General features: G+C 70.4%; 82 protein-coding genes, 1 tRNA gene and 4 pseudogenes. 38 read left to right on the top strand and 49 right to left on the bottom strand.

Translation table 11 applies throughout. The annotated features are described in order from the left end of the window. Positions 1-91 precede the first annotated feature (91 nt). The 3 genes from ABZ826_RS20570 to nth form a co-directional block, all read right to left on the bottom strand. Positions 92-1,297, bottom strand: a complete 1,206-nt coding sequence (locus ABZ826_RS20570; protein WP_361449907.1) for a MarP family serine protease — start codon at positions 1,295-1,297, stop codon at positions 92-94. Positions 1,298-1,385: 88 nt separating this feature from the next. Continuing rightward, entirely contained in the window at positions 1,386-2,075 is a 690-nt protein-coding gene (locus tag ABZ826_RS20565; RefSeq protein WP_361449937.1) for a CoA pyrophosphatase, read from the bottom strand. 221 nt (positions 2,076-2,296) lie between these two features. Continuing rightward, a complete protein-coding gene (gene nth / locus ABZ826_RS20560) occupies positions 2,297-3,145 on the bottom strand; it encodes an endonuclease III (protein WP_361449934.1) in 849 nt (282 codons plus the stop codon). A gap of 544 nt (positions 3,146-3,689) precedes the next feature. On the opposite strand from nth, the gene ABZ826_RS20555 reads away from it, so the two are divergent. Then, a complete protein-coding gene (locus ABZ826_RS20555; protein WP_014046869.1) occupies positions 3,690-4,364 on the top strand; it encodes a Crp/Fnr family transcriptional regulator in 675 nt (224 codons plus the stop codon). Positions 4,365-4,674: 310 nt separating this feature from the next. Here the strand turns inward: ABZ826_RS20555 and ABZ826_RS20550 are convergent, their stop codons facing one another. The 4 genes from ABZ826_RS20550 to ABZ826_RS20535 all read right to left on the bottom strand — a co-directional run bounded on the left by ABZ826_RS20550 (position 4,675) and on the right by ABZ826_RS20535 (position 7,268). Next, a complete protein-coding gene (locus tag ABZ826_RS20550; protein WP_361449905.1) occupies positions 4,675-5,505 on the bottom strand; it encodes an MBL fold metallo-hydrolase in 831 nt (276 codons plus the stop codon). Then, a complete protein-coding gene (locus ABZ826_RS20545; protein WP_361449903.1) occupies positions 5,502-6,428 on the bottom strand; it encodes an NUDIX hydrolase in 927 nt (308 codons plus the stop codon). Before ABZ826_RS20545 ends, ABZ826_RS20550 begins: the two co-directional genes overlap by 4 nt. 211 nt (positions 6,429-6,639) lie before the next feature. Beyond that, positions 6,640-7,110 carry a RidA family protein gene (locus tag ABZ826_RS20540; protein WP_361449900.1) on the bottom strand — a complete coding sequence of 157 codons (471 nt, stop codon included), beginning with the start codon at positions 7,108-7,110 and terminating at the stop codon, positions 6,640-6,642. Beyond that, positions 7,110-7,268, bottom strand: a complete 159-nt coding sequence (locus ABZ826_RS20535; protein ID WP_003967454.1) for a DUF4177 domain-containing protein — start codon at positions 7,266-7,268, stop codon at positions 7,110-7,112. The genes ABZ826_RS20540 and ABZ826_RS20535 overlap by 1 nt, the downstream gene beginning before the upstream one ends. A gap of 71 nt (positions 7,269-7,339) precedes the next feature. On the opposite strand from ABZ826_RS20535, the gene ABZ826_RS20530 reads away from it, so the two are divergent. Together ABZ826_RS20530 and ABZ826_RS20525 are read left to right on the top strand one after the other, a co-directional pair. Then, positions 7,340-8,326: an ArsA-related P-loop ATPase gene (locus ABZ826_RS20530; RefSeq protein ID WP_361449897.1), complete on the top strand. Its 987-nt coding sequence runs from the start codon at positions 7,340-7,342 to the stop codon at positions 8,324-8,326. Between the two features lie 248 nt (positions 8,327-8,574). Then, a complete protein-coding gene (locus ABZ826_RS20525; protein WP_361449931.1) occupies positions 8,575-10,071 on the top strand; it encodes an ArsA family ATPase in 1,497 nt (498 codons plus the stop codon). A gap of 13 nt (positions 10,072-10,084) precedes the next feature. Here the strand turns inward: ABZ826_RS20525 and ABZ826_RS20520 are convergent, their stop codons facing one another. Beyond that, positions 10,085-10,435 (bottom strand): WhiB family transcriptional regulator, encoded by a 351-nt coding sequence (locus ABZ826_RS20520; RefSeq protein WP_361449928.1) that lies wholly within the window; start codon positions 10,433-10,435, stop codon positions 10,085-10,087. 386 nt (positions 10,436-10,821) lie between these two features. Here ABZ826_RS20520 and ABZ826_RS20515 point away from each other — a divergent pair, with 386 nt between their 5' ends. Then, positions 10,822-13,062 (top strand): transglycosylase domain-containing protein, encoded by a 2,241-nt coding sequence (locus ABZ826_RS20515; protein WP_361449894.1) that lies wholly within the window; start codon positions 10,822-10,824, stop codon positions 13,060-13,062. A 127-nt stretch (positions 13,063-13,189) separates the two neighbouring features. Here the strand turns inward: ABZ826_RS20515 and ABZ826_RS20510 are convergent, their stop codons facing one another. Further along, positions 13,190-13,654 carry a GatB/YqeY domain-containing protein gene (locus ABZ826_RS20510; protein WP_361449891.1) on the bottom strand — a complete coding sequence of 155 codons (465 nt, stop codon included), beginning with the start codon at positions 13,652-13,654 and terminating at the stop codon, positions 13,190-13,192. 79 nt (positions 13,655-13,733) lie between these two features. Between ABZ826_RS20510 and ABZ826_RS20505 the strand changes: the two genes are divergently transcribed. From ABZ826_RS20505 to ABZ826_RS20495, 3 genes are all read left to right on the top strand, one after another. Then, positions 13,734-14,672 carry a metallophosphoesterase gene (locus tag ABZ826_RS20505; RefSeq protein ID WP_361449888.1) on the top strand — a complete coding sequence of 313 codons (939 nt, stop codon included), beginning with the start codon at positions 13,734-13,736 and terminating at the stop codon, positions 14,670-14,672. Between the two features lie 112 nt (positions 14,673-14,784). Then, positions 14,785-14,858: transfer RNA gene (locus tag ABZ826_RS20500), tRNA-Pro, on the top strand. 182 nt (positions 14,859-15,040) lie between these two features. Further along, on the top strand, positions 15,041-15,469 hold the full coding sequence (locus ABZ826_RS20495) for a carboxylesterase family protein (RefSeq protein ID WP_361449926.1): 429 nt from the start codon (positions 15,041-15,043) through the stop codon (positions 15,467-15,469). A gap of 181 nt (positions 15,470-15,650) precedes the next feature. Here the strand turns inward: ABZ826_RS20495 and ABZ826_RS20490 are convergent, their stop codons facing one another. Continuing rightward, positions 15,651-16,154 carry an FBP domain-containing protein gene (locus ABZ826_RS20490; RefSeq protein ID WP_361449886.1) on the bottom strand — a complete coding sequence of 168 codons (504 nt, stop codon included), beginning with the start codon at positions 16,152-16,154 and terminating at the stop codon, positions 15,651-15,653. A 357-nt stretch (positions 16,155-16,511) separates the two neighbouring features. On the opposite strand from ABZ826_RS20490, the gene ABZ826_RS20485 reads away from it, so the two are divergent. Then, positions 16,512-16,682 carry a hypothetical protein gene (locus tag ABZ826_RS20485; protein WP_361449883.1) on the top strand — a complete coding sequence of 57 codons (171 nt, stop codon included), beginning with the start codon at positions 16,512-16,514 and terminating at the stop codon, positions 16,680-16,682. 628 nt (positions 16,683-17,310) lie between these two features. Next, on the top strand, positions 17,311-18,117 hold the full coding sequence (locus ABZ826_RS20480; protein ID WP_361449880.1) for an SGNH/GDSL hydrolase family protein: 807 nt from the start codon (positions 17,311-17,313) through the stop codon (positions 18,115-18,117). 288 nt (positions 18,118-18,405) lie between these two features. On the opposite strand, the gene ABZ826_RS20475 is transcribed toward ABZ826_RS20480, so the two are convergent. Together ABZ826_RS20475 and ABZ826_RS20470 are read right to left on the bottom strand one after the other, a co-directional pair. Beyond that, positions 18,406-18,795: a nuclear transport factor 2 family protein gene (locus ABZ826_RS20475; protein ID WP_361449877.1), complete on the bottom strand. Its 390-nt coding sequence runs from the start codon at positions 18,793-18,795 to the stop codon at positions 18,406-18,408. A 77-nt stretch (positions 18,796-18,872) separates the two neighbouring features. Then, the gene (locus ABZ826_RS20470) at positions 18,873-19,709 is read right to left on the bottom strand and encodes a methyltransferase domain-containing protein (RefSeq protein ID WP_361449923.1); all 837 of its coding nucleotides are present in this window, start codon (positions 19,707-19,709) and stop codon (positions 18,873-18,875) included. 62 nt (positions 19,710-19,771) lie between these two features. Here ABZ826_RS20470 and ABZ826_RS20465 point away from each other — a divergent pair, with 62 nt between their 5' ends. Beyond that, on the top strand, positions 19,772-21,721 hold the full coding sequence (locus ABZ826_RS20465; RefSeq protein WP_361449874.1) for a prolyl oligopeptidase family serine peptidase: 1,950 nt from the start codon (positions 19,772-19,774) through the stop codon (positions 21,719-21,721). 471 nt (positions 21,722-22,192) lie between these two features. Then, positions 22,193-23,113, top strand: a complete 921-nt coding sequence (locus ABZ826_RS20460) for an SURF1 family protein (RefSeq protein WP_361449871.1) — start codon at positions 22,193-22,195, stop codon at positions 23,111-23,113. Between the two features lie 80 nt (positions 23,114-23,193). Here ABZ826_RS20460 and ABZ826_RS20455 read toward each other — a convergent pair whose 3' ends face one another. From ABZ826_RS20455 to ABZ826_RS20425, 7 genes are all read right to left on the bottom strand, one after another. Next, complete coding sequence (locus tag ABZ826_RS20455) at positions 23,194-24,537, bottom strand: hypothetical protein (RefSeq protein WP_361449868.1); 1,344 nt, start codon at positions 24,535-24,537, stop codon at positions 23,194-23,196. A 131-nt stretch (positions 24,538-24,668) separates the two neighbouring features. After that, positions 24,669-25,241 carry a SigE family RNA polymerase sigma factor gene (locus tag ABZ826_RS20450; RefSeq protein WP_351086048.1) on the bottom strand — a complete coding sequence of 191 codons (573 nt, stop codon included), beginning with the start codon at positions 25,239-25,241 and terminating at the stop codon, positions 24,669-24,671. 359 nt (positions 25,242-25,600) lie between these two features. After that, a complete protein-coding gene (locus tag ABZ826_RS20445) occupies positions 25,601-26,665 on the bottom strand; it encodes an aspartate-semialdehyde dehydrogenase (RefSeq protein ID WP_361449864.1) in 1,065 nt (354 codons plus the stop codon). Continuing rightward, a complete protein-coding gene (locus tag ABZ826_RS20440) occupies positions 26,662-27,933 on the bottom strand; it encodes an aspartate kinase (RefSeq protein ID WP_361449861.1) in 1,272 nt (423 codons plus the stop codon). The genes ABZ826_RS20445 and ABZ826_RS20440 overlap by 4 nt, the downstream gene beginning before the upstream one ends. A 405-nt stretch (positions 27,934-28,338) precedes the next feature. Then, on the bottom strand, positions 28,339-28,998 hold the full coding sequence (locus ABZ826_RS20435) for a DUF5063 domain-containing protein (RefSeq protein ID WP_351086041.1): 660 nt from the start codon (positions 28,996-28,998) through the stop codon (positions 28,339-28,341). Positions 28,999-29,111: 113 nt separating this feature from the next. Continuing rightward, a complete protein-coding gene (gene recR, locus ABZ826_RS20430; protein ID WP_361449857.1) occupies positions 29,112-29,711 on the bottom strand; it encodes a recombination mediator RecR in 600 nt (199 codons plus the stop codon). Positions 29,712-29,772: 61 nt separating this feature from the next. Continuing rightward, positions 29,773-30,108: a YbaB/EbfC family nucleoid-associated protein gene (locus ABZ826_RS20425; RefSeq protein ID WP_351086067.1), complete on the bottom strand. Its 336-nt coding sequence runs from the start codon at positions 30,106-30,108 to the stop codon at positions 29,773-29,775. 359 nt (positions 30,109-30,467) lie between these two features. On the opposite strand from ABZ826_RS20425, the gene ABZ826_RS20420 reads away from it, so the two are divergent. Further along, the gene (locus ABZ826_RS20420) at positions 30,468-31,262 is read left to right on the top strand and encodes an SLATT domain-containing protein (RefSeq protein WP_361449854.1); all 795 of its coding nucleotides are present in this window, start codon (positions 30,468-30,470) and stop codon (positions 31,260-31,262) included. A gap of 234 nt (positions 31,263-31,496) precedes the next feature. Here the strand turns inward: ABZ826_RS20420 and ABZ826_RS20415 are convergent, their stop codons facing one another. The 3 genes from ABZ826_RS20415 to ABZ826_RS20405 form a co-directional block, all read right to left on the bottom strand. Further along, positions 31,497-32,144 (bottom strand): hypothetical protein, encoded by a 648-nt coding sequence (locus ABZ826_RS20415; protein ID WP_361449920.1) that lies wholly within the window; start codon positions 32,142-32,144, stop codon positions 31,497-31,499. A 259-nt stretch (positions 32,145-32,403) separates the two neighbouring features. Continuing rightward, entirely contained in the window at positions 32,404-33,225 is an 822-nt protein-coding gene (locus ABZ826_RS20410; RefSeq protein WP_361449851.1) for a GntR family transcriptional regulator, read from the bottom strand. A gap of 105 nt (positions 33,226-33,330) precedes the next feature. Next, the gene (locus tag ABZ826_RS20405; RefSeq protein ID WP_361449848.1) at positions 33,331-34,695 is read right to left on the bottom strand and encodes an aspartate aminotransferase family protein; all 1,365 of its coding nucleotides are present in this window, start codon (positions 34,693-34,695) and stop codon (positions 33,331-33,333) included. 465 nt (positions 34,696-35,160) lie between these two features. On the opposite strand from ABZ826_RS20405, the gene ABZ826_RS20400 reads away from it, so the two are divergent. Further along, complete coding sequence (locus ABZ826_RS20400) at positions 35,161-37,005, top strand: serine/threonine-protein kinase (RefSeq protein ID WP_361449845.1); 1,845 nt, start codon at positions 35,161-35,163, stop codon at positions 37,003-37,005. On the opposite strand, the gene ABZ826_RS20395 is transcribed toward ABZ826_RS20400, so the two are convergent. Further along, the gene (locus ABZ826_RS20395; RefSeq protein WP_361449843.1) at positions 37,006-37,413 is read right to left on the bottom strand and encodes a hypothetical protein; all 408 of its coding nucleotides are present in this window, start codon (positions 37,411-37,413) and stop codon (positions 37,006-37,008) included. 154 nt (positions 37,414-37,567) lie between these two features. On the opposite strand from ABZ826_RS20395, the gene ABZ826_RS20390 reads away from it, so the two are divergent. The 3 genes from ABZ826_RS20390 (at position 37,568) to ABZ826_RS20380 (ending at position 40,768) form a co-directional block, all read left to right on the top strand. Next, the gene (locus ABZ826_RS20390) at positions 37,568-38,404 is read left to right on the top strand and encodes a helix-turn-helix transcriptional regulator (RefSeq protein WP_361449840.1); all 837 of its coding nucleotides are present in this window, start codon (positions 37,568-37,570) and stop codon (positions 38,402-38,404) included. Next, complete coding sequence (locus tag ABZ826_RS20385) at positions 38,401-38,637, top strand: DUF397 domain-containing protein (RefSeq protein WP_361449837.1); 237 nt, start codon at positions 38,401-38,403, stop codon at positions 38,635-38,637. The genes ABZ826_RS20390 and ABZ826_RS20385 overlap by 4 nt, the downstream gene beginning before the upstream one ends. 142 nt (positions 38,638-38,779) lie before the next feature. Continuing rightward, complete coding sequence (locus ABZ826_RS20380) at positions 38,780-40,768, top strand: Ig-like domain repeat protein (protein ID WP_361449834.1); 1,989 nt, start codon at positions 38,780-38,782, stop codon at positions 40,766-40,768. A 135-nt stretch (positions 40,769-40,903) separates the two neighbouring features. Here ABZ826_RS20380 and ABZ826_RS20375 read toward each other — a convergent pair whose 3' ends face one another. Next, positions 40,904-41,650: a helix-turn-helix transcriptional regulator gene (locus tag ABZ826_RS20375; RefSeq protein WP_361449831.1), complete on the bottom strand. Its 747-nt coding sequence runs from the start codon at positions 41,648-41,650 to the stop codon at positions 40,904-40,906. 123 nt (positions 41,651-41,773) lie between these two features. Between ABZ826_RS20375 and ABZ826_RS20370 the strand changes: the two genes are divergently transcribed. Beyond that, positions 41,774-43,015 (top strand): MFS transporter, encoded by a 1,242-nt coding sequence (locus ABZ826_RS20370; protein WP_361449917.1) that lies wholly within the window; start codon positions 41,774-41,776, stop codon positions 43,013-43,015. Here the strand turns inward: ABZ826_RS20370 and dnaN are convergent. Further along, the gene (gene dnaN / locus ABZ826_RS20365) at positions 42,924-44,051 is read right to left on the bottom strand and encodes a DNA polymerase III subunit beta (protein ID WP_361449828.1); all 1,128 of its coding nucleotides are present in this window, start codon (positions 44,049-44,051) and stop codon (positions 42,924-42,926) included. The genes ABZ826_RS20370 and dnaN overlap by 92 nt on opposite strands. 126 nt (positions 44,052-44,177) lie before the next feature. Here dnaN and ABZ826_RS20360 point away from each other — a divergent pair. After that, positions 44,178-44,857, top strand: a pseudogene (locus tag ABZ826_RS20360) (helix-turn-helix domain-containing protein); the annotation flags it as partial. 66 nt (positions 44,858-44,923) lie between these two features. On the opposite strand, the gene ABZ826_RS20355 reads toward ABZ826_RS20360, so the two are convergent. Then, entirely contained in the window at positions 44,924-45,808 is an 885-nt protein-coding gene (locus ABZ826_RS20355; RefSeq protein WP_361449825.1) for a glycoside hydrolase family 19 protein, read from the bottom strand. Between the two features lie 290 nt (positions 45,809-46,098). Beyond that, a complete protein-coding gene (locus tag ABZ826_RS20350) occupies positions 46,099-46,704 on the bottom strand; it encodes a TetR/AcrR family transcriptional regulator (protein ID WP_361449915.1) in 606 nt (201 codons plus the stop codon). Between the two features lie 138 nt (positions 46,705-46,842). Here ABZ826_RS20350 and ABZ826_RS20345 point away from each other — a divergent pair, with 138 nt between their 5' ends. Continuing rightward, the gene (locus ABZ826_RS20345) at positions 46,843-47,664 is read left to right on the top strand and encodes an NAD(P)H-binding protein (RefSeq protein ID WP_361449822.1); all 822 of its coding nucleotides are present in this window, start codon (positions 46,843-46,845) and stop codon (positions 47,662-47,664) included. Between the two features lie 83 nt (positions 47,665-47,747). On the opposite strand, the gene ABZ826_RS20340 is transcribed toward ABZ826_RS20345, so the two are convergent. The 3 genes from ABZ826_RS20340 to ABZ826_RS20330 form a co-directional block, all read right to left on the bottom strand. After that, on the bottom strand, positions 47,748-47,987 hold the full coding sequence (locus tag ABZ826_RS20340) for a hypothetical protein (RefSeq protein ID WP_361449819.1): 240 nt from the start codon (positions 47,985-47,987) through the stop codon (positions 47,748-47,750). Then, positions 47,987-49,255 (bottom strand): ATP-binding protein, encoded by a 1,269-nt coding sequence (locus tag ABZ826_RS20335; protein WP_361449816.1) that lies wholly within the window; start codon positions 49,253-49,255, stop codon positions 47,987-47,989. Before ABZ826_RS20335 ends, ABZ826_RS20340 begins: the two co-directional genes overlap by 1 nt. Before the next feature lie 107 nt (positions 49,256-49,362). Beyond that, the gene (locus tag ABZ826_RS20330; RefSeq protein WP_361449813.1) at positions 49,363-50,646 is read right to left on the bottom strand and encodes an adenylosuccinate synthase; all 1,284 of its coding nucleotides are present in this window, start codon (positions 50,644-50,646) and stop codon (positions 49,363-49,365) included. A gap of 186 nt (positions 50,647-50,832) precedes the next feature. Between ABZ826_RS20330 and ABZ826_RS20325 the strand changes: the two genes are divergently transcribed. Together ABZ826_RS20325 and ABZ826_RS20320 are read left to right on the top strand one after the other, a co-directional pair. Next, the gene (locus ABZ826_RS20325; RefSeq protein WP_361449810.1) at positions 50,833-51,690 is read left to right on the top strand and encodes a diacylglycerol kinase; all 858 of its coding nucleotides are present in this window, start codon (positions 50,833-50,835) and stop codon (positions 51,688-51,690) included. A gap of 36 nt (positions 51,691-51,726) precedes the next feature. Beyond that, on the top strand, positions 51,727-53,658 hold the full coding sequence (locus tag ABZ826_RS20320) for a hypothetical protein (protein WP_361449807.1): 1,932 nt from the start codon (positions 51,727-51,729) through the stop codon (positions 53,656-53,658). A 21-nt stretch (positions 53,659-53,679) separates the two neighbouring features. Here ABZ826_RS20320 and ABZ826_RS20315 read toward each other — a convergent pair whose 3' ends face one another. Continuing rightward, on the bottom strand, positions 53,680-54,222 hold the full coding sequence (locus ABZ826_RS20315) for a MarR family transcriptional regulator (RefSeq protein WP_361449804.1): 543 nt from the start codon (positions 54,220-54,222) through the stop codon (positions 53,680-53,682). 101 nt (positions 54,223-54,323) lie between these two features. On the opposite strand from ABZ826_RS20315, the gene ABZ826_RS20310 reads away from it, so the two are divergent. The 3 genes from ABZ826_RS20310 to ABZ826_RS20300 all read left to right on the top strand — a co-directional run bounded on the left by ABZ826_RS20310 (position 54,324) and on the right by ABZ826_RS20300 (position 57,585). Continuing rightward, positions 54,324-55,265, top strand: coding sequence for an ABC transporter ATP-binding protein (locus ABZ826_RS20310; protein WP_361449801.1), 942 nt, complete (start codon positions 54,324-54,326; stop codon positions 55,263-55,265). Further along, positions 55,262-56,908: an ABC transporter permease gene (locus ABZ826_RS20305; RefSeq protein ID WP_361449798.1), complete on the top strand. Its 1,647-nt coding sequence runs from the start codon at positions 55,262-55,264 to the stop codon at positions 56,906-56,908. The genes ABZ826_RS20310 and ABZ826_RS20305 overlap by 4 nt, the downstream gene beginning before the upstream one ends. A gap of 347 nt (positions 56,909-57,255) precedes the next feature. Further along, the gene (locus ABZ826_RS20300) at positions 57,256-57,585 is read left to right on the top strand and encodes a hypothetical protein (protein ID WP_361449795.1); all 330 of its coding nucleotides are present in this window, start codon (positions 57,256-57,258) and stop codon (positions 57,583-57,585) included. Between the two features lie 40 nt (positions 57,586-57,625). Here the strand turns inward: ABZ826_RS20300 and ABZ826_RS20295 are convergent, their stop codons facing one another. The 11 genes from ABZ826_RS20295 to pyrE form a co-directional block, all read right to left on the bottom strand. Then, complete coding sequence (locus ABZ826_RS20295; RefSeq protein ID WP_361449792.1) at positions 57,626-58,864, bottom strand: cytochrome P450; 1,239 nt, start codon at positions 58,862-58,864, stop codon at positions 57,626-57,628. A 156-nt stretch (positions 58,865-59,020) separates the two neighbouring features. Continuing rightward, a complete protein-coding gene (locus ABZ826_RS20290) occupies positions 59,021-59,716 on the bottom strand; it encodes a response regulator transcription factor (protein WP_361449789.1) in 696 nt (231 codons plus the stop codon). 5 nt (positions 59,717-59,721) lie between these two features. After that, positions 59,722-61,170 carry a histidine kinase gene (locus ABZ826_RS20285; RefSeq protein ID WP_361449786.1) on the bottom strand — a complete coding sequence of 483 codons (1,449 nt, stop codon included), beginning with the start codon at positions 61,168-61,170 and terminating at the stop codon, positions 59,722-59,724. Positions 61,171-61,275: 105 nt separating this feature from the next. Next, positions 61,276-62,151, bottom strand: a complete 876-nt coding sequence (locus ABZ826_RS20280) for an alpha/beta fold hydrolase (protein ID WP_361449783.1) — start codon at positions 62,149-62,151, stop codon at positions 61,276-61,278. Positions 62,152-62,373: 222 nt separating this feature from the next. Continuing rightward, positions 62,374-63,570, bottom strand: coding sequence for a kynureninase (gene kynU, locus ABZ826_RS20275; RefSeq protein ID WP_361449780.1), 1,197 nt, complete (start codon positions 63,568-63,570; stop codon positions 62,374-62,376). Next, complete coding sequence (locus ABZ826_RS20270) at positions 63,563-64,411, bottom strand: tryptophan 2,3-dioxygenase family protein (protein WP_361449777.1); 849 nt, start codon at positions 64,409-64,411, stop codon at positions 63,563-63,565. Before ABZ826_RS20270 ends, kynU begins: the two co-directional genes overlap by 8 nt. Positions 64,412-64,678: 267 nt before the next feature. Next, complete coding sequence (locus ABZ826_RS20265; RefSeq protein WP_361449774.1) at positions 64,679-65,092, bottom strand: DUF3151 domain-containing protein; 414 nt, start codon at positions 65,090-65,092, stop codon at positions 64,679-64,681. A gap of 95 nt (positions 65,093-65,187) precedes the next feature. Continuing rightward, positions 65,188-66,750 (bottom strand): MFS transporter, encoded by a 1,563-nt coding sequence (locus ABZ826_RS20260; protein ID WP_361449771.1) that lies wholly within the window; start codon positions 66,748-66,750, stop codon positions 65,188-65,190. A 205-nt stretch (positions 66,751-66,955) separates the two neighbouring features. Beyond that, entirely contained in the window at positions 66,956-68,131 is a 1,176-nt protein-coding gene (locus ABZ826_RS20255; RefSeq protein WP_361449768.1) for a MalY/PatB family protein, read from the bottom strand. An 87-nt stretch (positions 68,132-68,218) separates the two neighbouring features. Further along, positions 68,219-69,250 (bottom strand): class II fructose-bisphosphate aldolase, encoded by a 1,032-nt coding sequence (gene fbaA, locus ABZ826_RS20250; protein WP_361449765.1) that lies wholly within the window; start codon positions 69,248-69,250, stop codon positions 68,219-68,221. A 213-nt stretch (positions 69,251-69,463) separates the two neighbouring features. Continuing rightward, a complete protein-coding gene (pyrE, locus tag ABZ826_RS20245; protein ID WP_361449763.1) occupies positions 69,464-70,003 on the bottom strand; it encodes an orotate phosphoribosyltransferase in 540 nt (179 codons plus the stop codon). A 744-nt stretch (positions 70,004-70,747) separates the two neighbouring features. On the opposite strand from pyrE, the gene ABZ826_RS20240 reads away from it, so the two are divergent. The 5 genes and pseudogenes from ABZ826_RS20240 to ABZ826_RS20220 all read left to right on the top strand — a co-directional run bounded on the left by ABZ826_RS20240 (position 70,748) and on the right by ABZ826_RS20220 (position 74,827). Further along, on the top strand, positions 70,748-71,506 hold the full coding sequence (locus ABZ826_RS20240; protein ID WP_361449760.1) for a hypothetical protein: 759 nt from the start codon (positions 70,748-70,750) through the stop codon (positions 71,504-71,506). Positions 71,507-71,552: 46 nt separating this feature from the next. Then, positions 71,553-72,317 (top strand): peptidoglycan-binding domain-containing protein, encoded by a 765-nt coding sequence (locus tag ABZ826_RS20235; protein WP_361449757.1) that lies wholly within the window; start codon positions 71,553-71,555, stop codon positions 72,315-72,317. A gap of 84 nt (positions 72,318-72,401) precedes the next feature. Next, positions 72,402-72,842 carry a hypothetical protein gene (locus tag ABZ826_RS20230; RefSeq protein WP_361449754.1) on the top strand — a complete coding sequence of 147 codons (441 nt, stop codon included), beginning with the start codon at positions 72,402-72,404 and terminating at the stop codon, positions 72,840-72,842. Between the two features lie 5 nt (positions 72,843-72,847). Further along, positions 72,848-73,583, top strand: a pseudogene (locus ABZ826_RS20225) (ABC transporter ATP-binding protein). Next, the gene (locus tag ABZ826_RS20220) at positions 73,580-74,827 is read left to right on the top strand and encodes an ABC transporter permease (protein ID WP_361449751.1); all 1,248 of its coding nucleotides are present in this window, start codon (positions 73,580-73,582) and stop codon (positions 74,825-74,827) included. Before ABZ826_RS20225 ends, ABZ826_RS20220 begins: the two are co-directional and overlap by 4 nt. Positions 74,828-74,878: 51 nt before the next feature. On the opposite strand, the gene ABZ826_RS20215 is transcribed toward ABZ826_RS20220, so the two are convergent. The 5 genes from ABZ826_RS20215 to ABZ826_RS20195 all read right to left on the bottom strand — a co-directional run bounded on the left by ABZ826_RS20215 (position 74,879) and on the right by ABZ826_RS20195 (position 79,697). Beyond that, complete coding sequence (locus ABZ826_RS20215) at positions 74,879-75,676, bottom strand: aldose 1-epimerase (protein ID WP_361449748.1); 798 nt, start codon at positions 75,674-75,676, stop codon at positions 74,879-74,881. 22 nt (positions 75,677-75,698) lie between these two features. Next, a complete protein-coding gene (locus ABZ826_RS20210) occupies positions 75,699-76,670 on the bottom strand; it encodes an SRPBCC domain-containing protein (RefSeq protein ID WP_361449745.1) in 972 nt (323 codons plus the stop codon). A gap of 164 nt (positions 76,671-76,834) precedes the next feature. Beyond that, positions 76,835-78,433: a polyamine aminopropyltransferase gene (locus ABZ826_RS20205; RefSeq protein WP_361449742.1), complete on the bottom strand. Its 1,599-nt coding sequence runs from the start codon at positions 78,431-78,433 to the stop codon at positions 76,835-76,837. Between the two features lie 85 nt (positions 78,434-78,518). Continuing rightward, the gene (locus tag ABZ826_RS20200) at positions 78,519-79,040 is read right to left on the bottom strand and encodes a DUF2617 family protein (RefSeq protein WP_361449739.1); all 522 of its coding nucleotides are present in this window, start codon (positions 79,038-79,040) and stop codon (positions 78,519-78,521) included. 351 nt (positions 79,041-79,391) lie between these two features. After that, positions 79,392-79,697, bottom strand: a complete 306-nt coding sequence (locus tag ABZ826_RS20195) for a hypothetical protein (protein WP_361449736.1) — start codon at positions 79,695-79,697, stop codon at positions 79,392-79,394. A 138-nt stretch (positions 79,698-79,835) separates the two neighbouring features. Here ABZ826_RS20195 and ABZ826_RS20190 point away from each other — a divergent pair, with 138 nt between their 5' ends. The 3 genes from ABZ826_RS20190 (at position 79,836) to ABZ826_RS20180 (ending at position 81,699) form a co-directional block, all read left to right on the top strand. After that, positions 79,836-81,008: a pyridoxal phosphate-dependent aminotransferase gene (locus ABZ826_RS20190; protein WP_361449733.1), complete on the top strand. Its 1,173-nt coding sequence runs from the start codon at positions 79,836-79,838 to the stop codon at positions 81,006-81,008. Between the two features lie 163 nt (positions 81,009-81,171). Next, complete coding sequence (locus ABZ826_RS20185; RefSeq protein ID WP_361449730.1) at positions 81,172-81,429, top strand: type II toxin-antitoxin system prevent-host-death family antitoxin; 258 nt, start codon at positions 81,172-81,174, stop codon at positions 81,427-81,429. A 9-nt stretch (positions 81,430-81,438) separates the two neighbouring features. Continuing rightward, complete coding sequence (locus ABZ826_RS20180) at positions 81,439-81,699, top strand: Txe/YoeB family addiction module toxin (RefSeq protein WP_361449727.1); 261 nt, start codon at positions 81,439-81,441, stop codon at positions 81,697-81,699. A gap of 147 nt (positions 81,700-81,846) precedes the next feature. Here the strand turns inward: ABZ826_RS20180 and ABZ826_RS20175 are convergent, their stop codons facing one another. Continuing rightward, entirely contained in the window at positions 81,847-83,997 is a 2,151-nt protein-coding gene (locus tag ABZ826_RS20175; RefSeq protein WP_361449724.1) for a plasmid pRiA4b ORF-3 family protein, read from the bottom strand. 379 nt (positions 83,998-84,376) lie between these two features. Between ABZ826_RS20175 and ABZ826_RS20170 the strand changes: the two are divergent. The 6 genes and pseudogenes from ABZ826_RS20170 to ABZ826_RS20145 all read left to right on the top strand — a co-directional run bounded on the left by ABZ826_RS20170 (position 84,377) and on the right by ABZ826_RS20145 (position 91,958). Further along, positions 84,377-87,192, top strand: a pseudogene (locus ABZ826_RS20170) (SNF2-related protein). After that, a complete protein-coding gene (locus ABZ826_RS20165; protein WP_361449721.1) occupies positions 87,189-88,502 on the top strand; it encodes an SWIM zinc finger family protein in 1,314 nt (437 codons plus the stop codon). Before ABZ826_RS20170 ends, ABZ826_RS20165 begins: the two are co-directional and overlap by 4 nt. A gap of 185 nt (positions 88,503-88,687) precedes the next feature. Further along, positions 88,688-89,116 (top strand): annotated as a pseudogene (locus ABZ826_RS20160) (aminotransferase class I/II-fold pyridoxal phosphate-dependent enzyme); the annotation flags it as partial. Between the two features lie 247 nt (positions 89,117-89,363). After that, the gene (locus ABZ826_RS20155; protein WP_361449718.1) at positions 89,364-89,897 is read left to right on the top strand and encodes a hypothetical protein; all 534 of its coding nucleotides are present in this window, start codon (positions 89,364-89,366) and stop codon (positions 89,895-89,897) included. Between the two features lie 429 nt (positions 89,898-90,326). Next, positions 90,327-91,229, top strand: a complete 903-nt coding sequence (locus ABZ826_RS20150) for a LamG domain-containing protein (RefSeq protein ID WP_361449715.1) — start codon at positions 90,327-90,329, stop codon at positions 91,227-91,229. Positions 91,230-91,373: 144 nt separating this feature from the next. Further along, a complete protein-coding gene (locus tag ABZ826_RS20145) occupies positions 91,374-91,958 on the top strand; it encodes a sigma-70 family RNA polymerase sigma factor (protein WP_361449712.1) in 585 nt (194 codons plus the stop codon). A gap of 3 nt (positions 91,959-91,961) precedes the next feature. On the opposite strand, the gene ABZ826_RS20140 is transcribed toward ABZ826_RS20145, so the two are convergent. Continuing rightward, the gene (locus ABZ826_RS20140; protein WP_361449709.1) at positions 91,962-92,912 is read right to left on the bottom strand and encodes a hypothetical protein; all 951 of its coding nucleotides are present in this window, start codon (positions 92,910-92,912) and stop codon (positions 91,962-91,964) included. Positions 92,913-93,122 lie beyond the last annotated feature (210 nt).

The following is a 93,122-nucleotide window of genomic DNA, read 5'->3' as shown; positions in this document are numbered from 1 at the left end:
ACTTCGTCACACCCGGTCAACACGACCACCCCCGGACCGGACACGGCCAGGCAACAAATCCACCCGACTCAGCCACCCGCGAAGTACGGAACTAGAGCGCGCACGACTGGCTGTCGACCTGCTGGTTGGCGGCGTGCCCGTGCGCGATGTCCTCGCGGATCTCGTCGGCCGTCAGGGCGTAGCCGGTGTCGGGGTCGTCGAGCGATTTCGCGAAGACGACCCCGTACACCTTTCCGTCGGGGGTCAGCAGCGGTCCGCCGGAATTGCCCTGACGGACCGTCGCGTAGAGCGAGTACACGTCGCGGCGAACGGTGCCCCGGTGATAGATGTCCGGGCCATCGGCGTCTATGCGGCCCCGGACACGCGCGGCACGTACGTCGTACGAGCCGTTCTCCGGGAAGCCCGCGACGATGGCGCTGTTCCCGGTCTGGGCATCGTGGTCGGTGTCGGTGAACTTCAGCGGCTTCGCGCGGAGATCCGGTACGTCGAGTACGGCGATGTCCCGCCGCCAGTCGTAGAGGACGACCTTCGCGTCGTACAGCCGCCCCTGGCCGCCGATCTGGACGGTCGGCTCGTCGACGCCGCCGACGACGTGGGCGTTGGTCATCACCCTGCGGTCGGAGAAGACGAAACCGGTGCCTTCGAGGACCTTGCCGCAGCTCGGCGCCGTACCGACGACCTTGACGATGGACTCCTTGGCGCGGGCTGCCACGGGGCTGCCGACCAGCGCCGGGTCCGGGGCGCGGACTTCGGTGATCGGCTCGTTGACGAAGGGGCTGAAGACCTGCGGGAAGCCGTTCTGCGCGAGGACGGAGGAGAAGTCCGTGAACCAGGTGGAGGCCTGGTTGGGCATCACGCGGGAGATGCCCAGCAGAACCGAGGAACTGCGGACCTCCTTGCCCAGCGTCGGCAGTGACGTGCCGGCCAGCGCCGAACCGATGAGCCAGGCGACCAGCAGCATCGCGACCACGTTGACCAGGGCGCCGCCGGTGGCATCGAGGGCGCGCGCGGGTGACCACGTGATGTACCGGCGGAGCTTGTTCCCGAGGTGGGTGGTGAATGCCTGCCCCACCGAGGCGCAGACGATCACGACGACGACGGCCACGACGGCTGCGGTCGATGAGACCTCGGATCCGTTCGTCAGTTGGTCCCACAGGACCGGCAGCAGATAGACGGCGACGAGACCGCCGCCCAGGAACCCGATCACCGACAGGATGCCGACCACGAACCCCTGGCGATAGCCGATGACCGCGAACCACACGGCGGCGGCCAGCAGCAGGATGTCCAGCACGTTCACCGTCTATAGCCTCGCAGATTCGTCACCGGGCCCGTTCCTTCGGCTGGTTCCGGGCGGGGCCGGACAGCACAGCACGGGGTTCAGCCTGTCATGCGCGCCAGTCGAGCGGCACCTGCTTGGCGGTGTCCCACGGGCGCTCCCAGCCTGCGAAGTGGAGAATGCGGTCGATCACTCCGGCCGTGAAACCCCAGACCAGGGCGGATTCGACCAGAAATGCCGGGCCTCGGTGACCGCTCGGATGGACCGCGGTCGCGCGATTGGCCGGATCCGTGAGATCCGCCACGGGGACGGTGAAGACCCTGGCGGTCTCACCCGGATCGACCACACCGACCGGGCTCGGCGACCGCCACCAGCCGAGGACCGGCGTCACGACGAAGCCGCTCACGGGGATGTAGAGCCGGGGCAGCACGCCGAAGAGCTGGACCCCGCGCGGATCGAGGCCGGTCTCCTCCCGGGCCTCCCGCAGCGCGGCCCTGAGCGGCCCTGTCGTCGCCTGGTCGCCGTCCTCCGGGTCCAGGGCGCCACCGGGGAAGGAAGGCTGCCCAGCATGGGAACGCAGGCTTCCGGCTCGCTCCATGAGAAGCAGCTCGGGGCCGCACTCACCCTCTCCGAACAGTACGAGTACGGCGGACTGCCGCCCGGCGCCGCTCTCGGGCGGCAGAAAGCGGCTGAGCTGGTCCGGCTCGATGGTTCGCGAGGCACGGGCCACGGGGTCGAGCCAGTCGGGCAGGCCCTCGGCCGTGACGGTGATGGCGGAGTCGTGTGCCGCGCCCGCCATTGCGGCGGCCGCCACCGCAACGGCCGCCGCCGGACTGACCGCCGCAGGCGCGGTCGGCGCCTCCGCGATGCGATCACGCCGCGTCTGCTCGTGCGCGGCCCGTTCGCGCGTGTTCTGTTCGTGCGTGGGTTGTTCGTGCGTGGGTTGTTCGTGCGTGGCTTGTTCTTGCTTGCTCTGTTCGTGCGTCTTCATAGGCACCCCTCGTCTCACAACGCCTGTCGTCACGCATTTCGTTCCGGAGCGAGCGCCGTAGGTCGGTCGGCTCCCAGGGCCGGCGCGGGCTTGCCCGGGTAGTCCGGCGGCGGGCTCAGCCGCTGGCCGGGCTGACCGCCCATCTCGTACTTCAGCAGTTTCCTGGCCTTCTCCGGGTCCGTCTCACCCTCCCCGTACGCGGGGCAGAGCGGGGCGATCGGACAGGCTCCGCAGGCGGGCTTGCGGGCGTGACAGACGCGGCGGCCGTGGAAGACGACGCGGTGGGAAAGCATCGTCCACTCACTCTTGGGAAAGATCGCGCCGACCTCGGCCTCGACCTTCTCCGGGTCCTCCTGCTCCGTCCACTTCCAGCGGCGGACCAGGCGCCCGAAGTGGGTGTCGACCGTGATGCCCGGAACACCGAAGGCATTCCCGAGGACGACATTGGCCGTCTTGCGGCCGACCCCGGGAAGTGTGACGAGATCAGTGAGGCGACCCGGCACCTCGCCGCCGAAATTGTCCCTGATGGCCATGGAGAGGCCTATCAGCGACTTGGTCTTGGCCCGGAAGAAGCCGGTCGGCCGAATGAGCTCTTCCATTTCCTCCGGGACGGCCGCGGCCATGTCCTCGGGGGTGGGGTAGGCGGCGAAGAGCGCGGGGGTGGTCTGGTTGACCCTCAGATCGGTGGTCTGGGCGGAGAGCACCGTGGCGACGAGAAGCTCGAAGGGGTTCCTGAAGTCCAGCTCGGGGTGGGCGTACGGGTAGAGCTCGGCGAGCTCACGGTTGATCCTGCGGGCCCGGCGGACCATCGCCAGATGCGATTCCGGTTTCGCTCCGGTTCTGGTTCCTGCCTTCGTTCCTGCCTGCGAGGCTTTCACGGTGGTCTTCGTGACGGACTTCGTGGCGGCTTTCACGGTGGTCTTCGTGGTGGATTCCGACGCGTCCTTCGCGGCGGCTTTCCCGACGGCTTTCCCGGCGACATTCCCAGCGGACTTCGGTGCGGGTTTCACTGCGGGCTGCGCGGCCCTCCCCGCCGCAGGCTTCGCCGTCCGCTTGGTCACAGGCTTGGTCACGGGCTTCTCTGCTGCCTGGGCTCCGGCCCTCGGGGCACGCCCGACCGCAGCGCGTTTTGTCGCCTTTTCCAGGCTGCCCCCAGCCTGTTCGCCCACAGCGGAATCACGGCCTTCCGACACCCCACCAGCCCCCTTGGCCTGCGCTCTCACCGGCGATCTAGACACCCGGCCAGCCTAGAGCCACGCACCGACATCCGCCGCGGTCGCGATGCATCCACCCCCAATCGGCCCCCTGCCGCACAGTTCGGCACGTCCGTGCGTCAAACTGGTTTGTGATTGATCGCACTGTTTTACCGTCCGGCATGATGGGGACCACGGTTCCCTGAACAGGCCGACAAGGAGAGAACTCGTGGACGACGTTCTGCGGCGCGCCCCGCTTTTCGCGGCGCTCGATGATGAGCAGGCCGCGGAGCTCCGCGCCTCGATGAGTGAGGTGACCCTCGCACGCGGCGACGCGCTCTTCCACGAGGGCGACCCGGGCGACCGCCTCTATGTGGTCACCGAGGGCAAGGTGAAGCTCCACCGCACCTCCCCCGATGGGCGCGAGAACATGCTGGCGGTCCTCGGCCCCGGCGAGCTGATCGGTGAGCTGTCGCTCTTCGACCCGGGCCCGCGCACGGCCACCGCGACCGCACTGACCGAGGTCAAGCTCCTCGGCCTCGGCCACGGTGACCTCCAGCCCTGGCTGAACGCCCGCCCCGAGGTGGCCACCGCCCTGCTGCGCGCCGTCGCCCGCCGACTGCGCAAGACCAACGACCAGATGTCCGACCTGGTCTTCTCGGACGTCCCGGGTCGCGTCGCCCGCGCCCTCCTCGACCTGTCACGCCGCTTCGGTGTCCAGTCGGAGGAAGGCATCCACGTCGTCCACGATCTGACCCAGGAAGAGCTGGCCCAGCTGGTCGGCGCCTCCCGCGAGACGGTCAACAAGGCACTCGCCGACTTCGCCGGACGCGGCTGGCTGCGCCTGGAGGCGCGCGCCGTGATCCTGCTGGACGTGGAGCGCCTGGCGAAGCGGTCCCGCTAGGCGCTGCCCGACGCCGGACCCGGGACACGCCCCCCCGCCCGGTCGGACGGACGGGCGGGCGGGCGGGCGGGTGAAGTGTCGACTGCCTCTGCAAGGCCCTGCCTCCCGGCGGGGCCTTGCGCATGTCCGTCCCAGAGCCTCTCGTATGGATCCAAGGGCTGTCGCGCCCCGGTGCCGCGCCTGCTGTCCGGCCTGGTCCACGCGCCTGCTGATCCGGCCTGGTCCACGCCCGCTGATCCGGCCTGATCCATTGCCTGCCGATCCGGTCTGATCCACGCCCGCTGATCCGGCCTGACCGAAACGAGGAACCCTAGATCAGCCCGTGCTCGCCCAGGTACTCCAGCTGCGCCAGCACTGAGAGCTCCGCCGCGGGCCACAAGGACCGGTCCACGTCCGCGTACACCTGCGCCACCACCTCCGACGCCGTCCGGTGTCCGGCCTCGACCGCCGTCTCCACCTGGGCCAGCCGGTGCGCGCGGTGCGCGAGGTAGAACTCGACCGCTCCCTGCGCGTCTTCCAGGACCGGGCCGTGGCCCGGCAGCACCGTGTGCACGCCGTCGTCGATGGTCAGCGACCGCAGCCTCCGCAACGAGTCGAGGTAGTCGCCGAGCCGCCCGTCCGGATGCGCGACGACCGTGGTGCCGCGTCCGAGGATCGTGTCGCCTGTCAGCACCGCCCTGTCCGCGGGCAGATGGAAGGAGAGCGAGTCCGCGGTGTGCCCGGGGGTCGGCACGACATGCATCTCCAGTCCCCCGGTGGTGATCACATCCCCCGCCGTCAGGCCCTCGTCGCCGAGGCGCAGCGCCGGATCCAGGGCGCGCACCTTCGTACGGGTCAGCTCGGCGAAGCGTGCCGCGCCCTCCGCGTGATCGAGATGTCCGTGGGTGAGCAGAGTGAGCGCGATCCGGCGGCCCGCCCGCTCGGCGGTGTCCATGACGGCCCGCAGATGTATGTCGTCCAGCGGCCCCGGGTCGATGACGACCGCGAGCTCGGAATCCGGCTCGGCGACGATCCAGGTGTTGGTGCCGTCCAGCGTCATCGCCGAGGCGTTGGGCGCCAGGACATTGACGGTACGAGTGGTGGCCGGGCCGGACGGGACCCCACCGCGTGGCTGTCCGGGCAGCGCGGCCGCGTCGCTCATACGGCTTCACCTCCCCCGCCACCGTCACCGCCGAGGCCACCGGCCGGCCCGCGCGGGATGTGCTTGGTGAACTCGTCGTGCCCCGGCCAGCTCAGCACCAGCCCGTCGCCCTCCAGCCGCGCCTGTGCCAGCACGGGGGTGAGGTCCTGGGATTCCGCCGCCTTCAGGGCCTCGGCAGCCGTCCCGTACGGCCTGAGCGCCCGCAGGGTCGAAACGGTCGGCGGCATCATCAGCAATTCGCCCCTGTCGTACCCGTCGGCCGCCTCGCCTGGCCGGATCCACACGGTGCGGTCGGCTTCCGTGGAGGCGTTGCGGGTGCGCTGGCCTTCGGGGAGCGCGGCGACGAAGAACCAGGTGTCGTAGCGGCGCGGCTCGAACTCGGGGGTGATCCAGCGCGCCCAGGCGCCCAGCAGATCCGAGCGCAGCACCAGACCGCGCCGGTCCAGGAACTCCGCGAAGGACAGCTCCCGGGCGACCAGCGCCTCTCGGTCGGCCTCCCAGTCGGCGCCGGTGGCGTCACTGACGACCGTGTCGGCGGCCGGGCCTGCGAGGAGGACGCCTGCCTCCTCGTACGTCTCGCGGACCGCCGCGCAGACGATGGCCTGCGCCTCGGTCCCCGTATCGACACCGAGCCGCTCGGCCCAGCTCTCCAGTCCGGGTCCGGCCCAGTCGACGAGCCGGTCGTCGTCGCGCGGATCGACTCCGCCACCCGGATAGGCGTACGCCCCGCCGGCAAAGGCCATGGAGGAGCGGCGGCGCAACATGTGGACGGCGGGGCCGCCCTCGGTGCCGGCGGCCGGATCCCGGAGCAGCATCACGGTCGCGGCACGCCTCGGGCTCGCGGCCGTCAGCTCACCGGCGGCGAGTGCCCGGATCCGGTCGGGCCATTCCGATGGGTACCACTGACCATTGGACTTGGACATGGCCGGAGGCTATCCGGAACCGCGACGATGTTCGAGAGGCACGTTGACCCGTACATGCCTTGTACACACATGATCCCGCCCGGTCGTGACGACCGGACGGGATCAAAGAGCCTGCAGCGGACGCTCAGCAGGCGTACGACTCATACGCCCGGCGACACAGCCGGCGTACGGCTCACAGGCCAACGACCGCGGCAGGCGCAGAGCTCAGACCTCAGTCCCCGACCAGCTCGACCTGGACCTCGACCTCCACCGGTGCGTCCAGCGGCAACACCGCGACGCCCACCGCGCTGCGCGCGTGCACGCCCTTGTCGCCGAGGACCGCGCCCAGCAACTCGCTGGCACCGTTGATCACGGCGGGCTGGCCGGTGAAGTCGGCGGCCGAGGCGACGAAGCCCACGACCTTCACCACACGCGCGATCCGGTCCAGGTCGCCCGCGACGGACTTCACGGCGGCCAGCGCGTTGAGCGCGCAGGTCTTCGCCAGTTCCTTGGCCTCGTCGGGTGTGACCTCCGCACCGACCTTGCCGGTGACCGCGAGCTTGCCGTCCACCATCGGCAGCTGGCCGGAGGTGTACACGTACACCCCGGACTGCACGGCCGGCTGGTACGAGGCCAGCGGCGGTACGACGTCCGGCAGCGTCAGCCCGAGCTCGGCGAGCTTCGCCTCGACGGAGCCCGCCACTACGCCTTCTCCCGCTTCAGGTAGGCCACGAGTTGCTCGGGGTTGTTCGGGCCGGGAACGACCTGGACCAGCTCCCAGCCGTCCTCGCCCCAGGTGTCCAGAATCTGCTTCGTCGCGTGCACGAGAAGGGGCACGGTCGCGTATTCCCACTTGGTCATGGCCCGACTGTAATGCCTGGCACGCACAGCCTCGTGCGTAGCCCGTGGCCCGACTGGTTAGGCTCGAATACGTGAGCAGGTTCCAGGTCGTCAGCGGCAAGGGTGGTACCGGTAAGACCACGGTCGCCGCCGCCCTCGCGCTCGCCCTCGCGGCTGAGGGAAGACGCACCCTCCTTGTGGAGGTCGAGGGCAGGCAGGGCATCGCCCAGCTCTTCGAGACGGAGTCCCTTCCGTACGAGGAGCGCAAGATCGCCGTCGCGCCGGGAGGAGGCGAGGTGTACGCCCTCGCGATCGACGCGGAGCGCGCCCTTCTCGACTACCTCCAGATGTTCTACAAGCTCGGCAGCGCGGGCCGGGCGCTCAAGAAGCTCGGTGCGATCGACTTCGCCACGACCATCGCGCCCGGCGTACGGGATGTACTGCTGACCGGCAAGGCCTGCGAGGCCGTACGCCGCAAGGACAAGCAGAACCGGTACATCTACGACTACGTGATCATGGACGCCCCGCCCACCGGACGCATCACGCGCTTCCTCAATGTCAATGACGAGGTGGCGGGGCTGGCCCGGATCGGCCCGATACACAATCAGGCACAGGCCGTGATGCGGGTGCTGAAGTCCCCCGAGACCGCGGTCCATCTGGTGACGCTGCTTGAGGAGATGCCCGTCCAGGAGACCGCGGACGGCATCGCGGAGCTCCGGGCCGCCGAACTGCCGGTCGGCCGGGTCATCGTGAACATGGTGCGACCGCATCTGCTGGACGGGGACACGCTGCGCACCGCGGCCGGGGGCCGCCGCAAGGAGATCGCCAAGGCGCTGACGCGAGCGGGCGTGACCGGCTCCGCGGGGCTCGTGCGCCCTCTGGTCGAGCAGGCCGCCGAGCATGCCCAGCGGGTCGAGCTGGAGCGTGAGCAGCGTGCGGTGCTCGCGGGTCTGGAGCTGCCGGGGTACGAACTCCCCCTGATCGGCGAGGGGATGGATCCCGCCGGGCTCTACGACCTGGCGACCGAACTGCGCAAGCAGGGTGTGGGTGACGGGGCGGGACAAGGGGTGGGTACGTGACACAGGGCACGAGTACGGGTGCCGGCACCGGCACAACCACGGGCACGGGAGCGGGCACCGGCACCGGCACCGGCACCGAATCGGCCGCAGCCACTGCCACCGGCATAGACACAGCCCCGGACTCGGCCGCTACCGAGGTCACTACCACGGGCACGGGCACGTCTGTGTTCGCGGACAGGGTCACGGACACGGACACGGACGGGGTCAAGAACGCGGTCCCGTCCACGTCCATGCCCACGTCCACACCCATGCCCACATCTACGGACAAAGCCACCGGAACGGACACCGGCGCCACCACCACCGCCACCACGAACAAGGCCAGGGCCGCCACCACGCCCGCCACCCAGGACCCCGCACCCGCGCTCACCCCCGTGCTGGACACCGACGCACTGCTCGACGACCCCGAGATCCGGATCGTCGTGTGCTGCGGTTCCGGCGGGGTGGGCAAGACCACGACCGCCGCGGCGCTGGGCGTACGGGCGGCCGAGCGAGGCCGTAAGGTCGTCGTCCTCACCATCGACCCGGCCCGCAGGCTCGCCCAGTCCATGGGCATCGACTCGCTGGACAACATCCCGCGCCGGGTGCCGGGCATCACGGGCGAGGGCGCCGGGGAACTGCACGCCATGATGCTCGACATGAAGCGGACCTTCGACGAGATCGTCGAGGCGCACGCGGACGGCGAGCGGGCCCGCGCGATCCTGGAGAACCCCTTCTACCAGTCCCTGTCAGCCGGTTTCGCGGGCACGCAGGAGTACATGGCAATGGAGAAGCTCGGCCAGTTGCGCGCGCGCAACGAGTGGGACCTGATCATCGTCGACACCCCGCCGTCGCGCTCCGCACTGGACTTCCTGGACGCGCCCAAACGGCTCGGTTCGTTCCTGGACGGAAAGTTCATCAAGCTGCTGATGGCCCCGGCGAAGATGGGCGGCCGGGCCGGGATGAAGTTCCTCAACGTGGGCATGTCGATGATGACCGGCACCCTCGGCAAGCTGCTCGGCGGTCAGTTTCTGCGCGACGTGCAGACCTTCGTGGCGGCGATGGACACCATGTTCGGCGGCTTCCGCACCCGGGCCGACGCCACGTACAAACTGCTGCAGGCGCCCGGCACGGCGTTCCTGGTCGTCGCAACACCGGAGCAGGACGCGCTGCGCGAGGCGGCGTACTTCGTGGAACGGCTGGCCGCAGAGGAGATGCCGCTGGCCGGTCTGGTGCTCAACCGCGTCCACGGCAGCGACGCCGCCCGGCTCTCCGCCCAGCGCGCCCTGGCGGCCGCAGAAAATCTTGACGGGGTCGGCATTGTGGATCAGGCGGCCGGGAAGGCTGGACTTCGTGACCCGGACGACCGGTCGGTAGCCTCCCCCGAAGCCGTCGCCGCCTCCGTTGCCGCCCACAAGGACATCGAAGACCACGAGTTGGACCCCGAAACGACCCGAGACTCCGAGCCGGATCCGGAAACGGAATCGGTCCCGGAAACTGGTTCGGAAACAGATCCTGAACCGGCTTCCGGAGCTTCTCCCGAGGCCGCTTCCGTCGAGCAGTTGACCGCAGGCCTGTTGCGGCTGCACGCGGAACGCATGCAGGTAGTCGCACGCGAACGACGTACGCGCGACCGCTTCACCGCGCTGCATCCCGAGGTCGCCGTGACCCAAGTGGCCGCGCTGCCCGGTGATGTACATGACCTCGCAGGTCTCCGAGCCATCGGGAACCGGCTCGCGACCGGCTCCACCCCGGCCGGAGCTGCGTAGCTGGCCGTTCGCCCTATCCCACCGCGGCGTACCTCTCGTGGAGTTCATCGCCGTCCAGTCCGATCGCCACGGGCAGGATGCCCGCGGACTGCTCGTACTCGCTGCGCGCGGTCTCCAGCAGCCGGCGCCAGGACGTGACGGTGGGCCGCCTGCGCAGCAGCGCGCGGCGCTCCCGCTCCGTCATTCCGCCCCACACGCCGAACTCGACGCGATTGTCCAGCGCGTCGGCCAGGCACTCGGTCCGCACCGGGCATCCGGTGCACACCGCCTTGGCCCTGTTCTGCGCTGCCCCTTGTACGAACAGTTCATCCGGATCAGTAGTGCGGCAGGCTGCCTGCGCACTCCAGTCGGTTACCCAGCCCATCACGGCGCCGTCCTCTCCCGAATCGAGGCTCCCCCACGGCGGCAGCGGCATATTCACCGCTGCCAGTTGAGGACGTTACGGAAGGCGGCGACAGCACAACACCCCCTTCGGGCCCAATCTTGGATGGCCCGAACGGACTATGCGTATGCGGCAGATCACCCAGGGGAGTGAGGTGAGGACATACGTGACTATCCCCTCAGATTTGGGACAGTTCTCCTGGATCACAACGGACGTTCGATGACATAGGAGGCGATTTCGGGAGCGCCTGAACGTGTGGCCGGATCGTGCACGGGGGTTGATGCGCAACGGGACTGCTGTGACAGTTGAGAGCAGCTTAGGCCAAGGCATATACGTGTGTCCGGCGAATGAGAACGTAGGCTGCCCCCATGCCAAAGAAGCGCTCAGGCGGGGGTCTCACGACGACCCAGCAGGCCGCCAAGTTCCTCGGTGTCGCCGCACTTTCCGGAGTTGTGCTCGCAGGCATCGCGCTGCCGGCCGCCGGAGCCCTGGGGCTCGCCACCAAGGGAACGGTCCAGGGATTCGACGAGATCCCGGCCAATCTCCAGACTCCGCCGCTGAGCCAGCGCACCACGATCCTGGACAGCAAGGGCGGAATGATCGCCACGGTGTACTCGCGCGACCGCACGGTGGTCAAGCTGAAGGACATCTCGCCGTACATGCAGAAGGCGATCGTGGCGATCGAGGACGCCCGCTTCTACGAGCACGGGGCGATCGACCTCAAGGGCATCCTGCGCGCACTGAACCGCAATGTGCAGACGGGCGGGGCCGCGGAGGGCGCATCGACCCTCACGCAGCAGTACGTGAAGAACGTCTTCATCGAGGAGGCCGGCGACGACCCGGACAAGGTCGCGCAGGCCACTCAGCAGACCATGGGCCGCAAGATCCAGGAGCTGAAGTACGCGATCCAGGTCGAGGAGAAGCTCGGCAAGAAGCGGATCCTGGCGAACTACCTGAACATCACCTTTTTCGGGCAGCAGGCGTACGGCGTCGAAGCCGCCTCCCAGCGCTACTTCTCCAAGTCGGCGAAGGACCTGACGCTGGAGGAGGCCGCGCTGCTGGCCGGCATCGTGCAGTCGCCGAGCCGCTACGACCCGGTCAATGACACGGCGGAGGCGACCAAGCGGCGCAACACCGTGCTCCAGCGCATGGCCGACGTCGGTGACATCACACAGGCCGAGGCCGACAAGGCGAAGGCCAACCCGATCAAGCTGAAGGTCAAGAAGCCGAAGAACGGCTGCATCACGGCCGTCAGCGGCGCGGGCTTCTTCTGCGACTACGTACGCAACGTCTTCCTCACCGACCAGGCCTTCGGCAAGACCAAGGAGGACCGGGCCAAGATCTGGAACCGGGGCGGTCTGACGGTCCGGACGACGCTCGACCCGCAGTCCCAGCAGTCGGTGCAGAACTCGATCAAGAGCCACGTCTACAAGTCGGACAAGGTCGCGACGGCCGTGACGCTGGTCCAGCCGGGCACCGGCAAGATCATGGGAATGGGCCAGTCCAAGCCGTACGGCTTCGGACCCAACGAGACCCAGTACAACTACTCGGTCAACAAGAGCATGGGCGGCTCGAACTACGGCTTCCCGACCGGTTCGACGTTCAAGCCCTTCCTCGCCGCGGCGGCCATAGAGGGCGGCAAGCCGGCCACCCAGGTCTACCCGTCCCCGTACGAGATGGACTACCCGGACACCGTGCAGTCCTGCGAGAAGCCATGGGTCAATGACGGCGTGCCGAAGTATCACCTGGAGAACGAGAGCGAGTCCGAGAAGGGGCCGTACGCGCTGAAGGAGGCGATGGAGAAGTCCGTCAACACCTACTTCGTGCAGATGCTCCAGGACATCGGCATGTGCCCGGTCTCGCAGATGACCGACAAGCTGGGTGTGGTGCAGGGCGACGGCACCAAGCTGCCGCAGAACCCGTCCACGCTGACCCTCGGGTCCAACGGCCTGTCGCCGCTGACGATGGCCGGCGCGTACGCCACCTTCGCCAACCGCGGCACGTACTGCACACCGATCGCCATCGAATCGGTCAAGAAGGCGGACGGCACCTCGCTGCCCGTGCCGAAGACCACCTGCTCACAGGCGATGTCGCAGACGACGGCGGACACGATCAACACCCTGCTGCGCGGCGTGGTCGACTCCGGTACGGGCCAGGAAGCCGGCCTTCAGAACCGCGACAACGCGGGCAAGACCGGTACGACCGACGCCCGTAAGAACGCCTGGTTCGTCGGCTACACGCCGAACATGTCCGGCGCGGTCTGGGTCGGCAGCCCGTCCCAGAGCGTCGAGATGGAGCACATCACCATCGGTGGCGTGTACCAGGACAAGGTGTACGGCGGACAGGTCCCCGGACCCATCTGGCGAGACGCGATGACGGGCGCCCTCGATGGAGTGCCCGCACCCGCGTTCAACACCGTCAACATCCCGGATCCGCCCAGGGGCCACGACGACAGAGACAGGGAGAGGGGCAGGGACAGGCGGGGCGCCGGGGGCAGCAAGCCCGGCAACAAAACCCCGTTCCCCGGCATCAGCATCCCGCCGGACCTGATCGGCGGGAACAACGGCGGCCACCGCGGACAGGCCAACGGCGGCACGCAGGGCCCCTGACCCATACGGCACACGCACATGAAGGCGGGGCGCCCCGGATCGATCCCGATCCGGGGCGCCCCGCCTTTTCGCGTACAGCCCTGCTTTTCGCGTACAGCCCTGTCCGTAGTCCGTACGGCGCGCTGCCTCAGCCCGCCAGGAGCTTCTTCACCGCGGCCGCCACCCGGCCACCGTCCGCGAGCCCCGCGACCTTCGGGTTCACGATCTTCATGACGGCGCCCATGGCCCGCGGGCCCTCGGCCCCGGCGGCCCTGGCCTCTTCGACGGCGGACGCCACGATCGCGCCCAGTTCGTCGTCACTCAGCTGCTTCGGCAGGTACGCGTCGAGCAGCTCGCCCTCGGCCCTCTCGCGCTCGGCCTGCTCGGCCCGGCCGCCCTGGGCGAAGGCCTCGGCCGCCTCACGGCGCTTCTTGGCCTCCTTGGCGATCACCTTCCGCACCTCGTCGTCGGAGAGCTCACGCGCCGTCTTGCCGCTGACCTCCTCCTTCGCGATCGCGGTGAGGGTCAGCCGGAGCGTGGACGAGGTCAGCTCGTCACGCGCCTTCATGGCCGTGGTGAGGTCTTCCTTGAGCTTGGACTTGAGCGTGGTCATGTGCTGATTGTGGCAGGTACGGGGCAGCAGGCGCCCGCCGGTTTTCTTACCGCCGCACGGCGTCTGCGACGATGGGCGCATGCGCGCACGCTACGGAGTACCCCTGAAAGTCACGGCAGTCGGCGCAGCGGTCGGCGTGGCCGGCCTCGCCTACGCCGCCGGATTCGAGGCCCGCTCGTTCCGCCTGCGGCGGGTCACCATCCCCGTACTCCCCGACGGGGCACGCCCGTTGCGCGTGCTCCAGGTCTCCGACATCCATATGGTGAGCGGCCAGCGCAAGAAGCGCGCCTGGCTGCAGTCGCTGGCCGGACTGCGCCCGGACTTCGTCGTGAACACCGGCGACAACCTCTCGGACCCCGGGGCCGTGCCCGAGCTGCTCGACGCGCTCGGTCCGCTGATGGAGTTCCCGGGCGTGTACGTCTTCGGCTCCAACGACTACTACGGCCCCAAGCTCCGCAACCCGGCGCGCTACCTCTTCGAGAAGGCCCAGGGCCGGCACGGCCTCAACGGCAACACCCCGGCGGTCGGCGTCGTCCACAACCCCTGGGGACCGATGCGCGACGCCTTCGACGAGGCGGGCTGGCTGGGGCTGTCCAACACCCGAGGCCGCCTCAAGATCGACGGCCTGGAGATCGCCTTCACCGGCCTGGACGACCCGCACATCAAGCGCGACCGCTACGCGGAGGTGTCCGGCGGCCCCGAGACGGGTGCCGACCTCTCCGTCGGCGTCGTCCACGCCCCCTATCTGCGCTCCCTCGACGCCTTCACCAGGGACGGTTACCCTCTGATCCTGGCCGGTCACACCCACGGCGGCCAGCTCTGCATCCCCTTCTACGGGGCCCTGGTCACCAACTGCGACCTGGACACGGACCGGGTCAAGGGCCTGTCCACCCACTCCGTCGAGGACAACCGCGCCTACCTCCACGTCTCCGCAGGCTGCGGCACCAACCGCTACACCCCGGTCCGCTTCGCCTGCCCCCCGGAGGCGACCCTGCTGACCCTGACCCCCCGTGGCTGATCAGCCACGGCCCCCTTGCCCCTCCCCCGCCCTCAGCGGCACATAAACCGGATTTCGTCTGCGGGCGCGGGTGGGCTAAAGTAATCGATGTCGCCAGAACACCGGCGGCGATCGGGGTGTAGCGCAGCTTGGCAGCGCGCTTCGTTCGGGACGAAGAGGTCGTGGGTTCAAATCCCGCCACCCCGACAGCTGAAGTACCAGGTCAGGGGCTTGATCCACTCAGTGGATCAAGCCCCTGAGTGGTTTCCGGGGCTCTTTTGGGAGCCGTTTGGGACACGACTTCGGGATCGGCTCCCCGCAGGGAGTCGATCAGGAAGTGGCGGCCCTACGCCTGCTCCGGTCGTCGAGGACGATGACGGCGCTATCCGCTGAGCAGGTTCGCCTCGGCGGGCGAAGCCCTGGCCGCGGTCCGCACCGACGCGACGTGGTCGGTGCCGACGCTCGACACCGCGCGCCTGCTGTCGAAGTGGACCCCGACACGGATGTACGAGTTCAGCGAACGCAACACCCCCTGGTTCAAGGGGTTCCCGGCCCCCAGCTTCGACCCGCGCGCCCAGCACATGGCCGAACTGCCCTACCTGTTCGACCTGGCCCTCTTCGAGAACATCAAGGATGAGCAGATGGGATTCCGCGATCGGATGCTCCACACATGGGTGGGCTTCGCCGCTTCGGGCAGGACGAGCCGGCCGGCCTTCCTCGGTGAGCGTGGATACGTGCAGACGCTGTCCTCTGAAGCCTGGAGGCGCGCGGACTTCACGGCTGACCACGACCACGCCTTCTGGAAGAGCCTCCAGTGATCCGGTCCCGGTAGCGACGACGGCGGCCGCGCCCCGAGCAGACTCGCCTCCTTCTTCGGAACCTCCGATCCGGCACGTGTCCTGCCGACGGACCCGTTGTGGCCGATCGCTGTCACAACTCTGGTGATTCCGTCGGTCACGCGGGCTTCCCCGCGAGGTGACGGGACACGCCCATCAGCACTCAAGCCACGGCGACCTTGGCCACGAAGGCATTCAGGTTGCCCCACATGCGCGCGCGCCGCTCGTCCAGGGTCAGGGACTCCTCGTACCGCCCGGAACGCAGCTTCGGCTGCCGCTTGCCCCGTAGGTACAGGGGGCAGGCGAGGTCCGCGCACATATAGATACCGACCGTGTTGCCCTCGCGCCCCCGGACGCCCGCCAACGGGGCGGCGAGCAGCGCGACCCCGGAGGCGGCGTGGCCTGTCAGGCAGACCTGGCACAGGCTGGACTTCACCGCACTGGTGCGACCCACGGAGGGCACACGCAGCGAGATCCCCAACGGACCCTGCTCCCGGGGCAGCACGAGATGCGCCCGCAGCGGCGCTCCTGGGTCCACCCAGCCCAGGAAGTCCAGCTCCCCCCATGGCAGTTCGCCGAAGTCGAGCGGCAGCCGCAGCCGTGCCGCGTCGCCCTTGGTGCAGTTCACGAAGGACGAACGGATCTGTTTCTCACTGAGCGGTTCCACGGGCATCGACCCTAAGTCCGGCCCGATCCGGCCGCACCCCAATATCTGCCTGATTCACATCCACCCGATCCGACCCATACACCTGATCCACCCGATCCGGCCTATCTGTTCGATCCACCCGAGTCGGCCGATCCGGCCGATCCGCTGGAGAGGGCTTGCCCGCAGAGGTCCGTTCCCATGGAGGCCGGTTTGGCCCGGCCCGCCGCGGCACCACGTCGTACACACGGTTGCCCCCTTCTTCCACGCCCGCATCGATACGAGCACACCCGGCAGCAGTTACCCGATATGCAGCTTTCGCACTCATATGCGAATCTAGTAATGGCCCATCGTCCGAGATCCGCTACAGGAGGCACGATCGTGGGCAAGAAGCAGAGTCGGCAGAACCGGGGTGCCCGCACCGGCGGCCACGAACGCAGCGTTGTTCCTGAGACCAAGGAGCAGACGCAGCGGACGCCTGTCCAGGACACGGTGCACTCGATCTCAGAACAGGTCTCCCACCGGAAGCAGCGGAGGTTCGGCCACAACTGACCCCCGCAGATTCACGAGAACGCCCTCTGTGGCGGCAACCCCGTAACCTCGGGGCCGGCCGCTTCACAGGGGGCGGTTTCGTGGGGCCTACGGTTCGGTCGCGGCGCGCGACGTCCGGATCCGCGAGGACATGGAGACGAGGGGCTCCCTGACGATCCCCGCGCTCCGGCCCGCCCCACCACCCCCGTCACCGGCCCCGTCGGCCCCGCTGCCCGACACACCGGGCGGCGGGGCCGATGCCACCCTCCTCCGTACGGAGAACCCATCACCGCTGTCGGCCACTCCGGTTCGAGGCGAGAGGGCCCACCGCGCCCCGCCCCGTGAACACGTCGAGCACGCGCCGGGCGGCTCGGGGGAACGTGAACGACCGAGGCATCGCCGACCTGCCCGGCCCTGAGGTCCCCGCTCCCGCAGGCCCGACTCCGTAGCCCGGATGTGCGCTCGTCACGCGGAGATCCAGGCGCGTCGAGAGGTTTATCTACGCGCGGAGCTACCGCCACCGAACGATCATTCGGGCAAATCAGACCAGTTCTTGCGCAGCCATTACCGGCGAGTACCAAGAGCTGCTAGAAACGTGGCGCTCAATCAACCCCCCACCCACCCCCCACACTTCGGAGGGCTGACAGCCATGTCAGTACGGAGATTCTGGGCGTCCGCATCCACTCTGCTCCTCGCCGCCGTGGCCGCCCTGGGCATCGCCCAGCCGGCCTCGGCATCCTCCTCGGCCGCCGCCGGTGGGTACGTCGCTCTCGGCGACTCGTACTCCTCCGGTGTCGGCGCCGGGAGCTACCTCTCCGACAGCGGTGACTGCCGCCGCAGCACCAATGCCTACCCCTACCTCTGGGCAGCGGCGAACTCACCTTCCTCTTTCGCCTTCGTCGCCTGTTCGGGCGCCACGACGAGTTCCGTGGTCAGCAGCCAGCTGGGCGCGCTGAACTCGTCCACCGGCCTGGTCAGCGTCACTGCGGGCGGCAATGACGTCGGCTTCGCCGATGTCATGCAGGCCTGCGTGCTGTCCAGCGAGGCCACCTGCCTGAGCAGCGTGAGCTCGGCCGTGTCGCAGATCCAGAACTCCCTTCCTTCCGGCTTGAGTTCGCTCTACGGCTCCATCCGCTCGCGGGCCCCGCAGGCACATGTCGTGGTGTTGGGTTACCCGCGCTTCTACGAACTGAGCGGCAGTTGCATCGCCGGGCTCTCGGAGAAGGAACGGTCGGCCATCAACAACGCGTCCGATGTCCTGAACGGCGTCATCGCCAAGCAGGCGGCCAATGCCGGATTCACGTTCTCCAGCGTGGTGGACGAATTCACCGGACATGAGCTGTGCTCCGGCGACGCCTGGCTCCACAGTGTGTCGATCCCGGTCTACAACTCGTACCACCCCAAGGCCGCCGGGCAGTCGGGCGGCTATCTTCCGGCCTTCCGCTCGGCCGCGTAGGACGCGGACGAGGGAGGTACAGGAATGCGGCGGGTTGCCGGGGTACTTCCGGCGGCCCGCCGCGCTCCTGTTGCGTTCGGGCGCGGGCACGTTGTTCCGGGCTCGGGCGCGTTGCCACGCTCCACGGCGGATTGCTTCGGATCCGGGCGGCTCTCCCCGGTCGACGCACGGCAAGGCGACAGCGGTGGCGAGCACGGCGGTGGCCGAGGCCGACTCCGACGCGGCGGACGACCGGGGCCGGATGCCGGGCGGAGCACAGCCGGCTTCTCCTGCATCCCGTCGGACGGTTCAGTACCGTTCGACAAGGTGCTCCCGGCCCGCCGGGGGCTCGTACGGTTCGGGCCAGAAGTCGGTGATCCCGCTTATCCGGCCCTCCTCGTCGAACGTGAAGAAGTGGATGGCGTGCAGCTCCTGCCGGCCGACTGTGAAGAGCGTCCGGGCAGCGGCCTGCTGCCCTTCCCGGTCGGCCACGACCCGTTCGACACGGACGCGCCAGTCCCCCGGATACTCCCGGTTGAACCGCACGTACCGCTCCTTCCCGCGAATGCGTTCGCGGGTCTGCGGCAGGTCGTACAGCACCTCGTCGGTGAGCGTCGTGGCGAAGGTGTCCCAGTCGCGGGCGTCGGCCGCGGTCCAGTACGTCTCCACCGCGGTGCGCAGATCAGCAGTCGTGGTCATGGTTCGAGTCTGAACCTCACCACTGACAATCGGCCTTGAGCCCGGAATCGGCCTTGGGCCCTGGTGTCGGCCCTCGATCAGGACTCGGCCGGCCGTGACGCCTTGATCGAGTACATCAGCGGGATGCGCGGACGGTCGGCCGGGAATCGGTAGGAGCCGTCGCCCTGCCGCTCCAGCGACGGGGAGCGCGCGAACAACGAGATGTCGTGCTCGTGCAGGAACTCGATCCGCAGCCCGGCCGCCGCCAGTGCCGACACCACGTCACCGATCGGGTGCTGCCATTCGACACTGCGGTTGTGGACGGTCGGTGCGTCGAAGTCCGCGTACGTGCCCGGCGACTCGTCCACCCACGCGTCACGGCTGAAGTAGTCGTGCACGACCTTCGTGCCGGTCGAGTCGTCGAGGCAGTCCGTGATCGGATGGAATTCCGCGAGGTGGAGGAAGCCGCCGGGCGCGACGAGCGATGCGGCGGTCTCGGCCCAGCGCCGGGTGTCGGGAAGCCAGTTCAGCGCGCCGACACCGGTGTAGACGATGTCGTACGACGAGTCCGGCACGGCCTCCGCGGCGTCATGGACGTCGGCGGCGACGAAGGCCGCCCGGTCCTGGGTGAACCCGAGCTCGCGGGCCAGGCCGCGCGCGGTCTCGACGGCCGGTTCGGAGAAGTCCAGACCGACGACGTGCGCGGCACCGTGCCGGGCCCAGGAGAGGGTGTCGACCCCGATGTGGCACTGCAGGTGCAGCAGCGACTTGCCGGTGACATCCCCGACCTCGGCGAGTTCGAAGTCGCGCAGGGCGTCCTTGCCTTCGCGGAAGGATTCGAGGTCGTAGAAGTCGCTCACGGCATGGATGGGGACCCGCTCGTCCCAGTGCGCGCGGTTGGCCTCGTGCCAGTCGGCGGGAGTCGGTGCATGTATGTCCGGGAGGTTATCCACAGGCTGAGGACGATGCGAACGGATTGTCGGCGTTCCGGCGCAGAATGGGGGACATGACTGAGATCACTGGTTCGACGGCCTCTTCCGCCCCGGCGACCGCTTCCGCTCCGGCTCCGGCTCCGGCTCCGGCTCCGGCAACATCCGCGTCCGCGTCAGCATCGGCTTCTGTGCCGGAATGGGAACAGCGTTTCCGCGCGCCGCGGGTGTCGCTGCCCGACTGGGCGGAGGACGCACCGGACCGCGCGCTGTTCGTCTCCAATGCCACGGGCACGTACGAGCTGTACGCGTGGGACCGCGCCACCGGTGAGCAGCGGCAGGTGACCAAGCGGCCCAACGGGACGACGGACGGCGTGCTGACACCGGACGGCGAGTCGATCTGGTGGTTCAACGACACCGACGGGGACGAGTTCGGGGTGTGGATGCGTCAGCCGTTCCGCGGCGGCGAGGGTGAGGAAGCGGTGGACGAGCCGGCGGCGCCCGGTCTCGGCGCCTCGTACCCGGCCGGGCTCGCGATCGGGCGGGACGGTACGGCGGTGGTCGGCCGTTCGACCGACGAGGACGGGACGACGATCCATGTCGTACGGCCCGGGGCCGCGCCCGTCGAGATCTACCGGCACCGCGAGTCGGCAGGCGTCGGCGACCTCAGTCATGACGGCACGCTGATCGCCCTGGAGCACACCGAGCACGGCGACGCGATGCACTCCGCGCTGCGTGTCGTGCGGCCGGACGGGTCGACGGTCGCCGAGTTGGACGACACCGAGGGCGGCACGAAGGAACTGGGCCTGTCCGTGCTGGGCTTCGCCCCCGGCGCCGGGGACACGAGGCTGCTGGTCGGGCATCAGCGCCGGGGCCGCTGGGAGCCGATGATCTGGGACCCGATGACGGGGACGGAGACGGAGCTCGCCCTCGACCTGCCCGGTGACGTGGGCGCCGAGTGGTATCCGGACGCCTCCGCACTGCTGATCGTGCACGGCTTCGAGGCCCGCAGCGACCTGTGGCGGTACGAGCCGGGGGCGGGCAGCGCTCCCGTCCGGGTGGAGACCCCCGCGGGTTCGGTGTCGGGTGCCACGGCCCGGCCGGACGGCACGGTGGAGTACGTGTGGTCGTCGGCCGCGCAGCCGCCCGTCATCCGGTCGACCTCGGGTGCGGTGGTGCTCGATCCGCCCGGCCCGAAGGCGCCTGCATCCGTGGCGGTGGAGGACGTGTGGGTGGACGGCCCCGGAGGCCGCGTCCACGCGCTCGTCCAGCGGCCGGCCGCCCCGGCCGAGGGGCCGTTCCCCACGGTCTTCGAGATCCACGGCGGCCCGACCTGGCACGACAGCGACGCCTTCGCCTCCGGCCCCGCCGCCTGGGTGGACCACGGCTACGCGGTCGTCCGGGTGAACTACCGCGGCTCCACCGGATACGGCCGTGCCTGGACGGACGCGCTCAAGCACCGGATCGGCCTGATCGAGCTGGAGGACATCGCCGCGGTACGGGAGTGGGCGGTGAAGTCCGGTCTCGCGGACCCGGCGAAGTTGGTCCTGGCCGGTGGTTCCTGGGGTGGCTATCTGACCCTGCTCGGCCTCGGCACACAGCCGGACGACTGGGCCCTGGGCCTGGCGGCGGTCCCGGTCGCGGACTACGTCACGGCGTATCACGACGAGATGGAGGACCTGAAGGCGATGGACCGGACACTGCTGGGCGGCACTCCGGAGGAGGTTCCCGAGCGCTTCGAGGCCTCGTCCCCGTTGACGTACGTCGACGCCGTCCGTGCGCCGGTCTACATCTCGGCGGGCGTCAACGACCCGCGATGCCCGATCCGCCAGGTCGAGAACTATGTGGACCGGCTGAAGGGCCGTGACGCGGTGCACGAGGTCTACCGGTACGACGCGGGGCACGGTTCGCTCGTGGTGGAGGAGAGGATCAAGCAGCTCCGTCTGGAACTCGACTTCGCTCGTCGCCACCTGGCCACAGATGCCGCCCCCGCAGTCCCCGCCGCCTCTGGCGCCTGAGCCATCCCCGCCGCTGCCACCGCCTCCTCCCCCGCCTCCTCCCCCGTCCCCTCCTCCACCCCCACCGTCGCCTCTTCGAGCCCGTCCGGCGGATCGATCCCGTCCAGCGAGTAGGGACGCTGGCTTCCTCCCTCCTCTCGCCCGACGTCACCACCGGCCGTCTCGGGCCCGTCCGGCAATCAAGACCGAAGCGGAAGCGGTGCGCGAGGCCGACGCGGCGGGGTGGGGGCCGGCCGGTGAGCGACGCCGCGCGGAGCGGTGCCCCGGACGCGGGGCCGGACGATGCGCAGGGCGGCCGGTGGGGTCGCCGCGCGGAGGCCACGACGGGGGCGACGCCGTGCGGTCGCGGAGGCCCTCGCCCCCAGCGCCCCGCCCCGCAGCACCCCGCCTCGCGACTCCGTCGGTGGCGCTGCCGCGCCCCAGTCGGCACCCCGCGCCGGACGACCGGAGCGGGGACCGTACCGTGGAGGGGTGTACCGGTTCCTGCTGACCCCGCGATGGTGGGGGATCAACCTCTTCGTAGTGCTGGCCATCCCGTTCTGCATCTTCATGGGTACCTGGCAGCTCGGCCGCTTCGAGGACCGCGTGCAGACGCACGACGCCGCCGAGAAGCAGCCCGCCCCGGGCACGAGGGCCGCCAAGCCGATCGACGACCTCCTGCCCGTCGACACGGTGACCTCGGGCCGCCCCGCCACCGCCACCGGCCGGTACACCGACCAGTTCCTGGTGCCCGGCCGGGAGCTGGACGACAAGAGCGGCTTCTACGTCCTGAACATGCTCCGTACGGACGGCGGCAAGGCCCTGCCGGTGGTACGCGGCTGGCTGCCCGGCCGGCCCGGCCACACCGCCGTACCCGCCGCACCGACCGGCGAGGTCACGGTCACCGGGGACCTTCAGGCATCCGAGAACGCCGGGACCACCGGCGTCGACTCGGCCGGCGGGCTCCCGTCCGGCCAGCTCGGCATGATCAGCGCCGCGTCCCTGGTCAACCTCGTCCCGTATGACGTCTACGACGCCTGGGTGACGCTCCAGGACACCGACGCCACCGGCTCGCTGCGTCCCGTACCGGCCGCAGCACCGCAGGGCACCGGGCTCGACCTGAAGGCCTTCCAGAACCTCGGCTACACCGGCGAGTGGTTCGTCTTCGCCGGGTTCGTGCTCTTCATGTGGTTCCGGCTGGTCCGCCGCGAGGCCGAAGCGGCACGCGACCTGAGCCTGGGCCTCGTCTCAGACACGGACGCGGGCACAGACTCGGGCACGGGCACGGGCTCGGGCACGGGCTCGGGCACGGATGGCGCAGCGGACACCCGGCCCGCCGATGCAACCGACGCCGCCGATGCCCCCGGCACAACCGACACAGCCGATCCCCATGTGAGCGCCGACGCCGGCTGAGGGCGTACGCATGAGGGGGCCGACCGGTTGAACCGGTCGGCCCCCTCACATATGGCCTGCGCCGTACGCCGTATCCCGCGTCACGTCGCGGGGGCGAGCACCCCGGTCCGGTAGATCGTGCCCGAACAGGCGTTGGCGATCTTGGTCTCCGCGACCGGCGCCCCCGCCTCCGGCGTGTGCGTCACGGCGACACTGCCGTCCAGCGTTCCACCGCCGTCCCCGCCGCCGAGCTGCGGAGCCGTCTCCGTGGTCTTGTCGCTGCTGCCTGCGTCGGTACCGGCGGCAGCGGCACCGCCGGAGTCGCCCGCGCCGTCCGTCGGTGTCGGACTCGGTGAACCCCCGACGGCCGGACAGGTGTCATTCGGCACCCAGGCGAACTTCACCTCGTACACCATGGACGGCTTCAGCAGCACCGTCCCCTGCTCCTGCGAAGGATCGGGCAGCCCGGACGCCGCGTCACCCGCGGTGTGCTGGACGACCGTGATCCTCGCCGGGTCGGCCGCGCCCATCGCCTGGAAGCCCACGCTGCCGCTACTACTCACCGAACAGTCCGTGCCGGACACATTGGCGATCCGGAAGGTCCCGTACACCGTGCCGTCGGCTCCGGCAGCGCCTGTCTCGGCCGAGGCGACCGCGAGTTGGCCCGAATCGCAGGCTGGCATGGTGCCCGCCGCGGAGGCGTCCGGGTCAAAGACCCCGCCGGCCGGATTGCCGTCGGAACCCCGGCCACGGCTGTCGGACGGGCTGCGCGTGCTCTCGGGATGGTTCTGGTCGCCACCCTGCCCGTTGCCGCTGCTGCCGTTGCTCTTCCCGCCGGTTCCCGCGCCGCTCTCGGTGCCGTTGCCGCCTTGTGCCTGCTCGCCGTGCCCGGCTATCGCGGGATTGGCGGCGTTCGAGCCGTCGGAGTTCGCGACATGGACGAAGGCGGGGACCGCGGTACCGATGAGCAGCGCCGCCGCCGCCATGCCGACGACGGCCTGCCGCCGCCTGGCGCGCCGGGCGGGCACCGCGCTGTACAGATGGTCGAGGGTGCCGTCGCGGGGTTCGATGTGCTGGACGGCCCCGTGCAGCATACGGCGCAGTGCGACCTCGTCCATGCCCGTGCCACCACCGTCTCCCGCGCCGGAACCCATGCCCGTACCGGAACCAGTGCCCAGGTCGGAACCTGCGCCCGCGCCGACGAGGCTGCTCAGTCCCCCGAGCTCGGCCGTCACAGCCGCCTCAGCCGCACCGGTGACCCCGTCCGCCGAACCGTCCCTGGCCAAGCCGTCCGTACCCGAACCGTCCGCAGCCGAGCCGTCCCCGGCCGAGCCATTCACGGCAGTGCCACCCGCGCCCGAATCATCCGTGTCCGAGTCATTCACGGCCGAGTCGTTCACGGCCGAGTCGCCCATGCCCGAATCGCTCATGTCCGAATCGCTCATGTCCGAATCGTCCATGTCCGCGTTCACGTCCGGGGTGCTCTCCGGCCCGTCGTTCACAATTCCGTTTCCAGTCCGGTCAATCCGAGGCTCGCGCTCGTGGCCGCTCTCGCCCCTCTGGTCGCGCCGGCTCATCACTGGGCCTCCATCACGACGCGCAACGCCGCGATCCCACGGGAGCCGTAAGCCTTGACCGAGCCCAGGGATATGCCGAGCGTCTCGGCCACCTGAGCCTCCGTCATGTCAGCGAAGTAACGCAGCACCAGCACCTCCCGCTGGCGCCGTTGCAGCCCCCGCATCGCCTTGATCAGCGCGTCCCGCTCCAGCTGGTCGTACGCACCCTCCTCCGCGCTCGCCATGTCCGGCATCGGCTTGGAGAGCAGCTTCAGTCCGAGGATGCGGCGGCGCAGCGCGGAACGGGACAGGTTGACGACGGTCTGGCGCAGATACGCGAGCGTCTTCTCGGGGTCCCGTACCCGGTTGCGCGCCGAGTGCACGCGGATGAACGCCTCCTGCACCACGTCCTCACATGACGCGGTGTCATCCAGGAGCAGCGCTGCGAGGCCGAGCAGCGAACGATAGTGAGCGCGATAGGTCTCGGTGAGATGGTCGACCGTGGTTCCGGCAGCCACGCTCTCCTCAGCGCCCTCGCGCTGCGACGGCAGCCGCGCGGGACGCGCGGCGGGCATGGGCGCGATCACCGGCATACCGCCGGGTGCGCGGGGCCGTCTGAGCGGACGCACCGAAGCGCCGCGCAGAGGGCCCACCACTGTGATATCGAGAACCTCTGCCACGCCAGTTGGACACGTTTCCCCCCGTCAGGGTTGTACGCGCGCTGCACCGCGTTTGACGCGGCGCGACATGCCCTCATACGTACCTGCTCTTCCACAAATGCCCTGAATATGCGCCCCGCCGCGCAAGAGATGACCGCTTAGACGCGCGTTTTCCGGCCAACGGTTGCAGTGGGCAGGAAGGTCATCGTCGGACACCTCGACACCCCAGCTCAAGAGGTTCAGACCTTCAACTTGCTCACAGGTCATTCACAGAGAGTACAAAACAGGTTCGATCAGGACCGAGGGAATTCGGCGGCCACCGACTCGGCGATCTGCGCCACGTTCAAGGCCGCGCCCTTACGGAGGTTGTCGCCGCAGACGAACAGTTCCAGACACCGCGGGTCGTCCAGCGACCTGCGCACCCGCCCGACCCAGGTCGGATCGGTACCGACAACGTCGGACGGCGTCGGGAAGTCCCCCGCCGCCGGGCTGTCGTAGAGCACGACACCCGGCGCCGTCGCCAGGATCTCGTGGGCCCGGTCGACCGCGATCTCGTTCTCGAACCGCGCGTGCACGGACATCGAGTGCGTCGCGATGACGGGCACGTACACACAGGTCGCCGCCACCCGCAGGCTCGGCAGATCCAGGATCTTGCGGCACTCCTGGCGGATCGCCAGTTCCTCCGACGACCAGCCGTCCCCGGCCTCGGTCCCGGCCCAGGGCACCACGTTGAGCGCCACCGGCGCGGCGAAGGGACTGCCTTCCATGTCCCCCACGGTCCGGCGTACGTCTCCGGGCTTCGTCCCCAGCTCCGTACCGGCCACCATCGACAGCTGTTCGCGCAGCGCCGCGACGCCGTCGCGGCCCTCCCCGCTCACGGCCTGGTACGAGGAGACGACCAGTTCCTGCACCCCGAATTCGGCGTGCAGCGCACCGACCGCGACGATCAGCGAGAGCGTCGTGCAGTTCGGGCTCGCGACGATGCCGCGCGGCCTGATCCGTACGGCATGCGGATTGATCTCAGGCACGACCAGCGGCACGTCCGCGTCCAGCCGGAACGCGGCGGAGTCGTCGATGACGACCGTGCCCTTGGCGGCGGCGATCGGCGCCCACTGCGCGGAGACGGCGTCGGGCACCAGGAACAGCGCCACGTCGACGTCGTCGAAGACGTCCTCGGTGAGTTCGAGGACCTCGCTCTCCTCGCCGCGCACGACCAGCTTGCGGCCAGCCGAACGCGACGAGGCGATCAGCTTCACCTCGCCCCAGACATCAGCGTGCTGCGAAAGGATCTGGAGCATGACACCGCCGATCGCCCCGGTCGCTCCGACGACCGCGAGCGAAGGACGGCGGGCGGTCATCGGCCGGTGCCCCCGTAGACGACGGCCTCGTCGGAATCGCTGTCGAGACCGAAGGCGGTGTGCACGGCGCGCACGGCCTCGTTGACGTCGTCGGCGCGGGTGACCACCGAGATGCGGATCTCGGACGTCGAGATGAGCTCGATGTTCACACCGGCGTCCGACAGCGCCTCGAAGAAGCCCGCCGTGACACCCGGGTTGGTCTTCATGCCGGCGCCGACCAGGGAGATCTTCGCGATCTGGTCGTCGTAGCGCAGCGACTCGAAGCCGATGGTGCCGCGGTTGCGCTCCAGGGCGTCGATGGCCTTGCGGCCCTCGGACTTCGGCAGCGTGAACGAGATGTCGGTCAGACCGGTCGACGCGGCGGAGACGTTCTGCACCACCATGTCGATGTTGACTTCCGCGTTCGCGATGGTGCGGAAGATCGCGGCGGCCTCGCCCGGCTTGTCGGGCACGCCGACGACGGTGATCTTGGCCTCGGAGACGTCATGGGCGACTCCGGAGATGATCGCGTGCTCCACCTTCTGGTCCCCTTGCGGCTCGTTGCTGACCCAGGTTCCGCGCAGTCCGGAGAAGGACGAGCGGACGTGGATCGGGATGTTGTAGCGGCGTGCGTACTCCACGCACCGGTGCAGCAGCACCTTGGAGCCGGACGCGGCCAGCTCCAGCATGTCCTCGAAGGAGATCCAGTCGATCTTCCGGGCCTTCTTCACGACCCGCGGGTCGGCGGTGAAGACACCGTCCACATCGGTGTAGATCTCACAGACCTCGGCATCCAGCGCGGCCGCGAGCGCGACCGCGGTGGTGTCGGACCCGCCGCGGCCGAGGGTGGTGATGTCCTTCTTGTCCTGGGACACACCCTGGAACCCCGCGACGATCGCGATGTTCCCCTCGTCCAGCGCCGTACGGATACGGCCCGGCGTCACATCGATGATGCGCGCTTTGTTGTGGACCGAGTCGGTGATGACGCCTGCCTGGCTACCCGTGAACGACTGGGCCTCGTGGCCCAGGTTTTTGATCGCCATCGCCAGCAGGGCCATGGAGATCCGCTCTCCGGCGGTCAGCAGCATGTCGAACTCACGCCCGGCAGGGATCGGGGATACCTGCTCGGCGAGATCGATCAACTCGTCCGTCGTGTCACCCATCGCTGACACCACGACAACCACCTGGTTGCCGTTCTTCTTGGCATCGACGATTCGCTTGGCGACACGCTTGATGCCTTCGGCATCGGCTACGGAGGAGCCTCCGTACTTCTGCACGACAAGGCCCACGTGCGCTCCTCGCTCAGTCCATTACTGCGGTCGACTCAGTTTAACGAGCAGTCCGGAAACGCCCCGCCAATATCACATGGTGAGATGTCCCGCCCAGCACGTGATCATCGGCGTGTCGCTCCGAACTGCTCGTACGGGGCTGCTGCCCGCCGATCGGGCGCGCACTCCCGGATGTGGTCCAGCCCACACGTGTGGCGAGCCGGGCCCACGATTCAGGAGCCACCCCCTCCAGCGTGGACCGGAACCCCGCGATCCGCCCTTCGGAGGCCCCCACCATACGTAAGAGGAGCTCACAAAATGGGAGTCCGATCAGCTCGCCTGCGCACGGCTGATAGCGCCCACGACGCACCTCTTCGACGCGTGGGTGTCCCAGCCCGCGCCGGGCAGCCGGCGGGCGCTACTGCCCTACTGCACCGGTCGCAGGCCCAGCGGGCCCGCGATCTCCGCGGCCATCACCCGGCCCGCCTCCTCGGCCAGTTCGTCGTCGACCGTCTCCGAGTCGGTGTCCAGGCCGTCCAGTTCCTGGAGGGGCTGGTTGAGGCGGATGTGGGCGATCAGGGACTGGAGGGCGCGCAGGGTGGCGGATGCGGTGGAGCCCCAGTTGGAGAAGTAGGAGAACTGCCACCACCACAGGGCCTCGGTCGTACGGCCCTCTTCGTAGTGGGCCAGGCCGTGGCGCAGGTCGGTGACCAGGTCGGCCAGGTCGTCGGAGATACGGGCCGGGACCGGGGCCTTGCGGGGCTCGTACGGGTCGAAGACCTCGGAGTAGACGTCGATCGGCTCCAGCAGGGCGGCGAACCGCTCGCGCAGGCCGTCGGCGTCCGGCTCCGCGCCGAGATCCGGCTCGTAGCGCTCGTCCGGGACGATGTCCTCGTACGCACCGAGCCTGCCGCCCGCCAGCAGCAGCTGGGAGATCTGGAGCAGCAGGACGGGGACGGCCTCCTCGGGCTCCTCGACCTTGGACACCTCGGTGACCGCGACGATGAACGTCTTGATCTGGTCAGCGATCTGGACGGCGAAGTCGTCCGGGTCCTGCGTGACGGAGTTCAGCGTGGCGTCAGACATCGAGGGGACCTCCCGTGGGCACGGTCGCGAACGGTGAGTAGAACATAGCGTCGCTGAACGTAAAGCCGTCGTGAGTCGATGCGAGAACATCAGACGTCGTGATCGTGAATGCATCAGACATCGAGCAGACGCCTCCCCTCGAAGGCGCGGCCCAGGGTGACCTCGTCCGCGTACTCCAGGTCGCCGCCCACCGGCAGCCCGCTGGCGAGTCTGGTGACCCGCAGGCCCATCGGCTTGATCATCCGCGCCAGGTACGTCGCGGTGGCCTCGCCCTCCAGGTTGGGGTCGGTCGCAAGGATCAGCTCCGTGATCGAGCCGTCGGCCAGGCGGGCGAGCAGCTCACGGATGCGCAGGTCATCGGGCCCGACGCCCTCGATCGGGCTGATCGCACCGCCGAGCACGTGGTACCGGCCCCGGAACTCACGGGTCCGTTCGATCGCGACGACGTCCTTCGGCTCCTCGACCACGCAGATGACCGTCTGGTCGCGGCGCGCGTCCCGGCAGATGTTGCACTGCTCCTGCTGGGCGACGTTGCCGCAGACCGAGCAGAACCGGACCTTCTCCTTGACCTCCAGGAGGGCATGGGCGAGGCGGCGCACATCGGTCGGCTCGGCCTGCAGGATGTGGAAGGCGATCCGCTGCGCGCTCTTGGGACCGACGCCGGGCAGCCTGCCCAACTCGTCGATGAGGTCCTGAACCACGCCTTCGTACAACGGGAACGCCTTCCTTCTCCTGATCCTGGGTGCGCTGAACGCCGAGCTGTGGGTCGCGCGGTCAGAAGGGGAGGCCGGGCATGCCGCCCAGGCCCTGGGCCAGCGGGCCCAGCTTCTGCTGCTGGAGCTGCTGCGCGTTCTCGTTCGCCGCCTGGACCGCGGCGACGACGAGGTCCGCGAGCGTCTCGGTGTCCTCCGGGTCGACGGCCTTCGGGTCGATCACCAGAGCGCGGAGCTCACCGGAGCCGGTCACGGTCGCCTTCACCAGACCACCACCCGCCTGCCCCTCGACCTCGGTCCGGGCCAACTCCTCCTGGGCCGTGGCGAGATCCTGTTGCATCTTCTGCGCCTGCTGCAGCAACTGCTGCATATTGGGCTGACCACCACCGGGAATCACGGTCACTCCTGGCAATTCGACGACAAAATGTTTCGGTACGCCGAGCCTACGTGGTCACCGCGCAGTGCGCCCCACTCACTGGCGAGCAACTCTTTCGAGTGAGTTTCAACCAGCGTCGGCGTGACTCCTATACCTGATCACAGCCCCTACGCACCGCGGAATACCGCGATTCCGACCCCGCAGCCCACCATTCGGCGGTAGGAAGGGCATACACATCAGGACACATAGGCACACCGCTTGTCACGCAAGGTTACGTACGCGGGACAGTCGGCCACGCCGGAGAGCAGTGATCAGCCCATCGTCGAACACACACCACCACACATCAGGCGTCGCTACGCAGAATGCAGAGGAGTACCCCGGTGAGTCAGCCGGAGATGCAGCCCGAAGGGGCGCCCCGCAACGAGTCCGGCGCGGCCGGCTCGGCCGGTTCCTCCGGTTCTGGCTCCGGCGCACGCGGCCGGGGTGCGCGGGGCGAGGATCTGACCGCTCAACCGTTCCCGCTCGGCAACTGGGGAGAACCGGCCGAACGCCTCGACGAGCTGTACCGCTGGGTCGAGGCCGACGCGCTGCGCACCGCCGACTGGTATCTGGGCGACCGGATCCGGAAGCGGCGCGGGGCCAGGGCGCTGCGGATCGGCACGGCGGTCGGGGCGGTCGCGGGCGCCGCGCTGCCGTTACTCGACCTCACCGGGGCGCTGAGCGGGGCGGCGGGCTGGGGCTATCTGTCGCTGCTGCTGGGCGCCGCGTGCATGGCGTGCGACCGGTACTTCGGCCTGACCTCGGGCTGGATAAGGAACCTCGCGACCGCTCAGGCCGTGCAACGGCGCCTTCAGGTGCTGCAGTTCGACTGGGCGTCGGAGTGCGTACGGGAGGTGCTCGGTCCGACCGAGGGGACGGCCAGCGAGGCGGCCGAGCGGTGTCTGGGGGTGCTGCGGCGCTTCTCGGAGGACATCACGGAACTCGTACGGACCGAGACCGCGGACTGGATGGTGGAGTTCCGGGCCGGGCCCGCGCCGTTGGGGATGCAGGCGCTGTCGTCGGGCAGCGGGAACGGGGGGCGTACGGACCAGGGGGCGCTGCCGGGACGGTTCCCGATGCAGACGATGACCCGGCCGAACATGCCGAGGCAACGGCCTCCGGAGTCACCTCGGTGATCCCACCGCGGTGACTCCGGAGGTGTGCGGCCCGTCCAGGCGCCACGGTCCGCTGTCTCCGACCGTCATCGTCAGGCCGTTGTGCAACCTCTGGCCGTCATCGTCAGGCCGCTGTGCATCCTCTGACCGTCATCTTCTGGCCGTTGTCCGTCTCGCGACCGTCGTCCTCTGGCCATTGTCCGTCTCGCGACCGTCGCCCTCTGGCCGTTGTGCATCTTCTGGCCGTTCTGCGCTTCAGCTGAAGATGATCATTGAGCCCTGGGCGAGGCTGCGAGTGGCCGCGGCGTGCAGTCCCAGCCAGACGTGCCGCTCACGCGCGAACGGACTGTCGTGCAAAATCGGGCCCGCCGGTTCCTCCAGGGAGGTCGGCCCGATGGGCGGCAGCGGGGCGGCCGGCGGATTCGCCGGGTCGATGCCGATGGACGCGGCGACGAACTCCAGCTCCCGCAGCAGCCCGTGCGCGGAACCGAGTGGGCCGCCACCCCCGAGCAGGTCGTCGTCGGAGAGCGGGACGGCGAAGTCCAGCGGGACATACGCCCCCGCGTGGTCGTAATGCCAGACCAGGTGGGACTGCTGGGCCGTCGCCTCGAACATCTCCAGCAACTGCTCGTAGTCCCCGCCCGGTTCGTCGACGGGCGTCACCGTGAAGCCGCTGAGCTGGAGCAGATAAGCGCGGCGCAGGAGGTGCAGCGCGTCGTAGTCGAAGCCCGCGACCGGGCCGACGTCTCCGGTCAGGCCCGGCATATAGGCGTACACGGGAACGGGCGGCAGCCCGGCCTCGCCCAGCGCCTTGTTGTAGACGGCGATCTCTTCGGCGAACGGGTTGTCGGGGCTGTGGCACAGCACATCGACGAGGGGGACCAGCCACAGGTCACAGGCCACGAAGTCTCGCTCTCCCACGGTGCGCATCGGATTTTTCAGACGGTCGGGCCAGCGTAATGCGGCGGGCCCGTCGCGCACAGTGGCCGATGGTCACGGGTAGGGGCCGGTAGCGGCCGGATGCCCCCGCGACCCCGGTTCGCGCGGCCGGGCCACGTCCGCGCGGCCGACACCGACAGCACGGTCAGCCGGTCGGAGGTTGCGGCTGTGGCCCTCCGGCGGCCGAGGCCGAGGACTGCCCGGTCGGGGCCTGTCCCAGCGGTCAGGCCGGTCCCGCAGGCCCCGTGGACCCCGCCTGTCCCGTCGAGGACCGCCCGGCCGAAGGCTCTCCCGCCGAAAACTCTCCCGTCGAGGGCCGTCCCGTCGGCTGCAGGCCCTGGTCCGGCTGTCCGGAATTTCCGGCCGCGAGCCGGTCCGCCCAGCTCAGCGCGTGTGCGTTGAAGTCGTCGATCACCGCTCGCACGGCGTCGTGATCGCCGAGCGTGAGCGCCGCGACGAGTTCCGGATGGCCGTGCCAGAGCCAGTCCCGGGCCCCCGCGTCATGGCGCAGATACGGCACCGCGAACACCCAGGCCTGGACGCGCAGCCGGTGCAGGAAGTCGTTGATGTACGAGTTGCTCATGAGCGCGCCCAGCTCTCGCCAGAAGCGCAGGTCGTAGCCGATGAGGATGTCGAGGTCGCCGCCCCGCGCCGCGCGTGCGGCCTCCTGGGCCCTGCGGCGCACGGGGACCAGGCCGTCCCGGTACGTCACCACTTGCGCGGCCGACGGCGCGGGCCCCCGGAAGAAGCCGCGGATGACTCCGTCGATGACCAGCGCCCGCGCCTCGACCATCGACCGGTAGTCGTCGACGGTGAACTCATGCACCCGGAAACCGCGGTGCTGATCCGATTCGAGCAGACCCTGCGCGGAAAGGTCGAAGAGCGCCTCGCGCACCGGTGTCGCGGAGACGCCGTACTGCTCGGCGATCTGCTTGACGGTGAACTCCCGTCCCGGCTGCAGACGCCCGGCAAGCACCTCGTCCCGCAGCGCGTCCGCGATCTGCTGCCGCAGCGTACTGCGGGTTACAGCTCCGCTCGCGCACATGGCGCCCCTCCCCATTTTCGCCTTCGGTCACCTTAAGGCAGGGTCGCCCTGCCCGGATCCGGGCAGGAGAGGGGGAAGGGGCGCCGGGCCGCGCGGGCCCTGCCGCTACACCGTGTACTCGTCCGCGACGGACAGCGCCACGTCGAGAGCCGCGAGGCCCTCCTTGGCCTCGGCTTCGGTGACGTTGCAGGCCGGAACGGCGTGGGTGCGGTTCATGTTGACGAAGGGCCACAGGCCGTTCTTCTTCGCCGCCGCGCCGAAGGCCGCCATCGGCGCGTTGGCCTCGCCCGACGCGTTGTACGGGACCAGCGGCTCGCGGGTCTCCTTGTTGCGGACCAGGTCCAGCGCCCAGAACGCGCCGAGGCCGCGGACCTCGCCGACCGACGGGTGGCGCTCGGCGAGCTCGCGCAGGCCGGGACCGAGCACCGTCTCGCCGATGTGGGCGGCGTTCTCGATGACCTTCTCGTCCTCCATCACCTGGATGGTGGCGACGGCGGCCGCGCAGGCCAGCGGGTGACCGGAGTAGGTCAGCCCGCCCGGGTAGGCGCGGGTCTCGAAGGTGGCGGCGATCTTGGCGGAGATGGCGACACCGCCGAGCGGCACGTAACCGGAGTTGACGCCCTTGGCGAAGGTCATCAGGTCCGGCACCACGTCGAAGTGGTCGGCGGCGAACCACTTGCCGGTACGCCCGAAGCCGGCCATCACCTCGTCGAGGATGAAGACGATGCCGTACCGGTCGCAGATCTCGCGAACGCCCGCGAGGTAGCCGGGCGGCGGCGTCATGATGCCCGCCGTGCCGGGGACCGTCTCCAGGATGATCGCGGCGATGGTGGCGGCGCCCTCGAACGCGAGGGTGTCCTCCAGGTGCTGGAGCGCGCGGGCGCACTCCTCGGCCTCCGTCGCGGAGTGGAACGGCGAGCGGTAGAGGAACGGGGTCCAGAAGCGGACGACACCCGCCGAGCCGTTGTCGGACGGCCAGCGGCGCGGGTCACCGGTGAGGTTGATCGCGGTGGAGGTGGCGCCGTGGTACGAGCGGTAGGCGGAGAGCACCTTCGTACGGCCGGTGTGCAGCCGGGCCATCCGGACGGCGTTCTCGACCGCCTCGGCGCCGCCGTTGGTGAAGAAGATCTTGTCCAGGTCGCCCGGGGTGCGCTCGGCGATGAGGCGTGCCGCCTCGGAGCGCGCCTCGATCGCGAACGCGGGGGCGAAGGTGGCGAGCTTGCCCGCCTGCTCCTGGATCGCAGCGACGACGGTGGGGTGCTGGTAGCCGATGTTGGTGTAGACGAGGCCGCTGGTGAAGTCCAGGTAGCGGTTGCCGTCGTAGTCCCAGAAGTACGCCCCCTCGGCGCCGGCGACGGCGAGCGGGTCGATCAGGCCCTGGGCGGACCAGGAGTGGAACACGTGCGCGCGATCGGCGGCCTTCACGGCCGCACCGGCAGCGGGGTCGACATGAGGGGCATGAGGGGTCATGCGGTGAGCGTAGGCCGCGCCGGGAGCGGTCCGACATGGCCACCTTGTATGGCGTGAGGCCCTCAGGTGGGCATGGTGTCTGGTCGGCGCGACCTCGCATGGTCCGGAGCGGTTGTCGGCCGCCGTGGAGGCGGTGACCGGGAGCGAGGGCGGGGAAGAGCGGCCGGGGTGAACAGGGGGGCTGAGCGGTGGGCCCGAGCGATCGGCCCGAGCGACGGGGCGTGCGGTGGAACGTGCGGTGGGAACCGGGACCGTCGAGGCGGCCGTCTCTGTCGTCGGTCGCCGAACGGACCGAGAGGGGGCGCGGGCGGATGTTTCCGGCCCGTCCTGCGGCCTCGGACGGAACTGGGGAGGAGCCGCCGGGTGCCCACCGACGGCCCGCGATTCCGGGCCCGCCGGGGCGCGACGCACGCCGCTATTCTCGACGCGTTCCGGCGTATCGCCGCACGGGGGAGGACGCACGCCATGCAGAAGCTCGGGCCCGCCGATCCGCAACGCATCGGCTCCTACCGGCTGCTGGGCCGGCTCGGCGCGGGCGGCATGGGCCAGGTCTATCTGGCCCGGTCCGACCGCGGCCGGACCGTCGCGATCAAACTGGTACGCGGTGAACTCGCCGAGCAGCAGGAGTTCCGCGACCGCTTCCGCCAGGAGGTGCGGGCCGCCCGCCAGGTCGGCTCCGCCTGGACCGCCCCCGTGCTGGACGCCGACACCGAGGCGGCCGTGCCCTGGGTCGCGACCGGGTACGTCGCCGGGCCCTCCCTCCAGGCCACCGTCACCGGCCGCGCGGGCGCCCCCGTGGGGAAGGCCTCCGGGGAGTACGGTCCGCTGCCCGAGCGCTCGGTCCACATCCTGGGCGCCGGTCTCAGCCATGCTCTCCAGGCCATCCACGCCGCCGGGCTCATCCATCGCGACCTCAAGCCCTCCAACATCCTGCTGACCATCGACGGACCGCGCGTCATCGACTTCGGCATAGCCCGCGCACTCGACACCGTCGCCGACGGCGGACTCACCCGCACCGGGGCCCTGGTGGGTTCACCCGGCTTCATGGCGCCCGAGCAGGTACGGGGCGAGCGCGTGACCCCGGCGTGCGACGTGTTCTGTCTGGGCTCGGTCCTGGCGTACGCGTCGACCGGCCGCATGCCGTTCGGGACGTCCGACAGCGGCGCGCACGCGCAGATGTTCCGGATCGTGCAGGAGGACCCGGACCTGACCGGCGTCCCGGTGGACCTCGTCGAGCTGGTCCGGGACTGCCTGCACAAGGACCCGGCCGCCCGTCCCACGACGGACGCCCTCCTGGAACGCCTGGCCGACGGCGATACGGCGGAGCCCTGGCTCCCGGGCGCGCTCATAGCCCAACTCGGGCGCCATGCCGTGGAACTGCTGGACTCCGAGGACCCGGAGGAGGCGGCCGGACCGGACCCCGTCCCGGACAAGGCACCGCCGACGCCGACCGCACCCGCACCTCCCACCGACCGCCCTGCTCCCGAGCCGCCGCCCGACGCCGTCCACCCGCCCCCCACGGGGGCCGGCACGTCGTCACCCGCCCACCCCTACGGGCCGCCGTCCTCCCCTTCGTACGGCTGTCCACAGCAGCCGCCCGCTCAGCAGGGCCAAGCCGGTTACGGATATCCGCAGCAACAGCCTCGGCAGCCGGCACCGCAACACCAGCCGGGCTTCGGTGCCACACCCCCGTACGGCCCCTTCCACCCCGGCGCAGCTCCGCAGCCCGGCCCCGAACCCGCCCGGCGCGGACAGGCTGCGACGATCGCCCTCATCGCGATCGCGATAGTCGTCGCCATCGGCGCGGGCGGGTCCGTGTACGCGCTCATGAGCGACAAGGGCCCGGTGCCCAAGCCGTCCCCCACCGCTTCCTCGGACTCCCCCGGCACCGACGATCCGTCGTCCCCGGACGCGGACGCCTCCCCCTCTGACGAGAAGAAGAACAGCGACGGCCCCGTCCCGGCCGGCTACCTCGGCACCTGGACGGGCTCCATCGACAACCCCTCGGGCCACTCCACCCGGCAACTCGTCATCAAGCAGGGCACGGTGGGCCAGTCCGTCCTCACCCTCACCGCGAACGGCCCGCTCGACAACGGCGGCTCCTACCACTGCGTCTTCCAGGCAAACCTGGCCTCGGAACCCACCCCGAGCGGCCCCGTCGAGATCGGGCCCTCCACCGTCACCGTCGGCGAACCCATGTCGTCCTGCACCGCAGGAAAGGCCACCTCCCTCACCTTGCTCCCGAACGGCACTCTGAGCCGGGAGATCCCGGAGACCGGCGAAAGGCTCACGTACACCAAGACCGACTGATCAGCCCAACAACGCAGACGCCGCACTCAGCAGCAACAGCGCGTGGACGAACCTGTCGGGTGCCGTCGGCGGAAAGTGCCACGCCAACGGCCAGGTACGGCCGGTCAGGGCGGGGATCGGCACGTAACTGATCCGGCCCACCGCCGCGTTCAGCGTGGTCACCCCGGCCGGCCATGCCTTGCGCACGGTGCTCCCGGCCGGAACCAGGAAGTACACCCCGCGCCGCCCGTTCGCCTCGGAGACGACGGGGCCCGGCTCACCGCCCGTGATCGCCTCCATCATCTCGGCCAGCCGCCGCCCTTCGTCCCCGTCCACGCGCACGGCGTCGAATTGCACACCCGCTTTGCGCAGTTGAAATCCGAAGGCCGGAATCCACTCAAGGTTCAGTTCACTTTTCGGTGCATTCACGGGGCCATTCTGTCCCCGGCTGGCTAGCGTTTCCCTTGACTGACGAGGGGCGTCGCACATCCGTTGACCTGCGCAAATTCCCCTGAAACTCAGTTGAGTCCGGCGGGACCGCGTAGTGACCGGTTGAGACCGGTTGAGTCGAAAGGGGATCGCAATGGCGCGAGCGGAGAACAAGGAAACGGCGAGTCCGACGGCAAAGCTGGTGGCCGATGTGGCCAAGAAGGCCCGCATCCGCGCGAAGTTGACACGGGAACAGCTCGGCAAGGCAATCGGGTTCTCGGCGGCGGCCGTGAGTGCGATGGAGACCTGCGCGCAACCTGCCAGCGACGAGATGCTGGTGCAGCTGGAACGGGTACTCGGGGATGGCATGGGCGTGTTCGAGCAAGCGAGGATCTATATGCGGATGGAGGCGTATCCACCGCAGTTCAAGCCCCACGTGTCTCTTGAGCAAGCGGCATTGAGCCTCCATCTGTACTCGATGCCGATTGTGCACGGCCTCTTTCAGACGGAGGACTACGCACGAGCCCTGATCGGCGGGGGCTATCCACCGTTGTCGGAGCAGCGGGTGGAACAGCTGGTGGAGGGTCGCATGATCCGCAAGGCGCTGTTCGACCGAGAGCCTCTGCCCATGATCGAGCTGATCCTCGAAGAGTCGGTGCTCACCCGGGTCATCGGCAATGCGGCCATCATGAGAGCGCAGATGCGGTACCTCGCGGAGTGTGCCCGCCGTCGTAACATCACGCTCAGCGTGCTGGCACTGGACTGCGGAAAGTTCGGAGAGTACGCAGGTGCCCGTGGCGGAATGCCCCTGGTGGAAACTCCGCAACACGAGCACCTCGTCTACCTGGAGCCCCAGGACGAGAGTCTGCTGATCAGCGACCCGGGGAAGGTGAGTACATACGCCCAGCGCTATGCGAAGATCCGGGCACAGGCCCTGGGACCTCGTGAATCGCTGGGCCTCATCGAGCGGTTGGCAGGAGACGAGGAATGAACAGCACCCTGCGGTGGTTCAAGTCCAGCTACAGCGACAGTGGCGGCGGCAATTGCATCGAGGTGGCCTTCAACTGGCAAAAGTCCTCGTACAGCGCAGCCAGCGGCGGCGAGTGCATCGAGGTCGCCACCTGCCCCCACGCCGTCCACGTCCGGGACTCCAAGGTGCCCGACGGGCCCACCTTCGCAGTCGCCCCCGACGCCTGGTCGACGTTCCTCACCTGGGCGGACTGACGTATCGCGGGGCAGGGAGCACCCGGGCCCCGCAAATGTGTACGAGATGTGGACGCCATGCCATACCCTGCGGTGGCGGGCCGCACCCCGCTCTCATCTCCGGGTGCCACGCGGCCCTCTTACCGTGGGGGTAGACATCATTTTGCGTACGCGCAGAATCTCGGCCGCGACTTCGCTCGCGGTCCTCTTCAGCTCAGTGGTTCTGGTCGGCGGTGCGGCGAATCCGGCCGCTGCCGACTCCAGCAAGATCCTGCCCGCCGCGTCGGTCGGCGACATCGTCGCGGACGGTGTGCACAAGCGGGTCTTCATCAGCGACCCGACCGGCGGCAAGGTCCTCGTCACCGACTACAACGGCGCGGTCGTCGCCACGATCTCGTCACTGCCGGGCGTCACCGGTCTCGAACTCTCCGCCGACTCGGGCACGTTGTACGCCGGAGTGCGCGGAGCCGACTCCATCGCGGCGATCAACACCTCCGCCCTGGTGGAGTCCGCCCGCTACGCGACCGGCGCGAACACCCACCCCGCCTACCCGGCTCTGGCGGGCGGCAAGCTCTGGTTCGGCTACGGCTCGGCGGCCGAGGGCAACATCGGCTCGCTCGACCTGTCCGGCACCGAGCCGGTCGTCACCCTGGACCAGGAGCCGAACCGCACCTGGTACGCGGCCCCGACCCTGGCCTCCTCGCCCGGTGCGCCGGGCACCCTGGCCGCCGGTATCGAGGGCCAGAGCCCGACGGAGCTGGCCGTGTACGACGTGGCCTCGGGGGCGGCGGAACGGACCGCGTACCTCCGCGCCGACGCGTCCAACATGGGCGACCTCGCCCTGACCCCCGACGGCAAGCAGGTCGTGGTGGCCAGTGGGGCGCCGTACCACCACCAGGTCTACCGGACGTCGGATCTCGGCGAGGAGACCAACTACCCGTCCGACGCCTACCCGAACGCCGTCGACATCGCGCCGGACGGCACGGTCGCCGCGGGCACGTTCAGCTGGTACTCGCCGGATGTGTACGTCTACAAGCAGGGCACCACCAAGCCGATCCGTACGTACGACTTCCCCAACACCGGTACCAGCAGCGGGTCGGACACCCTGATGCCCGCCGGTCTGGCCTGGGCTCCGGACTCCAGCCGGCTCTTCGCGGTCACTGAGAACAGCAACGGCGTCCGCTCGCTGCGGGTGCTCACCGACGCCGTCAAGTCCGCGACCACCGTCACGGTCAGCGCCCCGGCGAAGTCGGCGCTCGGCAAGAAGCTCACCGTCACCGGCCGGGTGAAGTCCGACGGTGCGTTCCCGGCCGGCGCCAAGGCCACGGTGACGCGCACCGACATCGAGTCGCCCAAGGGCAAGGCGCTCCCTTCGGTGACGCTGAAGTCGGACGGCAGCTTCTCCTTCACCGACACCCCGACCGCGGGCGGCCAGGTCACCTACAAGGTCTCTTACGCGGGCGACGCGACCCACTCCGCGGCGTCCGGTTCCGGCAAGGTCGCCGTCCCCCGGACGGTGCCCTCGCTGACCCTGAACCGCAACAAGGCGCTGTACTCCTACGGCGCCAAGGTGTCGTTCACCGCGCACCTCGGCAAGACGTACAAGAACCGCACCGTCGAGCTGTGGGTGGACCCGTTCGGTGCGGACAAGCCGAAGAAGCTGGTGAAGACCGGCAAGGTCAACTCCAAGGGCGATCTGTCCACCACGGTCACCATGACCCGGGACACCACCGTCACCGCCGTCTTCAAGGGCGACGCCCGGTACGCGTCCAAGACTGTCACGTCGACCGCGTACGCCAAGGTGAAGGTCTCGACCTCCGTTTCCAAGCAGTACAAGACGGCCAAGATCGGCTCCACGTCGTACGCGTACTTCCACAAGAAGACCAATCCGGTCTTCACCACGACGATGAGCTACTACAAGAACCGCTCGCACAAGCTGTCCCTGCAGCTCTACTACCAGGGCACGTGGTACGACGCGGGCTCGCAGTACTTCAAGCTCGGCACCAACGGCAAGTCCATCGTGACGCTCACCGGCACCCATGACACGGGCTACCGGATGCGCGTCCGTGCCTCGTACGTGAACGGCACCTCGGGCGACACCGTGAACTCCACCACCCACGGCGCCTGGAAGTACTTCATCTTCACGAAGTAACCGGACGGACGGGCCCACGAGCGGGCGGTACGGGTGCGGGGCCGGGCAGGTCGTCCGGCCCCGCACCCATGTCCGCGCTCCCCCGCGTTCCTCCGTCCTCCACTCCCCCGCGCTCTCACCACGGCACCCCGTCGGTCAGGGACGGCGGTTGTGGGTGCCGGGGGTGTAGCCGAAGGCGTGGCGGAAGACGTCGATGAAGGCGCTCGTGGAGGACCAGCCGCAGCGGTGGGCGACCGTGGTCACCGGCATGTCCTCGGCCAGCATGCGCAGGGCGTGGTAGAGGCGCAGCTGGGTGCGCCACTGGGGGAAGGTCATGCCCAGCTCGCGGCGGAAGAGGCGGCTGAGGGTGCGCTCGCCGGCCCCTGTCCCGGTTGCCAGTGCGGCCAGGGTGCGGGGGTCCGCGGGGTTGTGGTGCAGGAGTTCGCAGACGGCCGCGAGGCGGGGGTCGGTGGGGGCGGGCAGCTGGACGGGTTGCTGGGGTGAGGCGCGCAGCTGGTCGAGAAGGACCGCGCGCAGGCGGCGCCGTTCGGGGGTGTCGTCGTGGGGGCCGCGGGTCGAGGCGAGGATCAGTTCACGCAGCAGGGGGCTGACGGCGAGGACGGTGGGTGCGTCCAGGCCCAGGGGGTTGGTGTCGGCGGGCAGGCCGAGCAGATGCAGATCGAGGCGGCCGTGGGCGCGGTGGGCGTGGACGCATCCGGCGGGTACCCAGATGGCGCGGGTCCCGGGGGCGAACCAGGTGCCCGCGGTGGTCGTCACGGCCAGGACACCGGAGCCCGCGTAGACGATCTGGTGGTCGTCGTGGTGGTGCGGGTCGATGCTCTCTCCCGGGGCGAGCGTCTTGTTACGCGTGGGCGCCTCGGGATCGTGGCGGATTTCCGGCATACTTTGGCATTTTATCGGAAGCGCGCCAGGTCGTGCCCCGGCGACGATGGCCAGGTGCCGACAACCCGATCCCGTGTCTCCCGATCCCGTGTCTCCCGTAGCCGTGTCTCCCGTAGCCGTCCGATCACGCTGCTGTCCCTCGGCCATGCCTGCGTGGACATCTACCAGGGGGCCGTGGCCGCGCTGGTGCCGTTCTTCGTCTCCGAGCGTGCGTATACGTACGCCGCCGCCTCCGGTGTCGTCCTGGCCGCCTCACTGTTGTCCTCGGTCGTGCAGCCGCTGTTCGGTGCCCTGACCGACAGGTGGGCGATGCCTTGGCTGCTGCCGGTGAGCACGCTGGTGTGCGGGGCGGGAGTCGCGCTCGCCGGTGTCGGCGGTTCCTATGCCCTGACCCTGGCGGCCGTGGCGGTGTCGGGGATCGGCGTGGCCGCCTACCACCCGGAAGCCGCTCGCGTGGCCCGTAAGGCCGCGCGGGGCAGCCATACCGCGATGGGCTGGTTCTCCCTCGGGGGCAATCTCGGTTTCGCCACCGCGCCCCTGATGGTGTCCGCCGTCGTCGCCACCGGCGGCCTGGGCGCCTCGCCGCTGCTGGTCGTCCCGGCCCTCGCGGGCGTGGTGCTGTGCGTGGCCGCGCTGCGGGGCGTCGGCGTCCCGGCCGCCACGGCTGCGGACACTCCGGCGAGTCAGGTCCCCGGCCGGGACGACTGGGCGTCCTTCCTGAGGCTGTCGGGGGCCATCGTGTGCCGCTCGATCGTCTTCGTCGGCCTCAGCGTCTTCATCTCGCTGTACGCGCGACTGCGCACCGGAGGGGGAGAAGTCTCCGGTACGGCCGCGCTGTTCGTCCTCTACCTCGGGGGTGCTGTCGGCACCGTGACCGGTGGGAAGCTCGCCGCCCGCCACGGCCGTATCCCCGTCGTCCAGTGGTCCTACGCGCTGAGCGTCCTCGCCGTGGCCGGTGTGGTCTACGTCCCCGGCCCGCTGTTCTATGCGTTCGTCGCCCTCACCTCGGCCGGTCTGTACGTGCCCTTCTCCCTGCACGTCACTCTCGGCCAGGACTACCTGCCCCGGCGTGTGGGCACCGCGAGCGGCATCACTCTGGGCCTGGCCGTCAGCATCGGCGGTGTCGCGGGCCCGCTCATCGGCGCCGTCGCCGACGCCACGTCCTTGCAGACCGCGCTCGCGCCGCTGATCGCGCTGCCCGCCCTCGGCCGGCTTCTCCTGCGCACCCTGAAGGAGCCCGAGACGCCCGGGACCCGTCCCGGACCCGGCCGTCCTACACCAGCGGCCGGGCCGACATCAGCAGATGCCGGTGCGCCGGCTGCGACGCTTCCGCCACGGCGTCCTCCTGGGACGCCCACCCGGTGACCATCGCACGCCGGCCGGGGCCCAACAGCTCGAACCGGATCACGGGCGCGTCGAACGAGCCCAGGGCGTCCATCAGATACGAGGGGTTGAAGGCGACCGTCAGCTCGTCGGTGCCGTCGAGAACGGCCGGAAGACGCTGGGAGGCGACATCGTCCTCGTAACCCGCCTGCAGCAGCACCGAGCCGCCGGAGAAGGTCAGTTGGAGCGGGCTGCCGCCCTCCGCGACCACGGCGACGCGCTTGACGGCCTCGACCAGGGGCGCCCGGTCCGTCAGCGCGGAGACGGGGTCCACCATCGCGAACAGCTTGTCGTGGCACGGCAGTCGGCCATCCAGCAGACGCACCGTGGTACGCATCCCGGCCAGTTCGAAGCCGACCGAACCAGCGTCCAGCGCGAGTCGGACCACTCCGGACCCGCCGAAGGAGCGGGCGATCTCGGTCAGCCTGCGGGCGGAGACCACGACATCGGCCGCGACGCCGTCCTTCCCGGGCTTCCACGGCAGGCTGCGTACCGCGAAGCGGTAGCGGTCGGTGGCGGCGAGCGTCATCGTGCCGTCGTCGAGGGCCAGCCGGACACCGGTCAGGGTCGGCAGCGTGTCGTCCCGGCCCGCCGCCACCGTCACATGGGCGACGGCCGCGGCGAATTCCTCCGCGTCCACCGCGCCGAGCACCTCCGGCAGGGACGGCAGCGACGGATAGTCGTCCAACGGCAGCACCGAGAGCCCGAACCGGGCACTGTCCCTGGCCAGCGAGAACCGTGAACCCTCGACCGCGCACTCCACCGCGCCCTCGGGAAGCACCCGGCAGACATCGAGCAGTCGGCGGCCCATCACCAGCACCGTCCCGGCCCGTACGTTCTCCGCCTCCACCTCGATGCACGCGGAAGCCTCGTAGTCGAGGCCCGAGATGCGCAGCCGGCCGTCGGCCGCCTCCAGCAACAGCCCGCCCAGCACGGGAACGGGCGAGCGCGTGGGCAGCACACGCGCCGCCCAGGCCACGGCATCGGTCAGTGCACTGCGCTCGATGCGGAACTCCATGGCGGCGCCCTCTCCCGGTCGGCTCTGATCGTGATCCTGATCGTGAGCCGACCCTAGGGGCCACCACTGACAACGGGAGGAGGACCGGCAACGGGAGGAAGGAGAAAGGGAGAAGGAAGGACCGGCCTCGCCGACGTGGTGGACGAATGTGTCGTGGGGGCGAGCGAGGACGTGCCGCTCTCCGACACGGCGACCGGATCCGCCAGGCCTTCCACGCCCTGGCCGTGGCCCGCGGGCTGCCCGCACGGCACGCCCGCTTCGGCTCCGCGCCGGAGGCCGCCCTGGTGGTCGGTGCGGTCGGCGCGCGGTGGGCGGACGCGCTGCTGAACCCGCTGCTCACACACGTACCGCGGCGCAGCCATGACCCGGGCAGCCAGGAACTCGCGGCGACGCTGACCTCCTGGCTCGCGTTCTCCTCGCACGCGACGCAGCATCTGAAGATCCATCGGAACACCCTGACGGCACGGCTCCGGCTGATCGGCGAGCTGCTCGGCCTCGACCTGAGCCGGGTCGCCGACCAGGCCGCCCTCGAGTGGGCGGCCCGGCAACTGCGCCCGCTCACCGCGTCCGGCGCCGCCCGGAGCACCGCCGATCCGCGGACGGCGCTGCGTACCTGGCTGGACTGCGAGGCCCAGCTCGGGCCCACGGCCGCCGCGTTGGGCCTTTCGGCGCCGGGGGTCCGCAAGCGCCTCACACACCTCGAATCCACTCTTCAGCGCTCGTTGCTGCAGGCGCCGAGCGCGCGGTACGACCTGTGGCTGGCCTTCCGGGCGCTGGACGTCGCGGGAGCCGACTCCGCCCGGTGAACCGAAGCGGGGGCGTGTCCGGCCGTTCCGGCCGGACACGCCCCCGTCGGGTGGGGGGTTCGCGGGTCAGCAGCTCAGGTTGGAACCGGGGGTGGTGCCGAGGATCTGGACGAACGCCTGGTAGCGGTCGATACGGCTCTGGACCTGGGCGGGGTTGCCGCCGTTGCACTCCAGGGAGCCGTTGATGGAGCGGATGGTCTCGCCGAATCCGGCGCCGTTCACCATGGCGTTGTGAGCGGTCATGGTGCCGGGCCCGTTCTGGGTGTTCCAGTACCAGAGGCCGGTCTTCCAGGCGACCGAGGCGTTCTGCTCGACCAGGTACGGGTTGCCCAGCAGGTCGATGCCGAGCGCGTCACCGGCGGCCTTGTAGTTGAAGTTCCAGCTCAGCTGGATCGGGCCGCGGCCGTAGTAGGCGGCCTGGCCGGCCGGGCAGCCGTACGGCTGGCTGCTGTCGCAATAGTGCGGGTAGTTGGCGGTGTTCTGCTCGACCACGTACACCAGACCGCCCGTCTCGTGGCTGACGTTGGCGAGGAACGCGGCCGCCTCCTGGCGCTTGACGGTGTCGCTGCCGGTGTTCGCGAAGCCCGGGTAGGCGCTCAGGGCCGCGGTCAGTCCGCCGTACGTGTAGAACGGATTCCGGTTCGGGAACATCTGGTTGAACTGCGCCTCGCTGACGACGAAGCCGGACGGAGAGCCCGGATCCGTGCCGCCGCCGCCACAGCTGCCCTGGTCCGCCCAGACGTCGGAGCTGCCGGGGGTCTCGTTCTGGGTCCACCACTTGGCGGTCCAGTTGTGCCCGTTGTAGGAGGCCGTTCCGCCGCCAATGTAGACGGACGAGGAGTTCCAGGGCGCCGCGCAGTCGGCAGCCGCGGCGGTGGTGGCGGGAAGGACGACAAGCATCGCGACGACCGCGCCCAGCGCGGCGAGCAGGCCCATGATGCGTCTGATCACGTGATCACTCCTTCGGCGCGGCACACCGGCTGGACGGTGTGCCGCCATGGGGGGGTGACGGTCACTCAAGCGCCGCTGGTCTGAACCTGTCAAGGTCTAGACCAAGACAGGGAAACTTCCCGCAGGAGTGCTCGCGAGCGGGGCCGTGACACCTTCGCGCCGCCGGACCCGCCCCCAACAGGAGTAATTCCGGAAGGGATTAGTCCGGATCATGGTCCGAAACGCAGGGCGGCCCGAAGGTAAAACCTTCAGGCTCGTCCAGCATGCGGAACGCCCAACTGGTCGGCCGGTCAGCGACCACCACTGCTCGCGGACCCGTCCAGCGCGTCGAGCCAGCCGACGAGCCGGGCTCCCTCACGGGTCATGATCTCCGGATCGCGCAGCGCGTTGGAGAGCAGCGACATGCCCTGATAGGCGCCGACGAGCGCCAGCGAGAGGCCCTCGGGATCGACCGCCCCCATCTCGCGGAACTGCCGCTCCACCCAGTCCAGCAACTGCCGTACGACGTGGCCCGCCGCGAGGTCGAGGCCGCCCTCGGCGCGCTTGTCGAGCTCCATGGCGAGGGTGCCGGTGGGGCAGCCGTAACGGGCCGCGACCTCGCGCCGGCTCACCCACGCGTCCACCAGGCCCTTGAGACGTTCGCGCGGGCCGGGGAGCCGGTCGAGGGTGCCGGTGAGTTCTTCCAGGTGCCTGGTGTGCTCGGAGAGGGCGGCCTCGACCAGCTCCCCCTTGGTCTTGAAGTAGTAGTACACGTTGCCCGCCGGGACATCGGCGGCCTGGGCGATGTCAGCGATGGTCGTGCGCTCCACGCCCCGCTCGTGCAGAACCCGTGCGGCGGCGGCCGTCAGCCGCTGCCGCTTGTCGGCGGCCTTGGTCCGAGGGCGCCGGGAACCCATTGAGTCAGTCACCCGACTAACTATAGACAGCACCCGGTCCGGCCGTGCTAGCGTCCTGCCATCGAAGTGAGTCAGTCAACTTACTCACTTATTGCGACGGGTCGTTCCACCGACTCGTTTCCGACGAAGGAGACCGGCATGATCGTGGTGACAGGCGCGACGGGGAACGTCGGACGGGAGCTGGTGCGGATCCTCACCGACACCCGGGCACCGCTGACCGCCGTGGCCCGGCGCATCACCGACGCCGACGTACCGCCGGGGGTGCGGGCGGTGGCCGCCGATCTGGCCGAACCGGCCGGTCTGCACGGCGCGTTCGACGGGGCCGAGGCACTGTTCCTGCTGGTGGCCGGCGATGACCCGCACGGCATCCTGGAGGTCGCGAAGGCCGCCGGGGTGCGCAAGGTGGTGCTGCTGTCCTCGCAGGGTGCGGGGACCCGCCCCCAGGCGTACCGGCATCCGCTGCTGTTCGAAGCGGCGGTGCGGGAGTCCGGGCTCGACTGGGCGGTCCTGCGGTCGGGCGGGATGGCCACCAACGCCCTCGCCTGGGCCGAGTCGATCCGCCGGCGGCGGGAGGCCGCGGCGCCGTTCGCCGATGTCGGCCTGCCCTTCGTCGACCCGGCGGATGTGGCGGCGGTCGCCGCCGTCGTCCTGCGCGAGGACACTCATTCGGGCGCCACGTACACCCTGACCGGCCCGGCCGCGACCTCCCCGCGCGAGCGGGCGGCGGCGATCGCCGCCGCGCTGGGCGAACCGGTGCGGTTCACCGAGCAGACCCGCGAGGAGGCCCACGCGCTGATGGCGCGGTTCATGCCGCTTCCCGCGGTCGAGGGAACGCTGGCCATCCTGGGCGAACCCACGGACGGCGAGCAGCGGGTGAGCCCCGACGTCGAGCGCGTTCTGGGCCGGGCGCCGGGCACCTTCACCGCCTGGGCGGCACGCGCCGCCGCGGCCTTCCGCTGAGTGCCCCGGCCGGCGCCCGGAGCCCGGCGGCCTCGGCCCACCGGGCCGCCCCCGGCCGGCCGCGGCGCCGGGCGGTCCGGCCGTCAGCAGGACAGCCGGGAGCCCGGCGGCGTACCGAGGACGGCGGTGATCCGCTCGTACGTGGCGACCCGCGCCGCGAGGCCCGGCGTGGCCGGGGTGCCCTTCTTCACGATGATGTCGATGTACTCGGGCTCGGTGACCTCGCCCTCGGTGAAGATGTACACCTGGCGGGCGCGGTTCTTGCGACCCTTCGCGCCACCCTTCTTCCGGGAAACGCTGTCCCCTTCCCTTGGCCTCGCCATCAGACCTCTTCCGCCTCCATCCGCGCCAAGTCGTCCGTCCGCATCAGCCGCCGCCCGATCTGGCCCTCGGAGACCTTCGGCACCGCGCCGAAGGACCCCGCGAGATACGACGCCATCAGGTCTTCCTCGTCCGTGGGCTCCCAGTCGGCGACGGACGACAGTTCCGTCGCACCCCGCTCGTCCTTCTCGGTGAGCCACAGCTGTCCCGGCTCCAGGAGCCGGCCACCGCCCGGCGTCCGCAGCAGAGAGGGATCATGCCCGGTGAAGATCAGCTGCGCACCCTTCGGGTTCACCCAGGGTGCCTGGAAGAGACGTACGACCTCTGCCGCGAAGCGCGAGTGCAGGCTGGCGTCCAGCTCGTCGATGAGCAGCACCGCGCCGGTGTCGAGGGCGAGCAGGAGCGGGCCGATCAACGCGAACCAGGAGCGGGTGCCCCAGGACTCCGAGGCCCAGTCCAGCGCCTTCCGTTCACCGCCGCCCGCGTGGATCAGCCGTACCACGGGGCGTCCGGACGACGACTGCTCGACCTCAACGCCCGCGATGCCGAGATCGGCCACCCTCAGCAGTTCCTCGGCCCTGCGCTGGAAATCCTCGCTCCGCAGCAGCTGCATGGCCGTGTAGTCCTCGCGCTGGGTGCGCTCGGTCTCGGGGGTGACGTCCCAGAGGTTGTTCTTGAACCAGTCGAAGATCGGCGTGAGTTGTTCGTGCCCGTCGTTGGCGGCGCGGGTCAGAAGGAGGGCGTCCGGCCGCGTCGTACGGGCGAGACGCGTGCGGTCGTGGAGCCGTTCGCCGGGGAAGTCGAAGTCCTTGTCACGACTGGCGTCCCGCTCGAACCACACCTGGCGCCGGCCCTTGGGGTAGGCATAGAGCCATTCCGCCTCTACCCGCCTCGCGCCCAGCTCGAATCCGTACGTCCAGCGGACACCGTCGTCGAGGACGAAGTCCGCCTCGTACAAGGAGGTCTCCGACGCGGCCTTGGGGTCAAAGGCGAACTCGTCACGTGGGATGCCGTCGTAGGACGTCCAGTCGGCGTAGGAACGCAGGACCGCGTGCTTCATGTTCTTCAGCGCGGCGATCACATTGGATTTGCCGGAGGCATTGGCTCCGAAGACTCCGACGACGGTGTGGACAGGGAGCCGATTGCCGTCGGAGAGGATCAGCTCGCGTGCTGCGGCCCGCTCCCTCTCGTTCCCCTCGGGCGCGACGAACGACAGTTCCTGCTCGTCGCGCAGGGACCGGACGTTCGCCACCCGGAATCTCAGCAACATCCTGTCTCCTTCATGGCGGACAGACTAGTCACACCATCCAGCCCCTGTGGGCGGGTGCGCAACGGCGGCCGACACCTCATGCCTGTCGGCCGCCGCTGCGGTGTTCCCTACAGGAAGGAGTTGATCTCGATCGTCTCGGTGCGGCCGGGGCCGACACCGATCGCGGAGATCGGGGCGCCGGACATGTCCTCCAGCGCCTTCACGTACGCCTGCGCGTTTTTCGGCAGATCGGCGAAGGTCTTGGCCTTCGTGATGTCCTCGGACCAGCCCGGGAGCATCTCGTAGACCGGCTTCGCGTGGTGGAAGTCGGTCTGGCTGTAGGGGAGTTCCTCGACGCGCTTGCCGTCGATCTCGTACGCGACGCACACCGGGATCTGCTCCCAGCCGGTCAGCACGTCCAGCTTGGTGAGGAAGAAGTCGGTGAGACCGTTGACCCGGGTCGCGTACCGCGCGATCACCGCGTCGAACCAGCCGCAGCGGCGGTCACGGCCGGTGGTGACACCGCGCTCGCCGCCGATCCGGCGCAGCGCCTCGCCGTCCTCGTCGAGCAGCTCCGTCGGGAACGGGCCCGCGCCGACGCGGGTGGTGTATGCCTTGAGGATGCCGATGACCCGGCTGATCTTCGTCGGGCCCACGCCGGAACCGGTGCAGGCGCCGCCCGCGGTCGGGTTCGACGAGGTGACGAAGGGGTACGTGCCGTGGTCGACGTCGAGCAGCGTGCCCTGACCGCCCTCGAAGAGGACGACCTTGCCCTCGTCGATGGCGTTGTTCAGGACAAGGGTCGTGTCGGCGACGTAGGGCTTGATCTGCTCCGCGTACTGGAGCATCTCCTCGACGATCCTGCCGGACTCGATGGCGCGGCGGTTGAAGACCTTGGCGAGGAGCTGGTTCTTCTGCTCCAGGGCCGCCTCGACCTTCTGCTCCAGGATCGACTCGTCGTAGAGGTCCTGGACCCGGATGCCCACTCGGTTGATCTTGTCGGCGTACGTCGGGCCGATGCCGCGGCCGGTCGTGCCGATCTTGCGCTTCCCGAGGAACCGTTCCGTCACCTTGTCGACGGTGACGTTGTACGGGGTGATCAAATGGGCATTACCGCTGATCAGCAGCTTGGACGTGTCCACGCCGCGCTCGTTCAGCCCACTCAGCTCGGAGAGCAGGACGGCCGGGTCGACGACGACACCGTTTCCGATGACCGGGGTGCACCCCGGCGAAAGGATTCCGGAGGGGAGGAGATGAAGTGCGTACTTCTGGTCGCCGACGACCACCGTGTGGCCGGCATTGTTGCCGCCTTGGTAGCGCACCACATAGTCCACGGATCCACCGAGGAGGTCGGTGGCCTTTCCCTTGCCCTCGTCACCCCACTGAGCACCGAGCAGCACAAGTGCGGGCACAGGCGTACACCCCTTCCGGGCGGGGCATGTCCAAGGTCAGGGGGCGTACGTAAACGCCGTACATGCCGTACGTCGTTGTACGGCAAAACCTGAACCGTCGAACCGGTTGCCCCGGAATAGACGAAGCCCCTGGCGCAATAGCGCAAGGGGCTCTTGCACCAAGATGCTACCCGAGGAAGGACCGAGGTGTCGGCTGCCCAGCCCCCCGGCGACGGTACGCACCAGCTACTGGTGGTCATCGACCCGGTGGCCCGCCGGACCGACGGCGAGTCCGTCCGTATCGCGAAGGACGTGCTGAGCGCCGGTTCGCACGCCAAGATCTGCCTGCCCGACGGCCCCGAGGAGTTCGCGCGGGCCTTGTCCCGCCGGGGCGGTCGGCGCCCGGTGGTGGTCGGCGACGACCGGGCGCTTCGGCGGGCGGTGTCCCTGCTGCACCGAGAGCGCGAGCCTGCCGGGACCGCCCTCTCGCTGATCCCGGTCGGTGCCTCGGCCGCACTGGAACTCGCCCGGTCGCTCGGCGTGCCGCTGGGCGCGGTGGCGGCGGCGCGCACCGCGCTGGACGGTGCGGTGCGCAGACTGGACCTGCTGGTCGACGACAGCGACGGCGTGGTCCTGGGGGCGCTGCACATCCCGGCCCTGAGCACGCTGCCGGACGCGGTGGCCGCCCCTACCGGGGTCACGGCGGTCTGGGACACCTGCCGCTCCCTGGTCCGCACGCTGGTGCGCCCCACCCCGCAGACGCCGCCCGCCCCGCACCGGACGCACCGGCTGCGGGTGGAGGCGGACGGCGTCCTGCTGAACGATCTGGACCGCCCGGTCGAGTCGGTCACGGTGACCTCGCAGGGTAGTGACGGGGGCCTCGCGGAGGTGGTGATCCGCCCTCCGGCGGCCGAACCGGTCACGGCGGAGGCGAAGGCCGTCACGGTCTCGGGTGCGGACTTCCGCTACCGGGCGGACATACAGGTCGCCGGCCCGGTCCGGACGCGGACCTGGACGGTACGGGCGGGCGCCTGGGGGCTGATGCTGCCGACGGGCGAGGGGTAGCCTCCGAGCGGGCCGGGCGAAGGGGTGGGGCTGGAGATGTCGGACAGTTCAGGCGATGCGGACAGACCTGGGGTGGACGCGGGGGCGGGTCGGACGGTCCCGGCCGCGCTGGACCTGCCGGGGACGGCGGACGCGCTGGAGCGGTACCGGGCCTCGGCCTGGCGCTTGTTCGGTGGCGGCGCGGCGGGGTTGTGCTCCGCGGTGTTCTCCGCGGTGTTCGTCATCGGGTGGTCCATGTTTCCGACGCTCGGCGGGCTGGGCGGGGCGCTGCTGGTGGGCGGGGCCGTGGTGAGGCACCGGGCACGGCGGATGCGCCGGGTGCTCGGCGCCGGACCGTGGGTGGCCCACACCTCGGTCGCCCTGCAGCGTGGCAGCAGGGGTGCTGTCGTGGTGCTGGGCGGGCCGGAGCCGGGTGAGTTGCTTCCGCTGGCACCGTCCACCGTCCAGTGGCGCTTCCACCTGCTGAACGGACCTGGCGGGGTGCTGTGGTGGTGCGGCGATGCCCGTACGGGGGGTGTGCTGGCACCGCCCGGCGGTACGGAACTGATCTGGGCCAAGCCGGTACGAGGCCATCGGGCGCGCTCGATCGCGGCCCGTCCGCAGGTCAGCGACCTCCGCACACGCCCGGCCCCGCGTCGGCCGCAGACCGCGCCGGAGGTGGCGGCCGGGGGCGAAGCGCCGGAGGTGGCGGCCTCGGCGATGGGGACGCGGAGGCGGCGCCCCTGGTGGCGGGGAATCTTCCGCTGGGTGTTCGTCGCCGGCTGTCTCCTGGTGGCGCTCGCCACCGGCTGGTCGGTGGCGTCCGACGACGACCCGCGGGTCGACCTGACGGTCATCGGTGAGCGCGCTGACGGCCGCTGCGTCGTCCGGTGGACCGACCCCTACGGAGGGCGGACACGTACGGGGCCGTTCCACTGCGCCCCGTACCGGGGCTCCGTCGAGGGCTACGAGAGCGGCTTCGTCGTCTCGTACCCGCCGTTCAAGGGCGATCTGTACGACGCGGAGCTGCGCGGCACCCATGCCTTCGCCGTGACGGACACCGTCGGGTTCAGTGGGCTGGCGCTGGTGGCGTTCGGGGGCGTCGGCGGTGTGGTCCGGCTGGTCGTACGGGGGCGGGGGTCGCAGGGCGGGAGGCTGCCGCCGCACCCGCTGCCCGACCGGCCGTGGGCGCGTACGGAAGCGGACGCCGGACCGGACGACCGGCCCGGCACGGAGTCCGCACAGCCCGCGCAGCCCGCGCCCGCCGGCTACACCGCGTTCGCCGCCGTGGCGGAACGGCAGGCCGGGCTGCGGGGCCCCGACCCGGTGGAGCCGCGGGCGGTGGGCGATGTGCGGTTGGGGCAGAAGGTGATCTGGTGGCGGGTGCCCATGCTGCGGCACGTCGCCGGAACCGCGGAAACCCTGTGGCTACTGGGGTACGCGGGCGCCATCGCCGCACTGTGCTGGGTCCTGGGCGCCAACATCGTCCCGGACCTGCCCCGGGGGCTCACCGTGCTGAGCGGGGCCCTGGGCCTCTTCTTCGCCTGGCGGACGATCAGCTCCGGCATCCCGCTCGCGCGCCGGATGGCCCGTGCCGTGGTCGCTCCCGAAACCCGGACCCTGCGGTACGCCCTGCTGCACGACGTGTCCAGCGCGACCGCCGGGCCCGTGCTCGTGTTCTTCCCCATCGAGGGAGCGGCCGGAGGGACGGGCGACGGGGCGGGCGAAGAGGCGGCCGAGAAGGTCGACGACCCTCCGCCGGAGGGTCTGCTGCGGCTCCTGCCGCCCGGGCCGGACAAGTACCCGTGGGCCGGGCTGCCCGCGCCGACCGGCATCGCGGAGCTGCGCGGATGGCGCGACGGGCAGCCGTTGGTCGTCGCCTGGATCGAGGGGCGCCCGTACTGGCCGCAGGACCTGTACGAGGACATCGACGCCTCCGACCCCGCTGTCCTCGACGCCCTGGCGGACCTGGTCCCCGGCCCGGTGTGACGGGCTGGGTCCCCCGCCTCGTCACGCGCCCGCGCGCTGCTCCCCTCGCTCGTCGGCCACCGGGAGGTCGAGCGTTTTGCGGTGCTCATGCCAGCGGTCCATCATGCCGACCAGCTCCGACTGCAGAAACTCGAAGAACGCCACGGTCTCGGCGAGCCGGGCGCCGGCCGGGGTGTGCTCGCCCAAGGTGCGGGCGCCGTCCTTGAGGGTGTTCTCCCAGCGGGTGAGCACCCGGTCGCGCTGGGCGAAGGTGGTGTACCAGACCTCGTTGTGCAGCCGGTAGCGATCCCGGCGCGAGCCCGGATCGCGCTCGCGGCCGACCATGCTGACCTGCGTGAGGTAATTGATCGCGCCGGACACGGCCGCCGGGCTGATCTGCAATGCCATGGCGAGCTCCGCGGAGGTCATCGACCCGTCGTCGTCCGCGAGGAGCGCGGCGAAGACGCGGGAGGCCATCCGCTGCATCCCCGCCTCCGTCATGTCGGACGCGAACCGCTCCACGAACCGCGACACGGCCTGCTCGTCGCGCTCGCCATGCGTGTTCTGTTCCGTTTCGCTGGTCATGACCCGATCATCTCCCCTGGTTCCCCGACCCCCGCCCATACCTCAACTTTATACGCTTCCTTAACTTCACAAATTTGTGAACGTAGCGTACCTTCGAAAACATGACGAAGGCAATCACGGTGGCCGGGCTGCACAAATCGTTCGGTCGGACGCATGCGCTGGACGGTCTCGATCTCACGGTCGAGACCGGTGAGGTCCACGGCTTCCTCGGGCCCAACGGCTCCGGGAAGTCCACCACCATCCGGGTGCTGCTGGGGCTGCTGCGGGCCGACTCCGGCGCCGCCCAGCTGCTCGGCTGCGACCCGTGGCACGACGCGGTCGGGCTCCACCGCCGGGTGGCGTACGTCCCGGGTGACGTGACGCTGTGGCGCAACCTCTCCGGCGGCGAGGTGATCGATCTGTACGGGCGGCTGCGCGGCGGCCTCGACCCGGCCCGGCGCGCCGATCTCGTCGAACGGTTCGAGCTCGACCCGACCAAGAAGGGGCGTACGTACTCCAAGGGCAACCGGCAGAAGGTCGCCCTCGTCGCCGCGTTCGCCTCGGATGTGGATCTGCTGATCCTCGACGAGCCGACGAGCGGGCTCGATCCGCTGATGGAGGAGGTCTTCCAGGACTGCGTCGCCGAGGAGCGTGCGCGCGGGCGGACGATCCTGCTGTCCAGCCACATCCTCAGCGAGGTCGAATCGCTCTGCGACCGGGTCAGCATCATCCGCCAGGGGCGGACGGTGGAGACGGGATCGCTGGCGGACATGCGTCATCTGACCCGCACGAACATCACCGCCGAGCTGGCCGGTGCTCCCGACGGGCTCGCGCGACTGCCCGGCGTCCACGACCTCGACGTCCAGGGCCTGCGGGTCACGCTCCGGGTCGACACGGACAAGCTGGACGCGGTCCTCAAGTCGCTCTCCGTATCGGGGGTGCGGACGCTGACCAGCACCCCGCCCACGCTGGAGGAGCTCTTCCTCCGTCACTACGCGCCGGACTCGACGGGTACGGCGGGCACGGCGGGCAGCGGAGAGGGAGCGGGGGTGGCCGCGCGATGACTGCCGTGACCACGACCGCACCGGCCGGTGCGGGACGCCGGGCCGGGGCCGGGACCGGATCCGGGGCCGGGCAGCTCACCGGCACCTGGACCCTGCTGAGGCTCGCGCTGCGGCGCGACCGGATCATGATGCCGATCTGGGTGCTCGTGCTCGGCGCCTCCTTCTCCTCCGTCGGCAAGTCCTTCGCCTCGCTGTACGACACCGCCGCCCAGCGCGCCGAACTCGCCGCGTCGATGAACGGCAACAGCTCGATCCGGGCGCTGTACGGGCCGGTCTTCGACGACTCCATCGGCGGGCTCGTCAGCTGGCGGATGGCCGGCTTCGGCGGGGCGCTGGCGGCCGTGATGAGTCTGGTCGTCGTCATCCGGCACACCAGGGAGGAGGAAGAGACCGGCCGTCAGGAGATGCTCTCCTCCGCCATGGTGGGGCGCCGCGCCCCGCTGACCTCTGCACTCCTCGCCGCGCTGATCGCCAACACGGCGCTGGCGCTGATGATCGCCGCCGGTACGGCCGGGTCCGGCGCGGGCGGCGCCGGAGCGGTGGCGCTCGCCCTGGCGGTCGCCGGGATCGGCGTGCTGTTCGCCTGCACCGCCGCGATCGCCGCTCAGTTCACCGAGAGCGCACGGCTCGCGAAGGGGCTCACGGCGGCGGTGATCGGTGCCGCGTTCGTGCTGAAGGCGGCGGGCGACTCGGCGACGGACGACGGCTCGTCCGTACTGACCTGGCTCTCCCCCATCGGCTGGGCGGAGAACGTGCGCGCGTACGGGGACGAGCGCTGGTGGGTGCTGCTCCTCATCGCGGGCGCCGTCGCGGTCCAGGCGGCCCTGGCGTACGCCCTGGCGGGGCGGCGTGATGTCGGCATGAGTTTCCTGGCGGCCCGGCCCGGACCCGCGCAGGGGCGGATCTCCACGGCGTTCGGTCTCGCGTTGCGGCTCCAGCGCGGTGCGCTGGCCGGGTGGACGCTGTCGTTCGCCGCGGTCGGTGTCGTCTTCGGCGGACTGACCGGCGGGGCGGCGGACCTCGTCGGCGACAACGCGAAGACGCGGGAGATCGTCGAGCGGATGGGCGGGCAGGCCGGGCTGACCGACGCGTTCCTCGCGGCGATGGTCTCCATGCTCGGGATGGTCGCGGCGCTGTACATCGTCGCGTCGGTGCTGCGGCTGTACGGCGAGGAGACGGCCGGACGTGCCGAACCGGTGCTGGCGGGCGGGGTGAGCCGGATCGGATGGGCGGCCGGTCATCTGGTCATCGCGTTCGGTGGCGCGGCCCTGATCATGACGGTCGGTGGCCTCGGACTGGCCGCCGGTTACGGACACGAACTCCCGGCCGTGCTGGGTGCGTCGCTGGTGCAGCTGCCGGCGGTCTGGCTGCTCGGCGGGGTGGCGGTCCTGCTGTACGGGGCGCTCCCGAAGGCGACGATGGCGTCATGGGGCGTGGCCGGGATCTGCCTGGCGCTGGGGTGGATCGGGCCCGCGATCGATCTGCCGCAGCCGGTGATGGACGTGTCACCGTTCACGCATCTGCCGAAGCTGCCGGGGAACGCAGGGATGGAGTGGGGCCCGGTGCTGGCGCTCACCGCGGCTGCGGTGGTGCTGGTGGGGGCGGGGACGGGGGCCTTGCGGCGACGCGATGTCCTGACCTGACGGTGGGGCGTGGGCGGTCGTCCGGGCAGCCACGTGAGCAGCGGGGCGCAGCCGCCTCGGGCGGCTCCGGGGCCACCACGGTGAACACCTCGGAGCAGCCCCGGGGTGCCTCGGAACCCTCGGCCATCGGGACCCCCGGTCCTCGGCACCTGGAGCCGCCTCGGCGGGCCTCTCCGGGTCTCGGGGCCGAGGGCCCCCGGTCCTCGGGACTTCGGGGCTTCGGGACTTCGGGGCTTCGGGACTTCGGGACTTCGGGGCTTCGGGGCCTCGGGACTTCGGCGTCTCTGAGCCCGAAGCCCAGCTCCAAGGGTGCAACCTTCCCGCGACGCCCACGCGTCCTCCAGATCATGGACAGCCGACGCGAAGCCATCCGCGGGGTCGCCGGATGCGCGGTCGCCGCCGCCGGCGGAGCCGCCGGGACGCTCGCCTGGGCCCCGTACGGCCGGCGCGGCATCTTCGGCGGCTTCGAGGGCGAGACGGAGTGGAACGTGCTCTGGCTCGGGCTGCCGGTCATGACCCTCGGCGGCATCGCGGCCGGGCTCACCCTCTCCGCCCTCGTCCAGCGCAAGTGGCGGCCGGCCCTCGGGGCGGCGGTGCTCCTCGCGGCCCTGGCCGGCTTCGGGGCGGCGTTCGACGTACTGGACGGGCCGCCGATGGACTGTGGGCCGAAGTGCTGAGCCCCGGCCCGTCCGCCCGTTCGTCCCGACACAGCCCCCGTCACAGCTCGACGCGGAGTTCCTTCAGGCCCCTGATCACATAGCCCGGGTTCCACTCGGGCTCGGCCGCCAGTCGCAGGTTCGGGGCGCGGCGCAGCAGCTCACCGAAGGAGGCGGCCAGTTCGACCCGGGCCAGCGGGGCGCCCAGGCAGAAGTGGATGCCCGCGCCGAAGGTGATGTGCGGGTTCTCCCGGCGGGAGAGGTCCAGGGTGTCCGGGGCCGGGAAGCGGGCCGGGTCGCGGTTGGCGGACCCGAAGAGCAGGGCCACCTCGGAACCACGCGGAATGACCGTGCCGTCGATCTCGATGTCGTCGAGCACCCAGCGCTCGAACATCTGCAACGGAGTGTCGTACCGCATCAGCTCCTCGACCGCGCTCGGCAGCAGCCCGTGGTCGGCGCGCAGGGCGGCCAGTTGCTCGGGGTGACGCAGCAGGGTCCACCAGCCGTTCACCGTGGTGTTGACGGTCGCCTCGTGGCCCGCGTTGAGCAGCAGTACGCAGGTGGAGATCATCTCCTGCTCGCTCAGCCGTTCCCCCTCGTCATGGGCGGCGATGAGCGCGGAGATCAGATCCGTACCGGGGTTCTTCCGCCGCTCCTCGATCAGCTCGCGCAGATACGCGGAGAATTCGAGCGAGGCGCGCACGGCAGCGCGGGCGGTGTCGTCGGACGGGTTCAGTTCAAACATTCCGCAGATCGCCGCCGACCAGGGCCGCAGCGGAGCACGGTCGGACTCGGGGATGCCGAGCATCTCGGCGATGACGGCCACGGGCAGCGGTTCGGCGACCGCCTTGAGCAGATCGCCGCCGCCCGCCGCCACGAAGGAGTCCACCAGTTCTGCGGCCAGCCGCTGCACGGTCGGGACGAGTTGCTCGACCGTGCGCGGGGTGAACGCCTTCGACACCAGGCGCCGGATCCGGGTGTGGTCGGGCGCCTCCAGGTCGAGGAGCCCCTGCCCGTTCAGGGTGTGGAAGGGCTCGTGCTCGGCGGGCGGCGGTGTACGACCGAACTCCTCGTGGGTGAAACGGTGCAGGTACGTACGGCCCAGGCGGCGGTCGCGCAGCAGCGCGGACACATCGGCGTGGTGCGGAACGAGCCACTGGTCGGTCGGCTCGAAGTAATGCACCCGGCCGGCGGCACGCAACGCGGCGTAGGCGGGGTACGGGTCGGCGACGAACGCCGGGGACCAGGGGTCGAACGATCCGAAGGGGGCATCGGCCGCGGAACGGGGAGACGGGTGCATACGCGGACGCTAACCGGCCCCGCCGCCCGCCGACCACCCACCCCGGCCTCCCCCATGCCTTTCCCCAGCACCCGCCAGGCCCCCCGAAACCCCTGAGGCCCCCGCGGCCCCGCAAGGCCGCTCAGGCCCCCACACCCTCAGGGCCCCTCAGGCTCCTCAGGAAGGAGTGACCAGCCGGGCCTCGTACGCGAAGACGGCTGCCTGGGTACGGTCGCGCAGCCCCAGCTTCACCAGGATGCGGCTCACATGCGTCTTGATGGTGGACTCGGCGACCACCAGGCGCGAGGCGATCTCCGAGTTGGACCGCCCCTGCGCGATGAGGACAAGCACCTCCGTCTCGCGCTCCGTGAGGTCGCCGATCCGGGCGAGGGCGGGCGGGCGCGGGGCCTCGGCGAGCTTCGAGAACTCGTTGATCAGCCGCTTCGTGACGGTCGGGGCGAGCAGAGCCTCGCCGGAGGCGACCACCCGTACCCCTTCGGCGAGCTGGCGGGCGGAGGCGTCCTTGAGGAGGAAGCCCGACGCCCCGGCGCGCAACGCCTGGTACACGTACTCGTCGAGATCGAAGGTGGTCAGCACGAGCACCTTGGCGTCCGCGTCGGCGGCGACGATCTCGCGGGTGGCCTCGATGCCGTTGAGCTCCGGCATCCGGATGTCCATCAGCACCACGTCGGGGCGCAGCGCCGCGACCTGCGCGATGGCCTGTCGGCCGTCGACGGCCTCGCCGACGACCTCGATCCCCGGCATGGCGTTGAGCAGCACGGAGAAGCCCTCGCGGACCATCATCTGGTCGTCGACGATCAACACCCGGATGGGCAAGGTGGTGGAGGTGGAGAGGGACGCGGAGGTGGTCATGCCCGTCATGCTCTCTCCGCCTCTTCCATCTTCTCCAGCCGGATCTCGCGCTTCTCCAGCCGAGCCCCGCGCCTCTCGTCCGCACCGTACGGCTCGCCCGTCCCGTACGGCTCGTCCGTCCCGCCGTCCGCTCCGTGCGGCTCGTGCGGCTCGTGCGGCTCGTCGGCGAGCTGGACCGGGATGAAGGCCGTGATCTCGTAGCCGCCCTCCGCCGTCGCCACGGCCGTCATGTCACCGTCCAGCATCGCGACCCTCTCCCGCATCCCGGTGATCCCGTGACCGGCGCCCGGTGAGGGTTTCACCTGACCGGTCGGCGGCCCGTTGACGACGCGCAGACCCAGTCCCCCCAGCACATAGCCGAGCTCCACCTTGGCCGTGGCACCCGGTGCGTGCCGCAGGGTGTTGCTGAGGGCTTCCTGAATGATCCGGTACGCCGACAGCTCGACTCCCTGCGGCAGTTCACGTACCGCGCCGGTGACCGTCTTCTCCGTCTCCAGACCCGCCTCGCGCACATTGGCGAGGAGCCCGTCGAGCTGGGCGAGGGTGGGTTGCGGGGCGTCCGGCACCTGCTGGTCCTCGGCCCGTACGACACCGAGGACCCGGCGCAGTTCGGTGAGGGCCGCGACCGCGTTTTCCCGGATCGTGGCGAAGGCCTGCTCCAGCTCGGGCGGCGGATTCTCCACCCGGTACGGGGCGGCCTCGGCCTGGATCGCGACGACCGACATGTGGTGGGCGACCACGTCGTGCAGCTCCCGGGCGATGGTGGTGCGCTCCTCAAGCTGTGTGCGCCGGTCGCGTTCGACGGCGGTCACGGTGCGCTGCACCGTCACCTCGCGCTCCGCGTCGCGACGGATCTGCACCACGGCCACCACCAGCAGTGCGAACGCGGAGACCAGAGCGAAGGCGGAGGTGGTGGCGGAGCGGTGCCAGCCGCCGAAATTGTCCATCACGGCGCCGAACAGCACGGTGAAGCCCCACATCCAGGCGGCGGTACGGGGCCGGGTCCGGGCCGCGACCACGACCAGCACCGTCAGATGCGAGGGAAAGGTGCTGGGCGTCCATGGCCAGTAACCACCGCTGGCGAACGCCGCGAACGGAGTGAGAGCCAGCGATATCCAGAACGCGCCGACCGGCCTGACCAGCGTCATCAGAACGGTGGCCGCCGGGAGCAGCACGAGCGGGACGACTTCGACCGCGAAACGCAGAGCGAAGGAGTCCGCCGAGGCCAGGCCCATGAAGGCCACGAACAGCGCGGCCGCGCCGACCAGCGCGTGGGGTGTCCATGCGATCCGCGCACGCATCCGCTCCGACAGCTGCCGGAGCAGCAGCCCGTCGGTCCGCATCCGGTTCAGCGGACGGTAGGCGAAGGCATCGTGGAAAAGGTCCTGCCGCAGGCCGCGCAGCGTCCCCGCGGCCAGTCGGAACTCAGGGCTTCTGCTCTTGGTCTCGGTCACGTTTCCAAGGTAGGGGCCGAGCCCCGCCCGGGTCGTCAGCAGTGATACGGATCCTGCGCCGTCCGTCGTAAGTACTACGGTGGCCGGACCGACGTCGGACGCCGCTCACCAGGCCAGCTGGGCCAGCTCCTCCGCCACCACCGCGCACGCGTCGGCCGACGGGTCGATCAACGGGTAGTGGCCGACGTCGGGCAGCAGGGTCAGCCCCACCGTCTCCCCCGCCTTCGCCGCCGCGTCGACGAACGCCTCCGAGACCGCCTGCGGCACATCGAGGTCGGTGGTGCCCTGCACCACCGTCGTCGCGATCCCGGTGGGCAGCAGCACGGCCGGGTCGGCGTGTGCGGAGCGTTCCTCGAAGTCTGCTGCTCCACCGAGGAATTGACCGACCGCCCCCGAGCACACATTCAGCTCGACGGCCGTGGCGAAGTCGGCGATCGGCGCAAGGGCGACGACGCCCCGCAGCGGCGGCGGTGCGGGCAACCGCCACGGCGAGCCCTCGGGCAGTACGTGCCGGGCGGCTGCCCACAGGGCGAGCTGCCCGCCGGCGGAGTGCCCGGTGACGACGACCCGCCGGGCGTCGGCGTCCGGAAGCTCCCGTGCCAGCAGGGCCGGCAGCGCGTCCATCGCCGCGGCCACATCGTCGAAGGTCTCCGGCCAACGACCCGCGACCGGACCGGAACCCCGTTGCTGCGGGATCTCGCTGCCGCACCGGTACTCGATGCTGGCGACGGCGAAACCGCGCCGGGCCAGAAAGTCCGCGAACGGCGACACATGCTGCCGGTCGTACGGCGCCCGCCACGCCCCGCCGTGCACGACGACCACGACCGGCGCACCGCTCCGGCCGTCGCGCGGGGCGAAGAAGTCGATCAGCTGGGCGGGATGGTCGCCGTAGGCGGCGGACGCATCGGGAGCGACCGGTGGATGAGAGAGGGCCGACTCGGTCTCGGCTGCGTCACGATCACGCGCGGCAGAATCCGACATGCTGCTCCAACCGTCCTGTCTCTGAGCCCAACTGGGCTGACCTGCGGGGACGGTACCAGTACGAAAGGCCGCCGGTACCGGCGGCGGACCACCGGAACCGGCCCCGCGCACCTGCCCCGCGGCCTCACCGCACCAACCCACCAGGAGGCTGTCCTCGGAGCAGGCCACCGGGTCCACGCCGCCGAACTCGGCGCCTGCCCCGCCGGCTCCCGGCCCGCCGCCTCAGGCCGTGCCCGTCAGCACCTCGCCCAGCACCCGGGCCGCCCGCTCCACGTCGGCGAACCCCACGTACAGCGGCGTGAACCCGAACCGCAGCAGGTCCGGCCGCCGCAGGTCACCGATGACGCCGCGCCCGATGAGCGCGCTCATCACCGGCTCCGCGTCCGCGCACCGCAGCGCGACCTGGCTGCCCCGCTCCGCGTGCGCGTCCGGGGTGAGGGAGGTGACCCGGCCCTCGGGCGCGTAGGCGTCGACGCATTCCAGGAAGAAGTCCGTCAGTGCCAGGGACTTGGCGCGTACCGCCTCGATCGACACCCCGTTCCACACGTCCAGCGACGCTTCGAGCGCCAGCATGGAGAGGATGTCCGGGGTACCGACCCGGCCGCGTACCGCACCGTCCGCCGGGAGGTACCCCGGTGTCATGCCGAACGGGTCGGCGTGCGACGTCCACCCCGGCAGGGGCGAGTCGAAGGCCGCCTGGTGGCGCTCGGCGACATAGAGGTAGGCGGGCGAACCGGGGCCGCCGTTCAAGTACTTGTACGTGCAGCCGACCGCCAGGTCCACGCCGTGTGCGTCGAGTCCGACGGGCAGGGCGCCCGCGCTGTGGCACAGGTCCCAGACGGCGAGCCCGCCCGCCGCGTGCACGGCGGCGGTGAGTCCGGGCAGGTCGTGGAGCCTGCCGGTGCGGAAGTCGACATGGTTGAGCAGGACGGCCGCGGTACGCGGTCCGAGGGCCTCCGGCACCTCGGCGGGCGCGACCGGGACGAGCCGGTGGCCGGTCATCCGGGCCGCTGACGCGGCGATGTACCCGTCCGTGGGGAAGGTCGTCGCGTCGACGAGGATCTCGTCGCGTCCTTCCGGCGCCAGCCGGCTCGCGGCGACGACGGCCTTGAAGACGTTCACGCTCGTCGAGTCGCCGACGACGATTTGACCGGCGGCGGCCCCGACGAGCGGGGCGATCCGGTCGCCGATCCGCTCGGGCGCGGTCCACCAGCCGCTCTCGTCCCAGGACCGGATGCGCAGCTCGCCCCATTCGCGGGCGAGGACCTCCTGCACCCGGGCGGGTACGTGGGCGGGCAGCGCGCCCAGCGAGTTGCCGTCGAGGTAGACGGTGTCGTCGAGGGTGAACAGCTTGCGCAGATCGGCGAGGGAGTCGGCGGCATCGAGGGCCGCGGCGCGCGCGGCGAAGGTCTCAGACATGGCTGCGCGCCGTCCAGAGCTCGGGGAACACGTTCTTCGAGGCCCGCTTCTCCAGCCACGCGACCCCGGCGGAGCCGCCGGTCCCGGTCTTCGAGCCCATCGCGCGCCGGGTGGCGACGAGATGGTCGTTGCGCCAGCGCCACACCAGTTCGCCGACGTCGGTCAGCGCCTCGCCGAGCCGGACCAGCTCGTCGTGCTGGTCGGGGTTGGCGTAGATCTCCGCCCAGACGGCCTCGACCTCGGGGGACGGCTCGTACTTCTGCGTCAGGTCCCGGCCGAGCACGGCCTGCGGTATGGCGTACCCGCGCCGGGCGAGCAGGGCGAGCGTCTCGTCGTACAGGCCCGGTTCGCCGAGCGCCTTCTCCAGCTCGTCGTGGACGCGGGGCGCGCCCCGGTGCGGCACGAGCATCGACGCCGACTTGTCGCCGAGCAGGAACTCCATCCGCCGGTACATCGCCGACTGGAAACCGGAGCCCTCACCGAGGGCCGCACGGTAGGAGTTGAACTGCGCGGGGGTGAGCTGGGCGAGCGGCGTCCAGGAAGCGTTGAGCGCCTCCAGCTCCCGCACGGAGCGCTTGAGCGCGTCGCGTGCGACGGTCAGCCGGTCCCCGCGCAGCGCGTGCGCGGCGGTCTCCCACTCGTGGACGATGACGGTGAACCACAGCTCCATGACCTGGGTGGTGACCAGAAAGACCATTTCGCCCGGATCGTCGGAGCGAGGGTGCTGGAGATGGGTCAGGACGTCCGCCTGGACGTAATCCTCGTACGGAGTCGTTCCCGCGAAGTCGAGGTGCGGGGTCTGCGCACCGGTGGCTTCGGGGTCGGGGTGGATCGTCGACATTGCTGTCTCCTCGACACGAGCTTCCGGGTAGCGGTCCGCCCCTTCCGTGAGGTGGTGGAGCTCCGGTCCCCTGTCCGCATCCTAGACGGAGGCCGCGGGGACGCGCAGACCCCGCGGGCGTACTGCCGTCCACGGGGTCCGGAACGTCACAAGGCGTACGTGTACGGCCAGGGCCTCTCGTCCGGATCACGCCGGGCCCGAGTGTCCCGGCACCGAGCTCCGGCTCGCTGATGCGGTCTGATCCGAACGGAGGACCCTGAGCTCCTCTTAGCCGAGGGTCTCGGCGGCGGTCGGCGAGGAGTCGCGCAGGAACGTCGAGCAGCGCTCGTACTCCTCCTGCTCGCCGATCGTCTGGGCGGCCCGCGCGAGGGCGTGCAGGGCGCGCAGGAAGCCGCGGTTCGGCTCGTGCTCGAACGGCACGGGGCCGTGGCCCTTCCAGCCGGCCCTGCGCAGCGCGTCGAGGCCGCGGTGGTAGCCGGTGCGGGCGTAGGCGTACGACTCGACGACGCGGCCGCCCTCGAACGCCTCGTCGGCGAGCTGCGCCCAGGCCAGGGAGGAGGTCGGGTACTTCGCGGCGACATCGGCGGGGGCCGTGCCGTTGGCGAGCAGCTCGCGCGGCTCCGGGTCGTCGGGCAGATGGGTCGGGGGAGGCCCCCCGAGCAGGTTCTCGTGGATCGACATGGGTTCAAGTGTGCCTGGCACATACGCGCCGGGGTACCCGGCCGCCACCCGGGGCGACAGTTCGCGCCGGGGGGCGTTCACACATGCCACGGGATTCAGTCCGCGCCAGGGGTACCGGGCCGCCGCTCGGGGGGCCTGTTCGCGCCCGGCTTGTCCACGTCCTCGTGCACGGGTTCCAGGGGTGGGGCGACGACGCCGCAGTGCACCGTGCACTCCGGCCGCGCCTTCCGCTTCTCGTCCGGCGCCGCGGCGGGCTTACGTACGGTCGTCCAGGCGATCACCGCGCCCAGCACGAGCAGCCCGGCACACATCGGCATGGCCCGCCGGAACGTCACGGCGAACTCATCGGCGTTCCGGTAGGCCTCCGGGCCCATTCCGGCGAGCAGCGGCAGCGCGGCCACCGCGATCAGCCCGGCGGCGCGGGCGGCCGCGTTGTTGATCCCGCTGGCGAGGCCGGCCCGTGCCGTGTCCACGGAGGCCAGGACGGTCGCGGTGAGCGGTGCCACCACGGTGACGAGTCCGACGCCGATCACACCGACGGCGGGGAGCACGTCGGTGTAGTAGCCGGAGACGGAGTTCGACCCCGGCCCGACCCGCAGCATCAGCAGCATTCCGGCCGCGGCGACCAGTGGGCCGACGGTGAGCGGGATACGGGGCCCGATGCGCTGCCCCAGTTCGCCCGAGGAAGCGGAGAAGAGCAGCATCAGCACGGTCGTGGGCAGCAGGGCCGTGCCTGCGCCGAGGGCCGAGTATCCGGCCACGACCTGGAGCTGGATCGCGGAGAGGAAGAAGTAGCCGCCGAGCGCCGCGTACACACAGAGAGTGATGATGTTGACGACGGTGAACTGCCGGGACGCGAACACCGAAGGCGGCAGCATCGGGTCCGCCCGCCGCCGCTCCACCTGCACGAACGCCGCGCCGAGGATGATCCCGCCGACGGCCGCCCCGATCACCACGCCGGACGCGCCCTGTCCCGGCGCCTCGATCAGCGCGTAGGTCACCAGCGCGAGGGCGAGCGCGCCGAGCACGGCGCCCAGCACGTCGAAGCGGCCGTGCGCTCCCGGGTCACGCGATTCCGGAACGCGACGCAGCGCCACCGGCAGGCAGACCGCGGCGAGCGGCACATTGAGCAGGAAGACCCATCGCCAGCCGGGCCCGTCGACGAGCCAGCCACCGACGAACGGCCCGATGGCGGCGCCGACCCCGCCGAGCCCCGACCACAGTCCGACCGCGCGGGCCCGGTCGTCCGGATGGAAGCTCGCCTGGATCAGTGCCAGCGAACCGGGGGTGAGGAGAGCCCCGCCGATGCCCTGGAGGGCGCGGGCGGCGATCAGCACGGCGGCGTTCGGCGCGATGCCGCACATCACGGACGCGGTGGCGAACCAGACGACTCCGACGGCGAAGACCCGCCGCCGCCCGTACCGGTCACCGAGGGCACCGCCGAGGAGGATCAACCCGGCGAGCGTCAGCATGTAGGCGTTGACGGTCCACTGGAGGGCGGCCAGGTCGGTGCCGAGGTCCTTGCCGATACGGGGCAGGGCGACGTTGATGACGGTGGAGTCGAGCAGGGCCATGCTGGAGCCGAGGACGGTGGTGAGGATGACCCAACGTCCGGTCGGGGAAGCGACGCGGATGGCTCCCGTCTCTGCGTCAGACATACGAGCAGCATCCCCGTTCCCCGCCGGGAGGGCCATCGGACGGGCCGTCGGGAGGCCGGAATGCTCCGCGGGCGCGGTCGGCCGGTCGGCCGGTCGGCCGGTCGGGCGGGCGGGCGGGCGGTCAGGGCGACGGACGGACGGCTTCCCCGTACCGTTCTGGTGCCGGGACGGGGGTGCCGAGGCTTGCCGCGGTCGGCTCCCGGCCCTACAGCACCCTTCCCGTCACGGCCCGTACGCCCCGGATCAGCGCCTCCACGCCCGCCTCGGCCTTGGAGCGCGGACACCCGACGTTCAGCCGCACGAAGCCCTCCGCCCCGTACACCGTCCCCGGCATCACCGCGACCTTCTCGCGCTCGATCAGCACCCGCTGCAAGGCCTCGTCGTCGTCGACCCCCGCCGGGCGGAGACCGATCCAGGCCAGGTAGCCGGCCTGCGGCGGCTCCCACCCCAGTTCCGGGAACGCCCCGTTCAGCCGTTCCGCGACCAGCGCCAGGTTCCCGGCGATGTACGCGCGGGCCTCGTCCAGCCACGATGCGGCCTCCCGGTACGCCGCGATGTGCGCGGTCAGTGAGAGCACCGCCGGGGAGGCGAGCCCCTGTGCCGTCCCCATCCGGCGCAGGAACTCCGTCCGGTCGGCCGGGTCGCGGATCAGGCCGTAGGAGCCGGTCAGCGCGGGGAAGTTGAACGCCTTCGACGCGGAGGTGATCAGTGCCCAGCGCCCCTCGCCGCCGACTCGCGTCCACGGCACGTGCACCTGCCCCTCGTGCACGAAGTCCGCATGGATCTCGTCACTGATCACCGGGACCCCGTACCGTGCGGCGAGCGACGCCATCTCGCCCAGCTCGGCCTCCGTCCACACCCGCCCCGTCGGGTTGTGGGGCGAGCACATGAGAAGGACCTTGCTGTCGGGGCGGGCGAGCTCACCTTCCAGCGCGGCCGTGTCCCCCACCGGCACGCCCCGCGGATCACGCCCGAGCCCGGTGATGGCCTTGCGGAAACCGTCGTACGTCGGGGTGTGGACCACCACGCCGTCGCCCTCGGCCGTCCACATCTGCAGCAGTTGCGAGAGCTGGTTGAGCACGGACGGCCCGTACACCAGCTGCCGCGTGTCGATCCGCGTCCCGTGCCGGGTCGCGTACCAGTGGGCTATCGCCGAGCGGAAGTCGTCCTGCTGCCAGTCCGTGTAGCCGAACACCCCGTGGTCGAGCCGGGCCCGCAGCGCGCTCAGCACCTGTGGGGCGGTCTCGAAGTCCATGTCGGAGATGGTGAACGGCAGCAGCCCGTCCACTCCGAACCGGTCCGCGACCCCGTCCCACTGGACACACCAGGTGCCCCGGCGGTCGACGACGGTGTCGAAGTCATAGCGCGCACTGGAACTCACAGGGATCCCTCACGTCTTCTCTCGGACATGCCGTGGGCCCGGCACCCCGAGGGGTACCGGGCCCACGGCCACGCTTCGTACCGGCGGCTACTTCAGCCGGGTGCCGGTGGACCGCAGGTTGGCGCAGGCCTCCGTGACGCGCTTGGCCATGCCCGCCTCGGCGGACTTGCCCCAGCTGCGCGGGTCGTAGACCTTCTTGTTGCCGACCTCGCCGTCGACCTTCAGGACGCCGTCGTAGTTGCGGAACACGTGGTCCACGATCGGGCGGGTGAAGGCGTACTGGGTGTCGGTGTCGAGGTTCATCTTCACGACGCCGTTCTCCAGCGCGGTGGTGATCTCCTGCTCGGTGGAGCCGGAGCCGCCGTGGAAGACGAAGTCGAAGGGCTGGCTGCCGGCCGTCTTGCCGTACTTGGCGGCCACGCCCTCCTGGAGGTCCTTCAGCAGCTCGGGGCGGAGCACGACGTTGCCCGGCTTGTAGACGCCGTGGACGTTACCGAAGGAGGCGGCCAGCAGGTAGCGGCCCTTCTCGCCCAGACCGAGCGCCTCGGCGGTGCGCAGCGCGTCGTCGACGGTCGTGTACAGCTCGTCGTTGATCTCGTGCGTGACGCCGTCCTCCTCGCCGCCGGTCGGGGTGATCTCGACCTCAAGAATGATCTTGGCGGCGGCTGCCTTGGCGAGCAGCTCCTGGCCGATGGCCAGGTTGTCGGCGAGGGTCTCGGCCGAACCGTCCCACATGTGCGACTGGAACAGCGGGTTCTGGCCCTTGGCGACGCGCTCGGCGGAGATGTCGAGCAGCGGACGTACGTAACCGTCCAGCTTGTCCTTGGGGCAGTGGTCGGTGTGCAGCGCGACCGAGATGCCGTACTTGGCGGCGACGATGTGCGCGAACTCGGCAAGGGCGACGGCGCCCGTGACCATGTCCTTGTTGTACTGGCCGCCCAGGAACTCCGCCCCACCGGTGGAGATCTGGACGATGCCGTCGCTCTCCGCCTCCGCGAAGCCGCGCAATGCAGCGTGCAGGGTCTGGGTCGACGTCACATTGATGGCCGGGTAGGCGAACTTGCCTGCCTTCGCCCGGTCGAGCATCTCGGCGTAGACCTCGGGGGTTGCGATGGGCATCTGACCGCTCCTTGGGATATGCGGGTGTGCGTGCTGGTTCCCTGACCTGGGGGCGACGTCATCGTCGCCCCCATCTTCCCAGACTCTCGCTCCGGCTCCACCCGCCCCGTTCCCCCTGTACACGGACGAGCGATCCACGGGCATGCGTCGAGGGCGGACCGTTTCACGTGAAACAGCCCGCCCTCGATGGAAACCGCAGGTCAGCCCGCTGCGTCAGGACAGATCGAGGTCCGCCACCGTGTAGGCGTGGAGGTACGGGAGTCCGACCTCGGCAATGGCCGGAGCCGCACCCCGCTCCACGATCGTGGCGACGGCGACGACCTCGCCACCGGCCTCGCGCACCGCCTCGACCGCCGTCAGCGGCGAACCGCCGGTCGTCGAGGTGTCCTCGACGACCAGGCAGCGGCGGCCCTTCACGTCCGTGCCCTCGATGCGGCGCTGCATCCCGTGCGCCTTCTGCGCCTTGCGGACGACGAACGCGTCCAGCTCCTGCCCGCGCGCGGCGGAGGCGTGCAGCATCGAGGTGGCGACCGGGTCGGCGCCGAGCGTCAGCCCGCCCACGCAGTCGTAGTCCAGTTCGGCGGTGGTGTCGAGCATGACCTGACCGACCATCGGAGCGGCCTTGCCGTCCAGCGTGATGCGGCGCAGGTCGATGTACCAGTCGGCCTCAAGACCCGAGGAGAGGGTCACCTTGCCGTGTACCACGGCCTTGTCCTTGATCTGCTGGAGCAGCTCAGCACGTACGTCAGTCATGGAACCGAGGGTAAGCGCTGCACACCGGACACCGCTGCACACCCTCCACGCCTCCCACACACCACCCATACCCGCAAAACACAATCCGGTCATTCCCGCTTTACCGGTCAGGGTGTCACTTTTTCGAATGCACATTCTTGACCTGAAGGCAAACTTCTCGCTAAATTCAGGTCGCCGCATGATCGCGGGGAGGGGTTCACGCGATCGGCGCGCCAGGGGGAATTTCTCCTTCTGCTGCCCATCTCGCGATAGAAATCACCGACATAACGGCCGGCTATTACGACCTGAACGACCCGCACCCGAATTTCCATAACTCATACTGGCTGCTCTACAACAAGAGCAAGACGCTTTCTGACAGCATCAGCGCCGCCGCAAATACTGCTGGGACCCCGACGGCGTGCGCAGGTTTCACCTTCTGGTGGGACATCAACTACGGCGGCACCAGCTACTTTGCCAGCCGTAATTTCAAGTACCTGACGTTCTACGACAACAACGACGAGTTCTCCTCGTTCAAGAAGACGGGCTGCTGAATCAGTTGAAGCTCAATTTCCTTCGAGCAGCAGCCTGCGTCGGAATGATTCCGCGCTGGCTGCCTGCTCGGCACTGGGCGGCTCCGACACCGACTCCCGTCCGGAACTGGGACCGGTCCCCACACCCAGCAGTCTGGATCCGGCCGGGATCACCACCCCGCTCGATGCGTACCTGCCGACCCCGGAGGAGAACTACGCCCTGAAGAAGGCGCGCGTGACCCTGGTCAACCAGTGCATGCACAGTCTCGGATACACCGAGAATCCCCAGCCCCTCGGAGCCTTCACCGGAGAGCGGTGGCTGGAGCACACCGAGTTCAACGCGACGCCTCTCAGCCAGGCCCAGCAGTACGGGTACCAGGCGCCACCCAAGAAGGGTGGCGGAGATGGAGCGGAGGGTGCATACGGGAAGAACAGCACCGAGACTCAGGGGCTCCTTCTTTCAGGCAAGGTGAAAACCTTCAACAAGAAGAAGGTTCCCAAGGGCGGCTGCGAGGGCGAAGCCCTCCGCATCATCACCAGGGGAGCTACCACCCCCAACGAAGTGAAGCTCCCCGGAGGTTCGACCGCGGGTTCCGGAGAGGGCGGCTTCAGCGAGGGATTCGCAGAAATGGTGGTGTCCGCCATGCGCGGAGAAGCCATGAAGCGGGCCAGGAACGACTCCCGGTTCCAGAAGGTCACCGATTCCTGGGCCGACTGCATGAAGGACCGCGGATACACGTACGACTCCCCCAGTGCAGCGGTCAATGACTCTCACTGGGCGGACAATTCCGGTTCGCCAACGCGCATCGAAATTTCCACCGCGACCGCGGACGCCCAATGCAAGAAGAAGCTCAATTATCTCGGTGTGGGCATCGCAGTCGAATCCGCCTACGAGAAGAAATCCATCGACGAAAACACCGAGCTGCTCGCCGATCTGAAGTCCTGGACCTCCCGGTGGATTGAAAATGCGAACAACGCGATCCAAAGAAATTGACGGGACGTCGCGACTGCGATCGCGGCGCAGGATCTTGGCGGCTGCTGTGTGCGGAGCAGTCGCCCTGTCGGGCGCGGCGTACGCGGCATCCACGGTGATCAAGTCGCCGGCTCAAGCAGCCGCGGAAGCGGGCGCCCCCGTACCGGATGTCCTGACCGCGGTGGTGAAACGCCGTGAGCTGAAGGAGTCGGTGATCCTTCGAGGGACGGTGGCGGCGACGCAGACGGTGGACGTCGTGCCCACGGCGGGCGGTGAGGGCGGCGGCACCCCTGTGGTCACCAGGCTCTCCGCGAAGGCCGGCGACGAAGTCTCGGAGGGTACCGCGCTGGTCGCGGTGTCAGGGCGTCCCGTCTTCGTACTGAAGGGAAAGCTGCCCGCCTTCCGCGACCTCAAACCGGGGGCCAATGGCGACGACGTCGCACAACTCCAGGATGCTCTGGCGCGCCTGGGTTACGGCAGCGGTTCGGACATGGCGGGTACGTTCGGCCCCGGCACCCAGTCGGCACTGGCGAAGTTCTACTCATCCATCGGTTACGTACCGGTTCCAGTGGCCGAGGACGGGCCGGAAAAAGTCGCCGCCGAGACGAAGGCCGTGTCCCAGGCCACCCACGCTCTCACCCAGGCCGAGAAGGCCGGCTCCTCCGCAGCCGTGGAACAAGCCCGGGCACAGCTCGGTGCTGCCGAGGCAGAACTCGCCTCGGCCCACACGCAGGCCGGTCCGCAACTGCCGGCGGCAGAAGTTCTGTACCTCAACGGGTTCCCGGCTCGGGTGGAATCGGTCGCCGCGGCAATCGGCGACCAGGTCAAATGAAAGATTCTCACCGTCTCCGCCGGCGCCCTGGGCGTCACCGGAAGCCTGTCACCGGCCCAGAAGACGGTCCGGACCGGGCAGGCCGTGACTGTCCTGTCAGAACTGACCGGGGACGAGATGAACGGCACCGTGTCGTCCGTGTCCGAGGAACCTGCATCCGCGAGCGGGACCGCAGGTGGGGCGGACGGCGCGGCCACCGGGGTCTCGTATCGGATCACCGTCAAGCCGGACAGATCTCTCCCGCTCAAGCTGGCCGGGCAGGACGTACGGCTCACGATCGCGGCCGCGTCCTCCAAGGGGAAAGTGCTCGCCGTGCCGGCATCCGCGCTCTCGTCCTCATTGGACGGCGGTACATCGGTCACGGTGCTGACCGCTGACAACAAGCGCCGCCAGGTGAGGGTGCGCACCGGCTCGAACGGAGACGGTCTCGTACAAGTGATCCCTTTGGACGGTTCTGCGTTGTCCGAGGGAGACCAGGTCGTCGTCGGAGTCAGGAACGGCAGAACGACAAGGACCGGCCCGTGAGCGTTCTGCCCTACGGCGGTTCGGCGATCGACCGGCCTGTCATCCGGTTCGACCAGGCCGGTCTGACCTATCCCGGCCCCCCACCCGTCACCGCCCTGCTGCCCTTCGATCTGACCATTCGGCGGGGCGACTATGTCACCGTGGTTGGTCCGTCCGGCTCAGGAAAGTCGACCTTTCTGAATGCCGCCGGGCTACTCGATGCCCCGACCACCGGCCGGTACTTCCTCGATGGAATCGATACGGGAGCACTGCGCGACAGCGACCGGACGGCGCTGCGCGGGCAGCGGATCGGATTCGTGTTCCAGGCCTTCCATCTGCTGCCTCACCGCAGCGCGCTGGAGAACGTCTCGCTGGCCATGCTCTACAACAATGTGCCGTCCTCCGAGCACGGTCCCCGCGCCGTCCGGGCACTGGAACGCGTCGGGCTCGGCCACCGCATGCACGCGCTGCCGACCCGGCTCTCCGGGGGAGAACGCCAACGTGTGGCCATCGCCCGGGCCCTGGTGGCCGGCCCCCTCGCTGCTGCTCTGCGACGAGCCGACCGGCAATCTCGACAGCGCCACCGCCGACTCCGTTCTCGCCCTGATCGACGAACTGCACCTCGATGGCATGACCATCGTGGTGATCACCCACGACCCTCAGGTCGCCTCGCGCGGAAGGAGGACCGTGCGCATCAAAGACGGTCGGCTGACGGAGCCCGCACTCCGCCCGTCCGAACACCTCTGGGGAGAAGAACGATGAAGCTGCGCCGCGGCACGCGCCCGCGTGGCATCCGTCCGTCCCGGCTGTCTGCCCGCCGCCTGCTCGCGGAAGCCGTCGCGGGTATGCTGCAGCGCCCGGCGCGTTCAGCGTTGACCAGCCTGGGCACGGTTCTGGGCGTCGGTTCGTTCGTCGCAGTCCTCGGCCTCACGGCGACCACGACGTCCCAGGTCGACTCCCGCTTCAATGCTCTGACCGCCACCGAGGTGTCCATCGAGGACATCGGTGCTGCTGAAGATCCTTTCGGCCGTACGTCATTCCCGGCCGACGCGGATGCCCGAGTCGAGGCCCTGAACGGTGTGCGGCACGCCGGTGTGTACTGGTCGGTACCACTCGACAAGGGAGTGACCGTGCGAGCTTCGCTCAGCACGGACGCCGGTGCCGGCGAGCAGGCGCAGGTGGTCGCCGCCTCCTCGGGAGTGCTGGCGGCGGCCGGTCCCACGCTCGACGACGGCCGAATCTTCGACAGCTTTCACGATCGCTCCAGGCAGCGCGTCGCGGTCATCGGATCCGGAATGGCATCACGCCTGGGAATCACCGGCCTGGAATCTCAGCCCGCAATCTTCGTCGGCGACGACGCGTTTTCGGTCATCGGCATCGTGTCGGATGTCGACCGGAAAGCGGACTTGCTGATGTCGGTCGTCGTACCGGCACACACCGCCGAACGTCTGTGGGGGGCGCCGGGTCCTGGTTCCATCGCCAAGATGCTGGTCTCCACCGAGCTGGGGGCGGCGACCCAGATCGCGGACGAGGCCGCCCCAGCCATCGACCCGGTGCACCCCGAGCGCTTCAAAGCGATCCCGCCGCCCGATCCGAAGGCTCTGCGGACCGATGTCACCTCCGACCTCGACCAGTTGTTCCTCCTGCTGGCCGGAATCTGCCTCGTCATCGGCGCCGTGGGTATCGCCAACACCACGCTGGTGGCCGTTCTGGAACGGACCGGAGAGATCGGCCTACGCCGGGCGCTCGGCGCCAGGGGCCCTCACATCACCGGCCAGTTCCTCACCGAGTCGGGTGCGCTCGGCGCGCTGGGCGGGCTGGTGGGCACCTGTCTGGGCACCGTCACGGTCGTGTGTGTGGCCGCCACCCGTGACTGGACTCCGGTCATCCACCCGGCCACAGTGGCCGCAGCCCCGGCAATCGGCCTGGGCACCGGTCTCCTGGCAGGGCTCTATCCGGCATGGCGGGCCAGCCGGATTCAGCCGGCCGAGGCACTGCGCCGCTGACCCGGGCGCCGTGGGGCCCGCGCCCGCGGCGGAGCCGGTGCCCGCGGCGGGTCAGAGCCTGCGCCAGCTCCAGGTCGACGCGATCTCCAGCGGTTCGATCGGGGTGACGTACCGGGGGTCGGTGTTCAGCCCGTTCGGCGGGCCGGACTGCGGCTCCACACAGACCGCCTCGGCCTGCTCGTCGTAGATCACGACCCACTCGGCCCGGCTCTTCACGGTCAGCTCCAGCTGCTCCGGCCAGGTGAGCGTCACATCGACGCCGTCCGGCATCCCGAAGCAGTCGTCCCACGGACCGGGCAGCGGCGGGATGCGGCGGCCGGTCGGCAGATGGTTCTCGCCCCGCTCCTCCTGCCAGGCCGCGTCGAAGGCGATCTCCACGTTCTTGCCGCCGCCGAGGTCCCGCAGGAACCAGGGGTGCCAGCCGGCCTGTGCCGGAAACGAGTTCCCGTAGGTCTCGATGCCGAATGCGAGCGTGAGCGAGTCCTCCGCCAGCTCGAAGGTCTGGGTCACCCGGCCCGGATACGGCCAGGGGTCGGCGAGGTCGTAGTAGAACGAGGCCTCCCGCTCGCCCACGCGGGCGGCGCGCCAGGCGGTGTCCCTGCCGGTGCCGTGGATGGCGTGCGGCGGGGAGTTCAGCGGCAACCGATGCGGGACGTCGCCGTTGTGGAAGAGCCCGTTCTCGGTGCGCCCGCACCACGGGACCATCGGGAAGCAGCCGTACCGCTCCCCCTGCCGCAGCAGTTCGGTGCCATCGATCCGCAGACTGCTGATGCGACAGCCATTGGCGGGGTTCACGGTCAACTCTGCATCGCCGACGGACAGCCGGACGTCCTTCTCGCTGCTACTCACCGGAACGACATTACTGGCGACGCTACCTCCGCCGCCGCAACGCCCGGGTCACCACGACTGCCGACGCGAGCGCGAGTGCGGCGGCGGGGGCGACCCAGCGGAGCGTGGCGCCCGCGGTGGTCGAATCGGGTGACGGAACCGGCGCGTACCTGCCGCGCGGCGGCGCGTGGTCGACCTCCTCGGCACTGCGGCCGATCATGGTGCGCCGGGCGTGCGCCGCCTCGGCCGGGGGACCGTCGGGGACGGTGAACTCCGCATCCGCCATGGGGTCGAACGACGACGGGGGCACGGGGGCCTCGAAGACGGAGCCCGTGCCCGGAGGCTTCTCGCCGGAGGGTGCCTCGTCCGCGGCGGCGTCGTGCGTGGGCGGGGTGTCGTCCGTGTCGTCCGCGTCGTCCGCGTCGTCGGTGGCCTCCGGTCCGGCGCTCCGGGCGGTGGCCGCGCCGGTCGCGTCGGCCTCCTCGGCCGCCTCCTCGATCGCCTGCTCCACCGCTTCCCCGACGGACCGCTCGGCCTCGCCGAGCGCCTCGCCCGCAACAGCGCCGTCCGCCAGCGTCTCCGTCACCAGCTGCTGCGCGAAGCGGTCCAGCAGTCGGTGGGCCGCCGCGAGCACCGCCGCCGGGTCCAGCTCCAGGAGGCGGCCGTCACCGCTCGCCGTACCCGCGAAGCCGATCGCCGTGCCGCCGTCCTTCTCCGTCAGGCTGACCGTCAGCGTCAGCTTCACCGAGCCGGTTCCCCTGGCCTCGACGCCCTCGCCCGCCACCAGGATCCCGTTCCCGTCCGGGCCGTCCTGCGGAGAGGCGGTGAGCCGCAGCACGCCCCGGTACGTGATCGTGTGGCCGTCGACCCGGATCTTGAGCCGGCCGGACAGCGGGCCCGCGGACTCGTCGGCGTCCTGCTGAAGCCCCGGTACGCAGCGCGCGACGCGGGCGGGATCGCCCAGCGTCCGCCGCAGGGACGGGGCCGGAACCGGAACGAACACCTCATGCTCCATGGAAACCGAGCCTACTCAGCCCCGGCCATCCCGTCAGCGGTTCCGCGTCAAGCCGGGGGTCCGAGGCCCGTCGCGGTTCCGGGGCCCCTCGGCGGTTCCACGTCACGTCTGCGGTTGCGGGGTCCGTCGGCCGTGCGGCTGCGCGGTGCCGCCGGGCGACGGTTTCACCGGTCCTCCCAGTACCGCGGATGCACCAGCGTCGACGGCAGCAGCTCGCGCGGCCGGGCGCTCTCCGCGTCCCGGCCCGCGCGCACCAGCGAGGACCGCGTCAGCGACCGCAGCTCCGGCGCCTGCGGGGAGAGCCGGAGCGCGGGCGCCCCGGCCGTCCGGGCGAGGACGAATCCCCAGCCGTCCTCGGCCTGCGCCCTGTGTGTGGCCCGGTCGGGGCCGGCCGCGAAGTCGGAGAGCCGGCCGCTGATGCGGTACGGGCGGGTACGCAGGCCCGCCGCCCTCATCGACGCCTCCACCGTCCAGTACGTATGCGGCCGAGTGACCGGCGGGCCCCCGTGCACGACCAAGCGGCCGCCCGGGGCGAGGGCCTCGGCGACCAGGCCGTAGAACTCCGCCGAATAGAGCTTCGTGCTGGCGGAGATCCCGGGGTCGGGCAGATCGGAGATCACCACGTCGTAGCCGCCGTGCGCCGCCCGCAGCCAGTTGAAGGCGTCCGCGTTGACGACGGTCAGCCGGGGATCGCGGAACGCGTGGGCGTTCAGCGCCGAGAGCGCGCGGTCGGTACGGGCCAACCGGGTGACGCCGGGGTCCAGCTCGACGAGGGTGACGCGGCGTACGTCCCGATAGCGCAGCACCTCCCGGGCGGCGAGGCCGTCGCCGCCGCCCAGGATCAGGACGCGGGCGCGCGGCCCGTTCATCGCCGGGTGCACCAGCGCCTCGTGGTAGCGGTACTCGTCGCGCCCGCTGACCCGCAGCCTCCCGTCCAGATACAGATCCAGGGAGCTGCGGCCCGCCCCCGTGAGCACGACCTCCTGGACCCCGGTCTGCAGCGCGACCCGCACCCCGTCCCCGTACACCGCACGCCGCGCCGCCTGCTCGAAGTCGTCGACCAGCGCGGTGGCGACGGCGAGCACGGCGATCACGGCCACGTTGACGAGGACCAGCAGCCACCGGGAGCGCGGGGTGAGGTCCCGCCGGAACACCCACAGCACCAGCGCCCCGCCCGCCGCCGCGTTGACCCCGCCGGTGAACAGCGCCCCGGTGAGCTGTCCGAGCACCGGCAGCAGCAGAAAGGGGAACGCCAGTCCGCCGACCAGCGCACCCACGTAGTCGGCGGCGAAGAGGTCCGCGACGGCCCCGCCCGGGTCCTGCCGGTCGACGCGCTGGATCAGCGTCATCAGCAACGGGATCTCCGCTCCGATCAGGACGCCGATCGCGAGCGAGAACCCCACCAAGGCGTACCGGGACTCCCCGACCCACGCGAACGTCGCGTACAGCACGAGCGCCGAGGAGCCGCCGACGAGTGCGAGCACCGCCTCGATCAGCCCGAAGCCGACTGCGGCACGGCTGCGTAAACGTTTCGCGAGGAGCGAGCCGACGCCCATCGCGAACACCATCACGGAGAGCACGACGGACGCCTGGGTGACGGAATCACCGATCAAGTAGGAAGCGAGCGCCACCAGTTCGAGCTCGTACACCAGACCGCAGGCGGCACAGACGAAGACAGCGGCCAGCACGAGACACCGACCGGTCCTCGGCCGTACGGGAAGGCATGCCGCGCCCCCTCGCAGCGACACCTGCTGGTCGATCATGAGGCGAACGCTACGTCACGAAGAGGTTGCCGCCTGTCACCCACAAGGGTGCAAGTGGTGTGCTCACAACGGAGTTGGGCCCACGTCAGAGTGCTGCCGCCGGCATCCGCACGCCCACCCGGGTGCGCGTCACCACCAACTGCCCCTCCTGCGGGTACGCATGCCAGGTGCGCCACCGCACCTGGCCCTCCGTCCGCTGGGCGAGCATGGCGGTGAAGGCGTGCGGACTGCCGGGGAACGTCCCGGCGAGACCGTGGGGGTGGTCGGTCACGAGCGCGAGGAGCTCCTGGGCGCGCCCCGCGAACGAGCCCGCCGAGAGTGTCTCGACGCGCGCCGCGAATTCGTACTCCCACGCCCCGAGCCGCTTGGCGACACCCAGCGGCAGCGGTGTGCTGCTGCCGGGGATGCACGCCACGGTTTCGGAACAGGTGCCGCGGTCCTCTTCGAGCAGCACCTGATGGGAGGCGCCGAGCAGGCGCATCTGAAGTCGGGCACCCGCGAGATCGAGGTCGAGCACGGCCAGGGCGGGGAGCGGTTCGCGCCCCAGCGCCCAGGCCAGGTCGGCAGCGCGGGTGTCGGAATAGGGGGTCTGGAGGGTCGTGAGCATGGGTCGGCTCCGCAAGCAAGCGTGGACGCATGGACAGGGGACGCCTCCGACGTGCTGCACGTGGGAGGTGGGAAGCGCCCGATCAGGTCCAACTCAGGTCCTAGGGCTGGAAGTTCTCTCCACCGAGGGAATCACGAAGTAAGCCGCGTCCACAGCGTTTTTACCCAACTTGACGTGGTTTCCATCCCCTCGGGGGCCCCTCGGTTCATCTGTTCACCGGGATCTCGCGGAAAGCCCCAACAAAAAGGTGCCCGGCGGGAGTTCACCCGCCGGGCACCTGTCGGGCACCGGACCGCTCGGGTCCGGCACCGGGCATGTGGCCCTGCCCGGTCACGGATCAGCTGCCCCGTGTCAGCTGCCTCCGCCGCATCCGCCCCCGCCGCACGAGGAGCCGCCACCGCACGAGGAGTGTCCGCCGCCGCACGAGTGACCGCCGGAGTGGCTGCCCGAGTGACCGCCGACGCTTCCGCAGGACGAGCCACCACCGCCGCCGTCACCACCGCCGGCCCACCAGCTGCCACCCGCGGCGCTGCCGCCGCTCGCACCCCGGCGCGCACTCCGTCCGCGCGCCTTCTTCTTGTTCCCGGCCCTCGACACGAGCGAGACGATCAGTCCGATCACGGCCACCGCGATCACCACTCCGACAAAAGTCCTCACGACCTCATGTCCTTCCGTTCCCCCGAAGCGAGGTCCCCCGCTTCCGCGCGCTTCCCGCGTGAAAGGGGGGATGCCCCCGGCCTCGTTCGGCCAAAGCAGACTTGAGCAACTCCAGAGCTTCGGCGCAGGATGGCGGCCATGACCCAGGGACGACCGCTGCTCAACCCCCGCCTCGCCGAGTTCGGCACGACGATCTTCGCGGAGATGTCGGCACTTGCCGTACGGACCGGCTCCATCAACCTCGGCCAGGGCTTCCCCGACACCGACGGCCCCGAAGAGATCCGCGAGGCCGCGGTCCGGGCCCTGCGCGCCGGGCACGGCAACCAGTACCCGCCGGGCCCCGGCGTCCCCGAACTGCGCTCCGCGATCGCCGACCACCAGCGGCGCTTCTACGACCTGGACGTCGCCCCCGACACGGAGGTCCTGGTCACCGCAGGGGCTACGGAAGCGATCGCCGCGACCATGCTCGCCCTCCTCGAACCGGGCGACGAGGTGATCGCCTTCGAGCCCTTCTACGACTCCTACGCCGCCTGCATCGCCATGGCCGGAGCGGAGCGGGTACCGCTCACTCTGCGCGCGCCGTCCTTCCGCCCGGACCTGGACGAGCTGCGCGCCAGGATCACCCCGCGAACCCGCCTGCTGCTCCTCAACACCCCGCACAACCCCACCGGGATGGTTCTCACCGCCGACGAGCAGAGCGCCATCGCCGCACTCGCCGTCGAACACGACCTGCTCGTCGTCACCGACGAGGTGTACGAACACCTGGTCTATGAGGGCGCGCACCGCCCCATCGCGGCCCTGCCCGGCATGCGGGAGCGCACCGTCTCCATCTCGTCCGCCGGCAAGACCTTCTCGTACACCGGATGGAAGGTCGGCTGGGTTACCGGCGCCCCCGAGCTCATTGCCGCCGTCAGCTCGGCCAAGCAGTTCCTGACCTATGTCGCCTCCGGCCCCTTCCAATACGCCGTCGCCGAGGCCCTGCGGCTGCCCGACACGTACTTCACCGCCTTCCGCGAGGACCTGCGGGCCAAGCGGGATCTGCTCTGCGCGGGCCTCGCCGACGCGGGCTTCCAGGTATTCCGGCCGGCCGGGACGTACTTCATCACGGTCGACATCCGCCCGCTCGGCGAAAACGACGGCGCCGCCTTCTGCCGCTCCCTCCCGGAGCGCGCGGGCGTGGTCGCGATCCCCAACTCGGTCTTCTACGACCACACGGAGGCGGGCGCCCCCTATGTCCGGTTCGCGTTCTGTAAACGCACCGAGGTACTGGTGGACGCGGCGGAACGGCTCCGCAAGGCATTCGCGCACTGACCGCCGTCGCACGGGGCCGGTCGTTGCATTCGTCGTCACCTGCCACACCTCACCCGCCCGGAACTTTCGCGCCGGAGGCCGCCCGGTCGCGGCCGTCATTCCGGTGGTTGCCGCACCACAGGGGTCCACGTACAATTTCCTGTACGTGGAAGGAGGGTCAATCGTGAAGACCATGACGTATTCCGAGTCGCGCGCGCGGTACGCCGAGGTGCTCAACTCCGTCACCGACGACCGCGAAGAGGTCGTTATCACCCGGGCCGGACATGACCCGGTCGTCATCGTCTCCCTTGAGGACTACGAGTCCCTGAAGGAGACGGCGTACCTGCTGCGAAGCCCGGCGAACGCCCGGCGCCTGCTCGCGTCCATCGACGAGCTGGAAAGCGGCGGCGGCACCGTACGCGAGCTGGCGACCGACGAATAAGGGCCGCAAATGAAGATCACCTTCTCCTCCCGCGCCTGGGAGGACTACCTGTGGTGGCAGCTTCAGGACCGGAAGATCCACAGGCGCATCAATACGCTCATCGCGGACACTGCCCGGAACGGCAACGAGGGAATCGGCAAACCGGAACCGCTCAAGCACGGATTCCAGGGCTACTGGTCGCGCCGCATCAACGACGAGCACCGACTGATCTGCAAGGCCACCGAGGATGGCGTCCTGATCGCACAGTGCCGCTACCACTACGAGAGCTGACAGGACTCGACCGGATCGAGCAGAGCAGCCGCTGACCCCGGCGTCACGCAGCGCTCACGCAGGCCGGCAACGGTTGAATCCGGGTTCTGGATCCTTGCCGGACAACAGCCGGGACGCGGTGGTCAGGTTTCCTCGGTGCGCCCGACTTCATCGTCGGCGCCGGGATCCGACCTTGGTTGCGGACTTTCGCAGCCGCTTGGCCAGCGCCTTGTCCCGAGCCCTCAGGTGTCGCCCTGCCGCTTCCAGGACGGCCCCCGTGGCGGGGTGGTCGCAGCGCCACAGATCGTCGGCGGCCTGCTCCAGGAGCGGCAGTACCGAGTCCCCCTCCTGGTCCAGGAACGTGGCAAGTGCCTCGTCGGCCACGCCGAGCGGACCCCACAGATGGTCGACGAGCCCCCAGCGCCGGAGTTCCGGACTGTGTCCCTCGGGGATCTCGCCTCGGCCGACCAGCGCGATCGCCGCGGTCTCGGCGCAGCCAGGGACACCCGAGGCCGCGGCTTTGCGCAGGACCGCAAGCGCTCTGGGTTCGTCCAGTTCTGCCAGCACCGGTGCGGCGGTCAGGCGACGGAGGGCCGCGTCGGCTTCCAGCCCGGCGCAGGCATCGATGATCTGGACCGCGGCCGGGCCCTGGCCCCGATGGCTGATCCATCCGGTGATCTCGGCGTGGGCGGCGTCCTCGTCGTGGTCGAGCAGGGCGTCGAGCAGCGTCGGGGCGTCGGCATCGGCCAGTTCACCGATCAGCGGAGCGTGGAATCCCTCGGCGAGCAGGTACTCGCGCAGTCCGTGGCGTCCCAGTGGGGTGAGCCTGAGCTGTGTCCCGGGCAGGGGAGTGTCGTCGCTGTTTTCGGTGCTCCCCGTGATGCCGAGGATGTCGAGGAGGATGTGGTCGCGCTCCCGGCTCGTCTCCGGGCCGGTCTCGACCTCCGCTGCCTGGTACTCGGCGAGGATCAGGGCCGCTTGGTCGAGGATCTGCAGGAGGAGCAGTTCGACCAGTCGTGCCTCCTGTTTGGGGAGGCCCTCGCGGAGTGCGCCGACGAGCAGCGCCGGGTCCAGCCATTCGCCGTCGGGAACCTCGTACAGCGCCCGCAGCACCACCGCTGCCAAGCCGTCGCCGTCCTCGGCCTGCATGCCCAGCGCGGCCAGCAGCACCGGGGGCAGGCCAAGGGTCCCGAGGTCGTTCAGGTCGTCGAGTTCGTCCTCAAGCGCCCAGCACCAGAACTCCAGCACTCCCTCGTCTCCCGCGGTGGCGGGCAGACCGGCACCGGGACGGGCGGTGCCCGCGCTGATCTCCACCAGGTCCGCGTCCAGGACGAGCCGCCAGGGGCTGTCCAGACAGGGCAGGTCGCCGGAACTGCGCAGGCGGGCCAGCCGCTCGTCGCGCTCCGCCGGCCGGAGTGCGCTCAGCTCGTCGTCCTGGGCCCACAGTTCGAGTTCCTGGACGGCCAGGCGGCCCACTGCGGGCTTGAGCACCTCCCGGGACGTGACGGCTCGTCCGCCCCGGCACCAGTGGGCCAGACGGAGCGCGGAGGCGATCAGCGGCACCTGCCGGGCGGCGGCGGCGAGCTCCGCGCGCGGTGCCAGGGAGACGGGGCGCACCGGAACGAGCTCCGCGTCCAGGTCATCGTCGTCGTGGACCTCGCCGCAGGAGCAGCGCCGCCCGCCGGGGGCGGCTGCGGCCGACCGTCGTGCCGGGGTGGCTGTGGGCGGCCGCGGGTCCAGTCCGGCCAGTTCCCGGTCCAGGGCCTCGCGGTCGAAACATGCGGGGTCGAACCCTTCCTCGCGGAGCGTTTCGACCAGGTCGGTCCACGGCTCGGGGGCTGGTGCGCCGTGGTCCGCGACGGCGTCGAGTACGGCCTGCAGCCCCCAGGCGCCACCGGTGTCCTCGGCGTAGGGCATGGCGCGGCGTCCACCGGTGCAGCGGACGCGCCGGTCGGGGGTGGACGTGGGAAGGGTCTTCTCCAGCGTGATCTGGTGACGCCAGTCGTCGCCGAAGTCGTAGGTGTACTCCAGCCGACCGCCTTCGTAGGGCAGTACCTCGGCCACGGTCACGGACTCCTCATCGGCGTCGCGGCCGGGATCGCGGTCCAACGGGGCGTCGAAGTCGAGGAATTGGCGGCCGGATCCGGGTTCGGTGAAGGAATGCAGGTGCGAGTCGTCCCAGCCGAAGCATGCCTGGATGATGTCGTGCAGGCAGCCGAGCGAGGTGTCGGCGGGCAGGGTGACCCGGCGCCAGATCGGCGGGCTGGTGTCTCGCAGGGCGATCTTCAACTGGTAGGTCGGCACGGGGTCGGCGGTCACGGCGAGGGATTCCTTTGATCGAGGCGGTGCCGGATTCCGGAACCGGTACGGGGCCGCGACCGCATATGTGTCGCAGCCGTCCGTGGTGGCTACTGGTGGCTACTGGTGGCATCATTCCGCACTCCGCCGAGTGAGCGAAGCCACTCTTGACACACCCTGTCCGCCCGCGCGGATAGCCTTGACCCGCCGAGGGCGCGCGGGGGACCCGCACCCTCCCGAACAGTTGCAGGAACGTGTGCCAGGAGTGGGTGTAGTGGCGAAGGTCTACCCGTCGGCAGCGTCCGCTGCCGCCCGCACGGCCGGATCCGGCGGGTCGGCCGCGACCGAGCCGGCGGTTCCGGACCGGGAGCATCTGTTCGCCGGGTTGCCGGAGTTCGCCATCGGCGAGGCGGTGTTCCTTCCCGCAGATCCGCCCCGGTCGGGACGGGTGGCGTTCTGGTCGCCCGGCGGCGAGCCGCCGGACCTCGGGGTGGAACCCGGGGAACTCACCGTGGTCCGCCCGCACGGCTCGTCCGTACGCCGGGCCAGGGTGGTCGCCGCACTGCTGCCGGTGGAGCAGGCGCTGCCGCTGCTGACCCGCTGCCGGGCGCTCCGTACGGACGGCAGCGGGCGGGCGTCTGCCAGCACGGCGTTCTGGGGTGCGGCGGCCATGCTCGGTCTGGCTCTGATCGCCCGCGGCCAGGTGCTTCCAGGGGTGTCACCGGAAGGCTTCGACGCGTGGCGGGCCGGCCCGCTGGACGCCGAGGACCACGAGCGGTTGGCTTCCCTGGCCGCCGCCATGCCTCCCTGGGCCCGCGCGGTCGCGGTTCCCGGCCTCTCCCCCCTCACGCTTCCGGCGGCCGAGCCGCTGCTGCGGGCCTTCCTGGACGCCGTGGCCGATTCCCTCGCCCGCCCTCCCGCCGCCCGCCAGGTGACCGGCGGACCGGCGTTCGCGGTCCGGGCTCCGCAGTCCGTGCCCGAGCAGCGAGGCTGGGCGGCGGAGGTCGCCGCCGGCCGCGACGCGGGTCTGGCGGTGTCGCTGCGGCTGGAACTGGGCCGCTCGGACTCCATCCGGGCCGTGGTCCAACTGCGCAGCCTGGCCGATCCCACGGTGCTCGCCGACGCCGCGGACCTGTGGTCAGGCAGGGCCATCGCCCCCGAACTGTTCGGCCCACGAGCCCAGGTGGACACGCTGCTGACGCTGCGCCGGGCCGCGCGCGCATGGCCCCCGGCTGGGCGGCTGCTGGACGCGGCGGCCCCGACCGCCCTCGATCTGTCCGACGAGGAGGCCGAGGCGTTGCTGGGCGAGGCAGCCGAGAGTCTTGCCGCGGCCGGGGTCACCGTGCACTGGCCCAAGGAGCTGGTTCGCGAGCTGACCGCCGCCGGGATCCTGGAACCCGCACGCCGCCAGGGGACGCAGTCCTCGGCCGAGTCCTTCCTGTCCTCCGGCGGGCTGTTGGAGTTCCGCTGGCGGGTCGCGCTCGGAGACCAGGAACTCACCGACGAGGAACTGGAACGGTTGGTCCAGGCGCACCGGCCGATCGTGAGACTGCGCGACCAGTGGGTGGTCGTGGACCCGGAACTGGTCCGCCGCCTGCGACGGGCGCACAGGCCAAGTCGCCCTCACTGACCGCTGTCGACGCCCTGGGCGCCGCGCTGACCGGCAGCGTCGAGGTGGACGGCGAACAGATCGCGGTCACCGCGGGCGGCGTACTGGAGGAGCTGCGCTCCCGAATCACCGACCCCGAGGCCCGCACCGCGGGCGAGCCCCAGGGGCCGCCCAAGGCTCTTGTCGCGATGCTGCGCGACTACCAGCTGCGCGGCCTGAACTGGCTGCACCGGATGACCTCGCTCGGCCTGGGCGGCTGCCTCGCCGACGACATGGGCCTGGGCAAGACCGTCACTCTGATCGCTCTCCACCTGCGTCGCCAGGAACGGAAAACCACCGCAGGTCCCACCCTGGTGGTCTGCCCCGCCTCACTGCTCGGCAACTGGGAGCGCGAGATCCAACGCTTCGCACCGGGCACCCCGGTCCGCCGCTTCCACGGCCCCGGCCGCGACCTGGCCGGCCTCGACGGCGGAGCGGACGGCGGCTTCGTCCTGACCACCTACGGGACCATGCGCCGCGACGCCGAACGCCTCGCGGGGCAGCCCTGGGGACTGCTCGTCGCCGACGAGGCCCAGCACGTCAAGAACCCGCACGCGCACACGGCCCAGGCGCTGCGCAGGATCCCCTCGCAGGGGCGGGTCGCGCTGACCGGCACCCCCGTCGAGAACAACCTGTCCGAACTGTGGGCGCTGCTCGACTGGACCACCCCCGGCCTGCTCGGCACGCTCACCTCCTTCCGCGACCGCTACGCCAGGGCCGTCGAAGGCGACCGCGACGAGCAGGCCGCCCAGCGGTTGGGCGCCTTGGTCCGACCCTTCCTGCTGCGGCGGCGCAAGTCCGACCCCGGCATCGCGCCCGAACTGCCGCCCAAGACCGAGACCGACCAGCCTGTCTCACTGACGAAGGAACAGGTCTCGCTGTACGAGGCGCTGGTACGCGAGCTCATGGCCGAGATCGAGGAGAAGCAGGGCATCGCCCGACGCGGCCTGGTGATGAAGCTGCTCACCGGCCTGAAGCAGGTCTGCAACCACCCCGCGCAGTTCCTGAAGGAGCCTGCGAGCGCGAAGCTGCCGGGCCGCTCGGGGAAGCTGGAGCTGCTGGACGAACTCCTGGACACCGTCCTGGCAGAGGAGGGATCGGCCCTGGTCTTCACCCAGTACGTGGCCATGGGCAGACTTATCGAGCGCCACTTGGCCGACCGCGGAGTGGACACCCTGTTCCTGCACGGAGGCACCACGGTCAAACGCCGCGAGGAGATGGTCGGCGCCTTCCAAGCCGGCGAGAAGAAGGTGTTCCTGCTGTCCCTCAAAGCCGCCGGGACCGGTCTGAACCTGACCCGGGCCGGACACGTCATCCACTACGACCGCTGGTGGAACCCGGCCGTGGAGGATCAGGCCACCGACCGCGCCTACCGGATCGGACAGACCCAGCCGGTACAGGTGCACAGGCTGATCGCCGAGGGGACCGTGGAGGACCGGGTCGCCGAGATGCTCCGGCAGAAACGTGAACTGGCCGACTCGGTGCTGGGTTCGGGCGAGGCGGCGTTCAGCGAGCTGAGCGACAGCGAACTGGCCGAGCTGGTCACGCTGCGAAGGACGGGCCAGTGAGCAGGCGCATCCCGGCTCACAAGGAAGCCGCGCGCACCTTCGAGGCACTCCCTCCGGCAAAGGGCAGTCGCGCACCCTTCGCTGCATCCTGGTGGGGCCGCGAATGGCTGCGCGCCCTGGAGGAGTCCTCCCTGGACTCCGGCAGGCTGCAGCGCGGCCGGACCTACGCGCGCGGCGGCGCGGTCGGCCAGGTCACTGTCGCCCCCGGCTCGGCCGCCGCCCCGGTGCAGGGCAGCCGCCGCACCCCGTACCGCTCCACGGTCCGGGTCGAACAGCTGACGGACCGGCAGTGGGACCGGCTGCTCGACATGATCGCCGAGCGGGCCGCCAACATCGCCGCGCTGCTCGACGGCGAGATGCCCGCAGGGCTCGCCGACGACGCCGCAGCCGCAGGCGTCCCGCTGCTGCCCGGTCCCCGGGACCTCGACCCCGAGTGCAGCTGCCCCGACTGGGGCTACCCCTGCAAACACGCCGCCGCCCTCTGCTACCAGGTCGCCCGGCTCCTGGACCGCGACCCCTTCGTGCTGCTGCTCCTGCGGGGGCGCGGCGAGCGGGAGCTGATGGACGAGCTCGGCCGCCGCAACACCGCCCGCGCCTCCGCCGAAGCCGCGGTGTACGCGGCAACCGCGGGCGCGGGTCCGGACGCGTCCCCGGCCCGGACCGGCGATCCCGCCGGGCCCGCCTTCACCTCACGCACCGAACTGCCGTCCCTGCCCGCCCCGCCGCCGCTGCCCGAACGGCCCGGCCGCGGCCCCGCGCTGGTGGACTCGGCCGTCCCGGAGCCCGGCGTGGACCCGGCCGCGCTCGAACTGCTCGCCGCCGACGCCGCGATGCGTGCCCACCACCTGCTCACCGGAGCTCTCGGCGCACAGCACGCCGACACGGCGCCACCCGTCCCGCTCACCGAATGGCAGGACGCCGTCCGCTTCGCCGCCGCTCACCCCACCCTGGAGGTCTTCGCCCGGATCTCCGCGAACTGCGGCCGCACCCCCCGCGAACTCGCCGCCGCCACCCGCGCGTGGCGGCATGGCGGCGCGGCATCCCTGGATGTGCTGGAGAACTCCTGGAACCCACCCACCGCACGCATGGAACGCGACCGCGAGGCGCTGCGAGCGGACTGGGCCGACGGCGCACCACCCCGGCTCCGCTCCTGGCGCAACCGCTGGACCGTCGAGGGCCGCGATGCCCAACTGCGACTGGGCCGGGACGGACTGTGGTATCCGTACGCCAAGGACCGGGGCACCTGGTGGCCGGCGGGGCCACCGGACGCCGACCCCGCCGTCGTCCTGACCGCTCTCCTCGAAGGATGAGACTCGGGGTGCCCCGGCGATCCACCGGTTCGGCGATCCACCGGTTCCGTCCCGGCTGCACGGTGCGTTCGGTCGCGCGGCGAAGGTGCGCGGGCTTCTCGGTCGGCGCCCCGACCGGCGACGGCTGACTCCGGTGGGCCCGGTGCGCCGCATGCGAATGAGTGTGTGAACGAGGCGTGGCCCGGGTCACGGCGGACGCCCCGCTCGTCGCCGCCGTCCGGACGGCCAAGCAATACCTGACCTACGTCAGCGCGGGCCCCTTCCAGTACGCGATCGCCGAAGCGCTGCGCCTGCCGGACACGTACTTCGACAGCTTCCGCGCCGACCTGCGACGCAAGCGCGACCTGCTCGGCGACGGGCTGCGCGCGGCCGGGTTCGAGGTCTACGAACCCCAGGGCACCTACTTCATCACCACGGACATCTCCCCGTTCGGAGAGAAGGACGCCTACGCCTTCTGCCGCGCCCTTCCCGAGCGCTGCGGCGTCGTCGCCGTCCCCAATTCCGTCTTCCACGACACCCCCGACGCAGGCCGCAGCCAGGTCCGCTTCACCTTCTGCAAGCGCGACGGCGTCCTCCAGGAGGCGGTCGGCCGCCTGCGGCGCCTGGCGTCCTGAACCCACGCCGGCGAGCCCGCCGTACCGCTCGCCGGCAGCCGTAACGGAGTCTGAGCGGATTCCACGGGACACACCACGCACCCCACCGCACAGAGGTGGACGGCCGGGGCAGGACGGCGACGCGCGTCCGGGGGGACAGGTCCGCTGTCTCACAGGCCTGTCACAACTTACGTGCACACAGAACCACTTCCGGATCGGACGCGTGATCACCAGTGACGCATTTATGCCGCACCTCCCGAGGAAATTCATGACGCGCAGATGGCTGCTCATCACCACGATCACCGTATTGACCGTCGCGCTGGCCTTCGTCGTCGTCCAACTGGTGCGCGGCCAGGACTCCGGAAAGGAACAGGCCGGGGCGAAACCGGCCGGGGCCAAACCGGCCGCGTCGAGCCCGACCGACGCCAAGAGGAACAGCGACGGCCCCGTCCCGGCCGGCTACCTCGGCACCTGGACGGGCTCCATCGACAACCCCTCGGGCCACTCCACCCGGCAACTCGTCATCAAGCAGGGCACGGTGAGCCAGTCCGTCCTCACCCTCACCGCGAACGGCCCGCTCGACAACGGCGGCTCCTACCACTGCGTCTTCCAGGCAAACCTGGCCTCGGAACCCACCCCGAGCGGCCCCGTCGAGATCGGGCCCTCCACCGTCACCGTCGGCGAACCCATGTCGTCCTGCACCGCAGGAAAGGCCACCTCCCTCACCTTGCTCCCGAACGGCACTCTGAGCCGGGAGATCCCGGAGACCGGCGAAAGGCTCACGTACACCAAGACCGACTGATCAGCCCAACAACGCAGACGCCGCACTCAGCAGCAACAGGCGGGGATCGGCACGCAACCGATCCGGCCCACCGCCGCGTTCAGCGGCAGCCGTGACGGAGTTTGAGCGGATTCCACGGGACACATCCCACACCCCACCGCACACAGGTGAACGGCCGGGGAACGACGGCGGACGGCGGCGACCGCGTCGTGAACACTCGGGGACGGTTGGCGGACGATGCGCCCGCACCGCCGGAACGTCACAACTCCCCATGTTCCACTGCCCCGGACGGGGCGTCGCCCGCGTCTCCCGGCGCACGGGCGCACATCCAGGGGCGGACAGGTCCGCTGTCTCACATGCCTGTCACAACTTGCGTGCACACTGAACCGCTTCCGGATCGGACGCGTGATCACCAGTGACGCATTTATGCCGCACCTCCCGAGGAAATTCATGACGCGCAGATGGCCGCTTATCACCACGATCACCGTATTGACCGTCGCGCTGGCCTTCGTCGTCGTCCAACTGGTGCGCGGCCAGGACGCCGAGAAGGAGCAGACCGAGGCGAAACCGGCCGCGTCGAGCCCGGCCGCGTCGAAACCGGCCACGCCGACACCGGCCGCGTCGAGCCCGGCCGCGTCGAAACCGGCCACGCCGACACCGGCCGCGCCGAACCCACCCGCGCCGAACCCGCCCGCACCGAACCCGCCCGCGCCGAAACCGGGTGGCGACGCCGAGTCCCTGCAGGGCCTCGGCTGGTGGCCCCTGCACCGGTCCGGCACCGCGAAGGCCGGCGCGCACGACGCCGTGGTCAGGGGCGGCACGCAGTGGACCGACGGCCCCGAGGGCGGCGCCATGCAGCTGGACGGCACCAGCGGATACGCGGACACCGGCACCCGGCTCGACACCGCGGGCAAGGACTACTCGGTCGCCGCACGGGTGCGCCTCGCCCCCAAGGACATGACCGGCTTCCACACCGCCTTGTCCGAGGACGGCGACCGGGTCAGCACGTTCTTCCTCCAGTACTCCGCCCAGGACGGGAACTTCGCCTTCAGTTTCTCCGGTGCCCGTGCCGTCGCGACGTCCGAGAAGCCGCAGCCCGGCCGCTGGTACCACCTGACCGGCACGTACAGCCAGAAGGACCACCTGATGCGGATCTACGTGGACGGCCGGCTCGCGGGGACCAGGGTGGCCTCCAGCAGCGTGTACCCCACTGGCACTGTGATGATCGGACGCGCCAAGTTCGACGGGAAGCCGGTCGACTACTGGAACGGTGACATCGCCGACGTACACGTCTACGAACGGGAGTTGACGTCCCGTGAGGTGGACTCGCTTTCCTCTCGCGAACCGGGCTGACCGGCGCTGACGGGGGCAAGTTCACCGCCGCCGCAGGCTGACGGGCGCCGCACGGGCGCACGGCGGCTCGCGGCGGCGCCTGCCGGTTGTCCCGCAGCCGGCCGAACCCGTCTTCCCCACAGACGACCGGAGAGGAAAAGGCCCTTGTCGGCCAGCGCTTCGACCGAAGACCGACCACCCTGTCCCCACACCACGGAACCCTGCCCCGACGAGTTCCTCAGAGCGCTCTACCACTTCCATGGCAGCGCCTTGCTGCAGTTCGCCGCACGGCGGCTGGAGGGCGACTGGCACCGCGCCGAGGACATCCTCCAGGAAGTCGCGATACGCGCCTGGCGGCACGCCGGGGAACTCGACCCGACCGCGGATTCGGTGCGGCCCTGGCTGTTCACCGTGCTGCGCAATCTCGTCATCGACGGCCACCGGGCCCGCCAGGCCAGACCACCGGAGACCGGTGACCCCGAACTCGACCACCTGCCGGTCTCCGACGGCGTGGACCACATGCTCACCTCCGAGGTGCTCATCGACGCGTTGCGGGACCTGCGGCCGGCACAGCGCGAGGTCCTGCTGCACGTGCACTACCTGGGACGCAGCGTCAACCAGACGGCCGAGGTCCTCGGCGTGCCGCCGGGCACGGTCAAGTCGCGGACGTACTACGCCGCCCGCGCCCTGCGCGAGGCGCTGCACAGCCGCGGGCTGTACGCGGGCGGCCTGGACCGCGAGGCCGGATGACACTCATGCCAGACGTCCCGCGTGCCGGTTGATCTCCAGGCCGAGCGGCCCGGTGTCGAGCGATCCGCCCGCACCGGTACGCCAGCGCCACCCCGTGGGTGCCTCGCCGACCACCAGCAGCGCGTCCCCGCGCCGCAGACCGGCCAGTGCCCCCTCCCGTCGCGGGAGCTGCGAGGCGTCCACGACGAACAGATGCGGCGCCTCGCCCTGGACGGCGATCCGGCTGCTGCCCTCGATCAGCCGGAAGATCTGGGTGACGTCGGGCGAGCCGGGCTCCGGCGCTCCCGTGCCCGCCGACGCCGCCACCGTGGCGAACGCCTCCTCCAGGCTGGCCGCGCTGTGCAGACGCGAGGTCCGCGGCTCGTCGCCGGAAAGGAGCCGGCCGTCGGCCAGGGATCCCACCAGGGTGACCTCGGCGAGCGCCCCCACCGGGCCGGCGAGCGCCTCGGTGACGAGGGCCCGCACCAGGCTGCGCACCTCCTTGTCCGGACCCGTCACCGAGACGGGCCCCGCCGCCCGGGAGAGGTCGACCAGCACGCGGTCGGGTCCGTCCAGGCCCACCGTCACCGTCAGCGCGTACGGCAGGGCCGGTTCGCCCTCCGGGCCGGGGCGGTGCAGATCGTCGGGCGAGATCGTCCAGCGCTCGCCGCCCGCCTCGACGCTCCAGGGCGCGGGGGCGGCCTCCTCGGCCCCGGCCAGCAGCAGTGCGAGCCGCTCCTCGGAGTAGACGACGGCGTACAGGTCGGGCAGCGACCGGCCGGAGCGCAGGCATTCGCCCGTCAGCCGGCGCAGGCCCGCGTTGACCACGTCCAGCGCCTCCCGGCCCACGACGGCCGCCGAGGCCGCGACGGGCTTCGGCGGGCGGGGTGGCCGACGTCGCTCGGTGACGATCAGCGCGGCCACCGCCGCGATCAGCGCCAGCCCCAGCACCACGGCCAGGACGTACCAGATCATCTTCTGACTCCTTGTCGGGACGCCCCGGCGGCGGAGCCGGGACGGTCGAGAACGAGGACGGCACAGTCGCTGTGCCATGCACCCGATGGCCACTACGGCGCCCGTCGGCGGATGGTTCACCGGTGCGCCGGGTGAACAAAACACCCCGCGGGCCCGGCGGGCACTAACTAGGGAAGGACGCGCCGCAGGTGGCGAGGCCGGGCGCCCCCA

The sequence above is a fragment of the Streptomyces sp. NPDC047515 genome, assembly GCF_040643055.1.
Lineage (GTDB): Bacteria > Actinomycetota > Actinomycetes > Streptomycetales > Streptomycetaceae > Streptomyces.
Note: the sequence above shows the minus strand (reverse complement) of the source record. Positions and strands in the feature narration are given on the sequence as shown.

Bases quoted from the DNA above. Each gene is read 5' to 3' on its own strand.
- ABZ826_RS20565 (WP_361449937.1), bottom strand. From the start codon at position 2,075: ATGGCGGGCGCGGCACACGACTCCGCCATCACCGTCACGGCCGAGGGC.
- ABZ826_RS20550 (WP_361449905.1), bottom strand. From the start codon at position 5,505: ATGAGCGACGCGGCCGCGCTGCCCGGACAGCCACGCGGTGGGGTCCCG.
- ABZ826_RS20545 (WP_361449903.1), bottom strand. From the start codon at position 6,428: ATGTCCAAGTCCAATGGTCAGTGGTACCCATCGGAATGGCCCGACCGG.
- ABZ826_RS20535 (WP_003967454.1), bottom strand. From the start codon at position 7,268: ATGACCAAGTGGGAATACGCGACCGTGCCCCTTCTCGTGCACGCGACG.
- ABZ826_RS20525 (WP_361449931.1), top strand. From the start codon at position 8,575: ATGCCCACATCTACGGACAAAGCCACCGGAACGGACACCGGCGCCACC.
- ABZ826_RS20520 (WP_361449928.1), bottom strand. From the start codon at position 10,435: ATGGGCTGGGTAACCGACTGGAGTGCGCAGGCAGCCTGCCGCACTACT.
- ABZ826_RS20515 (WP_361449894.1), top strand. From the start codon at position 10,822: ATGCCAAAGAAGCGCTCAGGCGGGGGTCTCACGACGACCCAGCAGGCC.
- ABZ826_RS20510 (WP_361449891.1), bottom strand. From the start codon at position 13,654: ATGACCACGCTCAAGTCCAAGCTCAAGGAAGACCTCACCACGGCCATG.
- ABZ826_RS20505 (WP_361449888.1), top strand. From the start codon at position 13,734: ATGCGCGCACGCTACGGAGTACCCCTGAAAGTCACGGCAGTCGGCGCA.
- ABZ826_RS20480 (WP_361449880.1), top strand. From the start codon at position 17,311: ATGTCAGTACGGAGATTCTGGGCGTCCGCATCCACTCTGCTCCTCGCC.
- ABZ826_RS20475 (WP_361449877.1), bottom strand. From the start codon at position 18,795: ATGACCACGACTGCTGATCTGCGCACCGCGGTGGAGACGTACTGGACC.
- ABZ826_RS20465 (WP_361449874.1), top strand. From the start codon at position 19,772: ATGGGGGACATGACTGAGATCACTGGTTCGACGGCCTCTTCCGCCCCG.
- ABZ826_RS20455 (WP_361449868.1), bottom strand. From the start codon at position 24,537: ATGAGCGATTCGGACATGAGCGATTCGGGCATGGGCGACTCGGCCGTG.
- ABZ826_RS20450 (WP_351086048.1), bottom strand. From the start codon at position 25,241: ATGCCGGTGATCGCGCCCATGCCCGCCGCGCGTCCCGCGCGGCTGCCG.
- ABZ826_RS20445 (WP_361449864.1), bottom strand. From the start codon at position 26,665: ATGACCGCCCGCCGTCCTTCGCTCGCGGTCGTCGGAGCGACCGGGGCG.
- ABZ826_RS20435 (WP_351086041.1), bottom strand. From the start codon at position 28,998: ATGTCTGACGCCACGCTGAACTCCGTCACGCAGGACCCGGACGACTTC.
- ABZ826_RS20410 (WP_361449851.1), bottom strand. From the start codon at position 33,225: ATGTGCGCGAGCGGAGCTGTAACCCGCAGTACGCTGCGGCAGCAGATC.
- ABZ826_RS20405 (WP_361449848.1), bottom strand. From the start codon at position 34,695: ATGACCCCTCATGCCCCTCATGTCGACCCCGCTGCCGGTGCGGCCGTG.
- ABZ826_RS20400 (WP_361449845.1), top strand. From the start codon at position 35,161: ATGCAGAAGCTCGGGCCCGCCGATCCGCAACGCATCGGCTCCTACCGG.
- ABZ826_RS20390 (WP_361449840.1), top strand. From the start codon at position 37,568: ATGGCGCGAGCGGAGAACAAGGAAACGGCGAGTCCGACGGCAAAGCTG.
- ABZ826_RS20385 (WP_361449837.1), top strand. From the start codon at position 38,401: ATGAACAGCACCCTGCGGTGGTTCAAGTCCAGCTACAGCGACAGTGGC.
- ABZ826_RS20375 (WP_361449831.1), bottom strand. From the start codon at position 41,650: ATGCCGGAAATCCGCCACGATCCCGAGGCGCCCACGCGTAACAAGACG.
- dnaN (WP_361449828.1), bottom strand. From the start codon at position 44,051: ATGGAGTTCCGCATCGAGCGCAGTGCACTGACCGATGCCGTGGCCTGG.
- ABZ826_RS20350 (WP_361449915.1), bottom strand. From the start codon at position 46,704: ATGGGTTCCCGGCGCCCTCGGACCAAGGCCGCCGACAAGCGGCAGCGG.
- ABZ826_RS20345 (WP_361449822.1), top strand. From the start codon at position 46,843: ATGATCGTGGTGACAGGCGCGACGGGGAACGTCGGACGGGAGCTGGTG.
- ABZ826_RS20340 (WP_361449819.1), bottom strand. From the start codon at position 47,987: ATGGCGAGGCCAAGGGAAGGGGACAGCGTTTCCCGGAAGAAGGGTGGC.
- ABZ826_RS20335 (WP_361449816.1), bottom strand. From the start codon at position 49,255: ATGTTGCTGAGATTCCGGGTGGCGAACGTCCGGTCCCTGCGCGACGAG.
- ABZ826_RS20320 (WP_361449807.1), top strand. From the start codon at position 51,727: ATGTCGGACAGTTCAGGCGATGCGGACAGACCTGGGGTGGACGCGGGG.
- ABZ826_RS20315 (WP_361449804.1), bottom strand. From the start codon at position 54,222: ATGACCAGCGAAACGGAACAGAACACGCATGGCGAGCGCGACGAGCAG.
- ABZ826_RS20310 (WP_361449801.1), top strand. From the start codon at position 54,324: ATGACGAAGGCAATCACGGTGGCCGGGCTGCACAAATCGTTCGGTCGG.
- ABZ826_RS20305 (WP_361449798.1), top strand. From the start codon at position 55,262: ATGACTGCCGTGACCACGACCGCACCGGCCGGTGCGGGACGCCGGGCC.
- ABZ826_RS20300 (WP_361449795.1), top strand. From the start codon at position 57,256: ATGGACAGCCGACGCGAAGCCATCCGCGGGGTCGCCGGATGCGCGGTC.
- ABZ826_RS20295 (WP_361449792.1), bottom strand. From the start codon at position 58,864: ATGCACCCGTCTCCCCGTTCCGCGGCCGATGCCCCCTTCGGATCGTTC.
- ABZ826_RS20290 (WP_361449789.1), bottom strand. From the start codon at position 59,716: ATGACCACCTCCGCGTCCCTCTCCACCTCCACCACCTTGCCCATCCGG.
- ABZ826_RS20280 (WP_361449783.1), bottom strand. From the start codon at position 62,151: ATGTCGGATTCTGCCGCGCGTGATCGTGACGCAGCCGAGACCGAGTCG.
- kynU (WP_361449780.1), bottom strand. From the start codon at position 63,570: ATGTCTGAGACCTTCGCCGCGCGCGCCGCGGCCCTCGATGCCGCCGAC.
- ABZ826_RS20270 (WP_361449777.1), bottom strand. From the start codon at position 64,411: ATGTCGACGATCCACCCCGACCCCGAAGCCACCGGTGCGCAGACCCCG.
- ABZ826_RS20265 (WP_361449774.1), bottom strand. From the start codon at position 65,092: ATGTCGATCCACGAGAACCTGCTCGGGGGGCCTCCCCCGACCCATCTG.
- ABZ826_RS20260 (WP_361449771.1), bottom strand. From the start codon at position 66,750: ATGTCTGACGCAGAGACGGGAGCCATCCGCGTCGCTTCCCCGACCGGA.
- fbaA (WP_361449765.1), bottom strand. From the start codon at position 69,250: ATGCCCATCGCAACCCCCGAGGTCTACGCCGAGATGCTCGACCGGGCG.
- pyrE (WP_361449763.1), bottom strand. From the start codon at position 70,003: ATGACTGACGTACGTGCTGAGCTGCTCCAGCAGATCAAGGACAAGGCC.
- ABZ826_RS20220 (WP_361449751.1), top strand. From the start codon at position 73,580: ATGAAGCTGCGCCGCGGCACGCGCCCGCGTGGCATCCGTCCGTCCCGG.
- ABZ826_RS20210 (WP_361449745.1), bottom strand. From the start codon at position 76,670: ATGGAGCATGAGGTGTTCGTTCCGGTTCCGGCCCCGTCCCTGCGGCGG.
- ABZ826_RS20205 (WP_361449742.1), bottom strand. From the start codon at position 78,433: ATGATCGACCAGCAGGTGTCGCTGCGAGGGGGCGCGGCATGCCTTCCC.
- ABZ826_RS20200 (WP_361449739.1), bottom strand. From the start codon at position 79,040: ATGCTCACGACCCTCCAGACCCCCTATTCCGACACCCGCGCTGCCGAC.
- ABZ826_RS20190 (WP_361449733.1), top strand. From the start codon at position 79,836: ATGACCCAGGGACGACCGCTGCTCAACCCCCGCCTCGCCGAGTTCGGC.
- ABZ826_RS20180 (WP_361449727.1), top strand. From the start codon at position 81,439: ATGAAGATCACCTTCTCCTCCCGCGCCTGGGAGGACTACCTGTGGTGG.
- ABZ826_RS20155 (WP_361449718.1), top strand. From the start codon at position 89,364: ATGACGCGCAGATGGCTGCTCATCACCACGATCACCGTATTGACCGTC.
- ABZ826_RS20150 (WP_361449715.1), top strand. From the start codon at position 90,327: ATGACGCGCAGATGGCCGCTTATCACCACGATCACCGTATTGACCGTC.
- ABZ826_RS20140 (WP_361449709.1), bottom strand. From the start codon at position 92,912: ATGATCTGGTACGTCCTGGCCGTGGTGCTGGGGCTGGCGCTGATCGCG.